Here is a 96296-nt window from a genome sequence, read left to right as displayed (position 1 = left end):
GAGCAGGAGCGCAAGGCCGAGGAGAAGCAGGCCGAGCAGGAGGCCAAGCAGGAGCAGAAGGAGAAGGAAGCCGAGGCCAAGCAGGCCGAGCAGGAACGGAAGCAGGAGGAGCGGTACAAGGAGCAAGAGGCACAACAGCAGGCTGCTACGACATTGGCACGCACGGAACGCGAGCAGCAGAAGAAGGAGCAGGAGAAGAAGCAGGCGGAACAGGAGGCCAAGCAGGCCGAGAAGGAGGCCGAGCAGGAGGCGAAGCAGGCCGAGCAGGAGCGCAAGGCCGAGGAGAAGCAGGCCGAGCAGGAGGCCAAGCAGGAGCAGAAGGAGAAGGAAGCCGAGGCCAAGCAGGCCGAGCAGGAGGCCAAGCAGGCCGAGAAGGAAAAGGAGGCGGAAGCCAGGCAGGCCGAGCAGGAACAGAAGCGCATTCAGACCGAGAGCGAATACGAGGCCAAGCAGGCCGAACAGGAGGCAAAGCAGGAGCAGAAGCAGAAGGAGCAGGAGGCCAAGCAGGCCGAGCAGGAGGCCAAGGCCGAGGCCAAGCAGGCGGAGCAGGAAGCGAAGCAGGAGCAGAAGGAGAAGGAGGCCGAGGCCAAGCAGGCCGAGCAGGAAGCCAAGCAGGAACAGCGCCAGGCCGAGGCGGAGAAGCGCTACGAGAGCCAGACCCGGGAGCTCGGCGGCGGGAACCTCGGGCGGTACGAAAGCCCGGACCTGCCCTCCGACTTGCCCGACGACTACGGCGGCCAGAGCCCCTCGCTCGACCGCAGCAGCGGCACCACGACCCTCAACCCCGACCGCACGGTCACCCTGGAGTACCCGGACGGCACCTCACGGACCATCGATGTGCCGGGCGGCGATGTCTCGACCGTCCTGCCGGACGGCTCGACGGACATCGACAATCTGCGTCCCGGCGACTCGATCACTAACAGCGACGGCAGCGTCACGACCCTGGAGCGGGACGGGACCCTCACCACCGACTTCCCCGACGGCAGCAGCACCAGTATCGACCCGGAGAAGGGTCTGATCACCAACCACCAGCCCGACGGCACCACGACCACTACCCCGATCGAGTCGGGCGAGACCCTGCCGAGCAACCTCGGCGGCTCCACCGACCTTCACTCGCCGTCGAGCTCCTCCTCGTACGACGGCCTGTACGGCGGCGGCTATGAGGACGACCTGTACGACACCACCCCGTACAACGGCGATCCGTCCGGCAACGGTTACGGCTCGGGCGGCGGCAGTGGCAGTGGCTCGCCCGGTGGCGGCATGCCGATGCTGCCCCCCGGCACCCGGATGAACGGGTCCACGAGCGGCGGCGCGGGCTCCGAAACCGAGCGGGTCCGCGGGGTGTTCGACGACCCCAGCCAGCCCATCGTGCGCCGCGTCGGCGGCCCCCGGCCGTCCGGTTCGAGCTACCAGGAAGAGGAGGTCGTCGCGGCCCGCAGCGGCGGGATGTCCACCGCCGGCGGCATGCCCTTCGCCCCGCCCATGGGTGGCGGCATGGGCGGCGGCCAGCCGCAGACCCAGAGCTCCGACCGCGAACGGGCGGCGTGGCTGGAGGAGGACGAGGACGTCTGGGGCACGGACGAGGGCGGCGCCCCGGCCGTCATCGGGCGTTGAGAACGGCGCGGGAGGCGTACTGATGGACAAGGAATCGATCAAGGACCAGCTGGCCCGGGCCATGGCCGACATGGAACGGACCCAGCAGGCCGTGGCCCAGGCCAAGGCGCAGCTCAGGACGGCCTCCGTCACTGTGCGGTCGCGGGACCGCGCGGTCGAGGCGACCGTCGGCGCGCAGGGACAGCTCGCCGATGTGAAGTTCCTGGACGGCAGGTACCGCACCATGGGCGCCGCGCAGCTCACGGCCTCGGTGCTGGAGGCGGTGACCCAGGCCCAGGCACAGATGGCCCAGACGGTCATGGACACCTTCCGGCCGCTGTCCGACAGCGTGACCGGCGCCCCGCGCCTCGACGGTGTCGGTATCGAATGGGACGAGATCTTCGCACCGCTCGCGGACACCGCGTCGAAGGGCCGGGCCGCGCACGCCCGTTCCAGCGACCGGCTGCGAGACGAGATCCACGAGGACGGGGACCGGAGGTAGGTCGGATGAGTTACGGATACGGCGGCGAGCGGTACGAGGCCGATCCGGCCCGGCTGATCGCCATGATGGACGAGATCCGGGCCATCGCCAAGCAGGCGAGGGAGCTCCCGGGCGGATTCACCTCGGCCCTGCAACCCACGCGGCGGTGGTACGGGATCGACGACGAAGTCGCCGAGGAGTACGGCCCCAAGTACGAGAAGACCGTCGAGGGCGTCAGCGACACCTTCTTCGCCATCTCCGACGCCGTCGTCGGCGTGGTCGAGGGGCGCCTCCAGGAACTCCAGGAGGTCCGGGGGGCGGAGTCCTTCGCCCTGGACAGCGTCGACGAACTGCGGCAGGCCGTGAACTCCGTGGGCGGGGACGGCACCCAAGGCGGCGGCGGAAAACATTGAGCGGTGCCGACCGGGGAGGCTCCGTCCCCGAGGACTCCATCGAATTTCCCGATGATGTCCGCAAGATGCTGTTCGCTCTGGGCCTCGAGCCGCCGCAGGCGTCCTCGGACATGGCCTATGGCAGCAGCATGCCGTTCGACGAGTACGCGCAGGCGCTGCTTGACCTGCGCGATCGCATCATGGACTCGGTCAACCGGGTCGACGGCGCGCTGCCGACGCAGGTGGCCGACGTGTACAAGCAGGCGATGGCGATGCTCACCGGCGCCGGCGGCCAGGACGCCATGGGGGAGTTCGCCGACAACCTGAGGGAGATCAGCAAGGGGCAGGTCGGCCACTCCAGAAACATCATGGAGAGCAAGTGGGAGGTCATCGCCGAGATCATCCAACTGATCATCGAGCTGGCCTTCATCGCCGCCATGGCGTTCTTCACCGGAGGGCTGTCCTTCGGCGACGCCGTCCTGGCGAGGACCAGAAGCCGTCTGGCGGTGCTGATCATCCTGGAACGGCTGCTCCGGATGACCCACTTGGCGCCCGCGTTCAGCGAGGCACTTCAGGAGGCCTTCACGACCTTCGCGGTACGGATGGCGATGCTGGGCCTGAACAAGGGAGACCGCCGCCCCGACGGGATCGACTGGGGCGCCATCGGCAAGTCCGCTGCCTTCGGCGCCCTGGCCGGGTTCTTCATCAGCGGCCTCTCGTCGGTACTCGGGCCCCTCTTCAAGAACATCTTCAACAACTTCGGCGACAACAAGTGGAACAAGTTCGGCGCGGAGCTCTTCAACAGCTTCGGGAGCGAGGGCGTCGGGGAGGCGTTCGCCGAGTTCCTGATCAACGGCCTCTTCGAAGGCAAGTGGAAGTTCGACCCGATGACCATCGTGAGCGGTGGTCTCAGCGGTGCCTCCGAACTCATCATCGGCAGCGGCTTCGACTACATCGGCAAGAGCCTGAACGCCAAGTTCATCGGCGGCAATCTCTTCATCATGATGCTCAACGACCGGCCGGGGCCCAGTTCCGTCCTGGGCGGGGGCGGTGGTGGCGCCCACTCCGGCGGGCCGGCCACCGTCAACACGGTCACCAACGACACCTCGACCTCCCACACCCCGACGCCACCTCCGACTCCGACGCCGCCCCCGATCACGACGCCACCCCCCACGCCCGTGCACACGACGCTCACCCCTCCGATCGTCCACAACAACGACGTCGACATCACGGCGGGCGAGGTGCCGGATCTCTACCCGGACTTCGGCCCGGAGAACGACCCGTACTCGGACAGCGACGTGTACTCGGACAACGACACGGACTCGATTCTGAGTTCGAACTCGGACGCGTACTCGGACATCACCGACTGGGACGCATACGAGGACACCGACCCCGGCACCACCCCGGGCGCCGTGCCGCTGACCACTCCCAAGGCCGGCGCTCCCGACCCGCTGCCGTCGAACACCCCGCGGCGGGACACCACTCCCGACAACACCCCGCTTTCGGACAACACCCCGCTCCAGGATCCCGCGTCGGTCGGCCCCACCGCGCCCGTCTCCCCGCCCACACCGTCGGCCACGCCCTCCCCGACTCCCTCGACGACGCCGTACGCCTCGCCACGCGGCCGCGACACGGACCTTTACGGAGACGGGGTCGACGCGACCCTCGACGACACGCCGGACACGACCCCCGGCTCGGACACCACCACCCAGGACAACGACAACAACCCCGCGGCCGCGGACCCGGTCCGGGATCCGGTACGCCCCGAGCAGTGGCGGGGGCGGCAGCAGGGGTCCCCGACCGAGATACACACCGAGATCCGGCCCGCCGCCGACGACCAGACGCAGGACCAGGACCAGGACCAGGACCAGAGCCAGGAACAGGGTCACGGCGGCCCGGTGACCCAGCCCGCCCCGGACACGTCGGTCGTCCGCACCACGGTCCAGCGCGTCCAGGCCGACGACGGCCGCTGGGTGCGCAACCTGACCCTGGACCTTCCGGTGCGGTTCGGCGACGGGTTCTCCGCCGACCGGCTCCAGGAGTTCCAGGAGCGGATGCGCGGACTGCTGGACACCCAGGTCAACCACGGCCTGCCGCTGCCGCGCTCCGGCGATCAGCTGCACATCGACCTGAACCTCGTCCACGACCCCGGCAACGCCGAGGCCATCGAGCTGACCGAGACGGACACCCCCGCCCCGTCCGATCAGCTCCACGTCCGGATGTCCCCCGACGATCCGTCACTCGGCGCACCCGAGCGTGCCCGGCGCCAGCTCCGCAACGACGGGACCGCGCTGCGTCAGGTGCTGCGCTACGCCGGCCTCGACGTGGATCCGGACGCGCTGCCAGGCCCCGCCGTACGGCCTGACCACCTCCAGACCGTCGAGGACCTGACCGACACCGGCCCGGCTGTGGCCGACCAGGCACCGCCCACCCCCGCCGTGGCCGATCACACCGCGCCCACCCCGCCCGCGGCCATCGCCACGACGTCCACGACACCCACCACCGACCTCACCGGTCCCGCCGACCTCACTGACCCCGCCGCCCTCACCGAGACCGTCGACACCGACCCCGCTCCCGTGCCCGAGCCGACGGTCCTGGCCACGGCCTCCTCGTCGCCGGTCGACCCCACTCCGCGCCGGCCTGTGATGGCGGAGCCCGTCGATTCCCCCGTGCGCCCCGAGCAGTGGCGCCCCCGGCGGGAGGGGGCGCCCTCGGCGCCGCTGTGGACCGAGCGCTACGACCCGGCCGCCGACCCGCTGGCGGAGGGTCCGGGCCGCGGGCCGCAGACGCTGGGCGGGCGCGACACCGTCATCCGTGCGTGGATCCGGCGCGTCCAGGCCGACGACGGCCGCTGGGTGCGCAACCTGACGCTGAATCTGCCGGTGCGGTTCGGCGAGGGGTTCCCCGCCGACCGGCTCCCCGGCTTCGAGGGCCGGATGCGCGAACTGCTGGACACCCACGTCAACCACGGGCTCACGCTGCCGCGCTCGGGCGACCAGCTGCACATCGACGTGAACTTCGTCCACGCGCCCGACCACCCGGAGGCCATCGAGCTCAGCTCGACCGCCGACCCCACCGAGTTCGACCAGTTCTCTTTCCGGCTGTACTCCGACGACCCGTCCCTGGGGCCGGAGGAGAACGCGGCGCGCCGCCGCAAGAACGACGCCCGGTCGCTGCACGAGCTGATGCACTTCGCCGGTCTGGGGGACCGGTCGCTGGACCCCTCCTCGCTCTTCCGCCGCATCGAGAACGGCTCGGTCGACAGCGTCGGCATCATGGCCGATCCGAACACGCTGCCCGACCGCGCCGTGCCGCTGCACTACCTGAGGACCATCGAGGACGCCGCCGACTCCGGTCCCGCCGTGCCCGACCACCCGAGGTCGGCTCAGCCCCTGCCGACCACCACCTCCGGCGACCCCGCCGATCTGCTGCCGCCCGCCCATCTGCGACCGGCACATCCGCCGTCCCAGGCGAACGTCGGGGTCACCGCGGCGCCCAAGGACGTCGAGGACCTCAAGGAGCTGTGGGACCGGGCGGTCGAGCGCCAGGGCCCCGGCGGCGGGCCCCTCACCATCACGGTGGACGGCGGCAGCGTGACCGCGCCGCAGCTGATGACCGCCGTCCTGGAGCGGATCGGCGCCACCGACCGGGCGGGCGATTTCACCGTGCCCAAGCCCAAGGTCAAGCTCACGGCGGGGGCCACCCACAAGGTGCTGCTCTCCTTCAACGCCGACGGCCACCGCGGTACCGTCAGCCGGGAGATCCGCATCGAGTCGGCGCAGCCGGCCACCGCCCTCGCGTCCGGGCCGGCCGGTCCGCCGCGTCCCCCGCACGACCCGGAGACCACGCCGGAGGCCAACGCGCGCGCGCTCATGATGGGCCGCGACGTGGCCGCGCTCATCAACGGGCTGATCCGGGACGACGGGCGGACGCGGGATGTCCAGGGGCCCCTCGTGCTCACCGGCGGCGCCCACGCCAATCTCCGCTTCGGCAGCCCGCGCCCCCTCGCGGGCCTGGACTTCCGGCTTGGCACCCCGGATGTGCGGCGGCACGAGGAGCTGATCAACCGGGCCCTGGCCGAGCACTTCCCGAGCCCGCCCGGTGCCCCGCCCAACGTACTGCGGCAGGACGGGCGCGACCCCCGCGCGCTCAGCGGACGGATCAACGGCGTCGACATCACCATCGGCCCGAGCACCGACCCGTACCGCTCCACGGACGAGGCCGACGGCATCGCCGTCCCGTCCGTCGTGGACTCCCTGGTCGACACGGCGTACGCGCTGGCCGCGCGGCCGGACCGGCACAAGCGCGGCTCGGACCTGTTCGACCTGCTGTGGGCGCTGGGCCGGCACCCGGGCCTGGACGCGGCGCTCGCCGACGAACTGGTGCGGCGGCGGGGCGCGGAGTACGCCGCCCAGCGGCCGGCCCAGGCGAAGGCGGATGTGACGAGCCAGTTCATCGACGTGCTGAACGGGCTGATGGGGACCAGGGCCGCGCGCGAGGCCCTGGAGGCCCAGTGGCGTGAGTTCGGCGCCACCCCGGACGATGTCGGGCGGCTGCGCACCACCCTCGCGGACCTCGCCGACAGCTTCCGGGCCGGGTCCGGCCCGCACCGCGCCCTGGTCCTGACGGCGGGAAACTTCACCGGCGACATGTTCGGCCTCGCCACCGCCCTCTCGCTCAACCCGAAGCTGCACGTCGGCGTGGTGACCGGACCGCGCACCCGCGACCAGGTCGGGCCGTTCCTCCGGAAGACCCTCACCGCCCCGGTGCACGCCCGCCACGCCCGGGCGATGGCCGAACTCGAAGCGAACACCGAGCTGTCGCCGAACGAGCGCGCACAGGAGCGGGACCGGCTCACCGCCCGGCGCGACGCCGAGCTGCGCGCACAGGAGAGCCGGCTCCACACCCTCCATACCGACGACCCGCACCAGCTCTACACACAGACCGCCAACGGCTACGAGGCCCTGCCCTACGACGCGATGAGCCCGCCCGTGCCGGCGGGGCTGCGCAGCACCCGGTTCCAGAAGCCGACGAAGTACGCCACGAGCGAGGTGGCGCAGGTATGGGACGGCCAGGGGCGCTCGCGGGCGAAGATCCGTGGCGCCTGGGGCCTGGACAACCCCCACACCGAGCGGGTACGGCGCTTCCTCGCGGCCCGCGGAGTGCCGGAGGGCGGCCCGCACGCGGTGCTGTGGTCGCGGCTGGGCAGCCGTCAGGAGGGCGACGCGCACCCCCAGCACGACAGTGGCACGACCGGGCTGCGGCAGATCATCGACCATCTGCCACCCGGTACGAACGTGATCATCGCGGGCGACAGCGCGCAGAGCGGTGCGCTGAAGCGGCTCGCCGACGGCTATGACAACGTCCACGACCTCACGGAGTTCTGGAAGGACGACGACTGGCGGCAGGCGTTCCCCGACGAGACGCGCGAGGTCCAGTTCCAGGTCTTCGACCACCTCTCCCAGGCCTCCGGCGGCAACCTGAAGCACCTGGGTTTCCGCAGCGGCAACCTGGAGGGCTACGCCCTGATCGGTCATCAGGTGCGCTACCTGGAGGAGACCGGGAACCGCCAGGCCAAGCGCATGAAGGCCTGGCACGACCCGAAGATCGGCTACCAGCGGATCACCGTCAACAAGGTGCCGACCCTCGCCGGACAGTGGGTGGTCAAGAACGCCGAGGTGACCGGCAACGAGGCACCCGTGCCGTGGTGGTCCGACCTCGACAGCGCGAACACGGGGTCCCGCGCGCGGCTGAAGTCCGAGTCGCTCGCCGCCTTCGGCATCAAGAACACCCCGGCCCAGCGCGGCTTCGATCCGCTGGACCTGGAGGCCATCGGCTCGTATCTCGGCTTCTCCGCCCAGGGCTCGCAGGGCGCGCTCGACGCGCGCCCCCTGCCGCCGCCTCCCGGCGCCCCGGCCCCGGGCCCGGCCGCCGGCCTGAGGGGGCAGCGGCCGCGGGCGCGGCGGCCCGCCCCGTCCCCGGCCTCCCCGGACCGCGTGGCGGACCTCGCCTCCCGGCTGCCGGGCATGTCGGCGGCGGAGCGCGCGAAGGAGCTGGCGCTGCTGTCATCGGCCGACCGCGAGCAACTGGCTTCGGACCCGGCGCTGATCGACGCGCTGGAGGCCAGGCTGCCCGCGCCGGAGTTCGCGGCGACGGCCGCGCGGCTGCTGATCCAGGTGCCGAAGGGGGTGAACCAGCCCGACTCGGCACGGCGCGAGGTGCTTGGCCGGCTCACGCCGATGCTGGGCAACCCCAAGGTGGCGGCCACCCTGCTGAGGGCCGGTGCGCGGGTCGTGGTGGTGCCCAAGGACGAGGCGATGACCTCGCTCGCCCCGTTCCGCCATCTGCGGGGCAAGCCGGTCGGCCCGGACGGGCGGGTCTGGGACACCGTGCGCGGCGTGGGCGGCCGGACGACAGCGGTGACGGAGGAGAACCTTCTCGGCAAAGAGAGCACCATCGGCGACGAGCACATCTACGCCAAGGGGTACTCCACCACCACGCACGAGTTCGCGCACGCCATCCATCAGCACGGGCTCTCCGACAAGGACCGCAAGCGCATCCGCGACGCCTTCTACGCCAAGCGCAACCGGGAGCGGCGGTCGCAGCTGCCGGGCTCCAAGGTCCTCCCGCCACAGTGGCCGGACGGCGTGGCCAGGGACCTGGCGGGGCAGCCGGTGCTGAACTACTCCGCCCGGGACGAGTACGAGTTCTTCGCCCAGCTGACCAACGCCTACCTCGGGACCAACGAGGGCACCGACCCGTACACCGGGCAGCGCCGCAACAACGGGGCCCAGTGGGTGCGGGAGTACGAGCGGGGACGGCCCAAGCGGGAGCGGCTGTTGCCCCTGCTGGAGCGGCTGTACGGCACGAGCCGTATCCAGGCCGAGAACCACCTGTACGAGGGTTTCCGGGGGCTGTGGGACCAGGCCGAGAACACCCACCGGCCCCAGCCGCACGTCCCGGCGCCCGCGCCCGACCCCGCGCCCACCGCTCCGGCCACCGTGGACACCCTCGGGGCCGACGGGCAGGCCCCCCCTCCGCCGCAGACCACCGCCCAGGACCAGCAGGAGCGGAACGGAGACCAGGACGGAGACGGGACCGAGACCCCCGGGACCGGTACGGACACGCCGGAGACGACACCTCCCAAGGATCCGCTGAGCATCGAGCACCACCTCGACCGCCGCCGCCCGCCCCGCCTCGACCGCGGGCTGCCGCCCGCCCCGCTGGAGCGCGAAGGCGCCCGGTTCACCGACGGCAGCCGAATGCCCGCCCCTCTCGACGGCATCCGACAGCTGATGGCCGATCTGCCCGAGGAGGTGCTGGCGCGGTCGGCCGCCTTCGGCACCAAGGACTTCACCCTGCGCGGCACCGACCAGGCGCTGAAGGAGCTCGAACGCGAGCTGCGGGCCAGGCCGGGCGCCCGGCCCCGCAAGCCCCGCCCCGGCGCCCCGCGCGACACCGGGCTGCTCGCCGAGGTGGCGACGGCGCTCAGCGAGGACCTGAGCGGACTCAGCGGCGACGGGCGCGAGTTCACCTACACCGACGAGAAGGGCCGGGTCCGGGTGCTGCACCTCGCGGTGCGCCACTACGGCGGCTGGGAACGCTTCACCGACACCTCCGACGGACCGCGGAAGATCGAGTCGACGGGGCGGACCCAGCGCACCACGGGACGTACCCCCACCCAGAGCACCAGTTACGCCCTCAACCCGTTCGCCCCGCTGTGGCCGCTGACCAAGCCGCTGGGTGTCTTCGGCCGGATCGGCCTGCGCTTCGCCCGTACCCACGCCGTCGGCTACACCCTCACCTCCCAGACCACCAGCCAGTCCAAGACGAGCAGCACCGACACCTCGCACCGCTACCTCGACGACGTCTACTACGAGTTCACCGTCACCGATGAGCGGGGCCGGCCCGTGACGGAAGACGGCGGCCGGACCCCGGCGACGTTCGGCTTCGGGATGCGCGGCGGGCTGACCCTGCGGCTCTCGGACAGCGCGGCGACCGAGTCCAAGCCGGGCCGCATCCCGCGCCTGATCGGCTACCAGGGCCGGCCGCACCACCGGCTCGTCACCACCGAGGACTTCGGCCCCCTCATCCATGTCCGGGACTGGGCCGCCGGGCAGATCGGGGCCCGCCCCGGCTCCTCGGCCCACCGCGAGCTGGACGCGTTCATCTCGTCCCGCAACTTCCAGCGGATGGCCCGGGTCCTCGGCACCGGCCGGATGACCACTGCCCCGCTGTTCGCCGACGACAAGCTCCGCACGCCACTGGGCGTCTTCACGGTGCAGGTCCTGCCACGCCGCGCCATCCTCGTCGACGAGACGACCGCCGCCGCCCTCAAGGACGTCACCGCGCTCACCCTCACCAACGAGCGCAACCTCTCCATCGCCACCGGCCAGGAGATCAACGGCTCGGTGGGACCGGCCTTCAACTGGCTCGGCCTCAACGGGGACCAGCTGAATCTGCGCTTCCTGCTCGGCTTCGCCGCCCGGTACGGCCACCGGACCACCCGCGCCATGAACACCGGCGGCTCCGGCGCGGTCAAGACCGAGGGCGAGGCCAAGAACACCCCCGTCGGCCTCTATCTCGTCGAGAAGGCCGTCGTGGTGCGGCGCGCCGGCCGCGACCGCACGGCGGGCACCACCCCGGGGCCCGAGCACACGGCCCGGTTGTTCGTCACCTGGAGCCTGGACCGGATGCCCCGCTCCGAGGCGCGCCGGCTGGCGGGCTGGGACGACGGGACACGGCTGCGCATGCGCAGCGGCGCGCCCGAGCCGTACGCGCCCGCCTATCTGACCCCCGACCGGCCGCCCACGCTGGGGGTGGCCAGGGTCGAGGAGTTCACGGCCGACGACGCCACCGCCGACGACGCCACCGACACCACCTGGCTCGACAGTTTCGCGGACACCATCCTGCGGGAGGCCGCCAGAGCCTACCCGGGCCTGGTCGCGCCGCTCGACGAGCTCGACCCGGACAACCCCCGCTGGCGCGACGCCGACCACTTCCAGACGGCGCTCACCAACACCCTGGAGATCCTCACCACGCTCTCGTACCACACCATGGCCGGATCCCTGGAGACGCTGATCACCAGCGGCGTCCGGATTCCGCTGCGCGAGTCCCTGCGCTTCAAGCGCGGCTATCGCTATCTGTGGCTGGACGGCGAGCTGACCGGCCGCCGCTACGAGGGCACCCAGACCGGGCTGAAGATCAAGCACTCCGCGCCCGGCGGCGAGAAGCTCGACAGCGACCACGGGGTCGTCCACGACCTGGAAGCAGGCATCGAGGGCAACGGGACCCTGCGCACCACGGCCGCCACCGCGCTCGGCCTCTCCAAGCACTCCGGCAGCCTGTTCCTCGGGCTGAGCGGGGGCCGCGGCCGCGGCCAGAACAGCGTGTTCGGGCCCAGCACCGCCGTCGAGCGGGCGGTGGCGAGCACCCGCCCGCCGCATCTGTACAGCTACCGACTCAGCGTCACCGTCAGCCGCGGCGGCTACTGGCGGCTGCCCGGCCTGCTGCGCGGATTCGCCTCCGCCGGGCTGCTGGGCACCCAGCCCTTCGTCTTCCGCGAGAAGCCGTCCGATGTGATCGGCACCGCCGCCGACGGCACCCCCGTGGGCGGCGGCCCGCTCACCGGGCGGGTGCTGCTCAGCGTCCTCGACGAGCACACCTCCGCCACCGACCCGCACGCGGCGGGCACGGCCAACCCGTACCGCGACTTCGAGGACGGCATCGACAGCACCCCGCTGGACGACGCACAGGCCCTGGCGCTCGCGAAGGCCGACCACACCGCGCTCGACGCCGCGGCCCGCCGCGCCCAGCAGCCGTTCACGGGCCACGCCCAGCTCACCATCGCGGTCCTCGGCCAGCCCGCCCTCATCCGGGCCGTGGAGGAGTCGCTGCGGGGCGCCTCGGGCGGGTCGTGGCATCTGACCCAGCAGGGCGCGCCCGCCCATGACGCGGCGGTGCGCCCGTTCCAGGCCCCGTATCTGACGGCCAACGCCGACCAGAGCCTCAGCCCGTCGGGCTGGCGGATCACCGGGCTGTGGGCCAGGGGCCCGTATCTCAACCGGGGCGGCGTCCTCGCCCACCGGATGACCGTGGCGGGGCTGACGCTGCTGTCCGAGCCGGCCCCGATGGCCGCCGCCCTGAAGATCACCGGCGGTACGCAGTCGGGTGGCAAGAACACCGTCACCTACAGCTTCCTCTTCGGCGGGCGGCTCTCCGCCTTCCAGCCGCACGGCGGCGAGCGCGGCCCGGCCGGGTTCTACTCGCTGAACATCAGCCCGTGGTCGTACGGCCGGACCAAGGGCGACACCGTCACCCGGTCCGTCACCAACGAGGTCTCCCGGCAGGACAACACCCACCAGGTGCTGGTGTCCGGCAACGTCGAGCACGAGATCGCGGTGGCCTCCAGCGCGCTCGGCACCACGACCGGCGCGGGCAGCCGACTGGTGCCGCGCGGCCTCGCCGCCGCCTCGGGGCAACTGCTGGCCGTCCCCGGCGGCTGGATCGGGCTGCTCCCCGAGTACAGCGCCGTGGAACTCAACCTGATCGACGACGGCTGGGGCGCGGTGCCCCACTACGACGCGCAGACCTGGTCGCCGCAGGCATGGCTGGCGGGCAACGCCCTGAGCGGCTATCCGCTGGGCGAGCTCAACGCGGCCGCGGTGCTGGACGCCTTCGACCGCGCGCTGCGCGGTCTGTCGCTCGACGAGACCGGCCGCAACGCCCTGCTGCGCCTCGCCTCCAGTCGGCTGCTGCGGGCGCTGCGCGGGGACATGGAGGGCACCGGCTCCACGGTGCCCGCCAGGACCGGGCGCTGGGGCTGGGACGGGATGCGCATCGGCGGCCGCCAGGTGCGGCTGCGGGTGCAACTGATCGCCGGTGCACCGCAGTTCCGCCGGCTCGGACACGGCATCGACTGGGAGGACAACCTCGCGGCCACCGAGTCCACCGGCTCCAGCCTGAGCCGCACCCGCGGGCCGGACTTCGGGCTGTCGGTCGGCGAGAACGCGTACACCCACAACCCCGACGCCCCCACGGCGGGCCCTGGCTACAGCGAGACCGGCTCCGCCCGCAAGACCCTCACCGCCAGTCACTCGTCCAGCCCGATGACGACCTGGACGGTGGCCACCAGCGAGCCCTACGCCGAGTACGACACCCCCTACCAGCTGCGGATCGTCCTGGAGGTCGAGGACGCCCCGGACCCCTCCCCGCCGACGGCCGCCGACAGCCGCGTCAGACATCTGACCCACCGGGCGCGGCAGGCGTCCCGCTACGTCCGGGGCAAGCGCCGCGTCGTCGAGGAGGGAGACGTCGGCACGCTGCGCAAGCAGACCCCGCTCAGCCTGATGAGCCCCGACCCGGCCGGCCCTCGGACGGCCCCGGCCGCCGACGACCCGCTCGGGCCGCCCACCCTTCCCGCCCCCTCCGACCCGCGGCCGGCGGCGCCCCCGTCGCTGCGCGGGGACGGCGACTGGCGGCGCGTCACCTTCCTCGACGGCACGCAGGGCGTGTTCGAGATGCCCGCCCAGGGGTTCCAGGTCCGCGGGGTCATCGGCTTCGAACAGGTCCGGGCCGGGAGCTATCTCGCCCTCGCCAAGGCGTACGACATCGGCTTCAGGACGGACGGCGACGATGTCCTCGTACGGGCCAAGGACACCGGCCTGACCGGGCTCGGCACCGGCTCGGCCCACACCCTGGACGAGGGCACCGGCAACATCGTGCTCGCCGCCCACTACCCGCTCACCCTCGAGCCGGTCGGCTACCAGGTGCCGGGGCTGACCGAGGACAGCCTGGTCGGCGGGGCGGACGGCCGGCTCGCGCTGTACTCCAAGCCGCACTTCGCCGGAGCCCAGCTGCTGACGGTGGCCCCCGGCACCAACCTCCAGATCGCCCGGCGCCAGGTCACCGCCGACGGGGTGGCCGCCTCGGGATCGGAGGGCCAGACCTCGGCCGTCGACGCCGCCGTCTCCGCCTCGATGGGAGGCGCCGGTTCGACCAGGCCGGGCGCCGCGGCCACCGGCCCGAACACATCGCAGGGCGAAGGCGCGGGATACAACCGCGACTTCATGGCGGAGATCTCCGTCAACGACGGCGAGGACCGCGCCTTCCTCTTCGCCGTCCCCACCATCTGGCTCAGCAGCGCCACCGTCCACCGGCACATCAGGGACAGCGCCGTCGGGCGGATGGTGGCCTCCCCGTTCCACAAGCTCATGCCGGGCCACTTCGGCTCCGCCGGACGGCAGGCGTTCGAGACCGACGCCGCCGTCATCGCCTGGGTGCGGGAGGACGTGGCCCGCCAACTCGGGCTGATCGACGACACCAACTTCCCCGCGGAGGCCGGGAAGGCGTGGGACGCCGTCCAGGAGGCGGCCAAGGCATGGACCGAGGCCGACGAGAAGTACTGGGAGGAGCGCCGCCGGCAGGGCTCAGGACCACGTGACACCCTGGCCAGGGCGGAGCGCGAACTGCGGGACCTCCAGCGGCAGCTGACCGAGGCGCGTGACGCGGAGGTGGCGGCGCGGCGGCCGCTGGTGGACGCCAGGGCCGCCGCCGTGGAGGCGGACCGCGCCGCCGGCGAGCTGGTGGCCGACGCGCGACGGCGCGTCGAGCAGGAGCGCGGCGCGGCCGCGGACGCCGCACCCGAACACGACGGCTGGGCCGAGCTCCAGCGCGAGGCGCTGGCGGACGCACTCCGCGCCCTCGCCACCGCCGAGACCCGCGCGGCCGAGCTGCGGTCCGCGGCCACCGAGCGGGTGGCCGAGGCCGAGCGGACCACGGCCGCCGAGCGCGGGCGGACCGCGCGGGAGCTCCAGGCCGCGATGGCCGCGGAGCGCAGGGCCACCGACACCCGGGACGCGGCCCGGGAGGCCCTGCAAACCTGGCAGGGCACCCTCGACAAACTCCAGGCGACCGCCGAGGCGCTGGCCACTGAATACCACCGGGTGCGCACCGCCGCCGATCGGTTGACCCGCTGGCACCGGCTCAACGCCACCGAGGAGGGCCGCACCCGGCTCGACGGGCTGCCCAAGCCGCCCGGGGTGACGTTCACGGACCCGACGAAGCCCACCGCCGAGGAAGCCACCGCGGACATCGGGGACACCGCGGACACCGACACAGAGGACGCGCCGCGCTACACCCAGGAGGACGGCGACGAGGACCCGGCGGCGCTCATCGCCCCGGACGGCGAGCGGTTCGCCCTCCTCGATGTGCCCAGGGACGGCGACGCCTTCTTCCACGCGCTCGCCGAGGGCCTCCACCGGCTGGACCCCGGCCTGCTCGCCGACGCGGGCCTGGACCTGTCCAGCCGGGCGGCGCTGGTCCGCGGCCTGCGGGAGCTGCTGGCCGCCCGGCTGACCGACCCCGCCAACGCGGATCTGCTCGACGTCCTCGCGCCGGACACCACGGACACCTTCACCGACGACGAGATCGGCGGCGCCTGGATCGAGCTGGGCGAGGACACCGCCGAGCGGCGGGAGTTCGAGGCGATCGGTGTGCTGCCCGACTCGCTGCCCGTACGCACTCGCTCCCGCCTCGCCCTTGCCGTCACCCAGCTGTTGCGGCCGGGCGGCACGGCAGAGCGGGGCGGCTGGGACCACGGCGCCGCCGACCTGCTGCCGCTGCTCGCGGCGCGCACCTTCGGCGTCCCCGTGCGCGTGGTGACGCCGGACGGCAGTTTCCTCCAGTTCTCCCCGGACGGCTTCTCCGCCGTCGGGTCCGGCGCCGACGCGGCCCCCGTGCAGCTGTGGCTGGGCGGCGAGGGTGACGACCGCCACTACCAGCTGATGCTGCCCGAGGAGTCCGTCGGCTCGAACCCGCCACCCGGTCTGCCCGCCCCCGCGCCGACCACTACCGCCCCCGCGCCCGCGGCCGCCACGGGGACCCAGCGCCCGGCGCACACCACACCGCCCTGGACGGCTCCTCAGGACAGTCAGGACGGGCCCCGGTTCGACGCGGCGAAGGACCACCGCACCCTCACCGGCCCCGACGGGCGGGTGTACGACCTGGTGGAGGCCGAGGGAGGCGGCAACCGCTTCTACGCCGCCGTGGCGGCGGCCCGGCCCCCGGCCACCGCCCGGACCACCCCGCGGGGCGGGAACACGGGACCGGGCGTACCGGGGGCGACCCCGATGGCCGACCTGTCCGCCACCCAGGTGGCGCGCCGCATCGCCACCCGCGTGGCCGCGCAGCCCCTGCCGGACGGCGCCCGACTCGACCCGTCGGCGACGTTCCGCTGGGAGGACGTGGCGGGCCTCACGCTGGGCCTCGACGCCACCCGGCGCGACGCCCTGCGCGGCGAGATGCGCCGCACCGGCGGCCGGATCCCTCAGGCGACCCGGGACGCCGACGGCAACGGGGAAGCGCTGCTGCGCGTCCAATTGCACGCGGCCCGCCGCTGGGACGCCACCACCGCCGCGCTGGCCGCCGAACTGACCGCGCGGGCGGAGAGGATCACCCTCACCCTGGTGTCCGAGGACGGCACCCACCGCACCTTCGGCGACCCCGCGGCCACTCCCGGGAACACCGTCACCCTCTATCAGCGGGGCGACGAATACCTCCTGGCCCGCCCCCGCCCGCGCCCCGCCGAGGACGAGACCGGCGACGTCGAGGACCACGCCAGTGACGCCGAGGACGAAGCGCCGGACACCGAGGACCGGACGCCGGACACCCAGGACATCCCCCTGCCGCCCCCGCCCGGGAGCGGCTCGGGCCGTCCCCTCATCCCCGCGAGCCACGCGGACCTCCAATGGCTGCGCTACCAGCACGAGTCCGAGGCGTACGAGCGCAGGCTCGGCGACTACCTCTCGGAGCATCCGCAGGTCGTCGAGCAGATCTCCCGGTTCGCCCGCCTCGTGTGGGAGAAGACGCCCCCGGCGCTGCGGGGCCTGCTCGGCACCTACGAGCAGGAGGTGCCCGGCGCGGTCGGCGTCGAGCCCAAGACCCTGGAAGAGGTCGTCCACGACGGCAACTTCCGCGAGCAGTCGACCCTCGTGTGGAACGCGCTGCGCCGCGGCGTCTTCCATATGCTGCTGGGCACACCGACCGACCAGCCGTCCATGATCAACGACGAGCGTCGCTGGCGCGGCACCCCGTCCGACGGCCCGTTCGACCGGCGCGCCCCGCAGGACATCCTGCCGCCGCTCAGCGCCCGCGAACGGGCGTTCACCTCGGACGGCGCCACCTGGAAGCCGGGCGAGGAGCTGTCGGGCATCAACCACGAACCCCCGGCGCGGCTGGCCGGGGACCCCCGCCCGCCGACCCTGGAGGACTCCCCGCACGCGCGCGCCCAGCGCACCGGCGGCCTGATCAAGACCGGCAGCTCCGGCACCGTCTACAGCCTGCTCGACGCCGCCGAGGACGCCAACGAGAAATGGGACGCGGGCCTGGACCTGCGCTGGTTGCGACTGGCGTACGTCGGCTCGATGCTCGCCGACCGCCACCACACGCTCCATGAACTCCTCAGGGCGACCGAGCTGTGGGCCCATGAGGAGGACCACCCGGACCGCCGCGAGCTGGGCTTCGACTACGAGGACACCCGGCGCCGCTACCACCGTCTCTCCCCGCTGTCGGAGGAGGAGCTGCGGGAACACGTCGCGATCGGCGGGCGGTTCCCCGACGAGCGGATCCGGGAGTACTACGCGGACACCACCTCGGGGGCCCCGCCGGGCGCGGCGGCCCCGCGGCTGTCCCGGCTGCTGCCGCGGGATTCGTGGTGGCGGCTGTTCATCGACCCCAATGTGCACGCCGAAGCGTTCCGGGCGACCCCCGAGGACGTGGGCGGCCACCTCGACACCCGGACGTACCCCGGCTACCGGGCGGGCATGACCGAGGCGTACCAGCAGGTCCTGGACGTCGGAGGCACCGGACGCGACTGGTCGCGCATCGACGCCGACGCGTACGAGGAGCTGCACCACATCGCCACCCGCCATCTCAGGCCGGGCGAGGGGCAGAACGTGGCGACCACGTGGTCGGGCCACGAGGGCGGCCGGATGAAGACCACGATGCGCGGCACCGGCGCCGACCGCGTCGCGGCGGACATCAAGGACGACCTGCTGCTCGGCCGCAGGCTGCTGTTCTCCCTGAACGAGCCGCGTGAGCCGGGCATGGCCAAGCCCTGGGTGGTCTTCCACCACGGGCAGCGCGGCGGACAGATCTCCATCGACTACGCCCCGGGCGAGGCCCGTCAGGTGGTGCAGGCCGCGCTGGACCGCTACTACGGCGAGGTGGCGGTCGCGGTCACACCCGACGAGAAGCTGCGGGCCGTCGCCCGGGTGACCCGGGCCCTCCAGATCCTCCAGCCGTTCACGGACGCCAACAGCCGGGTCAATGTCCATCTGCTGATGCAGAAGTTCCTGCTGGAGCAGGGCTTCCGCCCGGCGGTGCTGATGGATTCGCGCTCGCTGTTCCTCGGCGGGTTCACCGTGGACGAGATCGTGGCGAGCCTCAAGGAGGGCATGGCGCGGTTCGCCCGGCATGCCGCCCACGCGCGCTGGGACGGGTTCAACGGGCCCCAGGGGCCGCCCGCCGAGCTGGTGGTCCGGCTGGCCACGACCCTGGGGCTCGCCGACGCCGACCCGGAGGCGCTGCGCCGCGAGGTGACCACCACGGTGCGCACGGCCCGGGCGCTGTTCGGCGACGCTCTGCTCGGCCCCGACTCCCGCTCCGACGCGACGGACCTGGCGCGGCTGGCCGCGATCCGGTCGCTGAGCGGGCCGGCCATGGCGCGGTTCCCCTCCCGCACCGCCGACCAGGCGATCACCGAGTACACCCGGGACGTGTTCGGGCTCGGCTCGGCGGACGAGGTGAGCCAGGCCCACATCGCCGCGCTGACCGACGCCGCCACCGAGGCGGCCACCCAGGGCCGCCCCCTGGACATGGACGTCCTGCGCTCGCTCGCCGAGCTACCGGCCACCGACACGACGGCGCAGGACACGGCGTCCGACCGGTCGCGGTCGGCGTCGCCGGCCCCGGAGGGAGCCGTGGAGCCGGCCTGGGACACCCTCGTCCACCTGCCCCCGGACGACGACAGGAAGACGCTGGAGTTCCGGGTCTCGGAGCTGACCGAGGGCGCTCCGGTGCGCGAGGCCGACGATCTGGGCGAGGCGCTGCTGCCCTCGGTGGCGGGCGAGCCGCTGGGCGGGGTCCGGCTGGTGCTGCGGGCCGACGCCGGGTCGTTCGCGAGTGATCCGGTCGAGACGGTCGCCGAGTTGGCCGACAGCCTGGCCGCCCCGGTCGACCTGCTGCTGGCCGCCGCCGACGGAACCGTACGGCTGCTGCGGTTCGACGAAGGCGGCCGTCACACGGACCTCGGCCCGGTGCTGAGCGCCGAGGACCTGTCGCTGCTGCGGTCCGAGGCGGTCGCGGAAGTGCGGACCCTGCGGCGGCTGGCGCGCGACGCACCCGTCAGCCTGGACGACGACACCGTGATGCGGGCACATCAGGAACTGTCGCCCGATCAGTGGCGGCGGACACTGCGCCAGCGCGGCCAGGCCATCGCCCAGACCCTGGAGACCGGCGACATCTTCAGGGCCCGCGGTGGCGCGCCCCGCGGCGAGGGCTCACGGGGCGAGAGCTCCCGCGGCGAGTCCTCGCGCACCGCCCGCAACCGCCCGCCCATGCTGGACGTACTCGCCGAGGACGAGGAACTTGCGGACATCGTGGCCGAGGCACCCACCCCCGGCCCCAGCGCCCCCCGGGGCCCGGGCGGACCACGGCCCGGCGCCGGGCGGGCCGCCGACGAGGCGCGGCACGCCGCGTTCAGGGACTCGCTCAAGGCCCGGCCGCTGGTGACGACCGACTACGAGGTGATCGACCCCAGCGGGAACGGAGTCCTCTTCAGCCAGCCGTCCGGCGAGTCCCTGGGGGTCTGCTACCCCCTGGGCGGCGGGCCGGACCCGGACGTCGCCGCGCTGTATCTGCCGACCCAGGGGTACTACCCCTTCCGCGCCGACGCCCGCCCCCCGCTGCGTATCTCGGCGGACCGGACGCTGGCGCTGCGCAGCGACGACGACGGCGCCCAGGGCAACCCCCAGCAGGTCTACGCGACCCGCAAGGCCATCGAGCGCTCGAACGCGCAACTGGCCCTCTACGACCGCGGCGTCCGGCTGAAGGCGAGCGAGGACATGGCCGTCGTCCTCCCCAAGGACGACGGCACCCGGAGCGAGCCGCTGTACAAGGTGGAGCCGGAGTTCCTGACCCGCAGCGGCCGTTCGGAGGAGGAGATCTGCCGCGACTTCGCGCAGATGCTCGCCGGCGGGGCGGCCGTCTCCCACATGGTGTTCGAAGACCCCGACGGCGACGGGGTGACCACCGTGCCGGTCAACGCCCTGGACGGGTGGGAGATGACCGGCACGCACCATCTGGCCCAGGCGCTCTCCGAAGTGGCCGACGGCGCGGCCGACGTGGCGCAGGTGAATCCGCGGTGGGCCGTGGACCGGGCACGCGAGGACGACCGCCCCATGGGCGGTATGGGCGGCCCGCTGCCGGGCGAGTCGTACGGCAGCGCCCAGAGCTACGAGAGAGAGGACGACCCCCGGCGTGAGCGGCTGGACGAGGCGCTCCAGCGGATCGGCGCCAACGGATACGCCTGGGCGCCGGTCGGTTCCGGCTATGTGATCCAGTCGATCGGGGCCGCGGACGAGGAGGGCCGTCCGGCGTTGGACCGCAACTACGCCAAACCCCCGGGCGCGGAGGGTGTCACCTTCGGTTACCACTTCGCGCAGGTGGTGATGGCCAGCGAGGACGGCGCGTACCAGGTCACCCTGGAGAACCACGCGCGCAAGGGATATATGAGGTCCCTGCTGTCCGGGATGGTCGAGGAGAACCGGGCCCGTACCACCCCGGCGGGGCTGCGGCGGCTGGAGGCCGGACTCCGGCGCAGGGTCGACGAGGCTCAGACGGACGGCACCGGCGAGCGGGAACTCGCCAACCTGCGCGCCTATCTCCAACTGACGGAGGCGCTGCTCGCCATCGGCCAGGCGGAGGCCGATGCCCGTACGCACCCCGAGGGCAGCCCCGAACACGCCGCGGCGGTGGACCGGATGGGCCGGGCACACACCCGCGCCCAGACCGCCATCCGGCGCGCCGCACCGCTGATCCGCAACGAGGACCAGTGGTATTTCCGCGTCTTCAGCAAGCGCCAGGGCGAGACCATTCACGAGGTCAACGCCGATCTGCTGTCGGACGGCCCCTCGGCGGAGGCCAACCCGCTCACGGCGGTGGTGGTCCACGGCCACCGGATCACCCCCAAGTCGGTCGCCTTCGCCGAGGGCGAGCGCGAGGTGACCGCAGAGCAGCAGAAGACCGTGATCCATGGGCTGGCGGTGACCGTGGCGCGGGTGGGGTTGTGGAACCTCGCCCATGGCCTTCCGCTGCCCGACATCACCGTCACCGGGCGGGCCAACAACCGCCGTTTCTCGCTGGGGAGCGGGGCGAAGAACACCGGCCAGATCCGGGCCGAGAACATCGCCAAGGCGCTGCGCGAAAGCCTGGACGAACACCTGGAGCGGCTGCAGAGCGGGCTGGAGGCGCCCCTGCTCACCGCGGACCGGTTCCGTATCACCGAGGTGCCCGAGACGGCCCGCGGTGGCGGCGACCCCGACAAGGGCCGCGAGGCGACCATCACGGTCGACGACCACCGGGGCTCGGCGTACCCCGCGACACGGACGGGCCGGCCGCGCCGGCAGTCGACGACCGGGGACTACACCAACGGCCCGGACCGCGACGCCCCCCGTTCCGACCAGGCCCCCGCCCCGTCGTCGGCGGCGCCGACGACGGCCGCGCTCCGCGATGCGCTGCCGCCGGTCCTGCCACCCCGGTCCCATGTCTCCTTCGCCGACCGCTCCGCCGCGCTCGACACACAGCAGGGCGCCCTCGTCGATGAACTGGGCCGTCAACTGGCCGAGGTCGCCATGCGGGACGCCCGGGCCGGTCTCGCCCCGCCGAAGGTGAAGGTCACCGGACACCGCGACGGCACCGGATCCGCACGGCCGGACGCCGGCCAGGGCAGCGGCACCCTGGAACAGGAACGCGCGGACACCGTGGCCGACGCCCTCTTCGACAGCGCGCACACGTACCTGCGGCGGGCCCAGCGCAACGAGCCGTCGACCGCCGGGCGGATCGACGCCCGCGACATTCCCATCGAGGCCGTCGGCCAGGGACGGACGCACGGCACGGACCGGCGGCCGCGCGCCCGGACGACGGTGGAGATCGTCCGCTCACGCTACTCGGGGGCGGTCGAACGGCTGGACACCCTGCGGCGGACGGACCCCGACCCCGCCCTGCGCGAGGGCCCGTTCGATCCCGATCCGCTGGTCCGCCGAATCCTCCATCTGGCCCCGGACGCGCCGGTCAGCGGCGAGCAGCGGCGCGAGCTGTACCGGCTGGTGGACGAGGCGATCGCGGCCGACCGGGCGGGCAGCCTGGCCGAACTCGGCGTCCAACACCTGGTGAAGCGGGGCGTGTTCGCCAAGGTCAGCACGATCACCTCGACCGGCGGCAGGACCATGGGCCGCAACCTGACGGGACGCCCGATCGGCGCCTTCGACCGGCGGTCGTACTCCGTTCAGAACCCCGACGGCACCCTCGGCGAGCCCATCACGGGGGAGTGGTGGCGCAGGCCCGGGGCCAGATCCCCGTATGTCGTGGTGGCCGAGGGCGGCCACGACCACGTCATGGTCTCGTTGCCGGGCTCCGCTCCCGTGCGGGTGACGCTGGAGGAGTTCGCCGCACTGCTGGCCAGGGACCCGGAGCTGCTCGGGCTCGACCCCGACGTTCCGGTGCTGCTGGCCGTGGAGCGCGCGGGCGACCGGGGCCTCCTGCTGCCCCGTACGGGGGCCTTCCGGACCGACCGAACGGTCTGGGCGCACAGCGGCGAGGTGACCGTACGCTCCGGCCGGATCGTGGTGATCGACCGCGGGAAGGGCGGACCGCCCGTCGGCGGGTGGATCGGCAGCGAGCCCGACGACCTGGACGAGGAGGACCTCGCCGCGCAGGAGGGCTTCGTCCGTACGACCGACGGACACCTCATCCCGGACAGCGCCGTCAAACACACGACCATGGCGGCCGACGGGCGCCCCTACGGCCGCGCGAGCTTCAACGACGCGGACACACGGATGCGGGAGGGCACCTTCGAGATCCTCCCCGGCACTGACGAGTACGTCGTCCTCGACCCCGTCACCAGGCAGCCGGTGGGCCCGCCGGAGAAGGTGCCGTGGGCCGGCCGGAACGCGCACTTCGTGAGCACGCACGCGATGCCCAACCGGTTCAAACTCACGGACGACCGTGACCGGTCCTGGAGCGTGGACGGGGACGAGATGGGGGGCTTCCTGGAGCGGCGTCCGAGTATCCGACGGCTGCGCCCCGAGGACGTGGTCGTCACCATGAGCTGCTGGATCGACGCGCGCGCGGACGGCTACCCCGAGGTCGGGAACCTCAGCCGCGACACCGCCGCCGCCGACCCGCTGGAGACCGTCTCGGCCATGCAGCGGGTGGCCAACAGGACCCGGCGCACCCACTTCAGCGCCGATCGGACCTCCGGATTCCGCGCCTCCCGGGGGCAGCACTCGATCATCACCGACCCGCAGCTCCGGCCGCGCCGCTGGCTCGAGACCCGGCCCGAGCCGTACGGCGCCGAACTGGACGAGCTCGCCCGGATCGCGGGCCTGCACAGGGCGGAGGGGCGCGCCCCGTCCGAGGTCAGGAAGGTGACCCTGCGGCTGGTCCGGGCGCTGCGCATCACCTTCGGCGTCACGGTGGAGAACGACAAGGACGACCCGGCGGGCGAGTACCGGCGGCTGCTGCGCGGCATCGGCGCGGTGGAGCGGATGCGCCGTGTGGAGCCGGGGCTGCGCGGTGCCGACGGGCGGTTCCGGATGGAGCTGCTGAAGCGCGCCGCCCTGGGGCACGCCGGGGTGCCGCCCCGCGCCGGAGGCAGGCCCGCCGAGCCGACGCCGGAGCAGGTCAAGGCGCTGCTCGTCGCCGCGCCCTCCGCGCCGCGCGGCACGGAGCTGAGCGAGTTCGTGTCCATGCCGTCGGTGGAGCAGGGCCTGGACCTGCTGCGGAGGCTGGTCCGCGGAGACCGACTGAGCCTGAACGAGCGCGTGGCGGAGGTCCTTCACCTGAACTCCCCGGACCAGGTGACCGACGCGGACCGGGAACGGCTGCTGTGGGCGGTGATCGAAGCCCATGAAGTGCTCTCCGACACCCCCGATGTGGCGGCGCTTGCGGCCAAGGTCCTCCATCTCGGCGACGCGGCCGGACCGCTCGACCGGGCGCGCCACGCGGAACTGGTGTGGCTGATCGCGGGCGCGTCGGCCGCGGGCCGCGATGTCCACAACCCCACCGCCCTCGCCGCGTACCACCTCCAGCTGAACGACGCGCTCTCCGACGACACGCTGATCCGCACCCCTGGCAGCGAGGCCAGGGGCCGCGACTGGACCGGTCAGCGCTCCACCAAGCCGCTCGAAGTGGCGTACTACCTGGAGTCCCCGGACGGCACGCTCGAAGGGGCCCTTGAGGCCCGCACCCCGCAGTACACGCCGTGGAACGTCGACGGCACCGCCGATGTGTCCAGGGCGAGGCTCCCGTTCTTCGTCCTGGCCGACGGCGGCGACGGCCACATCGACATGCCCTGGCCGGACGGCTCACGCCGCCGGGTGCCCCACGACGAGATCGCCGAACTGCTCGTCCACGACCCGTGGCTGACCGTCAGGCCCCCGGACGCCGAGGTGGCGGTTATCAAGTCCCACGCCGGCAGCGGGAGCCGCAGTCTGCCGAAGTCCCTGAACAGCCGGGCGGCGACCGCGCGCACCACCATCTCGTCCCGGGGCCCGGTCACCGTGCACGACGATCCCCTGACCGGCACCCGCGTCATGGTGGTGACGGCGGCCCCCGGGCAGCGGCACCACTGGCAGCGCGGCCGTCCGCCGGCCCCGGCGCCCGGTGCCGCGCGCACCGCGACGACCTTGGAAACGGACACGTTCAACGCGGACGATCCGTCCAGGGACCGCCGCGAGGAGCCGGTGTCACGCGGCGACGCCAGGGCCCGCGGCGGCCTGCCCCGGGCGGAGGGCTCGCGCGCCGCGCGGAGCCGGCCGCCCGTGCTGGACGCGCGCATCATCGCCGCCGCCGAACCGGGGCCGCCGCGCGCCTTGCGGCGGGTCAGGGGCCGCATCGGTGGCGAGACCCGGCAGGCCACGTCCCAGGAGCCGCGCCGAGCCGGGCCGACGGACCCGCACCGGCCCGGGCCACTGGTGACGAACGGCTACGAGGTCATCGACACCAGCCGCGACGGTGTGCTGTTCCGCCGGCCGGACAACCCCGTCCTGAGCGTCGCCTACCCCCTCGGAAGGTCGGCCTCCCGGAGGGCCGCGCTCTATCTGCCCAGCCAGGAGTACACCGAGACCCCGACCGGCGAACGCCCCACCCTGCGCTTCTCGGGGGACCGGACACTCGCCGTCCAGTGCGGTGACAACGGGGAACAGAGCTTCAACCAGCAGGCATACGCGACCCGCAAGGCCATCGAGCGGGCGAACGCGCAGATGGCGGAGGCGGGAAACCACGTCCGGCTGAAGGCGCAGGAGGACGTGGCCATCGTCCTGCCCGCCGAGGACGGCACCCGCGGTGAGCCCCTGTTCAAGGTGGAGCCGGAGTTCCTGACCCGCAGCGGCCGTTCGGAAGAGGAGATCTGCCGCGACTTCGCGAGGATGCTGGCCGGTGAGGTGTCCGTGTCCCATATGGTCTTCACCGACCCCGACGGCGGCGAGTTGGTCACCGTGCCCATCAACGCCTCCGACGGATGGGAGGTCACCGGCACCCACCATCTGGCCCGGGCACTGGCCGAGGTGGCCGACGGCCTGGAGGATCTGGAGCGGGTGGATCCGCGCTGGGCGGCGGCGCGGGCGCGGGAGGACGACCGCCCCATGGGCGGCGTGGACGGCCCGCTGCCCGGCGAGTCGTACGGGAGCGCGCAGAGCCTGGAGGAACCGGACAACCCACGCCGTGAGCGGCTGGACGCGGCGGTCGAGCGAATCGGTGCCAACAGGGGCGCTTGGGCGCCGGTCGGCTCCGGCTATGTGATCCAGTCGATCGGCGCGGTCGACGAACAGGGCCGTCCCGTGCTGAACCGCAACTTCGCCAAGCCCCGGGCCGGGGAAGGCGTCCCGTTCGGCTATCACTTCGCACAGGTGGTGCTGGCCAGTGAGGACGGCGCCGACCAGATCACCCTGGAGAACCACTCACGCAAGCTCTATATGAAGTCCCTGCTGTCCTGGATGGTCGAGGAGAACCAGGACCACTCCACCGCCGAGGACTGGTGGCATCTTGAGACCGGACTGCGCAGGCGGATCGAGGAGGCCGAGCGGGACGGGGCGAGCGCCGGGGAACTGGAGCGACTGCGCGGCTATCTGAAGGTGGCGGAGGCGCTGCTCGCCGTCGACGGGGCGACGGCCGACCGGGACGAGCAGGTCCGGGGCACCCCGGAACACGCGGCGGCACAGGGCGAACTGGACCGGGCCCTGGGCCGGGCCCAGGCCGCGATCAAGCGCGCCGCCTCGCTCGTCCGGAGCGAGGACATGTGGTACTTCCGCATGTTCAGCGGGCGTCAGGGCGAGAGCATGCACGAGGTCAACGCCGATCTGCTGTCGGACGGCCCCTCCGCCGAGGTCAACCCCCTGACGGCGGTGGTGGTCCACGGCCACCGGATCACCCCGAAGACCCTCACCGTAGAAAACACGCGACAGCTGACGGCCGACCAGAGCCGCTTCATCATCAACGACCTGGCCGCCACCCTGGCCCGGGTGGGACTGTGGAACCACGCCCACGGACTCCCGCTCCCCGACATCACCATCACCGCGCGGGACAACGTCCGCGACTCCAGGGCGGGTGGCCGAGCGAAGGACAGCGGCCCATGGCGGGCCGAGGCGGTCGCCTCGGCGTTGCGGGAGAGGCTGGCCGAGCATCTGGCCCGGCTCCAGAGCGGGCAGGGGAGACCGCGTGTCACGGCGGATCGGTTTCCCATCACGCCGGTGTCCAGAACCGCGCGCCCTGGTCGCGACGTCGCCCGGACCCATCAGGTGGGCATCACGGTCGACGATCACCGGGGTTCGGCGCCCATGACGGCGGCGGTTCGGGTGCGCGGCGGGACGAGGGACACCGGGGTGGATCCGGTGGCGCAGGGCTGGCCGATCGGCCATGAGCTGACCGTCGGGGAACCGCGGTATGGCGGCGGTGTGCGCGAGGTGCCGCCGCCGGAGGTGCCGGAGGGGAAGGGCAAGTCGGCGGAGGGATGGCGGAAGTTCGAGCGCCCCGCTCCGAACCGGTCCACGCCATGGGGGTATGAGGTCAGTGACACGGGGAACATCCGGCTTCCCGACGGCGAGGTGGTGCCGTCGGAGGGGTGGCAGCGGTTCGGCGACGACTTCGTCCATCCGCCGGCCGGGGTGTTGCTGCGGGGAGACAGCGGCTGGATCGGCCGGGTGGCCAATATCGACGCCCTGGGGGACGTGCTGGAGCTCCTGGATCCCAAGACGGCGCCATATCGGGTGGTGGACGCGTCGGGGATCCATCTGGCACCGGTCGTTCCGGCCATGGAGGATGCCAAGGCGGTCCAGCTGCCGTGGGAGGCGCCCGCCGATGACGCCGACGGCGATGGCGAGCGTGATGTCACCGCCGACGAGATGTCCCAGAAGGCGATCCCCCCGCTGGACCGGAGCCGCACCGTCCCGGTGAAGGTGCTGGAGGAGCTGGGGGTGGAGCTCTCGACCGCCCAGCGCGCCCAGGCGGCCCTCCTCGTCGACCAGCTTCCGCTCGCGGACGTCGAGCTGACCGCGGCCCAGTGTCTGCTCCTGCTGACCATGGACCCGTCCTACGCTGCCGACGGCCCGAGTGGCGAGGACGCCTGATACGCGGATGGCCCCGGCGGAAACCGCCGGGGCCATGGGCAGACGAGCCGGGACAGGAACTCAGGAGCGGGTGAAGTACCACTCGTGGTTGTTGAGGTTCTCCGGTGCGCACGGCCAGATGATCAGGTCGCGCGTCTGGTCATCCGTTCCGTACGAGTCCAGGCAGGTGTTGTTGCTGGCGAAGTTGCGGATCCAGAACCGGCCGTCGGCCTGCTTGTCCAGCCACCACAGCTGGTTGTCGGCCGTCGTGCCGTTGCACGGGAACTCCGTCACCTTGGTGGCGTTCCCCGCGGCCCCGTAGCCGGGCAGGTCGAGGCACATGCCGTCCATGACGTTGCGGATCTGGAACAGGGGGACTCCGCCCGGACCCTTGCTGTCGTACCTCTTCTCCACGTTCCACAGCTGGTTGTCGTCCGGGTTGCTGTTGCAGGCCGACTGGTGGATCGGGCCGTCGGGGTTGCCGCTGGTGAAGCCGGGGACATCGACGCAGGTGCCGTTGGCGTTGTTCTTGATCAGCACCCGGGTCATGACGGACGGCAGATTGCTGGGGGTCTTCTTCCGTGTGGAGGTGCGCTTGTTCTCCTGCTCCTTGGCCGTGACCGAGGGGCTGGGCGGCGATGTGACCGCGGCCTTCTCCTTCGCCGGGGTGGGGGACTTCGACTCCTTGTCCTTCTCCTTCTTCTCGGCCTTGCTCTTCTTGGGCGAGGGCGATTCGGCCACGAACTCACCCGCGCGCCCTCCGTCGTCGTCCAGCACGGTGTCGGCGGAGTTGGAGGTGGCCACCTTCTTGCTGTCGTCGTCGTCCTTGCCGGTGGCCATGATGAGCAGCGGTACGGCGACGAGGATGGCACCCGCCATGGCGGCACCCGCGAGGAGAGGCTTCTTGGGACGGCCGGAGAGGTCGGCGTCCGCGTCGGGGGAGTCGCCGCCGGGGCCGGCGACGGTGGCGATGGCGGTGGCCGCCGCGGCCCCGCCGGACCGGCCGTCACCGGATCCGGCGGCGACCGCGCCGCTGCCGAAGAGCCCCCTCCGGCTGCGGTTGCCTGCCTCCGGCTGCGCGCGGGTCGCCGACTTCTCGGCGCTCGACGACCCGGACTTGCCGCTCTCTTCCGTGCTCGCCGGGGCGGCGGGCGCGGGGGAGGGAGTGGGGCGGGCGGCCGACTTCTTGCCGGTGAGCTGTTCTTCGATGCTCGCCGCGTCGGCATCGGCGCTCTCTTCGCCTGCGGCCTTCGTGTCCGCGGTCGCTTTGCCCGCGGCCTTCTTGCCGAGGGCCTGCTCGCCGGTGGTGGACGGTTCACTGGCTGCGGACGCTTCACCGGCTGCGGAGGTTTCACCGCTGGCGGACGCGGCCGACGTGGCGGCCTTGTCACCGGAAGCCGATGAGGTACCGCGTGGCGAGATCGGCTCCGGTTCGAGCGATGCGAAGAACGCCTCGGCCGGCTTGCCGCTCGACGTGTCGGCGTCGCCGGCCCGCTGCTGATCGGACATGGACTTCTCCTCGGGGCCACGGACACGGGTCCCGTGGCGGTGGAAGTGTTGACGGGGGATCAGAAAGTCGGCGCGGCCGGGCTCAACGGCCCTGCTCCGGCGTCGGATGGCGGACCGGGTCGGGGTCCGCCACCGGCGCCATCGGGCCCGCCGCGCGCAGCTGCCGGGCGAGCCGCGCCGGGTCGGCGTCGTCCCGGCCGGCCAGCTCGCGGGCGAGCGAGGCGTGCAGCCGCTGTCTGGAGGACGGGGTGAGCGCGCTCAGCACGACCTCCCGTGCCAGTTCGGGGAAGCGGTAGCGGCCCGTGTCGCAGTCGTCGGGATCCGTGTCCCAGGCCAGGACACGGGCGGTGACGGCTGCGTCGACCAGGGGCAGCAGCCGGTCCTGCGACATGCCCTGGACATTGGCGAGCAGCCCGATGTCCAGGTGCGCGCCGTCGGCGGCGGCGTAGCAGAGCATCGTCCTGGCCGGCGCGGCCAGCTCGGCGAGGCGCGCCTGGACGACGCTGCGTACCGCGGCCGGCACCCGCGCCGTAGGACCCGTACGCCGCTCCGGCGGCAGCCTCAGCAACTCCCCGAGCGTGAAGGGGTTGCCCTCGGCGCGCCGGTGCAGCGCCGCGGCCTCCTCAGCGGACGCACGCTCGCCGCGGGCGGCCAGCAGCTCGGTCACGTCCGCGACGGACAGCGGCTCCAAGTGCAGTCGGGTGGCGCCGTGGCGGGCCAGCTCGGCGAGCAGCCCGCTGGCCGCGGGGCCGTCGGTGTTCCGCAAGGCGCACACCACGGCGACGGGAGCGTCCCGCAGTACGGCGGTGAGCCGGCGCAGCAGGTCGTGGAAGTCCGGTGGCGCCCAGTCGAGGTCGTCGATGACGCACAGGGCGGGCCCTTGGACGAGTTCCCGTACGAGCGCGGCGAGCCGGTCCTCGCCGGGGCGGGCCCCGGTGGTGTTCTCGGGCCGGGTGTCGGGGCCGGCGCCGGGCCGCTCCCGGCGCAGCGCGTCCAGGAGCTGGGTGGCGGGGCACGCCAGAGAGATGCCGAGGCTGTCGCTGAGCGCCTGGCCGCCGCTGGCCCGCGCCACGGTGAACCCGGCGTGCTCGGCCCCCGCGGTCATCTCCTCCAGCAGCCGTGTCTTGCCGGACCCCGGCTCTCCCGAGACGACGGCCCACTGGGTGCGCCCCGCGGCCGCGGCCCGCAGCAGGGCGGCGAGTTGTGCGGTCTCCTCGGCCCGACCCACCAAGGGCGCCGCGGCGGGGGTGGCTTGGGCGGGGGACAGGGCGGCGGGGGACAGGGTGACCGCTGGGCCGTCCAGTCGGGGCTCGCCGAGGACCTGGGTGTCGTGCCGCAGGATGGCGGTGTGCAGATTGGACAGCCCGGGGCTGGGGTCGAGGCCGAGTTCCTGGGCCAGGAACGTGCGGAACCGCTCGTACTGTCGCAGCGCTTCGACGGACCGTCCCGCCCCGTACAGCGCGCACATCAGCAGCGCCCATGAGGCCTCGCGGAGCGGGGCGCCGGCGGTGAGGTTCTCGGCCACGCCGATCGCCTGCTCCAGGTCGCCCTGTTTGATGAGGATCGTGGCCTGCAGTTCGGTGGCGTCCTGCCGGGCGGCGTTCAGCCGGGCCGTCTCGCGCGCCGCGAAGGCGTGTTCGGCGGTCTCGCCCAGGGCCTCGCCGCGCCACAGGCCGAGCGCGTCGTCTATCTCCTTGCGGGCGACGTCCAGTTGGCCGCGGCGCATGGACTGCCGGGCCCGGGCCACGGATATCTCGAAGCGTGTGGTGTCACGGGCCTCGTCGGGTACCTTCAGGGCGTACCCGGCCGGGCCGTTGACCAGGAGGGTGGAGCGGTCGCGCGGCACAGGTTCCAGCGCCGAGCGCAGTCTGCTGATGTGCGCGCGTACGGAGGAGACGGCCCCGGTCGGCTGGGACCCCTGCCACAGGTCCTGGCAGAGCTGTGCCAGGGAGACGGGCCGGCCGTCCTCGATGAGCAGGCGGATCAGCAGCACTCGGCGCTGCCGTGGCCCCAGGGCCAGCGCTGTGCCGTCCCGTACCACCTCGACCGGGCCCAGCAGGCTGTACCGCGTGGAGTGATCGTGCACCGAGTTCCTTCCCTGTCAGCACGCGTGGGGGTTCTCCCACGGCACTGCGCGGCAGGGTCCGTGGGAAGGGGTTGCCGTGCGGGATGAGTTGTCCGGCAGGGACCGGAAAGCCCTCTTGGTGTTGCCACCACGGGGCGCAGGCGACAAGCCCAGATACTCCGAACGTGACGCTATAGAGCCCACTTTGGGCCGGTCCAGGTGCGTCGGGGCAGTCTGCCTGGGCCTTTGGGGCAAGGGAGCGCCCGTGGGGGTGCGCGGCCCGGCGGCGGCGAGTTCCATGAGCGGGAGCGGCCACCGGGGTCCTCGCCGACCGACCGACGCCCATCGCCCCGCCCGAGCCTGCCTGCGCGTTCCTGTGCGCGCCATGGTTTTTCGAGGATTTTCCTTAGCGTTTTCGCTGTATGGGTTGCCGGTGACATCGGAACGATAAAGGAGGATTTCGAACGCACGGTCGCCAACGTCGGCTACCGTATGATCACATCCGGAGCTCCATAATCCGTTTCGCGGTGGACAGAGGGAGAACATTGCGCGCCTCTTTAGAGCCGCCGAACCCACAGTCGGCGACGAGGGAATCCAGGCGCAGGATTTCCGTCGTTATCCACGCGCAGGACCCGATCTCCCAAGAGGGGGCGATCGGCCAGCTGCGTCGGCACCCCGAACTCGCCCTCGTCGACGAGTCGGACGCCCAGGTGGGAGACGTGGCAGTGCTGCTCACGGACTCCGTCGACGAGACCACGCTCACCGGTCTGCGCAGACTCGTGCACGACGCGGGGCTGCGCGTGGTCCTGGTCGTCGGCCTGATCCGCCGGGCCGAACTGCTCGATGTGATCGAATGCGGCGTCGGGGCCATCGTCTGGCGGCGCGAGGCCACGGGTGACCGGCTGTTCCAGGCGGTCCTCGCGGCCTCCCGCGGCGACGGCGACCTCCCCACCGATCTGATCGGCCAACTCGTCAGCCAGGTCGGCGCGCTACGGCCCGGAGCGGTCGGCCGCCCCGGGGTGCCGCTCGGCCTGACGCCGCGTGAGACCGACATCCTGCGGCTGGTCGCGGAAGGGATGGGCACCGGCGAGATCGCCGTCAAACTCGCCTACTCCGAACGGACCGTGAAGAACGTCATCCAGGGCCTGACGACCCGTCTGGGCCTGCGCAACCGCGCCCACGCCGTGGCCTACGCCCTGCGGGAGGGCTACATCTCCTGACGGCGCATGCGCAGTGATGGTCACCGGGCGGTGCAGCCGGTGAAGTGAGCGCCGACGCCGTCAGACCAGCGCCTCGTGCACGAAGCACCACCGCCAGTCCTCACCCGGCTCCATCGGCTCCATGATGGGGTGTCCCTCTTCGTGAGCGTGGGCGCGGGCGTGCCTGAGCGGTGAGGAGTCGCAGCAGCCGACGTGTCCGCAGGTCAGGCAGAGCCGCAGATGTACCCAGGCGGATCCCAGGCGCAGGCACTCCTCGCAGCCCTCGGGGGTCTGCGGGGTGACATCGCGGACCATGGACAGATGTGGGTCCGGCTCGAGGGCCATGGCGTTCACCCTTCCTGTGGTTCCTGCTCGTAGGTGACGACCAGTTCGCCGTGCTGGGCGTCGACGCGCACCGTGGCGCCCTCCTGGACGTCGCCGCGCAGCAGGGCCCGTCCGATCAAGGTTTCGACCTCGTGCGAGATGAAGCGGCGCAGCGGCCGTGCCCCGTAGACGGGATCGTAGCCCTCGTGGGCGATGACCTCCCGGGCGGCCTGGGTGAGCTCGACGGCGATCCGGCGCTCGGCCAGGCGCTGCCGCAACTCCCCGAACTGCAGGTCCACGATCCGCTCGATCTGGGGCTCGCCGAGCGGCTTGAACAGCACGATGTCGTCGACCCGGTTGAGGAACTCGGGGCGGAAGTGTGCGCGCAGCTCGCTCATCACCAGGCCCTGGGCGTCCGGTTTGAGCTCGCCCTCGGAGGTGACGCCGTCGAGGAGGTGCACCGACCCGATGTTGGACGTCATGATCAGGATGGTGTTGCGGAAGTCGACCACCCGGCCCTGGGCGTCGGTGATCCGCCCGTCGTCGAGGACCTGCAGCAGGGTGTTGAAGACATCGGGGTGCGCCTTCTCGATCTCGTCGAACAGCACCACCGAGTACGGCTTGCGGCGCACCGCCTCGGTGAGCTGGCCGCCCTCCTCGTAGCCGACGTATCCGGGCGGCGCGCCGAGCAGCCGGCTGACGGTGTGCCGTTCCTGGTACTCGCTCATATCGAGGCGGACCATGTTGTCCTCGGTGTCGAACAGGGCCGCGGCCAGCGTCTTGGCCAGCTCGGTCTTGCCGACGCCGGTGGGGCCGAGGAAGATGAACGACCCGATCGGGCGGCGCGGGTCCCGGATCCCCGAGCGGGCCCGGATGATGGCGTCGGCGACCACCTTGACCGCCTCGTCCTGGCCGATGACCCGCTCTCGCAGGATCTCGTCCAGGCGCAGCAGCTTCTCCCGCTCGCCCTCCTGGAGGCGGGAGATCGGGATTCCGGTCCAGGCGGAGACGATGTCGGCGATCTCGTCCTCGGTGACGACCTCGCGCAGCAGCCGGTGGGCGCCCTGCTTGGCGGCCAGCTGCTCCTCCTCGGCGGCCAGCCGGCGCTCCAGCTCCTGGAGTCTTCCGTAGCGCAGTTCGGCGGCCCGGTTGAGGTCGTAGACGCGTTCGGCCTCCTCCGCCTCGCGGCGCACCTCCTCCAGCTCCTTGCGCAGTTCCTGCACCCGGCGGATGGACTGCCGCTCGGCCTCCCACTGGGCGCGCTTGGCATTGGCCTCGGCACGCAGATCGGCCAGTTCCCGGCGCAGCTCCGCCAGCCGCTGCTCGCTGGCCGGGTCGGTCTCCTTGGCGAGCGCGGCGTCCTCGATCTCCAGGCGGGTGACCCGGCGGGTGATCTCGTCCAGTTCGGCGGGCATGGAGTCGATCTCCGTACGCAGCCGGGCGCATGCTTCGTCGACGAGGTCGATGGCCTTGTCCGGCAGGAACCGGTCGCTGATGTAGCGGTGGCTCAAGGTCGCGGCGGAGACCAGGGCGGTGTCCTGGATCTTGACGCCGTGGAAGACCTCCAGGCGCTCCCGCAGCCCGCGCAGGATCGAGATGGTGTCCTCGACGGACGGCTCGTCCACCAGCACCTGCTGGAAGCGGCGCTCCAGCGCGGCGTCCTTCTCGATGTGTTTGCGGTACTCCTGGAGCGTGGTGGCGCCGATCATATGGAGCTCGCCGCGGGCCAGCATGGGCTTGAGCATGTTTCCCGCGTCCATGGCACCTTCGGCCGCTCCGGCCCCCACCACGGTGTGCAGTTCGTCGACGAACAGCAGGATCCTGCCCGAGGCGGCCTTGACCTCGCTGAGCACGGCCTTCAGGCGCTCCTCGAACTCACCGCGGTACTTCGCCCCGGCGACCAGGGACCCCATGTCGAGGGCGAAGACGGTCTTGTCGCGCAGCCCCTCGGGGACATCGCCGCGCACGATGCGCTGGGCCAGGCCCTCGACGATGGCGGTCTTGCCGACGCCCGGGTCGCCGATGAGCACCGGGTTGTTCTTCGACTTGCGGCTGAGGATCTGGGTGACCCGGCGGATCTCGGCGTCCCGGCCGATGACCGGGTCCAGCTTGCCCGAGCGGGCCTCGAGGACCAGATCGCGGCCGTACTTCTCCAGCGCCTCGTACGCCACCTCGGGGTTGGCGGAGGTGACCCGCTGGCTGCCGCGGACCTGGGTGAGGGCGCTGAGGAACGCCTCCTTGGTGACGCCGTGTTCCTTGAGCACCCGCCCGGCCGCGGTGGCGGATCCCTCGTCGGTGAGGGCCAGCACGAGGTGTTCGACGGAGACGTACTCGTCCTTGAGCCGCTTGGCCTCCTGCTCGGCGGTGTCCAGCAGCTTGGCCAGGCGCTGGGTGACGAAGACCTGCCCCGGGCCGGCGCCGGGGCCGGTGACCTTCGGCTTGCGGGCCACCTCGGCCTCCAGCATCGTGCGCAGCGCCGTGGGGTCGGCGCCCACCTGGTCGATCAGCCGGGGCACCAGGCCCTCGGGCTGGTCGAGGAGGGCGAGCAGCAGATGTTCGCCGTCGACCTCGGTCTGACCGAGCCGCAGGGCCTTGGTCTGGGCGTCCTGGAGGGCTTCCTGGGACTTCTGGGTGAGGCGGTTCATGTCCATGGGGGTTGATCACTCCTCGCGCCGCTGCGGCGCAGTGCGGCCTCGAGCCGGCCGATACGGTCGAGCAGATCCAGCACCAGGCCGATGGACGCGTAGTTCAGACACAGTCCGGTGCGCAGCCGCTCCACACGGGCCAGCGTCGCCGGGGCGGTCAGGGGGAACACCAGCCGCCCCGCGGCGTCGCGCCGCGCGTCGACCAGGCCGAGGGCGACAAAGCGCCGGACCAGTTCGGGGTGGAGACCGGTGCGGTCGGCCACGGTCTCCAGCGTGAGCGTGCGCGCGGGCACCAGGGCGTACTGGACGGAGGCCGCGGGCGAGGGCCTGGTCATGGGGGACTTCGGTGAGTGGGTGCTCATCGCGCGCTCCTGGGGTCGAAGGAGGAGGTGGCGGCGAGCTCTTCGAACAGCTCGCGCTCCCGGTCGGTGAGGCGCGCCGGCACCATGACGCGGATCTCGGCGTACAGATGGCCCTCGGGGCCGCTGGGGTTCGGCATGCCCTCGCCGCGCAGCCGCAGCCGGCGGCCGCTGGAGGACCCGGCGGGGACCGTGACCTTTGCGGTGCCGCCCGGGGTGGGCACGGGGACGGTCGCGCCGAGCGCGGCCTCCCAGGGGGTCAGCGGGAGGGTGACATGGATGTTCCGGCCCTCCAGCCGGAACCGCGGATGGGGCTGGATCCGCGCCCGCAGATAGAGGTCCCCGGCCGGGGCGTCACCGCTGCCGCGGCCGCCCTGTCCGGCCAGCCGGATGCGCTGACCGTCGACGACGCCCGGCGGGACGTCGACCTGGAAGGTGCGCTGCCCCGAGGGCCCGGCCAGGGTCATGGAGCGGCGGCCGCCGCGGTAGGCGTCCTCGACGGTGAGCGGCAGTTCGGCCTCCTGGTCGGCCCCGGGCACATTGCCGCGTCCGGCCGCGGGCCCGGCGCCGCCGCCGAAGAACGAGCCGAACAGGTCCTCGAAGTCGACGCCCGCTCCCTGCGCGTCCTCGCCGAAGCCCCGGACGACCCGTACCCGGCCGCCGTCCCCCGAGGTCGTCCAGCCCCGGAAGCCGCCCCCGCCGAAGCCCCCGCCGAAGCCCTCTCCGGCGCCGGCACCCACGCGCTCCTCCCAGTCCTCGGGGATCTTGCGGAAGTCGTCGCCGAACCGGTCGTAGCGGGCCCGGGTCCCGGGGTCGGAGAGCACGCTGTAGGCGTCGTTGAGCTCCTTGAACCGCTCCTCGGCCGCGGGGTCCTTGTTGACGTCCGGGTGGTGCTTGCGGGCCAGTTTGCGGTACGCCTGCTGGATCTCGTCGGAGCTCGCGCCCCGGGAGACCCCCAGCACCTCGTAGTAGTCCCGTGCCACGGCCGGTCACTCCCGTTTGGCCACGGCGACGGCCACCGGCCTGAGTTGGTTGTCGGTGTCCCCGTAGCCGGGGCGCAGCACCTGGACCACCGTCCCCGGTTCCGCTTCGGGGTCGTCGACCACGCCGACCACCTCGTGGCGGGCCGGGTCGAACGGCACCCCCGTCTCGTCCTGGCGTGCGTAGCCGAGCCGGGCGAGGGCGTCCACGGCCTGGTCGCGTACGGCCTTGACGCCTTCCACGATGGTGGCGGGGTCGGCCTCGGCGTGGGAGAGGGCGAGTTCGAGGTTGTCGATGACGGGCAGCAGCGCCGTGGCCGTACGGGCCCGCTCGGCGGCCCGTTCCCGCTCCAGCTCCCTGGCGTGGCGCTTGCGCAGATTGTCCAGATCGGCCAGGGCGCGGCGCCAGCGGTCCTCCAACTCGGCCAGGGCCGCGGCGTACTCGTCCTCGGGCGGGGCGGGACCGCCTGCCGCGTCCGGGCCGGGCCCTTCCCCGACCTGGCCACGCGGCTCGGCCCTGCCCGGGGCGGGCAGATCCTGTTCGGGCTCCGGCACGGCGCCCTCGGGCACCGGTTCGGGCTCCTGCGGACGGTGGGACATGGCTGCCGCCTAGCCTTTGTCGAACTCGGCGTCGACGACGTCCTCGTCGCCTCCGCCACCCTCGTCGGGGCCGGTCTGCTGGGCGCCCCCGGCTCCGGCCGTCCCATGCGCGGCCAGGCCCGCGTGGACCTGCTGGAGCTCGGAGATCAGCTGCCTGGCCCGGTCCACGCCCGCCTCGCCCCGGACCGCCTCACGGGCGTCGCCGACCAGCATCTCGGCGCGCGCCTTCTCATGGGAGGGCGCCGCGTCGCCCAGTTCGGTGAGGCGCTTCTCGACCTGATAGGCGATGGCGTCCAGCTCGTTGCGGGCGTCCACGGCCTCCCGCAGCGCCTGGTCCTCACCGCGGTTGCGCTCGGCCTCCTGGACCATGCGCTCCACATCGCCGCGGTCGAGGTTGCCGGTCTCGCTGATCGTGACGGACTGCTCCTTGCCGGTGTCCCGGTCCCGGGCGGTGACGTTGAGGATGCCGTTGGCGTCGATGTCGAAGACGACCTCGATCTGCGGTTCGCCGCGTGGCGCCGGGCGGATGCCGGTCAGCTGGAACCGGCCAAGACTCCTGTTGTCCGCGGCCCGCTCCCGTTCGCCCTGGAGGATCACGATGTCCACGGCCTGCTGGTTGTCCTCGGCCGTGGAGAAGGTCTCCGTGCGGCGCACCGGGATGGTGGTGTTGCGCTCGATGATCTTCGTCATGACCCCGCCGCGGGTCTCGACACCGAGCGACAGCGGTGTGACATCCAGCAGCAGGACGTCCTTGACCTCGCCCTTGAGCACTCCGGCCTGGATCGCGGCGCCCAGCGCCACCACCTCGTCCGGGTTCACGCTCATATTGGGTTCCTTGCCGCCGGTCAGCCGCCGCACCAGGGCCTGCACCGCGGGGATCCGGGTCGAGCCGCCGACCAGGATCACCTCGTCGATGTCGTTCTCGCCGACCTTGGCGTCGGCCATGGCCTGCTGGACCGGACCGAGACAGCGCTCCACCAGATCGGCGGTGATCTGCTCGAAGGTGGACCGCATGACCGACTCGGTCAGATGCTTGGGGCCCGAGGCGTCCGCGGTGATGAACGGCAGGTTGACCTGGGTCCGGGTCACCGAGCTCAGCTCGGTCTTCGCCTTCTCCGCGGCCTCGAAGAGCCGCTGCAGCGCCTGCGGATCCCGGCGCAGATCGATGCCGTTGTCCTGCTGGAACTTATCGGCGAGGTGATCGACGAGCCGGCGGTCGAAGTCGTCGCCGCCCAGATGGCTGTCGCCCGCGGTGGAGCGCACCTCCACCACACCGTCCCCGACGTCGAGGACGGACACGTCGAAGGTGCCGCCGCCGAGGTCGAAGACGAGCACCGTCTCGTGTCCCTTCTTGTCAAGGCCGTACGCCAGGGCCGCCGCGGTCGGCTCGTTGATGATCCGCAGCACCTCGAGCCCCGCGATCTCGCCCGCGTCCTTGGTGGCGCTGCGCTGGGCGTCGTTGAAGTACGCGGGCACCGTGATGACCGCCTCGGTCACCCGCTCGCCCAGTTGCTTCGCGGCGTCGTCGGCGAGCTTGCGCAGCACCAGGGCGCTGATCTCCTCCGGCGAGTACAGCTTGTCGCGCACTTTGAAGCGCGCGAGGGACTGCTCGTCCGGGACGACGTCGTAGGCCACCGCCTTGGCCTCGTCGGGCACCTCGTCGTAGTGCCGGCCGACGAAGCGCTTGGCCGAGTAGATGGTGCCCTTGGGGTTGAGGATCGCCTGGCGCCGGGCCAGCTGGCCCACCAGGCGCTCACCGGTGTCGGTGAAGGCCACCACGGACGGGGTCGTGCGGCCACCCTCCGAACTGGGCACGACCGTCGCCTCGCCGCCCTCCCACGCCGCGATCACCGAGTTGGTGGTGCCCAGATCGATTCCGACTGCCTTGGCCATGAGGAACTCCTTGGAGGAAGCGGCGGCAGCGCGCAGCCGCGGAATGAACCCGTCGTCACCCGCCTTCCGGCCCCAACGCGCCCAGCCTGGCAAAACGGGGCCCCGGCACGCCTGCGCCTGCGGGGGCCAAAAACCGCGCCTAGGGTGGACCTGCGAGCACAGAACAGGCGCGTGGCCGGGCCGGTGGCCGCCCCGCCGGGCGGGTACCCGCAGACCCGGACGCGTGTCCCGAACCCGGATTCGTTCTCCGAACGCGGACGGAGCGACGGAATGACCTCAACAGCCTTCTCCCGTGAACGGCGTCGGGCCCAGGACCGTTCCCTGACCCCCGAGGCACGCGGCCTGCTGCTGCGCTCCACCGCCCTGTTCGACAGCCGGGACGAGACCGAGATCCTGCACCGGGCGATGGCCCTGGTCGGCGCGGTGGGGCCGGCGCGGGCCGAGGCCGGGTACCTCATGGTCGGCGGTGCGCTGACGCGCCACCACGCGGCCGATGGGGCCGACGCCCACGCGGCCGCCGCCCTCGACGAGCGGGTCCGGGAACTGGCCGGGCGGGACGGGCCCGTGCGGCTGTCCGGGCGGGCCTGGGGCTGGGCGTACCCGCTGCGGGAACCGGGCGGTCTGCGCGGTCAGCTCGTGGTCAGCGCCGGGACCCCGCCCAGCGAGGACGACCGGTTCTGGCTCACCGCGCTCGCCCGGCAGACCGCGGCGGCCCTGTCCGGCGCGGCCGCGCACCGGCGGGAGCGGGAGCGGGCGGCGGAGCTGCGCCGGGCCCGCGCGGAGCAGCAGGCCGTCCGGGAGCGGCTGGAGTCCGTACGCGCCGAGCTCGAGCACGAGCGGGGGATCCTCGACACCCTCCACCGGGCCGCCGTGCACGGGGACGGGGAGGCGGGCATCGCCGAGGCACTGCACAAGATCACCGGGTTTGCCGCGGGGATCGAGGACCGGTTCGGCCATCCGCGGGCCTGGGCCGGCCCCGGGCGCCCGGACCCGTACCCCACGCCCGACCCGGCCCGCCACGAGGAGATGCTGCGGGACACCGTCCGAGGCGGGCATCCGGTACGGGTCAGGGACCGCCTGCTCGCGGTCGCCGCCCCGCGGGGCGAGGTGCTGGGCGCGCTGTTCCTGGCCGACCCCGAGGCGCGGGTGGACGCCCGTGCTCTGCTCGCCCTCCGGCACGCGGCCGTGTCGCTCGCCCTGGAGCTGGCGCATCAGCGCACGCTGGCGGAGGTGGAGCTGAGGCTGCGGCGCGATCTGGTGGAGGACCTGCTCACCGGCTCGGACGACACCAGCGCCTACGCCAGGGCCCAGGCGCTCGGCCACGATCTGCACGGTCCGCACTATGTGGTCGTCGTGCGGTGGGCGGAGCGGGCGGCCGACGACTCCTTCGTCCAGGCCGTCGACAGGTCGGCGGCGGCGCTGGGCATGCGGTCGCTGCCCGCCCGCCGGTCCGGCACGGTGGTCCTGGTGACCGACGGCAGACCGCCCGTCCGGGAGCTGTACGCCGCGCTCAGCCGGGAGGCCGGGACGGGGTCCGGCGCGATCGGCGTGGGCGGTCGCTGCGATTCCCCGGGAGAGATCCCGCGCTCCTACCGGGAGGCGCTGCGGGCGCTGGAGGTGCGGCGGCGCTCTCCCACGGCGTACGGGACGGCCTTCTTCGAGGACTTGGGGCTCTACCGGATCCTGCGGGCCGGCAACGACTACCAGGAGATCGAGGGGTTCGTCCGGGAGTGGCTGGGGCCGCTGCTCGACTACGACTCCGCACACCGGACGGCCCTGGTGGCGACCCTGTCCCGGTACTTCGACTGCGGCGGCAACTACAGCCGGACCGCGGCGGCGCTCGTGGTCCACCGCTCCACACTGCGCTACCGGCTCCAGCGGATCCGCGAGATCAGCGGCTCCGACCTCACCAACGCGGAGACCCGGCTGAACCTTCAGGTGGCCACCCGCGTCTGGAAGATCATGAAGACCGGGCCGGACTGACCCGCGCCGATCCTCCGCGTCAGTCTTGTTCTCGCAGGAAGTCCGACAGCCCCTCCAGCAGCCGGTCCACGTCCCCGGTGTCGTTGTACGGGGCGAGGCCCACACGCAGCCCGCCGGTGTCGCCGAGCCCCAGCCGTCGGGACGCCTCCAGGGCGTAGAAGGAGCCGGACGGCGCGTCGACCCCGCGGGCCGCCAGATAGTGGTAGGCGTCCACGGTGTCGCGGCCCTCGATGGTGAGCAGCAGGGTGGGGGTGCGGTCGGCCGCACGGGAGTGGACGGTGACCCGGTCCAATCCGGCCAGCCCCGCCTCGATCCGCGTCCGCAGCGAGTCCTCGTACGCCTCGAGCGTGGTGAGCGCGGAGACCAGCCGTTCCCGGCGCGGTCCGTCCTGCCGCGGGCCGAGCCCGGCCAGGAAGTCGACGGCGGCCCGGGTGCCGGCCAGCAGCTCGTACGGCAGGGTGCCGAGCTCGAAACGCTCGGGGACGGCGTCCGTGGAGGGCAGCAGCTTGTCCGGGCGCAGGGTTTCCAGCAGCTCGGGGCGGGCGGCGAGCACGCCGTGGTGGGGGCCGAGGAACTTGTACGGGGAGCAGGCGAAGAAGTCCGCGCCCAGCGCTTCGATGTCGACGGGGGAGTGGGCGGTGTAGTGGACACCGTCGACGTACAGCAGGGCCCCGGCCTCATGCGTCAGCCGGGCGATCTCAGCGATGTCGGGGCGGGTGCCCAGCAGGTTGGAGGCGGCGGTCACCGCGACGAGACGGGTGCGGTCGCCGAGCACGGCGCCGACGGCCTCGGGGGCCAGTTCGGCGGTGCCGGGGTCGAAGTCGGCCCAGCGGACCGTGGCTCCGGCCGCCGCCGCGGCCTGCACCCAGGGGCGGATGTTGGAGTCGTGGTCCAGCCGGGTCACGACGATCTCGTCGCCTGGCCGCCAGGTCTTGGCGAGGGCGCGGGAGACGTCGTACGCGAGCTGGGTGGCGCTGCGGCCGAAGACCACGCCCGACGGGTCGGCGCCCAGCAGATCGGCGAGCGCCCGGCGGGCGCCGGACACGGTGGCTTCGGCGTTGCGCTCGCCGGGCGTGCGGGTGCCGCGGTTGGACAGCGGATTGGCCAGGGCGTCGGAGACGGCCTCGATGACGGGCAGCGGTGTCTGGGTGCCGCCGGGGCCGTCGAAGTGGGCGGAGCCGGCCTTCAGGGCGGGGAACTCCCGGCGGACGGCGGCGATGTCGTAGTCGCCGGCATGGTCGCTCATGGTTTCTTCCTCCGGTCGAACCAGATGGTGGCCAGTGTGGGCACCAGCCCCGCCCAGAAGAGGATCCGCGGCACGGTGCGCTCCGTCCAGGGCAGCTGCGAGATCAGCAGGGCGCAGAGCATCGCCCAGGCCGCCTGCGCGAGTACGACGCGGGCCCAGCTGCCGCGGCGCACCAGGGACCACACATTCAGCTGGACGCCGGTGCGCAGCCTGCGGTAGCGGCGCCAGGCGCCGAAGCCCCAGATCGCCGCCATCACCACCAGCACCCACAGCCGGTTGCCGAGCGGCACCGGCAGCTCCCGCGCCGCCTCGCCGTCCTGCGGGAACAGATCGACCATGACGCCCGCGGCCGCCACGCAGATCAGCGCCAGCCACCGGATACCGCGCAGCAGCCGATAGGTGGCCCGGTCGAGGTCGTGGCGCAGCCCGTTGTTGTCCGGGGCGGCGGCGAGGGCGTCGGCGTACACCTCCGCGGCCTGTGCGGCCGTGGTGCCCGGCTTGTGCGCCTCCTGCATGCTCACCAGATACAGGGCCTGGTTGTCGGTGGGCTCCAGGCGGAGCACCTGGCGCAGCGCCCACTTGTAGGTCTCGGTCTCGCCCGCGGCGCCGGCCGTCCGCCACAGCGCCTGGTACGCCTCCACGCTCTCCGGGTCCAGCCGCACCGCCTCCCTGGCCAGGCCCAGGGCCTCGGCGCGGCGGGTCGGGTAGTACATCAGGAACTCGGCGAGCAGCGCGTGCGCGAAGCTGTTCTGCGGATCGACGCGCAGCGCCTGGCGCAGCGCGTCCTCCGCCTTGCGCCAGCGCTCCGGCTGCTCCAGGTGGTCCGCGCGGCGCAGCGCCTGGGCGTACATGTACAGCGCGCCGATGTCCTCGGGGGCCCGCTGAAGGGCCTCGCCGAGCGAGGTGAGCGCCTGTTCCACCTGGCCCGCCGCCAGCCGGCAGCGGCCGAGCCTCACCCAGGCGCGGATGTCGTCCGGGTCCTCGGCCAGGCGGCGGCCGAGCAGGGCCTGGGCCTGGTCGTACCGCTTGAGGTCGATGAGCGCGTCGGCCTGCTCGACGGCCGGGTGCGGGGTCACAGCTTCCGCCTCTTTTTCAGATACGCGAGCAGGTCGTCGTACATCCCGCCCTCGTTGGCGAACATGGCCACGTTGCGGGCGGCCGCGAACCACGGTTCGGTGGAGGGGACGGCCGACTTCGCCGCGTTGAGCAGGTCCTTCATACCGATCATGCGCACGGTGCCGGTGCGTGCCGAGTCGAGCAGCGCCGTCTCGGCCGCGGCCTCGCACACATGGGCCAGATCGGCGCCCGAGAGGCCGTCGGTGGCCTTGGCGAGCCTGCCCAGGTCGACGCTTTCGATGGGGCGGTCGCGCAGGTGGTAGCGGAGGATCGCCTCGCGGGCGGGGGCGTCGGGAGGCAGGACGAGAAGGGTGCGGTCCAGGCGGCCCGGGCGGCGCAGCGCGATGTCCACGTCCCACGGGAGGTTGGTGGCCGCGAGTACGAACACACCGTCGTTCGCGGGGGCGTCGATACCGTCCAGCTCGGTCAGCAGCTGGTTCACCGTGTTGCGCATACCGCTGTTCTGGGTGCGGCTGCGCTTGCCGCCGAGGGCGTCCAGCTCGTCGAGGAAGACCACACAGGGGGCCTGGCGGCGGGCGGTGGCGAACACCTCGTGCATATTGCGCTCGGAGTTGCCGATCCACATGTCGAGCACATCGTTGATCGACACCGACAGAAACCCGGCGCCGAGCTCTCCCGCCACGGCGCGCGCGATGAAGGTCTTGCCGCAGCCGGGCGGCCCGTACAGCAGCAGTCCGCCGCGCAGGCTCTTGCCGTACAGCTTGCGCAGTTCGGGGTTGCGCATCGGGGCGAGGAAGGCCGCCTCCAGGCGCTCCTTGACCTCCCGCATACCGCCGACGTCCGCCAGCCGCACCGTGCCGGGCGCGGCCACCTCCCAGGCGGAGGCGTCCCCGGGGTCTCCGCTGCCGTCCACGGCGAGCGGCGTCTCGACGAACCGGGGCGGCACCGCGTCGCCGACCTGGTCCTCGGCGGCCCGCCAGTCGAAGCCGCCGCGGGGCGCGGCGGCCGGCGGCCGCGCGACGGGCGCCTCGGTGGCCGGTGCCTGCGCGGCGGGCGGCGCGCTCTGCCGGGGCTGCGGGGGCGCCCCCATGGCGCGGGCCATCAACTCCCGCGCCTGCGGGTCGCCGGGCGCGTGCTGCAGGGCGACGGCGACCTCCGCGACGGCCGAGTCGTGCCGGCCCGCGGTGAGCAGGAGTTCGGCGAGGTGCAGCCGCAGCGGTACGTCGCCGGGCGCCGCCGCGACGGCCGCGCGCAGGCTCTGGATCAGGGGCGAGTCGTCCGACATGGCGCACACTCTAGGAGGTGGGCCACACCGGTGATCACCCTCCCCCCGAAGTGCCTGGCCCCTGGTGTGCGCGGTCGGTTACCCGTCCGGTGTCGGGGCAGCGGGCGATCACGACGATGGCGGCGTCGTCGTCCACATGCCCGCCGGTGTGCCGGAGCATGTCGTCCTGGAGATAGCGCGTCAGCGACCGCGGGTCGCCGCCCGGCCAGGCCGCGACGCGGTCGACGAGCGGGTAGAAGTCACCGGCGGCGTTCCGCGCCTCGATCAGGCCGTCGGTGTGGAGCAGCAGCAGATCGCCGTCTTCGAAGTCGAAGGTTTCGGTCTCGTAGTCGTGCGCGGACGTCACGGCCAGCCCCAGCGGCAGCGCGGGCTCGCCGACCTCCAGCGTGCGGACCTTCCCGCCCCGCAGCAGCAGTGGAGGTGGGTGTCCGCAGCTCACCATCGTGGCGAGGGGGCGGTCGTCATAGACGTCCAGCGCCAGAGCGGTCACGAACGACTCGTGGGGGTCAGGGCCGGACCTGCCGCTGTGGTCCCAGTTCCAGCGCATCGCATTGCCCAGGTGCGCCGCGAGGGCGGTCAGCGGGAGGTTCCGGTAGGCGGACCCGCGGAAGGCACCGATCAGCGCCGCCGCGTCCCCGACGGCGGACAGGCCCTTGCCGCGTACGTCGCCGATGATCAGGCGGGCCGCGTCCTTGGTGACCACGGCCGCGTAGAGATCCCCGCCGATCTGTGCCTCCTTCTCGGCCGCGAGATATGCGGAGGCGATCCGCAGCGTTCCCATCCGGTCGGGCAGCGGCCGCAGCAGGACCTCCTGGGCTGCCACGGCCACCGAACGGACCTGGGTGAGTTTGCGCTGGTGCCGGTCGGCCGCGAACCGGAAGGCCGTCACCAGGGCCGAGATCAGCAGAAGGGTGCCGACCTGCGCCTGGTGGTTCGCGGTCGTCAGACCGCCGTGCAGATCGGCGAGGGCCACCTGGGCCGCGACGGCGAGTGCTCCGATCACGCCGGTGGCCATGGGGCCCGCGAACGAGGCGGTGATCGCGGGCGCGGCGATCAGGAACGGGCCCAGATGGATGGACTCGGGTGTCTGGAGGTCGATCGCGGTGATCGCCACGATGATCCCGAGTGGAATGGCGAGCAGCCACCGGCTCCACCGCCGTGAACCGGCCGGATGGGCAGGAGCGTGCCGATCGCGCATATCTCCTGCTTACACCCGTTGCCGCCGCGGCGCCCGGCTGTCGTGGCCGGTGATACGGGCTTGTACGGGCTTATGCGGCGGCGCAGGTCTCACGTGTGTAGTCGTCGCTGCCCGGCCCGGACACGTCCAGGTCGCGGCGGACGATGGCGACCCCAGGCTGCTGCCAGTCGGCACAGGTGGTCTTGAGCGCGGAGGCCTTGTACTCGATCATGATGACCTTCGAGAAGGCCTTGGTGTAGTCGCCGCACTCCGGGGGATCCTGCTGTCCGCACTCCTCGGCGATGGCGAAGTCCAGACCCAGCTCCTCGCGGTGCGAGGCGAGCTCCAGGGTGTTCTTCTGGCCGATCGCCAGGTGCGCGGCGTGTGCGCGGTCGGCCAGCAGCTTGATGAACGCCATCGCGTCGTCTTCGGTGAGCAGGTCCTGGGAGCGGGTGTAGCTGTCGTAGTTGTCCGGCTCCACGGCCTGGTAGCCGGCCTTGGCGCAGCCGTCGATCCAGCCCCCGACCGTATCCGCGATCCGCTCCCGCTTGTCCTTGGTGCGGATGTCGAACAGCGCCTCACCCCAGTCCTCGTCCGTCACCACATCGCCGTTCGCGTCCCTGAGCAGCAGATCGTGGTCCCAGTCGGCCTCGGCGTCCGGCTGCGCCTGGAAGGCGTTGACGTAACAGATGTTGTACAGGCCCGGCGCGGGCGCGGCCTCGCGGTCCCTGCTGACGATTTCCACACCGGAGGGCGGGGTGTACGGCTCGTTGATCTGGTAGTCGAAGTTGGCGCCGTCGGTCGGCGGGAGCGTGACACCGTCGGCCGGGGCGGCGCGCTTGGCATCGGGGGAGGCGGTGGCCCGCGGGGCCTTGGTCGTCTTCTTCGTCCGTGGAGTGTCCTCCGGTCCCGCGTGGGCGATTCCGATCACGGTGAAGAGGGCGGCGATGCCGATCAGGACCACCAGCACCGCACCTGTCAGCGGCTGGCGGGGCGAGAGGGAGCTGCGTAGAGACATGTGCTTTCCCATGTGTTGGACGCTGACCCCGCCTCGGACCACGGTCCTGGCGACCAATGCCGGACTGGTGATGGGGGACATCCGTTACCGGCTGGGTGCGTCGCTCTCGGCGCCTCGCTCCGGAGAGACTTCGGCACACCGAATGTAATGATCCAACTGAACGAGCGTCAAGTGGTGTTCCACGAGGGCACCGGCCACCCTCCCTCCGGAGGGGCAGAAGACCAGGTCCGATAGGGTGCGGGCCATGTTTTGGCACCAGAATTCCCTGTACACCCTCCAGCGTCGGCAGCCCCTCACGGTGGCGTCCCGCCGGAGCAAGAAGACCCTCATCGCGGCCGTCGGCATCGGAATGGCTCTGGTGCTGAGCGGATGCAACGACGACGGCGGGGCCACGGACGGGACCAAGGACGAGGGCGCCCGCGCCACCCAGCCGAAGTCGCCGTCGTCCGGGTCGTCCGAGTCTTCCGGGTCTTCCGGGTCGTCCGGGTCCTCCTCCGCCCCGTCGGGCCCGGCGGCCGACAAGCCGCTGGTCGCGGGGTGGCAGACGCAGACCAGGGAAGAACACCACTTCCGCTACGACGTGCCGGCCAAGGCCGACAAGTGGAGGGTCTTCAACCCCGACGTTTCCCTCTCCTACAACGATGAGACCGGCAAGCCGATCGTCGTGATGACCGGCGCCGCCAACTACCGCGAGGGCGGCTGTGCGTCGAGCCCCAACCCCAAGGCGTTCGGCGAGGCGGGCAAGGGTCAGCTCGCCACGGTCGGCACCACCGGCGGGGGCACGGACGGCTCCCTGCAGGAGAACGCCCGGAACTGGGCGGGCAACTGGGGCTTTGTTGCCTACGGTGGCAAGGACAACAAGCCCAAGATCGAGGTCAGTCAGGCCAAGCCGTGGAAGCGGAACGGCATCGAGGGCTACACCGCGACCGCCAAGGTCACGGTGGTCAACCGGCCGAGCACCTGTGTTCCGCCGAAGGCCATCGTGCACAGCATCGCGCAGAAGCTCCCCGACGGCACCATGCACGGCTGGGTCGTCTACGCGGACCAGGGCGTGCCGAACGCGCTGACGTCGGCCGAGATCGAGAAGATCATGAACACCGTCCGGCCGACGGACGGCTGACCCCGCGCGGCTGACCTCGCGCGGCGGACACCGGACGGTTCCGGGTTTCCCGTCACGTAGGTCACCTACAACTCGCCCTCGGGGGGCCGGATGAGGGCGGCCCGAGGGCGAAGTTGAGTCCGTGTCATTTTTGCCGTCCCCGGCCTTGTGGGTTGGGGGCGGCTTCATTACTTTCCAGTAGGCAGCACACCGCCATGTTCATGACCGTGCTTAAAAGGGGCGTTCCCCGCCGTCTGGAAGGATGCATCATGCCTGTCTGCGCAGCCGGGCGTGCCCGGCGAGTGTTCTCCGCGAGCGGCACTCGGCACCGCGGATCCACCCGCACCCTGCTCTCCCTCGCCGCCGCCGTGGTGCTGGCCGTGACCGGCTCCGCCGCGGCGACCGCCGCCCCGCCGGCCACCGCATCGGGCGATGCGCGCACCGGCGCCGCCGGGCTGCGGGAGGTGATGTTCGTGGGCAACAACTGGGACGGCACGGCCGATGTCATCAAGTCCACCGGAGACCTTGCCAAGATCGGCCGGATCAACGTCATACCGGACAAGGACCAGCGGCTCACCGAGATCTATCTCAACCCCATCAAGCTCGCGTTCTTCCTCGGCATCCGGCAGGGACCGGGGGAGGGGCACGATCAGTTCGTCGACGACATGTACTCGACCCCGGACGGATCGGCCATCGTCGTCTCCCGTCCGAGCTTCGCCGATGTGGTGTCCATCGACCTCGCCACGGGCAAGGTGAGGTGGCGTTTCCCGGTGTCGGGGTTCCGTGCGGACCACATGGCGGTGTCGCCCGACGGCAAACGCGTCGCGGTGTCCGCTTCGACCTCGAACACCGTGCATATTCTCGACATCGAGACGGGCAAACAGCTCGGCCAGTTCTCCGCCGGCGACAAGCCCCATGAGAACGTCTTCACCGACGGCGGGAAGTATCTGTGGAACATGTCGATCGGCGAGGTCAACACCGCGCTGGACGACCCGTCGATGGACTGGACGAAGGGCGACCGCCACATCACCGTGGTCGACACGGCCACCTACAAGCAGGTCAAGGTCATCGACATGCGGGACCGGCTGGACGCCTTCGGGCGCAAGGACCTGTCGGACGCGGTCCGGCCGGTGGCCTTCACCCCCGACGAGTCGAAGCTCTACTTCCAGGTGTCCTTCTTCAACGGATTCCTGGAGTACGACGTGGCCACCGACAAGATCACCCGCGCCAAGACCCTCCCGAAGAACCCCGCGACCAGCGAGGACCGCACCACCTGGGTCAACGACTCCCGCCACCACGGGCTGTCCATGAGCCCGGACGGCAACAAGCTGTGCGTCGCCGGGACGATGGACGACTACGCGACCGTCGTCGACCGCGCCACCTTCCAGGAGGGGCCGCTGGTGCCGACCTCCAAGCCGTACTGGGCGACGGTGAGCGGCGACGGCAAGTCCTGCATTGTCTCCGAGAGCGGCGCCGACCAGGTCACCGCGATCGACTTCGCGACGGGCAAGAAGGTCGCGTCCGTCGCGGTCGGCGACCACCCGCAGCGGGTCCGGATCGGCCATGTGGCGGCCGACTGGACCGGCCCGCAGACCCCCTGAGACCGGTGCTACCGCGGGGCCGGTCCGGGCGCGGAACCGGTCCCGCGGCGGGGTCCCGGCGCCGGGGCAGCCCCGGCGCCGGTCAGTCCGTCCGTACCGGCCCCGTCGACTTTCTGACGACCAGGTCCACCGACATGTCGAGCCGGATCGGGGCCAGGCCGGGGTCGTCGGTGACCGCGTCGAGCACCCGGATGCTCTCGGCCGCCATCGCCTCGAACGGCTGCCGCACGGTGGTCAGCGCCGGGGCCGCGGACGCGGCGGCGTCGATGTCGTCGTACCCGACGACCGACACGTCTTCCGGGATGCGCAGCCCGCGCTCCACACACGCCTCGATGACGCCCAGCCCTTGCAGATCGTTGCCGGTGACGAAGGCCGTCGGCCCGTTCCACAGGTCGAGGAGGGCGTGGGCGGCGCGTCTGGCCGGCTCGGTCTGGAACGGCACCACGCGGATCAGATCGCGGTCGGGACGGATCCCGGCGTCGCGGAGCGCGGCGAGATATCCGCCGAAGCGCGCCCGGCAGCAGGTCAGCTCGAGGGGGCCGGAGAGCAGCGCGATCCGCTGATGACCGAGGCCGGTGAGGTGGCGGGCCGCGAGCCACCCGCCCCGCCACTGGGTCGCCCCGACCGTGTTCATCCCCGGCGGCGCGTCGCCGATCGTATCGAGGACGACCGTGGGGACGCGGGAGCGCGCCAGCCGGTCCGCGACGGTCGGCGGGACCGGGGAGAGCACGAGGACGACGCCACCCGGACGGTGCGCGAGCAGAGGGTCCAGCCAGTCCCCGTCGTCATCGGCGTGGTTGACCGTGAGCGCACGTCCGGAGGAACGCAACACGCGGGAAAGACCCCGCAGCAGCGGCGCGTTGACGGCGCTGACCACGCAGCCGAACACCACCTCGACCGAGCCGCGCCGGGGCCCGCGGCGACGCCACTCGTAGCCGGTGGTCCGCACCGCGTCCAGGACCCGCTGCCGGACCTCGGCCGACACCCCGGGCCGCCCGTTGAGGACCTTCGACACGGCGCTCTGCGAGACGTTCGCGGCCTGCGCCACGGTCGCCATGCGCACCGCGGTCCGTACACTCATCGCCTGCTCCTCCCAATCAGCGGTCTCCCCATCGGGGCCTGTCAGGTTGTAAGGCTCAGGTCCCCTCGCGGACCGTGCGTGGCGCGGTGCTCTCCCGGACCACCAGCGAGGTCGCCAACTCGACCCTGCGCCCGGCCGACGAGCCGCGCTGCGACTGCTCCTGGGCGATCAGCCGCACCCCCTCGCCGCCCATCTCCGCCAGCGGCTGACGGACGGTCGTGAGCGGCGGTGCGAGCATGGCGCAGATCATCGTGTCGTCGAAGCCCACGACCGACAGGTCGTCGGGCACCCGCATCCCCCGCGCGCGGGCCACCTGGTACACCCCGGCCGCCTGGGCGTCGGAGCCGGCGAAGATCGCCGTCGGCGGCTGTGCGAGGTCCAGCAGGGCCGCGCCGTGGTCCGTACCGCCGGTGATGCTGAAGTCGCCGTAGCGCGTCAGGGCCGGATCGGGGGCGAGGGAGAACTCGCGGTGCGCGGCGAGATAGCCCTCGTGCCGCTCCCTGGTGCACTGGATCTCGGCGGGGCCGCCGATGAACCCGACGCGGCGGTGGCCGAGTTCCAGGAGGTGGCGCGTGGCCGCGGCGCCCCCGGACCAGTTGGTCGCCCCCACCGTCGGGATTTTGGGTTCGCTGGTGCCGACCGGGTCGAGGAGTACCAGGGGCGCGGGCAGCCCCGCCAGCGCGGCGATCTCGTCGTGGCGCGCCCGGGAGAGCACCAGGATGATGCCGTCCGACGGGCGGGTGCGCCGTGCGTCGATCCAGTCGCTGATGCGGAAGCGCGGATGGCCGGTCGCGGTGAGCGCCAGGGTGTACCCGAGGCTGAACGCGGCGTTCTGGGCCCCGGCGATGAGCTCTCCCGCCCAGGGCGACGTGGTCCCCTCGATGAGGACGTCCAGGATTCCGCCGAGTTGTTTACGGCGCCCCTTGCGCTGCAGATAACCCGTGGCGTGTGCGGCCTGGGTGACGCGGACGCGGGTCTCCTCGGAGATGTCCGGCTTGTCGGCGAGCACCCGGGACACCGTGGAGACCGAGACCCCCGCGGCCTCGGCGACGGCCGCCATCGTTGGGCGCGTGGTCATGCTGCCTTTCCCTCCCGTAGGCCATCGCGACAGTACAGCCCTGCCGCAAATTCCCGCAATATTTGATGGAATATTCCGCGAGGACCCCATGCAAACGGCTGGTGATCCGCGCTTTCGATCCACTGTATTGACAGTCGTTTTTACCCCGGCTTAGCTTCTCGGCGCAGAACTTCCGCAAAGTTTTGCGGGTAATTGCATAGCTCTGGTAGTGAGAACCGCGGGCCCGCCCGCCGAGTACGGAGATGTGACGCGTGTCTGCCATCGATGACGAAACGGTCGGGTCGGCCCACGGCCGAGCCCAGGTCCGCGAGCTGATCGCGGTTATGACGCTGGAGGAGAAACTCGCCCAACTCGTGGGTCTGTGGCAGGGAGTCGACCGCGAGGGCGGCGCCGTGGCCCCGTTGCAGGACGCCATGGACACCGTCGAGCAGAGCTTCGCCGACTTCGCCGCACACGGACTCGGCCAGATCACCCGGCACTACGGGACCCGGCCCCTGGACCCCGGGGAGGGCCGGGCGACCCTGGCCGCCAAGCAGCGGTGGCTGAAGGAGAACACCAGGCTCGGCATCCCCGCCATCGTGCACGAGGAGTGCCTGACCGGGCTCGCCGCGTGGAAGGCGGCGACCTACCCCGTACCACCGGCCTGGGGCGCCACCTTCGATCCGCCGCTCGTCGAGCGCATGGCGGCGCGGATCGGGCGCACGATGGCGGACCTGGGCATCCATCAGGGACTGGCGCCGGTCCTCGACGTGATCCGCGATATGCGCTGGGGGCGGGTCGAGGAGTGCATCTCGGAGGACCCCTACCATGTCGCGGTCACCGGCGCCGCGTATGTGCGCGGCCTGCAGAGCGCCGGGATCATCGCCACCCTGAAACACTTCGTCGGCTACTCCGACTCGCGCGCCGGCCGCAACCTGGCACCGGTGCACGCCGGGACGCGCGAGGTCCGCGACGTGTTGGAGCTCCCCTTCGAAGTGGCCGTACGGGACGCCGGGGCGCGCTCCGTGATGAACTCGTACGCCGAGATCGACGGAGTGCCCGTCGCCGCGAGCACGGAGCATCTGACCGGCACGCTGCGCGAGGAGTGGGGCTTCAACGGCACCGTAGTCGCCGACTACTTCGCCGTGGCCTTCCTCCAGACCCTGCACCGGGTGGCCGAGGACGGCGGTGACGCCGCGGCCCAGGCGATCACCGCCGGGATCGACGTCGAACTCCCCACCGGCGTCACCTATCTCCAGCCCCTCAAGGAGCGCATCGAGGACGGCCGGCTCGGCATGGACATCGTGGACCGCGCGCTCGAGCGGGTGCTGCGCCAGAAGGCCGAGCTCGGCCTGCTCGATCCCGCGTGGTCACCCGATCCTGTGCCCGCCCGTGCCAACGGTGTGTCCGCCGACGACGTGGACACCGCAGAGGACCGCGCGCTGGCCGCGGCCGTCGCCGAACGCTCCCTGGTCCTGCTGCGCAACGACGGTGTGCTGCCACTGGGCGCCACCAGGCCCGCGCCCGGACGCATCGCGGTCATCGGCCCGAACGCCCAGTCGCTGTCCGCAATGTTCGGCTGCTACTCGTTCATCAACCACGTGCTGCCGCACCACCCCGACTGTGACACCGGGCTCGGCGTCGAGACCGTCGAAGCCGCCCTGCGCCGCGAGTTCGCCACCGCCGACATCGTCACCGAGCGGGGCACCGGCATCGACGACGGGGCCACGGACGGCATTCCCGCCGCCGCCACCGCCGCGGCCGGCGCCGATGTGGCCGTCGTCGTGGTCGGCGACCGCTCCGGACTCTTCGGACGCGGCACCAGCGGGGAGGGCTGCGACGCCGACGACCTGGAACTGCCCGGCGCCCAGCGGGCCCTTGTCGAGGCGGTCATCGCCACCGGGACACCGACCGTGGTCGTCCTGCTGACCGGGCGCGGCTACGCGCTCGGGTGGCTGCTGGACGCGGCCGCCGCGGTCGTACAGGCATTCTTCCCCGGCGAGGAGGGCGCGGCCGCCATCGCCGGAGTGATCAGCGGCCGGGTCAACCCGAGCGGCCGGATGCCCATGAGCCTGCCCCGCGGCGCCGGGGCCCAGCCCTACAGCTATCTGCACCCGCCGCTCGGCGCCGCCAGCTCGGTGACCAACATCGACACCGAGCCGCCCGTCCGGTACGGATTCGGCCTCGGCTACACCCGGTTCGGCTACGAGGACTTCACGGTCGACGCCGAAACCGTCGACGTCGCCGACGCGGTCCGCTGCGCCGTCACCGTACGGAACACCGGCGACCGGGAGGGCGCCGAGGTCGTCCAGCTGTACGCGAGCGACCCCGTGGCCTCGGTCACCCGCCCGCTGGCCCAGCTCGTCGCCTTCGCGCGTGTCCCGCTCGGCCCGGGGGAGTCGGCGCGCGTCCACTTCACCGTGCCCACGCGGCTGCTGGCGTTCACCGACCGCGACGGGGTGCGGATCGTCGAGCCCGGCGACATCGGCGTCAGCGTCCGGCGCGACGCGGGCGACGTGATCCTCGAACACACCGTACGGCTCACCGGCGAGGTGCACATCGTGACCGGCGCCGAACCCCGGATCAGCACGGTCGACATCTCCTAGAACCCGCCGTCCCCCACCGGCGCCTGCCTTTCGGCGCAGTCCATCCGTCCGCGAACACTCAACGAAGAGTTGTCATCATGTCGCACACAGCAATACGCCTCCGCTCCCGCGGCCTGGCCGCGGCGGCGGCCGCCCTGGCCCTCGTCCTCACCGGCTGCTCCTCCGGCTCCTCGGACAGCGCCGGCTCCGGCAAGCAGACCGTCGTCTTCTGGGGATGGTCGGACATGTCGAAGCCGGTCGCTCTCTGGAACAAGACCCACCCCGATATCCACGTCAAGTTCCAGGCGATCACCTCGAACTTCTACCCGAAGCTCCAGGCCGCGATCACCGGAAAGGACGGGGCGCCGGACATCACGCAGGTCGACTACCCCAACCTCACCTCGACGATCATCGCCGGTGACCTCAAGGACATCACTGCCGAGTCCGCCGACCTCAAGCCGCACTTCAAGCCCGCCGTATGGGACCAGGTCGTGGTCAACGACAAGGTCTACGGAGTGCCGCAGGACATCGGCACACAGGTGCTCTACTACCGGTCCGATGTCTTCAAGGAGGCCGGTCTGACCGCCCCCAAGACATGGGACGAGTACATGGCGGCCGCCGCGAAGCTCAAGAAGGCCCACCCCAAGGCGTACACCACGGCGTTTCCCGCCAACGGCGGCGCATGGCTGGCCTCGCTGGCGTGGAACGCGAAGGCGCAGTGGTTCGGCACGGACAAGGACGCCTGGAAGGTGGACCTCGACGACCAGCCGACCCTCAAGGTGGCCGAGTACTGGCAGAAGATGCTGGACAAGGGCTACGCGAAGGGCGACCAGCACTGGCAGCCCACATGGTTCAAGGGGCTCGCCAAGGGCACGTATCTGACCTGGATCGGCCCGGCCTGGGGTGGCGCGGCCCTCAAGGAGAACGCTCCGGACCTCTCCGGCAAGTGGGCTGTCGCCCCGCTGCCGCAGTGGACGACGGGCGATACGGCCCCGGTGTACTGGGGCGGCTCACTGACCGCCCTGACCAGCGTCACCAACAAGACCGACGCCGCGATGAAGTTCATCACCTGGCTGAACACCAGCAAGGAGAGCGCCAAGCTGCTGGTGGCCGATGTCCTCCCCGCGTCCGACATCGGCCAGGGGATCCCGGAGCTGACCAAGCCCGACCCCTACTTCGGCGGTCAGGTGCCCGGCGAGGTTTTCACCGTACGCGGTACCGAGTCGACCCCCTGGACCTGGGGGCCGACGATGACCGACACCACCAACTACCTCAATGACGCCATGCAGTCCGTCATCAACAAGTCGACGACGCTGCCCGACGCGATGAAGAAGGTCGACGGCGAGACCAAGTCCCAGCTGAAGCGGAAGGGTCTCTCCGTCCGATGACCGCGCCAACCCTCCACCCGGCCGCCCGGGACGGGAGGAACGGGGCCGAGCAGGCGGGGGAACCGCCCCGCCTGCCGGCGTCGCGCCGCAACAAGCGCCGCTTCGGCGCCGACTGGAAAATGGCGTGGGCCTTCGTGGTCCCGTTCCTGGCCCTCTTCGTGGTGTTCCACCTGGTGCCCGTGTTCTATGCGCTGTGGCAGAGCTTCCACGGCGTCGAGAAGTCGGGCGGCCTGGGATTCACCAAGCCCAGCGTCATCTTCGTCGGCCTTGACAACTACGCGGAGGCGCTGACCGACGAGGGTTTCCTCCGCTCGGTCGGCCGCGTACTGCTCTACGGCGTCGTCCAGGTGCCCGTCATGCTGGGCCTCGCGCTGGTGATGGCGCTCATCTTCGACACGGCGATCGTCCGGATGCGCAGCCTGTTCCAGCTCGCCGCGTTTCTGCCCTACGCGGTGCCGGGGATCATCGCCTCCATCCTGTGGGCGTTCCTCTATCTGCCCGGGGTGAGCCCGGTCCTGGACCTGCTCGACGGGGCGGGGGCCCATATCGACTTCCTCGCCCCGGGAAGTGTCCTGTGGTCCATCGCCAACATCTCGACATGGCAGTGGACCGGCTACAACATGATCATTATCTTCGCCGCGCTCCAGGCCGTCCCGCGCGATCTGTTCGAAGCGGCGCGTATCGACGGCGCCACCAACTGGCAGATCGCCTGGCGGATCAAGGTGCCGCTGGTGGCCCCGGCCATCCTCATCACCGGGCTGTTCTCGGTGGTCGGCACGCTCCAGCTGTTCTCCGAGCCGACGGTGCTCCGCACGATCACCAACAACGTGACGTACAACTACACACCGAACATGATCGTCTACAACCTGGCGTTCGGGTCCAACCAGCCGTACTACTCAGCCGCCGTCGCGGTCGTCATCGCCATCGGCGCGTTCCTGCTGTCCTTCGGCTTCCTGCGCGTGCTCCAGAGGAGGAATCCCGATGAGTGACATCACCGCCCGCCGAACCCGTCGCCGCGCGGTGTGGTCGGCCGGGGCACGGCGGGATCGCGCGCCGCTGTCGACCCGGTTCATCCTCACCGTGACGATCATCGCGCTGACGGCCTACTTCCTCATCCCGATCGCGTGGATGCTGATCGCGTCGACCAAGTCGACGGCCGACCTGAACACCACGTTCGGGCTCTGGTTCTCGCACTTCGATCTGATGCAGAACCTCCACGACCTGTTCGCCTACCGCGACGGCATCTTCCGGCGCTGGGTGGTGAACTCGCTCATCTACTCGGGAGGCGGCGCCCTCGGCTCGACCTTCCTGGCCGCTCTGTGCGGGTTCGCGCTGGCCAAATACCGGTTCCGTGGGCGCAACGCCATCATGGGCCTCATCTTCGGCGGTGTGCTCATCCCCGGCACCGTGCTCGCCCTGCCGACCTATCTGCTCCTCAACTCCTTCGGCCTCATCAACACCTACTGGGCCGTGATCCTGCCGAGCCTGTCCAGCGCGTTCGGCGTGTTCCTGGTGCGCATCTACGCGGCGGCGGCCGTCCCCGACGAGCTGCTGGAGGCCGGCCGTATCGACGGCGCCCACGACGTCCGGATCTTCTTCACGGTGGTCCTGCGGATCCTGCTGCCGAGCCTGGTCACCGTGTTCCTCTTCTCGTTCATCTCGATCTGGAACAACTTCCTCCTGCCCCTGATCGTCCTCAATGACCAGTCGCTCTGGCCGGTCACCCTCGGGCTCTACTCCTGGCAGATGAACGCGATGAGCGAGCCCGATCTCGTCCGGATCGTCATCACCGGGTCCATGGTCGGCACCATCCCCCTCGTCGTCCTCTTCCTCACGCTGCAGAAGTACTGGCGCAGCGGCATCACGACAGGAGCACTCAAGTGACCGTGAACAGTCGTATGGACGCCTTCCGCGCCCGTCTCGGCGGTTTCGCCTTCGGCGGGGACTACAACCCAGAGCAGTGGGACCGGGCGGTGTGGGACGAGGACATCGAGCTCATGCGGCGCGCCGGGGTCAACCTGGTCACCCTGGGCGTGTTCGCATGGGCGTCGCTCGAGCCCGAGCCGGGACGTTTCACCTTCGACTGGATGGACGAGGTGATGGACCTCCTCCACGCGGGCGGGATCAGCGTCGACCTGGCCACCCCGACCATGGCGCCACCGGTCTGGCTCACCCATGAACACCCCGAGGTCCTGCCGGTCATGGAGGACGGGGAGCGCTTCGGCTTCGGCAACCGGCTCCAGTTCGACCCCGCCTCGCCCCGCTACCGGGAACACGCCGCCCGGATCACCAAGGCGCTGGCCGAGCGGTACTCCCACCACCCGGCCCTGGCGATGTGGCACATCAGCAACGAATACGGGCAGCCCTCGTACGGGGAGGCCAGCGCGGTCGCCTTCCGCGGCTGGCTCCAGCGGAAGTACGGCAGCCTGGACGCCCTCAACGACGCCTGGTACACCCGCTTCTGGTCCCAGGTCTACACCTCCTGGGACCAGATCAACCCGCCGGAAGTGCCGCGGTCGTGGTCCAACCCGACCCGCCGCCTGGACTTCAAGCGGTTCGTCTCGGACGCGCTGCTCGAGTGTTTCGTCATGGAACGCGATATCGTCCGCTCCTTCCGCGACGACATCCCGGTCCTCACCAACTACATGCGCTTCTACAAGAATGCGAATTACTGGATTTGGGCACCCGAGCAGGACGCCGTGGCGCTGGACATCTACCCAAACCCCGGCCAGGACGACGCCCATATCTCCGCGGCGCTCAACTTCGACCTCATGCGCTCACTGCGCGGCGAGCCCTGGGTCCTCATGGAGCAGGCGGCCAGCAGCGTGTCGCAGTGGAAGGTGAACAACGTCAAGCGGCCCGGCCGTATGCGCCTCGGCTCCTACCAGGCCATCGCCCACGGCGCCGACAGCGTCCTGTACTTCCAGTGGCGCGCGAGCCGCGGCGGCCATGAGCGCTTCCACTCCGCGATGCTGCCCCACTCCGGCACCGACTCCCGCACCTGGAAGGAGATCGAGGCGCTCGGCGGTGAACTCCCGAGGATCGCCGAGGCGGTGGGCGCCGGGTCGAGCGCCGAGATCGCCGTGCTGTTCGACTGGAACGCCTGGTGGGGGCTGACCGAGACGCACGGGCTGCCACGCAACGACTTCGACTACACGCAGCTCACCACGGACCACTACCAGCCGCTCCTGGAAGCACACCACGCGGTGGACATGGTGCACTTCGGCTCCGACCTGAGCCCGTACAAGGTCGTGGTCGTACCGAACGCCTACCTCGTCGACGACCGCTTCACCGACGCCCTCACCCGTTTCGTCGAAGGGGGCGGGACGCTCGTCTGCTCGTTCTTCTCCGGGGTCGTGGACGCGAACAACCAGGTCAGGCAGCCCGCCTACCCGGGGGCCTTCCGCGGCCTCATCGGCGCGTACATCGACGAGTACTGGCCCGCGCGCGGCGACGAGACTTATCGCGTGACCTTCCCCGACGGAACCACCCGGACCGCCGACTGGTGGCAGGACAGCATCCACCCCGAAACCGCGCGGGTGCTCGCCACCTACGCCTCCGGCGACCTGGAGGGACGGCCCGCGATCCTGGACAACGCGGTCGGCCAGGGCCGTGTCGTATACCTCGGCACCCGCCTCGAACCGGGCGCGCTGCGCGACACCCTGCTCGATGCGGTGACGGCGGCGGGGGTCACCCCGCTCGTCGCTGCCGCGCCCGGACACCTGGAGGTGGCCAGGCGCATCGGCGACGGAGCGGAGTTCCTGTTCCTGCTGAACCACTCCGAGACCAAACCCGCCGAGGTCAGGCTCGTGGCGGACGGGCTCGACCTGATCTCCGGGGCGAAGACCGGGGCGACCCTCGAGGTGGCGCCGCTCGGTGTCTCGGTGGTGCGCTTCGAGAGCACCGAGCGGGTCCAGTAGCGACGTACGAAGTCGCTCAGACGGTGGCGGGGCGCAGAACGACCGGCAGTTCCCGGTAGCTGTTCATACCCAGCGACGCGGCGCGCGGGGCGGGCCTTGGGGCGAGGGCGATATCGGGGAAGGTCTCGAACAGCCGCCGCAGGGCGATTTCGGCCTCCACCTTGGCCAGGGACGCCCCGGGGCAGCGGTGGGCGCCGTAACCGAAGGAGAGATGGCGGGAGGCGTCCGACCGGGCGGGGTCGAACCGGTCGGGCTCGGCGAAGGCGTGGGGGCAGCGGTTGATGGTCGCGAGGGGGAGGAGCACCGCCTCTCCCTCCCGGACGATGCCGCCACCCACCACGGGCACATCCTCGGTGGCGTAGCGGAACAGCAGGGCGCGCACCGGGGACTCCCAGCGCAGGGCCTCCTCCACCACATCCGGCCACGGGTCCTCGCCCGCCTCCTGCCGGGCCCTGGCGGCGGCCAGGGTCTCGGGGTGTGTCAACAGCCCCCGCACCGCGTGGCAGATCAGGGTCACCGTGGTCTCGTGGCCGCCGATGACGGTGACCACCAGGTTGCCGATCACCTCCGGCACCGTCAGCTCACCCTGGTCCATGGCCTCGACCAGGTCCATCGTGAAGTCGTCCTGGTCGCCGCTGGCGCGCTTGCGCTCGATTATCGACATCAGGGTGGCCGGGAAGCGCTCCGCCATCGTGCGCTGGAGCTCTTCGGCCTCGGCATCGTGGCTCAACGCGGCCGCCGACAGCACGTGCAGCTCCTCGCGCAGACCGCCCTCCTCGGGCACGCCGAGCAGATAGCAGATGACGTCCAGGGGAAGCGGCAGCGCGAAGCGGGACTGCAGATCGATCTCCTGGCCCGGCGCCACATCGTCCAGGGCGGCCAGCAGCCGGTCGGTCACCGCCTCGATACGCGGGCGCAACTCCCGTACCCGGCGCGGGGAGAAGGCGCGCTGGACGGGCTGCCGCAGCCGGCGGTGGTTGTCGCCGTCGGTGTTGAGCAGCCCGTCGCCCTCCAGGATGAAGAGCAGCGGCCACTCGGCGGGGATCTCCCCGCGCTGGTGGGCACCCCAGTGCTGGAGGCTCTTGGAGAACCGTGGGTCGTTCAGCACCTGGGCACCCGCTTCCCGGGTGGTGACCGCCTTGACCACCACTCCGCCGGGAAGCGCCACTGTGGCGACCGGGCCCGCGGCCCGCAGGGCCGCGCCTTCGACACCGTGGAGGTCGGTAGGCTCGGGGGCGAGATGAACGGGGGATATCGCGTCCATTGCTGTCCGTTCTGCAGTTGTCGGCGCCTGTAGGACCGGAGATCAAAAAGCCTATCCCACGGAACAGCCGCCGGGGAGTGCGCGCCGGAATGGCCGCCGTGAGAAGCGCCGGAAACGCCTCGGCGGCGGACTCATGCGTCCGCCGCCGAGGATGGTGGAGCGTGGGTGGCTCAGCCGCCGACCTTGCGGAAGCTCTCCACCAGGCCGCCGTAGCCCCCTTCGGGGCCCGCCCAGTCGATGGCGAGCTTGTCGTCGTCCTTCATCTTGACCGTGCCCACACCCCGGCCACCGTCATCGCCGCCCTTGCACGACAGCGTCAGCGCGGGCGCTTCCTTGCCCGCCTTCTGGCCGTCCTTCAAGGCCCCGGTGCAGTCGAGCTTCGGCCCCTTCGCGGTGACCTTGCCGTCCGCGATCGTCAGGGTTTCCAGGCCGCTGTCGCTCGCCTCGACGATGGACTTCCAGGACCCGGCCGCACGCTCGATCACCGTGCGCTCGGCCGACGGCTCGGAGCTCGGCGACTGCTGCTTCGCGGCGGTGTTCGCGCCGCTCGGCTTCGAGTCCGTCTTTTCGTCGTCGCCACCGCCGCAGCCGCTGAGCACGAGGCCCGCGACGACCGTAGTGACCACCATGGACGCCGCCTTGCGCACTTCTTTCTCCTCCGTATGCGTAACGAGCGGCGCCAACCTAACAGCCAGCGGAAACACGGCGTTGTCCGGCCGTGTTGACCCCGCCGCGAGAGGGTTCCCGCGTGTCCTTCGTCCTCTCCTTCGGCAACCGCCTACGGTGTGCGGGCGGGGGCGTTGTCGTGCGCCCCGTGGCCGAAGGGGTGAGGGATGGCGGAGGTGCGCAGCGAGTTGATCCGCGCGCTGCCGGGGATGCTCAAGGAACACGCGGAGCGGACCGGGGCCAAGATCGCGTTCCAGGACGCGCGCCGGGCGGTCGGCTACGCGGACCTGGAGCAGCGGACCGGGCGGCTGGCCGGCCATCTCGCGCGGCTGGGGGTGCGGCCCGGGGACCGGGTGGCGCTGCATCTGGGCAACCGGGTGGAGCAGGTGGAGAGCCGGCTGGCGGTCCTGCGGGCGGGGGCGGTGGGCGTGCCGCTCGACCCGGGGGCCACGGACGGGGAGTTGGAGTACTTCCTCGACGACAGCGGCGCGGTCGCCATCGTGACCGAGGAGACACTGCTGCCCCGGTTGGCCCGATTGGCGGCAGGGCGGCCCGAGTTGCGGGTCGTGCTGGTCGGCGCCGACGGACTCCCCGCGGTGGCGCCGGACGGCGCGGTGGTGTTCGAGGAGCTGGCCCGGGCGGATCCGGGCCTCGCGCCCAGGGACGACCTCGGCCTCGACGAACCGGCCTGGATCCTCTACACCTCCGGCACCACCGGGCAGAGCAAGGGCGTGGTGACCACCCAGCGCGCCGCGTTATGGTCGGTGGCGGCGGGCTATGTCCCGTCGTACGGGCTCGAATCGAGCGACCGGCTGCTGTGGCCACTGCCGATGTTCCACGCCTACGCACACTCGCTGTGTGTGCTCGGAGTGATCGCGGTCGGAGCGAGCGCGTACCTCCTTGACCGGGGCGTCCAGGGTGTCCGGGACACCCAGAGCGGGCGGGGCGCTCGGGGTGCTCGGGGTGCGAACCTCGCCGAGGCCCTGGCCGGGCAGCCCTGCACCGTCCTGGCCGGGGTGCCCGCCACCTACCATCTGCTGGTGGACACGCTGCGCCGGACACCCCGGCCGCTGCCCAGGCCACGCGTATGCGTCAGCGCGGGCGCGCCCTGCCCGCCGCAACTGCGGGCCGAAGTCGAGGAGTTGCTGGGGTCGCCCCTGCTCGACGGCTACGGCTCCACCGAGACCTGCGGGAAGATCGCGGTCGACCGGCTCGACGGGCCGCGGGCCGACGGCTCCAGCGGCGCGCCACTCCCCGGGGTCACGGTGCGGCTGACCGACCCGTCGAGTGGCCACGAGGTCGCCGAGGGGGAGGAAGGGGAGATCTGGGTCCGCGGCCCCAATCTGATGAAGGGCTACCACAACCGCCCCGAAGCCACCGCACGTGTCCTGCGCGACGGCTGGTACCGCACCGGAGACCTCGGCCGACGCGTGGCACACGGCCATCTCAAGGTCACCGGCCGCGTCAAGGAACTCATCATCCGCGGCGGTGAGAACGTCAACCCGGCCGAGGTGGAAGAGACCCTGCTGACCTGCCCCGGCGTCGCCGACGCGGCCGTCGTCGGCCGTCCGCACGACGTACTCGGCGAAGTGCCGGTCGCCATGGTCGTACCCGGCCCCGGCGGCGTCGACACCGCGCGGCTCCTGGAGGTCTGCCGCGAGCGGCTGTCGGCCTTCAAGGTGCCCGACGAGGTGTACGAGACCGAGTCCGTGCCCCGGACCCCCTCCGGTAAGATCCTCCGCCCGGAGCTCGCCCATGAACTGGCCGAACGGCTGGAACAGGCGCGCGAGACGGCCTCGGCCGCGCTGCGCGAGCGGCTGCTGTCCCGGTCCGCGGACCCGGGCCGGGACACCGTGCTGCGCCTGGTCCTCGACCTGACGGCACATACGGTCGGGGTCCCCGGGCCGGAGCTGATGCCCGACCAGCCGTTCACCACCTTCGGGATCACCTCCCTGGGCGGCGTACTGCTGCGCGACCGGCTCGCCGCGGCCACCGGTCTCACGCTCCCCGCGACCCTGCTGTTCGACCACCCGACGCCCGCCGACGTGGCGGAGTCGCTGCACACCGCGCTGCTCGGCGGCCAGGACGCGGCCCCCGCGGCCCGGACCCGTGCGGTCGAACCCGGGCCGCGCACCCCCGCGGAGGAGCCGGTGGCCATCGTCGCCATGGCCTGCCGCTACCCCGGCGACGTGGCCACCCCGGAGGACCTGTGGCGGCTGGTCACGGACGGCACCGACGCCACCTCGGACTTCCCCGAAGACCGCGGCTGGGACCTGGACGGGCTCTACGACCCCGACCCGGACCGGCTGGGCACCTCGATCACCCGCCGGGGCGCCTTCCTGCGCCAGGCGGCCGACTTCGACCCGGCCTTCTTCGGGATGTCCCCACGGGAGGCGCTGGCCACCGACCCTCAGCAGCGGCTGTTGCTGGAGACCGCGTGGGAGGTCTTCGAACGCGCGGGTCTCGACCCGACCCGGCTGCGGGGCAGCGCTACGGGCGTCTACGTCGGCCTGATGCACGACGCCTACGCGGCCCGTTTCCTGCACCGCACCCAGCACGAGCTGGAGGCGCATCTCGCGCTGGGCGGGGCGGGCAGCGTGGCGTCCGGCCGCATCGCCTACACCCTGGGCCTGCGCGGGGCCGCCGTGACGGTGGACACCGCCTGTTCGTCCTCGCTGGTGGCGATGCACTGGGCCGCGCGGGCGCTGCGGGCCGGCGAGTGTTCGCTGGCCGTGGCGGGCGGCGTGACCGTCATGGCCGGGCCCAAGCCGTTCGTGGCGTTCAGCAGGTTGCGCGGCCTGGCGCCGGACGGCCGGTGCAAACCGTTCTCCGCCGCCGCAGACGGCACCGGCTGGGGCGAGGGTGTCGGCCTCGTACTGCTGGAACGGCTCTCCGACGCGCGGCGCAACGGCCACCCGGTCCTCGCCGTGCTGCGCGGCTCCGCCGTCAACTCCGACGGCGCCTCCAACGGGCTGACCGCGCCCAACGGCCCCGCCCAGCAGCAGGTGATCCTCGAGGCGCTGGCCACCGCCGGGCTGTCCCCGGCCGACGTCGACACGGTCGAGGCCCACGGCACCGGCACCGCGCTCGGCGACCCCATCGAGGCCCAGGCGCTGCTGGCCACGTACGGCCGCGACCGGTCCGCTGACCGGCCGCTGTGGCTGGGCGCGCTGAAGGGCAACATCGGGCACGCCCAGGCCGCCGCGGGCGTCGCCGGGGTCATCAAGACCGTCATGGCGATGCGCCACGGACGGCTGCCCCGCACCCTGCACACCGATGAGCCGTCTCCGCGCGTGGACTGGTCGCCCGGCACCGTACGGCTGCTGGCGCACGAGCGGCCGTGGCAGCCGGCGCCCGGCAGCCCGCGTCGCGCCGGGGTCTCGGCGTTCGGTATCGGCGGGACCAACGCCCATGTGATCCTGGAAGAAGCTGAAGAGGCGGCGGAGCCTGCGGATGTTGCGCCGGAACACGCCGGAACCGGCGGGGCCGCGGCGCTGCCCGGCCGCGCGGGGCGCGCGGAAACCGTGCCGCCACTGCTGCTCTCCGGCACCGGTCCGCGGGCCCTGCGCGCACAGACCCGGCAGATCGCCGTCCTGCTGCGGGAGCGGCCCGAACTCGCCCCGCTGGACGTCGCCTTCTCCCTGGCCACCACCCGCGCCGCACTCGCGCACCGGGCGGCCGTGCGCGCCGTGGACCGCGCGGCGCTGCTGACCGCCCTCGACACGCTGGCGGGGGACGGCGGTGGACACCGAGCCCCCGTGCCCGGTGTCGTGGAAACCACCGGCACGGCGAGGTCCGCCGGTCGACTGGCCCTGCTCTTCACCGGCCAGGGCGCCCAGTGGCCGGGCATGGGACGGGAGCTGTACGCCGCCTTCCCGGCCTTCGCCACCGCCTTCGACAGCCTGTGCCGCCGCTTCGACACCGGCGACACCGGCGACACCGGAAACACCGGAAACACCGGCGACACAGGCTTCGAGCGGCCGCTGCGCACCGTGCTGTGGGCCGCCGAGGGCACCGAGGACGCCGCTCTGCTGGACCGTACGGACTTCTCGCAGGCGGGTCTGTTCGTCTTCGAGGTGGCCACCTTCCGGCTGTTGGAGTCCTGGGGGATACGGCCGGACTTCCTGGCCGGACACTCCGTCGGCGAGCTGGCGGCGGCCCATGTGTCCGGCATCCTCTCCGAGCAGGACGCGGTGGAGCTGGTCGCGGCCCGGGGCCGGCTGATGCGGCGACTTCCCGCAGGCGGGGCCATGGTGGCCGTGGAGGCGTCCGAAGAGGAAGTGGCCAAGGAGCTGGCGTCCGCTGAACCGGCGCTGACGGGCCCCGTCACGGTCGCGGCGGTGAACGGTCCGCGGTCGGTCGTCCTCTCCGGCGACGAGGCGGCCGCACTCGCCGTGGCGGCGCGCCTCGCCGCGCGCGGATGCCGCACCACCCGGTTGCGCGTCGGCCACGCCTTCCACTCCCCGCTGGTGGAGCCGATGCTCGAGGAGTTGGGCCGTATCGCGGCGCGGGCGGAGTACGGGGCGTCGCGCATTCCCGTCGTATCGGCGCTGACCGGCTCCCCGGCCACCGGGGACGACCTGCGCTCGGCCGCGTACTGGATGCGGCACGCCCGCGAGGCCGTGCGCTTCGGGGACGTCGTGCACCGGCTGGCCCACGAGGAAGGGGTGACCGCCTTCGCCGAGGTCGGTCCCGACGCACACCTCACCGCGTCCGCCCTGGCGGCCCTGGGAGACGAGGAGGGCGAACGTCGGGTGTTCGCGGCCGTGTCCAAGTCCGGCGCCGGCGCGCCGGGGGCCGGGCCCGGTGCGGTCCTGGACGCGCTCGCGCGGCTCCATGTGCACGGCGTACCGGTGGACTGGCGCCGCGTGTACGCGGACAGCGGCGCCCGGCGAGTGGACCTGCCCACCTATCCCTTCCAGCGGCGGCGCTACTGGCTGGCCGACACGCAACCGGACGGCCCCGACGACTCCGCCGCGCCCGCCGAGCACGGCGGCGGCCATCCGCTGCTGACCCTCGCCACCACCGTCCCCGGCACCGAACGCCTGTTGTGCACCGGCCATCTGTCGAGCGCAGCCCACCCGTGGCTGGGCGACCACGCCGTCGCCGGGCATCCGCTCGTCCCCGCCGCCGCGATCGTCGAGCTGGTGCTCCACGCGGGCGACGCCTGCGGTCTCGAGATGTTGGAAGACCTCGCCCTGCTGGCCCCACTGTTCCTGCCGGGACCGGGCTCCCGGGTCCAGATCCAGGTGGCCCTCGGCGAACCGGACACCTCCGGCCGACGCACCGCCGATGTCCACTCCCGGCCGGAGGAGTCCGGCGCGCTGGGCCCGTGGACACACCACGCGACCGGGCGGCTCGGCCCGGCGGCCACGCCGCAGGATCCGCACGCCGACCCGGCCGCCGACCTGGCCGTATGGCCGCCTGCGGGCGCCGAGCGCGTGGACCTCACCGGCGCCTACGCCCGCCTGGCAGACGCCGGTTACGCGTACGGCCCGGCCTTCCAGGGGGTCACGGCCGCCTGGCGGCGGGGCGGGGAGCTCTTCGCCGAGGTGCGGCTGCCCGCGGCGGCCGGCCAGGACGCCCAGCGGTACGGCATCCACCCGGCGCTGCTGGACGCCGCGCTGCACGCCGGACGGCTGGCCGCGCCGTCGCCCCTGCCGTCCGGGGGAACCGCCAGGCTGCCGTTCGCCTTCGGCGACCTGACCCTGTACGCCGTCGGCGCCACGGAACTGCGCGTACGCACCCACGCCGTCGGCGAGGACACGGTCGCTCTGGACCTCGCCGACGGGGTGGGCCGACCGGTGGCCCGGATGGCGTCGCTGACGACCCGGCCCCTCCCGGACGACACCGCTGCCGTCGGCGGGGCGGGGAGGCGGGAGTTGTACCGCCTGCGCTGGACCGGTGTTCCGGCAGGCGACCCGGATACCGGCGGACCGGCCCTCACCGTTGCGAGCCCCGACGACCTGGAGCTGGGCGCGGCACTCACCGCCACGTCCAGCGGCGCCGCCACCGGTCCGGAGACGGTCGTCATCTCCCTGGCCGCCCCGCGCCCGACCACCGATCCGGTCGCGGACACCCATGCCTTGACCGCTCGGGCCCTGGAGGCACTGCGGACCCGGCTGGCCGATCCGGCCTCGCCCGGAGCGCGTCTGGTGGTGGTGACCCGAGGGGCCACGGCCCCGACACCTGACCTCCCCGCCGCTGCGGTGTGGGGCCTGGTGCGCACCGCGCAGTCGGAGTACCCGGGGCGGCTGACGATCGTAGACCTCGACGACCGGCCCGACTCCGTGCGTCGGCTGCCCGCCGCCATCGCCACGGGCGAACCCCAACTCTCGGTCGTAGGCGACACGTTGCGCGTCCCCCGGCTGGAACACCTCCCCGACACCCCGGCCGACCCCGGTGGCCCCACCGGCGGCTTCGCAGGTGGCGTTGTCCTGCTCACCGGCGGCACCGGGTCCCTCGGCGCCGCGCTGGCGCGCCATCTGGTCGCCCGGCACGGGGTCCGGCACCTCGTGCTCGTCAGCCGCCGCGGCCCCGGAACCCCCGGCGCGCGGCGGCTGCGGACCGAGCTGGAGCGGCCGGGAGCCCAGGTGGACGTGATCGCCTGCGACACCGCCGACCGCCCCGCCCTGGCGGCCGTGATCGAGGATTACGCGCCCCGGCTGACCGCCGTCGTCCACGCCGCCGGGATCCTGGACGACGGTGTCCTGGAGGCGCTGACGCCCGAGCGGCTGGCGTCGGTGGCGCGGCCGAAGGTGGACGCGGCCTGGAACCTGCACGAGCTGACGCAGGGTCTGCCCCTGGCCCGCTTTGTGCTGTTCTCCTCGGCCGCCGGGCTGCTGGGCAACCCGGGCCAGGCCAACTACGCCGCCGCGAACTCCTTCCTGGACGCCCTCGCACACCACCGCATCGCCCTCGGCCTGCCCGCGCTCTCCCTGGTCTGGGGGCCGTGGGCGGACGAGGACGGGATGGCGGCGCGCACCGACCACTCCGGCCGGGCCCGCGACACCACCGTACGCCCGGTCTCCCCGGAGCAGGGCCTGGCGATGTTCGATGCCGCGCTCGGCACCGGGGAGCCGGTGCTGGCCCCACTGCCCCTGGACCGCGCCCGTCCGGCCACGCCCGCCGGGCCGCCGGTCCCGTCACCGCTGCGCGGACTGCTGCGCCCGGCCCGCCCGGTCGCCCGGTCCGGGGACGACGGCACCGCGGCGGACACGGGCCAGGACCCCGGCGGGGAGGAGGGCTCCTGGCGGGAACGGCTGGCGGCGCTGCCCGTCGCCGAACGCGCACCCGCGCTTTTGGAACTGGTCCGCGAGATGGCCGCCCTGGTGCTCGGTCACCAGGACGGGTCGGCCGTGGGCGCCGAGCAGCCCTTCACCGAGCTGGGCTTCGACTCCCTGACCGGGGTGCTGCTGCGCAACCAGCTGATCATCCACACGCGCGTACGGCTGCCCGCCACCATCGCGTTCGACCGGCCCAGCGCCCGGGAGCTGGCCGACCATCTGTACGCGAAGCTGAGCGATTCGCTGGGCGACGGGCCGCCCCCGGCCGAAGAGGCGGTCGCCGAGCCCGAACCGCCCCGGCCCGAACCGGTGTCCGCGCCCGCCCGGCCCCACGGCAGGCGGGCGGCGCAGACGCTGGGCTCCCTCTACCGGAGGGTGTGCGAGACCGGCGATGTGGTCTCGGCGATGCATCTGCTGGTGACCGCCTCCCTCGCCATGCCGGTGTTCGACCCCGCCGACGGCGCCCGGCACGCCCTCACCCCGCTGCGCCTGGCCAAGGGCGGGGAGGGCACCAAGGACGCCGAGGCCCCCGCGCTGGTGTGCTTCCCCGGCTTCTCCGCCACCCCCAGCGGGTCCTGGTACGCGCCGCTGGCTTCCTGCTTCGCGGGCGAGCGCGACGTCTTCGAGCTCCAGCACCCCGGCGTTCTGCACGGGGAGGCGGTTCCGCGCGACTGGGACACGTTCGTCGACCTGCACGTCGCCACCGTGCGCGCACACCTCGGCGACCGGCCGTACATCGTCCTTGGCTATTCGATGGGCGGCTACCCGGCACATGCGGTGGCCGCCCGGCTGGCGGCGACCGGTACCCCGCCCGCCGGTCTCGTTGTCGTGGACACCTACCACGTCACACCGGAGCGCGAGGACGCGCGCTGGCTGCTCGCCATGCCCGCCCGATATCCCCTGGAGATGGGCGAGCGGTTCGACGCCGCGGTGGATGATGTGTCCATGACCGCGCTGGGGGCCTACACCCGTATGGCCCGCGGCTGGCGCCCGGAGCCGACGGACGTCCCCACGCTGCTGGTCCGCGCCACCGATCCGCTGCCGGAGCTGCTGACCCATGGCGATGGCGAGGCGCGGGACGGGGACGGGCGGACCTCCTGGCGGGAGCCGTACGACGCCGTGGACGTCCCCGGCAGCCACTGGAGCCTGATGGAGGAACACGCGCACACCACAGCCGAGGCGATCCGGGCATGGATCGGCACGCTGGGCGGTGCCGTTGCCGAATGACCCGGGGCACGCCTGGATCAGGGGGAGCCGCGGCCCGCTGGCGGCCGACGCGGACGGTGAACTGCGGGGCCCAGCCGGTGAACAGCTCGGCCAGGGCCGCACGGGCGCGGTCGGCGGTGTCCCCCGACACCCGACCGGCCGCGCCCGCGCACTCGCTATCCGACCGGCCGCAGATCGAGCAGCCTGGCCACGGCGTCCGCGGTCTGCGGATACCGGGTCAGCAGCTCGCCCACCTCCCGCCGCTCGGCTCCTCCGTCGGGTAGCGCGGTGTCCTGCCACTCCGTGTCGTACCCGAGCGATCCGGCCACGGCGTCACAGGTCGCCGGATGGGCGGCCAGCAGCCGCGCGACCACCCTGCCCGGCGCGGCCTGCGGACCCGGCGCCGCCTTTGATGCCGTCGGCCGCGCCGACCACGGCGGCACCCACGCGTCGACCGCGGACAGTGCGGCGGGGAAGGTGCGGCCCGCCTCGCGCACCAGCACCGGCACCAACTCCCGCGCACCGTCGCGCAGCGTCGTGATCAGCTTGGGCAGCCAGGGGAGCAGAACCGAGTCGGGCAGCCGCGCGAACGCCTTGGACAGCTGCTCGACCACGAACGGCGTCAGCGTCGGCACCGGCTCCAGGGCCTGTACGAACCCGCTCATATAGCGCGGGAACGCCGGGAGGACCAGCGGGTTGGCCAGCAGTTCGGCGCAGCGTGAGCGCAGCTCGGCCGAGGACATCAGGCCGAGCCGCGACCGGGCCGCCCACACCAGCGCGACCTTGTCGGGCGCCTCGGGATGCGACTGCCGCACGGCGAGTTCGAGCTGGGTGTGGTCGCACCCGAGGGAGAGAGCGAAACTCTCCATCTCGAACAGGAACCCCAGCATGGCGGCCACCTGGCGCAGCCCCGTGGCCTCGTCCGCGAAGGCCGTCGGCAGCAGTGTGCAGTAGTGCGCATAGCCCGCCGTCACGAACCGTTCGCACCACTGCGGCAGCTCCGGCTCCGCGGCCCGGTAGTGGGCCAGTAACCGGCGGATCTGGCGCAGCACCCGGGGTGCGCCGTCCACGGTGCGCTCCGCAGTCAGCAGCTCCACGGCCCGCGCCCCGAGCTCGTCGGCGAGCCGCCGGCTGCCCGGATACCCCAGATAGACGATGGCCTCTTCCACGGCTTCGAGCGCGGTCGCGGCGGTGGCCTCGGGCGCCCAGGCGTCGCGGCGCAGCCGCTGCTCCAGCACCTGCTCGATGGTGACGCCCTCGTAGCCGAGCTCGACGAGAGAGCGCTGGTTGCGGCCGATGGCCAGGTCCCAGCTCTCCTGGATCGACCGCTCGCCCAGCCTGCGGGCGCCCATGATCGGACGGGCCATGTACCCCAGCAGCCGGCGCAGGATCCACAGCAGATCGGAGCAGGGCCTGAGCTCCGGGGCGGCCTGCAGATCGAGCAACGCGCGCTGGTTCGTCCGCGCCTGGAGATTGAGCCCGAGCGGTTCCAGACGGTCCAGCACATCGCGGGCCAGCGGCGGAAGCGCGTCATAACCCACCGCGCCGATGCGGTCGCCGCCCAGCAGGATCTCGCAGAGCCGGCGCACATCGCGGCGGCCCGGCACGGTGTCCTTCTCGATGCAGGTGACCGCGGCGTCCTCGAAATCGTACGGCGTGGGGCGGCCGCGGCCACGCATCCCGGCCAGCAGGATGGACGTCTCGAACACCGCGATGGCGTCGGCCGTGCTGGCGAGATAGCCATTGCGGCGCGCCAGCCCGACGATGTCGACACACCACCCCAGCAGCTCGGCCTCGTCGAGGTCGTCGAGCACCGGCGGGGTGGCCAGGAACCCGGACAGCCGGTCCGCGACCCCCTCCGGGGAACCCGGAGCGGAGGCCTGCGCGGAGGCCGGCCGGGCACGTCCGCGCACCGCGCGCTTCTTCCCTCCCTTCTCGCCCGCCGGACGGAACGGGGTGGCACCGCTGCGCTTCAGCGCCTTGGCCCAGGTCGCCGAGGCGATCGACACCGCCCCCGGGGCCAGCCCGAACTGTGCCTCGATGGCGGAGTGGCTGGACGGGATGAGCCCGTACATCCAGCGGGTCTCCGTACGGGGGCTGATCTCGTACGGCTCGCCCTCGGCCGCCAGCCCGAACTGCTCGACCGGGCTGGCCGCGTGGAAGGCGCCGCATACATACAGGCACCCCGCCGGGTCGGCGCCCGAGGCCGCCAGGTGTTCGCGTATCCGCGTCCACATATAGCGCTCGCGGTCCTCGTCCTGGGCGTTGCGCGCGTGCCGGTCCGGGCGCAGCCGCCGGAACAGGCTGCCGATCATCACCATGACCTGTCGATATGTGTCGTAGTCCGCGCCGACCAGGGGCTGCTCCACATACTGGTCCCACCACTCGGACCAGTGGCGGACCTTGCCGTGGTGGAGCAGATGCGCCTCCAACTCGGCGAAGCGGGGCCGCAGATCGCCGATCTCGATGCCGACCGCGTCGCCGTGCAGGGCGGCCTCGTCGTGGCGGTCGGCATCCTCGGGCGCGCTGTCGCCCGCCGCGGCCGGTGCCTCCGCGGACCCGGCGGTCTCCCGCGGCGTCCACTGGAAGACATGGTCCGTGGAGCGGTCGACCAGGATCAGCTCCACGTCCGGGCTGTCCAGGGCGTAGGCGATGGCCTGGTACTCGGCCGAGGCCTCGGTGATGGGCGCCACCACGCTGAGCGGCGCCCAGTCGGGCGGAAAGCCGTCGATGTCGGTCGCGAACGCCTGCAACGCCACGGGGAGGCGGCAGTTGCGCAGCTCGTCGAGGAGCGGCCGTAGATCCTCGCACAGCTCCAGATAGATGACCTTGGGCTGCTTCTCCCGCAGCCGCCGCACCATGGCCAGCGCCGAGGCCGGTGAGTGATGGCACACCGGGAAGATCTCGAGCTCTTCGCGCAGCGCCCGGTCGACGTCGTCGACCATGCCCGACAGGATTCCGGGGACGGCGCCGGCTTCGCCGGAAAAGGTGGCCGCGGCGTCGCGCAGCTGCTCACGGAGCGCACCGAAGGGATGCGATCCGCCCAACGAACCCGACCCGCCCGACGTGCTCGGCGGAACCGCCTGATTCGGCATGCCCGGTGTGCTCGCAGGACTCTGGGGGCTGACGCTCGTCATGACAGGGTCGCAATCGTCTCGCGGCCGCCCTCCAGGAAGTCCTGCCAGGGCCCGCCCTCGTCCTTGCTGCGCGGCTCCACGACCCCGTGCCAGAACTTGTTCAGAATGGCCAGGTCCTCTGGGCTGCGCCGGGCCAGCGAACTCACCAGCGAACCGGCCAGCGTCCGCGCGCCGAGGACGCGGTCGCCGAAGAACTGGCTGTGCAGAATGGCGTCCTCGAGCACGCCGATCTGCTCGGCGGTGGACAGCGCCGATTCGAGCTTGTCGTCGTCGCTGGTGGCCGAGGCCGACGCGGTACGCAGATCGGCGAAGCTCTGCAGCAGGATGTCCAGCAGCGTGGGCGGCACCTCCAGCTCGATCCGGTGCCGGCGCAATAGCTCACTGGTGCGGAACCGGACGATCTCCGCTTCGCTGCGCTTGTTCGTCACCACCGGGATGCGGACGAAGTTGAACCGCCGCTTGAGCGCCGACGACAGGTCGTTCACACCCCGGTCACGGCTGTTGGCCGTGGCGATGATGGAGAACCCGGGCTGGGCGAAGACGATGTTGTCGTCGTCGAGCTCCGGGATGGAGACGTACTTCTCGGACAGGATCGAGATCAGCGCGTCCTGCACATCGCTGGTCGACCTGGTCAGCTCCTCGAAGCGGCCGATCACGCCCCGCTCCATCGCCGTCATGATCGGCGAGGGGATCATCGATTCCCGGGACTGTCCCTTGGCGATCACCATCGAGACGTTCCACGAGTACTTGATGTGGTCCTCGGTGGTGCCGGCGGTGCCCTGGACGACCAGGGTCGAGTTACGGCAGATGGCGGCCGAGAGCAGCTCGGCGAGCCAGCTCTTGCCGGTGCCCGGGTCGCCGATCAGCAGCAGTCCCCGGTCCGAGGCGAGCGTCACGATGCTGCGCTCGACAAAGCTGCGGTCGCCGAACCACTTCTGCGGGATCTGCCGGTCGAGCCCGTCGGAGGGTTCGGACCCGAGGATGAACAGCCGGATCATCCGGGGGCTGAGCCGCCAGGAGAACGGCTTGGGGCCGTCGTCGATCGACTCCAGCCAGTCGAGCTCTTCGCCGTACTTCACCTCGGCCGGCGCGCGCAGCATGTTGTTGTCGTTCATTCGTCGGTCTCCTAGGCGAGGAAGTTCTTGAGCTCGAACACGAGCTTGCGGATATGTCCGGAGATCACGGGCGCGCCGAGATCCTTGAGGCGTTCGCGGAACCAGGGGTCCACGCTCTGCCGCCCCGAGCTGTTCACCGAGCCGACCGGGATCAGCTTCACCCCGGAGCGCCGCACGGCCCCGAAGTCGGTCATCAGCGCCCGGTTGTCGTAGAAGTCGGAGATCCACACCAGCACGGTGTTACGGGGGTCGGCGATCTTCGGTCGGGCCAGAGCCATCGCGGCGGTGCCGTCGGTACCGCCCCCGAGCCTGGTGCGCAGCAGCACCTCGAACGGGTCGTTCACCCATGGGGTCAGATCCAGCGCCCGGGTGTCGTAGGCGACGAGATGGACGTCCACCTTGGGCAACCCCGCGAATATGGAGGCGAGGATGGTGCAGTTCACCATCGAGTCGACCATCGACCCCGACTGATCGACGACCACGATCATCCGGGCGGGCGTGGTCCGCTTGGCGGTGTGGCGGTAGAACAGCTGGTCCACATAGAGCCGTTCGCTCTCCGGGTCCCAGTTGGTGAGGTTCTTCCAGATGGTGCGATCCAGGTCGAGGTTGCGGAAGGTGCGCTTCGGCGGCACCGACCGGTCGATGGTGCCCACGCTGGTCTGCTGCACCTGGGTGCGCAGCACCTCCGCGACCTCGTCGACGTAGCGGCGGATCAGGGCCTTCGCGTTGGCGAGCGCGACGCCCGAGAGATTGTCCTTGTCCCGGAGCAGCTGCTCGATGAGCGACATGCTGGGTGTGAGCGATCTGGCCAGCGTCGAATCGGCCAGCACCTCGCGCAGCCGCATACGCCGCACCAGCTCGCCCTCCAGGGCCGACAGGGTGCCGCTCAGCTCCTCCGCGCCCTCGGTGCCCAGTGCCTGCTTGCACCAGCCCGCGTCCCGCTGCCAGTCCGCCAGCTGCTTGGCCGTCACATCGCCCGCTCCCGTGTTGAACACATTGAGCAGGAGCTTGGACACCAGGGCGGCCCGGCGCACCTGTTCCCCTGAGCCCTCCGGAGCGGCGCCGTCCTCGCCCGAGGAAACCTGGTCGCCGTCCGAGGGCGCCATCAGGTCCTGGAACTCGGTCTCCAGGTCGGGGAAGCGCTGGACGAGGCTGTCCACCGACACGGCTGGGTCCAGCAGCGCGGGCGGCAGCCCGAGGTCGTCGACGATGGACACACTCGCGGCCTCCAGCGCGGGCTGCTCCTCGGGGTCGAACAGCCGGGCCAGCAGCCGCCAGTAGAGCACCTGCCGCCGGTTCTCGTCGGCGCCGCCGACCGATGTGTCGTGCGCGGTGTCGTACGGCGTCTCATGCGTGATGTCGGTCATTTCCGCAGCAGCCGTCCCGCTCGCTCCCGCAGCACGGCGACCGCGTCGCCCGCCCTGGCCTCGGCCTTGGCGACCTTGGGATCCGTGATCCCCAGCGCCCAGTCGCCGCCGTGCACCTCGACCGGCTTGCGCTTGACCGTCGCCTGGACCGCCAGGGGCTGCACCATCCAGCGCCCGCCGTCCTGGCGGAGCAGGCCGATACAGGCGGAGGACGCGGCCACCAGCGCGGGCGTCAGCGGCCCGCAGGCGGGCAGCCGGTCCAGGTCGAGCGGGAGGGTCCGCCCGTCCAGCTCCAGCGCGCTGCCGTCCGTGGTGTACCCCTCCAGCAGTACCGGTTCGGCGATGCGCACCGGATGCCGCTCCAGCGGCGGGACCGGCGGCGCGAGCGCGCCGGCGAGCTGGATCCGGGCGGTGGCGAAGGGGTCCGCGGGATCGCCCGCGGTGGCCCGGTCGTCGTGCCACACCAGGTCGCCACCGGCCAGCAGCGGCAGATCGGCGACCTCCAGGGCGCGTCGCTCGGCCAGCGCGGTCAACAGCACGGGGTGGCCGTGCAGCAACCGCCACAGAGCCGGGCCGACGATCGTGTCGACCTTCGCGGCGACCACGCTTGTACGCACCAGGCGCGCCGGTGCGCCGTCGGCGGGCTCCAGGACCGCGTGGACCTGCGCCTGCACGGCGGTGCCGTGCTCGTGTACGTCCACGCCGAGGAGCAGCAGCCGCCCCGACACCGACTCGACCGGCGGGGCCGCGCCGGGCAGATCCGTGACGTCGTCCTCCCGCGACAGCGTCATGGCGCGCGCCCACAGGTCGGCCCAGCGCCGCGCGGGCAGCCGCTCCGCCGTCGCGAGCGGGGAGGACGCGCGCAGCTCCGCCGCCAGCCCGTCCAGGAGCACCGCCAGACGCCGCAGTTCGGGCTCGGCCAGCAGGGCCTCGATGGTCTGGTCCGCGGCGGATACCAGGTCGTGGCCGACGCCACGCCAGCCGGCGATGGCCAGCTCACGGAGCCATGACCGGGATCCGGCGAGCATGCTCCGCCCCTCGGGCGCCGCCGCGGGCGGCTCCTGCCACGCCTCCCTGGTGCGTCCGAGCGCGGCGTCCAGGTCGGCCAGCCGGGCGTCGTGTACCGCGCCGAAGAGGGCGGTACGCGCGCCCGCCAGGGCCGCCAGGTGGTCGTCCGAGACGGAGCCGGCGGCGACCTTTCCGGCGGCCTCGGCCACCGCCGGTCCCAAGGGGGAGGCCGCGACGGCGCCGGCCAGGGCGGTCAGCGCCGCGGCCCGCTCTTCGCCGAGCCGGGCGAGCCCGTGAACGAGGGTGTCGTCGAACCCGGCCACCAGGTCGAGGGCTTCCGCGACCCCGGGCGGATCGGCGTCGAGCAGTTCGGCCAGTTGCACACCGAGCATCAGCGGACCGCCTCCGTGGCCGGGAACCAGTGCAGTTCGGGGACGGGCGCCGTGGTGTCCGGCAGCTCCAGATAGGCCAGGTGCCGCAGGAAGCGGCTGAACACCACGGCCGCCGGCGCGGACTCGCGCGAGCCCGACAGACGGCTCATCAGGTCCGCGCCCCCGCCGTCCCCGTGTTCTTCGCCTACCTCGACGTGCAGATAGCGGGCCACGCGGTCGATTCCGTACTGCAGCACCGCCTCGTCGACCAGCGCGCGCAGATGCTTGCACGGCCCCCCGTTGGCCCCGCCGCACGGCCGGTTGTTGTTCGTACTGCAGCTGTAGTCATGGGTGCGCGCGGCGATCGACGAGACATACACCCGGGCGATGTCCGAGCCGCTGGACACCACCCCCTGCAAGCGGCCCTCCGCCAGTTCGACGAAGGGAACCTTCGCCAGCTTGCGCGGCCGTACGGGGGGAATCACCCGGACCGTACTGCACTGCTCCCACGCGGTCGTTTCCGCGTTCACGACCATCGACCTCCAAGCCTGGCGCCTGCGCCGAGACGGTTGCTCACATCCGAAAACAGCATTGCGGATGCCACTGACAATCCCGTCTCGGCGCCCGGCGCCAGGCTCTGCTCACCGCGGGGTGAGGGCCGTCAGTGCGACTCCCGGGCGACGAAGGACCCGCGGGTTCCGGCGAGGAAGTCCAGACCGGCGCCCCGGTCGGCCTGCTCGACATGTGCGCGGTAGATGTGCTCCCATCCGCTCTCCGCGGGCGGGGCGGCGGCGGTCACCGGCTCGCGTGCGGCGAGTTCTTCGTCCGGCACGTCCAGCCTCAGCACGCGCCGTTCCACGTCCAGCTCGATCCAGTCGCCCGTGCGGACCAGGCCCAGCGGCCCGCCCGCCGCGGACTCGGGGGCGATGTGCAGAACGACGGTGCCGAAGGCGGTGCCGCTCATACGGGCGTCGCTGATCCGGACCATGTCCCGTACACCGGACTCCAACACCTTGCGGGGCAGTGGCATGTTCCCCACTTCGGGCATGCCCGGGTAGCCGCGCGGACCGCAGCCCCGGAGGACCAGCACATCGGACGCCGCCACCTCGAGCTCGGGGTCGTCGATCCGGGCGTGGAAGTCCTCGATGCCGTCGAACACCACCGCGCGGCCCCGGTGGCGCAGCAACTCCGGTGTCGCGGCGGCCGGTTTGATGACCGCGCCGTCGGGACACAGGTTGCCGCGGAGCACGGCGAGCCCGGCCTGGTGCGCGATGGGCTCGTCGGCGGTGCGGATGACGGTGAGGTCGGTACTGGCGCGGCCGGATATCTGATCGGTCAGGGAGCAGCCGGAGACGGTGACGCTCGGCTCCAGCCGGCCCTTGATCTGCCCGAGCACCGCGTCCAGGCCGCCGGCCCGGTGGAAGTCCTCCATGAGATGGGCTCCGGCGGGTTGCACATCGGCGAGCAGGGGAATGTCACGGCCCGCCCGGTCGATGTCCTCCAGGCCGATCTCCACGCCCACCCGGCGGGCGAGGGCCAGCAGATGGACGACGGCGTTGGTGGACCCGCCGATGGCGGCCACCGCGCGCACCGCGTTCAGCAGGGCCTCACGGGTCAGCACGGCGCTGGGGCGCAGGTCCTCGGCGACCATTTCGACGATGCGGTTGCCCGCCGTATGCGACAGCTCCAGCAGCCGGCTGTCCGGCGCCGGGAGCCCGGCGTTCCCCGGCAGCGTCATGCCCAGCGCCTCGGCGACACAGGCCATCGTGGACGCGGTGCCCATGGTGTTGCAGTGTCCGCGGCTGCGGATCATCGCCGACTCCGCGCGCCGCAGATCCGAGCGTGGCATCCGCCCGGCGCGCACCTCCTCGCTCATTTCCCAGACCCCCGTGCCGCACCCCAGCGGGCGCCCCTTCCAGGACCCGTTGAGCATGGGGCCGCCGGTGACCATCAGCGTGGGCAGATCGACCGACGCGGCCCCCATGAGCAGCGACGGAACCGTTTTGTCGCAGCCGCCGAGCAGGACGACACCGTCCACCGGATTGGCGCGGATGAGCTCCTCGACGACCATCGCGGCGAGGTCGCGGAAGAACATGGCGGTCGGGCGCAGCAGGGTCTCGCCCAGCGACGGCACCGGCAGCTCCAGCGGCACACCGCCGGACTCCCACACACCGCGCTTCACATGCTCGGCTATCTCACGGAAGTGGCTGTTGCAGGGCGTCATATCCGACCAGGTATTGCAGATGACGATCTGCGGTCGGCCGTCGAAGGCGTGGTCGGGGAGGCCGCGGCGCATCCAGGCGCGGTGGATGAAGGCGTCGCGGGAGTCTCCCGCGTACCACTGCTGCGACCGAGTCGTGCCACTCATACGAACCGTTCCGATCTGTCGACGAAGATCCCTGAAGATCCGGGCGAGTAAGACCTTGCCCGCGCAACGTGCCCGTCATGGCTCGGCGGAGCGCCGATCGGCACCGAAAGTTTCGAATAGCGCCGCTTACGCGATCGAAACATTGACCGCATGACAACCGGTTCCTACATTGAGCCCGCCTGGACACGGCGCAAAGGGCAGAAGAATCCACGCAATTATCGAGCGTCGAAACTTTCGAAATCCCGAACTTGCAACGGCGCAATGCCGAACATGGAAGCAGAGAGGTGAGGGCATGAAGTACCACGCCAGCCGGAGGGTTTGGGTGGTGGCGGCCACAGCCACGGTCATCGCCCTCACGGCATCGGGCTGCGGAAGCGGCGCGGGCGACTCGGACGGCAAGACCACGCTGACCGTGACCACCCAGGTCGACTACGGATACCGGGACCTCTACAAGGAGTACGAGAAGAGCCACCCCGGCATCAAGATTCGCGAGGTGCTTGTCGACGACCTGCCGAAGAAGCTGGTCACCCAGCTCGCGGCGAACCGCGGCGCCTCCGATGTGGTGGGCCTCGGCGACGACACCATCGGCAAGTTCAAGCCCAGCTACCAGCGCTTCGTCAACCTCGCCGACCACGGCGTCAACAACACCGACGACCCGTGGGTGCAGTGGGCGTACGACTACGGCACGGTCGAGAACGGCAAGTACGTGATGGGCGTGCGCACCGACATCGGTGGGCTCGGCATCTGCTACCGCACCGATCTGTTCAAGAAGGCCGGGCTGCCCACCGACCCCGAGCGCGTCGGTCAACTCTGGCCCACCTGGGACAAGTTCACCGAAGTCGGTGAGGAATTCCGGGCCAAGGTGAAGGACGCCTCCTTCACCGCCAATACCGGAGACATCTGGGTCGGGATGGAGAACCAGCACAAGGAGACGTTCTTCTCCGAATCCGACGACTCGTTCATGGCCGATGAGAACTCCGGCCTGAAGCAGGACTTCCTGACCGCCGCGAACATGTCCGTACGGAAGGTCAGCGGCGGATACCCGCCCTTCACCCCGGAAATGGCCAACGCCCTGAAGACCGGCAAGGCGGCAACCGCTGTCTGTCCCGCCTGGAAGCTTGACCGCACCAAGGAGGCATCCGGCCCCGGAAACTCGGGCAAGTGGTCGGTGGCCGCGGCCCCTCAGGGCGGCAACTGGGGCGGCTCCTATCTGCTGGTGCCCAAGCAGACCAAGCACACCAAGGAGGCGGTCGAGCTCGCCCGCTGGCTGACCTCGTCGAAGGTCCAGAAGAGGCTCTTCCTCTCCAAGGGCTATCTCTCCAGCCATCCGTCGGTCTACAACGACCCCACCGTGCAGGCGAAGAAGGACACGTACTTCTCCAACGCCCCCACCGGCAAGATCTTCGCCGAGGCCGTCGACAAGATGCAGCCCATCTACCGCGGCACCAAGGACAGCGATGTGGCCACGGCCTTCATGAACGCGCTGCTCCGGGTCGAACAGGGCAAGCAGAAGCCGGAGGACGCCTGGAGTCAGGCGGTCTCCGACGCGAAGAAGGTGGCGGGGGACTGACCCGATGACGGTCACCGAGACCCGCCCCGGGCCGGAGGCCACCACGGCCTCCGCCCCGGGGCACCACCCCCGACGCCGTGCCTGGCGATCCCGTCTGACCCGCTTCGATCTGCGCTACACCCCGTATGTCTTCATCGCCCCGTTCTTTGTGATCTTCGGTGTCTTCGCGGTCTGGCCGCTGCTGTACACCGGCTGGATCTCCTTCCACAAGTGGGCGATCATCGAAGGGGACCAGGGCTGGCTCGGACTCCACAACTATCAGGCCCTCTTCGCCGACGAGTACTTCTGGAACGCGCTGCTCAACACCACCCTGCTGCTGGTGCTCGGCACCGGTGTGCAACTGGCCGTGGCGTTGTGGCTCGCCGGTGTCCTCAACCGGAAACTGGGCGCCAGCGCGGTCTGGCGGGCCGGCGTCGTGCTGCCGCATATCGTGTCGGTGGTCGCCGTCAGCCTGGTGTTCGCGCAGCTCTACGGCTTCCACACGGGCGTCGTCAACGATGTGCTGAGCCTGGTCGGCATCGACCGGGTCGACTGGCAGGCCAGCCGCTGGACCGCGATCCCCGCGGTCGCCACCATCATCATCTGGCGCTGGGCCGGCTACTACGCGCTGATCTTCCTCGCCGCCATGCAGGGCATCCCGCGCGAGCTCAACGAGGCCGCGATGCTCGACGGCGCCTCCAGGCGGCGCATCTTCTGGTCGATCACCGTGCCCTCGATCCGACCCACCATCATCTTCTCCGTCGTCATGTCGACCATCGGCGCCATGCAGACCTTCACCGAGCCCCAGCTCTTCGACATCCAGGGCACCGAGGGCACCGGTGGCAGCGACCGGCAGTTCCAGACGCTGATGATGTACCTCTACGAAAAGGGGTTCCGCGAGTTCAACGCGGGCTACGCGGCCACCCTCGCCTGGGTGATGTTCCTGCTCATCGCCATCGTCTCCGGCATCAACTACGCGCTGTCACGGCGCATCGCCTCGAAGGACTGATGCCGTCATGGCCCTCGCCACCCACTCCACGACCGGCCGCCGCCGGCCCAAGTCCGACGGCGGCCGGCGCCCCGGATTCCTCGTCTACGCCACGCTCGTCGGCGTGCTCGCCGCCTCCGTGTTCCCGCTCTACTACTCCTTCATCCTGCCCACCCGCGACAACTCGGCGATCGGCGACTCGCTGCTCACCCTCACGCCGGGCGGCAATCTGCTCCACAACATCCAGCGCGTCTACGACACCGTCGACTTCTGGCTGGCCCTGCGCAACTCGCTGATCATCTCCACCACGGTGACGGTGTGCTGCGTCCTGCTGTCCTCGCTCGCCGGATTCGCCTTCGCCAAACTGCCGTTCCGGGGGCGCAACGCCCTGTTCGTCGCGGTGGTGATCACCGCGATGCTCCCCACCCAGCTCGGCATGATCCCGCTGTACATGCTGATGGGAAACCTCGGCTGGATCGCCACCCTGAAGGCCGTCATCGTCCCGGCGCTCGTCAACGCCTTCGCCGTCTTCTGGATGCGGCAGGCCTGCGACGAGTCCGTGCCGTACGAGCTCGTCGAGGCCGCCCGCGTCGACGGCTGCTCCACACTCGGCATCTTCTGGCATGTGGCGCTGCCCGCGATCCGCCCGCAGGCCGCCGTGCTCGCCATGTTCACCTTCATGGCCACCTGGAACGACTTCATGTGGCCGCTGATCGTCCTGGACCCGTCCGTCACCCCGACCGTGCAGACCGCGCTGTCCTCGCTGGCCAGCGGGTACGCCCTCGACTACACGCTCATCCTGTCCGGCGCCGCCATCGGTGTGCTGCCGCTGCTGCTCGTCTTCCTCCTGCTGTCCCGGCAGATCGTCGCCGGTGTGATGCAGGGCGCCGTCAAGGGCTGACCACCCGGCAAACCGCCGCCGCGTTTCCCAAGCCGTACGAAAGGACCTGCATGACCGCGGGCCATATCCGCAACCCCGTGCTGCCCGGATTCCACCCGGACCCGAGCATTGTGCGCGTCGGTGCGGACTACTTCCTCGCCACCTCCACCTTCGAGTGGTTCCCGGGCGTGCCCGTGCACCGCTCCACCGACCTGGTCCACTGGGAGCCGGCCGGCCATATCCTGGACCGCGCCGACCTGCTCGATCTGCGCGGCGTCCCGGACTCGGCCGGGGTGTGGGCGCCCTCGCTCTCGTACCACGACGGCCGGTTCTGGCTGGTGTACAGCATCGTGCGCACCATCGGCCATCCGTACAAGGACGTCGACAACTACCTCGTCACCGCTCCGGACATCTCCGGTCCGTGGTCGGAGCCGGTGTTCCTCAACTCCTCCGGCTTCGACCCCTCCCTCTTCCACGACGAGGACGGGCGCACCTGGCTGCTCAACATCCAGTGGGATCCTCGCGATGGACACCCCGCCTTCGCGGGCATCCTGCTCCAGGAGTACGACCCCGGAAAACAGGCCCTGATCGGGGCGCCGCGTACGGTCCTCACCCACGATGTGCTGATCGAGGGGCCCAATGTCTACCGCCACAACGGCTGGTACTACCTGATGCTCGCCGAGGGAGGCACCGGCTGGAACCACGGCATCCTGATGGCCCGCTCGCGCGAGCTGACCGGACCGTATGAGCTCGACCCGGCCGGCTCGCTGCTGACCACTCGCGACGCACCCGAGTGGCCACTGCAGAAGGCCGGCCACGGCGAGTTGGTGCGGACGGGCGAGGGGGAGTGGTTTCTCGCGCATCTGGCCTCGCGCCCGGTCCGCACACTCGCCGGGGCGCGCTGTGTGCTCGGCCGGGAGACCTGTCTCCAGCGAGTGGAGTGGACCGACGACGGCTGGCTGCGGCTGGCGGACGGCGGTCGTCTGCCGAGCCTGGAGGTGGCCGCCCCCCGCGGTGTCGCGCCGACCCCGGCGCCGGTCCGGCCCGCCCGCGACGACTTCGACGCGCCCGAGCTCGCCGGGTACTGGAACACCCTGCGCGCGCCCGCGACCCCCCAGTGGCTGAGCCTGACCGAACGCCCCGGCCATCTGCGGCTGCGCGGCCGCCAGAGCCCGCATTCGCGCTACGACCAGAGCCTGGTCGCCCGCCGGCTGACGTCGGTGCGCTGTGAGGCGACGACGGTGGTCGACTTCCGCCCCTCCCACTTCAGCCAGCTCGCGGGCCTGATCTGCTGGTACGACACCACCACCCACTACTACCTGCGGCTGACCCATGTGGAGGGCAGGGGCCGGGTGCTGGGCGTGGTGTTCACGGACGACGGCGCGTACGGCGAGCTGCCCTCCTGTGAACTCGACGTCGACGCGTGGCCGCTGGTGCATCTGCGGGCCCGCTTCGACGGTCCGGAGTTGCGCTTCGCCGCCTCGCCGGACGGGGTGTCCTGGCAGGACGTCGGCCCGGCGCTGGAGGCGACCAGGCTCTCCGACGACTACGGGGACCGGCTGCGGTTCACCGGGGCGTTCGTCGGGGTCTGCGTCCAGGACCTGGGCGGGACCCGGGTCGCGGCGGACTTCGACTGGTTCGAACTGCGCGATCTCGCGCCGTGACCGGCCGCCCGGCCGCCCGGTCACGGCGGGCCGGGCGGGGTCAGGACAGGCCGAGCGCGGGGAAGACCGACGCGTCGAGGAAGCGGAGGAGGTAGTCGGAGTCGGCGGGCTTCCCGTCCAGCAGCGATCTGACCCGCATCACACCGATCAGCTGGGCGGGGACGAACTCGGCCGCCACGCTGTCCGCCGGGATCTCGCCGCGCTCGATCGCGCGCCGGACCATGACGGCGATCACCGACACCTCACGGGAGAACAAGGCGTCGTGCAGGGCCTGGAGCAGGCTCGGGTCGCTGAGCGCGGCATGGCCCAGCGCGTACAGCAACGTGGTGTCCGAGTCACACATCCGCCCCACGACGCGCGCCGTCTCCCGCAGGTCGCCGACGAGGCTGCCGGTGTCGATGCCGTCCAGCGCCATGCGCCGGTCACAGCGGCGCAGCGCGGCGGCGACCAACTGGGGTTTGGTCTTCCACTGGCGGTAGAGCGTGGACCTGCTCGCCTTGGCCCGGGCGGCGACCCCCTCGAAGGTGCAGGCCTCATAGCCGCCCTCGGTCAGCAGGGCCAGGACGGCGTCGAAGATCTCCTGCTCGCGCTCGGGACTGATCTTGGAGCGGCGTTGGGTGTCCGCCGTGGTGGGCGCTGCCATCAGCTCGGCACTCTCCTCCCGCTATGAGCTTTTCCGCCAGTGCCTCGGCCCTGTCGACCGTGGTCGACTGAGGTGAGGGTGCGGTATGCGACTGTGCGGCACAACACACGGTACACGAGCGTATCGATACGCGCCTGTGCCGATACACTGTTGTATCGATACGCAGATGTATCGCAGCACGTCCATATTCAAAGGGGCCGGGTAATGCCGTGAACGCCACCCTCATAGCCGTCACCCTCGCACTCCTGTCGGCCGTCGCCTACGCGACCGCGGCCGTCGCACAGGAGCGCCTTGCCGCCCGCACCGGCCCGGGCGGACTGCGGCGACTGCTGGCGCAGGGCGCCTGGTGGTCGACCGTCGGACTCAACTCCTCCGGGGCCCTGCTCCATGTGGCAGCCCTCAAATTCGGGCCGCTCACCCTGGTCCAGCCCCTCGGTGCGCTCACGCTGGTCGCCGCCGTGCCGCTCGGCGCCCGGGTGGCAGGACGGAGTGCCACCCACGACGAGTGGCGGGGCACCGCGCTCACCCTCGTCGGCCTCGGCGCGTTGCTGCCGCTCACCGTCGGCGACGGCGCCCCCGACCGGACGCTCGGCACCGTCGCCGCGCTCGCCGTCGCCGCGATCGTGCTGGCCCTGGCGGGCCTGCTCATCCAGGCCCGCCGCGGCCGGGGGCTCGGCCACGCCGCCGCCTCCGGCATCACCTCCGGGGCCGCATCGGCGCTCACCCAGACATTGACGGTCGCGGGCCTGGCCCTGACCTGGCGGTTCGCCATCGTGGGCGTGCTCGTCGCGGGCCTGGCCGTGGGCGGGCTGCTGCTGTCCCAGACCGCCTACACCGGTGGCCTCGGCGCACCGCTGGCCGTTCTGACCCTCGCCAACCCGCTGGCCGCCGCGGCCATCGGAATCGCCCTGCTCGGCGAGCGTGTCCACGGCGGCCCCGCCGGTGTCGCGCTGGCCGGCCTGGGCGCCGTGGTGGCCGCGCGCGGTGTGGTGCTCCTCACCCGCGCCACGCATCCGGCACCCACCGCGCCACCGCTCCCGGAGCCGCGCACACCGGCGGAACCGCTCCTGGTCGGGGAACCGCTCGTGGTGGTGGGGCCGACCCTGGTCGCCGAGCCGATTCTGGCCCCCGACCCGTTCCTGGTCAGCGCTCCGGGACGGTGATGTCACGGAGGCGCGGGCGTCCTCGGCGCAGGCGCCCGCGCTTCCGCACCCGGACCTCCGATGGGCTCGAGCGCCAGATAATAGAGTGCTCCGGGTCGGTGTACGCCCACGCCAGCCACGCCATCTCCCACGGATTGGGCGAGGAAGGCCCTGCCCGATGAAAGCGCTGAGGCGGGCGACCGCGGCGGTCACCGCCGCCGTCGCCGTCCTGACCGGATGCTCGACCGGCGGGGACGACCCGCCCGATTCACGCCGAAGCGGCCACACCGGCTCCGCCGCCCCCGGCGCCGGACCGGCCCAGCGGATGCGGGGGATCACCCTGCCCGCCTGGAACACCGACGACTACGACCGGCGCGAGGCCCGGCGCTATCTGCGGCAGATCGCCGACACCGGCGCTCGATGGGTGGTGTTCACCCCCACCTGGTACCAGGACGGGAGACGCCGGTCCGCCATCCACGCCACCGAGGAGACGGCGAGCGACCACAGCCTGCGCCGGATCGTCGGCCTGGCCCACGCCGCCGGGCTGAAGGTGATGCTCAAACCCCATGTGGACCTGGCGGACGGCGGCGACCGCGCCGAAATCAAGCCCGCCGACCGGGAGGCGTGGTTCGCCGCGTACGAACGCTTCATCACCCACTACGCCGGCCTGGCCGAGGAACTGGACGTCGAGCAGTTCGCCGTCGGCACCGAACTGGCCGGCACCTCCGCCGACCGCCGCCGCTGGCGGAAGGTGATCGCCGCGGTGCGCGGCGCCTACCGGGGCCCGCTGACCTACGCCGCCAACTACGACGAGTACACCCACGTCCGCTTCTGGAGCTCCCTCGACCTGATCGGCATCGACGCCTACTGGCCGCTCGCGGACGCCGCCACCACCGACCCCGCGCGGCTGGCCAAGGGCTGGAAGCCGATCGCCGCCGAACTTGCCGCGTTCGCCGCCCGGGAGGACAAGAAGATCCTGTTCACCGAGGCCGGTTACGTCAGCCAGAGCGGCACCGCCGCGGCGCCGTACTCCTGGACCATCAGCCACCGCGCCGGGGCGGACGAGCAGTCCGCCGCCTACCAGGCCCTGCTCACCGCCTTCGACGACGAGCCGTGGTGGGCCGGGGTGTGCTGGTGGATGTGGGACGACTGGCCGGACAGCGGCGAGACCGAGCGGCGCCTGGCCTACACACCGCACGGCAAGCCCGCCGAACAGGTGCTGCGCCAGTGGTGGCGCGAGGGCGGAGCGGCCGGCCGATAGCCGGTCGCGGGGTCGGCCGGCGGTCGGTGGCGTCCCGACCCTTGTCTGAATCTGACGGGTCGTCATATCTTCTCTTGGAAAACAGCGGGAGGAGACACGGGGTGGAACCGCACACCACACCCACGGCCGCACCGAAGGTGCGCGCCCGCGCGGTGACCCGCAGCTTCGGGCACTCGGGCAGGCACGTACACGCGCTCGGGCCATTCGATCTGGATGTCCAACACGGGGAGTTCTGCTGCGTCGTCGGCCCGTCCGGCTGCGGCAAGTCGACGTTTCTGCGCATCGTCGCCGGGCTCGTCCGCCCCAGCGGCGGCGAGGTCGAACTGCGCGCCGGCCGGCGCCACCCGGCCGCGATGATCCCGCAGGACTACGGGATCTACGACTGGAAGACCGTGCTCGCCAACGTCCGCTTCGGCCTCGATGTGCAGCGCGTCCCGCGCAAGGCCGCGAACGCACGGGCCCGGGACTGGCTGGACCGGCTGGGCCTCGCCGACTTCGCCGACGCCTACCCGGCCGCGCTGTCCGGCGGTATGCGGCAGCGGGTCGCGATCGCCCGCGCGCTCGCCGTGGAGCCGGAGGTGCTGCTCATGGACGAACCGTTCGCCGCGCTCGACGCCCAGCTGCGCACCATCCTCCAGGACGAACTGCTCGCGGTCTGCCAGGCGACCCGCACCACCGCGCTGTTCGTCACCCACAGCCTGGAGGAGGCGATCGTGCTCGGGGACCGGGTGGTGGTGATGTCCGCCAGGCCGGGCCGGGTGATCGCCGAACGGCGGCCGCCGTTCGCACGTCCGCGCACCGGAGAGCTGCGCCGCTCCCCGGAGTTCGCCGCGTTGCAGTCCGAGCTGTGGGAGCTGCTGCGCGGTGAGGTGCGGACGGGAGCCGGTGGCGCCGCGATGGCGCAGCCCGCGGGGAAGCGCTCATGAACGGCGAGGCCGCGCTCGGCGCGGACCGCGCCGCCCAGGCCGATGCGGCACCGGACGGGCCCGCCGAGACCGTGCTGGTCCGGCGCCCCGGGCCCCGGGAGCGCGATCCGGTCCGCGCCCATCGGAGCCGTCTCGCCCTCGAGATCTCCCTGGCCGTCGCCGTGCCCACGGCGCTGATCCTGCTGTGGCAGCTCGCCGCGTACCGGCACTGGATCGACCCCCGCGTCTACCCCGCCCCCTCCACGATCGCGGCCGACGGCTGGCAGCGCGCCGCCGACGGCAAGCTGTGGCCGGACGTATGGGCCACGCTCCAGCGGGTGATGGCCGGCTATGCGGTCGGCACGGCAGCGGGCTATGCCGTCGGGCTGCTGATGGGCGCGGTGCGGATCGTCCGCGCCGCGCTTGAGCCCCTGCTCGACGCGCTGTACGTGGTGCCCAAGCTCGCGCTGCTGCCGGTGTTCCTCAATATGTTCGGCCTCGGCGAGGGCCCGCAGATCGCGCTCGTGGCCACCACCGTCTTCTTCTTCGTCTGGATCTCCACGATGGCGGCCGTGATGGGCGTCGCGGAAGGGTACCGGGAGGCCGGTCAGGTCTTCGGCGCGGGCCCGTGGCAGATGTTCCGCCATGTGCTGCTGCCAGCCTCGCTGCCGCAGGTCCTGGTGGGCATGCGGGTCGCGGCCGGGGTGGCGGTCCTGGTGATCGTCGCCTCCGAGCAGATCGCCGCGGACGACGGGCTCGGCCATCTCATTTTCGACTCGCGGGCGCTGTTCCAGAACGACGTGATGTTCGTCGGCATCGTCTGTGTGGCCGTGCTCGGCGTGGTCTTCTCCGAACTCGTACGCTTCGTCGGCCGCCGACTCACCCCCTGGGCCCCGCGGGACCGCGGCCGCCCCCAGTCCTGACCCTCACTCCCGACCCCTGTCTCATCTCGGCCTCACCGGAACCGGAAGGCAACACCCATGCCAGCACCCGGACCCTTCCTCACCCGCGCCCTGGCCACCGCCGTGACCCTGCTGGGCGTCCTCGGCTCCCTCACCGCCTGCGATGTGCAGACCTCCGACTCGGCGCACTCAGGCGCCGAGCGCAAGGCCCGTCCCATCGCGCCCGTCGCAGGCTGCACCAAGGGCTGGACCGACCCCTCCGACCTGTCCGAAGACCGCGCGCCGGCCCGCTGTGAGCCCGGCGCGCCCGCGCCCAAGCCGCTGAAGAAGAAGACGAAGGTCGTCGTCTCCGCCAGCACCCTGAACGCCGAGTACCTGGCGCCGCTGCAGATCGCCCTGGCCAAGGGCGAGTTCGCCAAGGAAAAGCTGGACGTCGAGGTGAAGCTGCTGCCCACCCCCGACGCGCTGCCGCTGCTGGCCAAGGGCGATATCGACGTCCAGTACGCGGCGCCGGAGGCGGGTGTGCTCAACGGCATCCGGCAGGGGTTCGACATCCGCTGGGTCGCCGGGAACTTCTCGCCCGCGCCCGGCTCCAAGAGCGGGTTCTGGGCCCGGCTGCGGCCCGGGCAGACGGCCGGTGAGGTCGGACTCAAGGACCGTACCGTCGGCACGCTCATCGGCAAGGGCTCGGTCATCATGTATCCGATGGAGAAGGTGCTGGCCAAGCACCAGGCCGACGTGGACAGCGTCCGCTTCCAGCAGCTGGGCCCGGCCGAAGTCCTCACCTCGCTGAAGAACGGCGGTGTGGACGCGGCATGGCTGCTCGACCCGGTATGGCGCGAGGTGGACGGCGACGCCGGCTACGCCTTCCTCGGCGGTCAGCCACGGGGCGAGCCGCTGGGCGGACTTCTCTTCGGCCCCGATCTGCTGACGGGCGATCCGGATGCGGGAGTGGCGTTTCTGCGCGCCTACATCCGCACCGTGAACACCTACTTCGCCGGGGACTACAAGAAGGACAAGGGCTTTGTGAAGGAGCTCGGCGAAGCGCTCAAGACCGAGCCGGACACGCTGTCCGCCGTCCCGTCGCTGCGCATGGACTGGGAGATCCGCGACGGCACGGTGGACCGTCTGCAGAAGGCGTACGCCGCCGCCGGTGTGACCGAGGGCGATCCGCTGCGCGAGGACCGGGTGGTGGACCGCTCGTTCTACGCGGAGGCGGTCGGCCACAAGCCGTAACTCATGAGGGTCGCTGAGGTCAGTCGAAGACGAACGGGCCCGGCGTCTGCTTGGCCAGCGCGTCGCAGGTGATCAGGACGGCCCCGATCGAGATGCGGAACGAGCCACTGCCCAGGTAGGAGTCCAGACTGTCGCCCGGCGCCACCGTGCCGACGAGCGTGAACCGTATCGGGGAACCCGCCGGGATGGCCGGGCTGGAGCTGTTGGTGAACGTGGTCGTGCCCGGTCCACCGTTCTTCTCGAACCGCAGAGTGGCGGAGATGGCGTTCGCCGGGATCGCGACCGGGGCGGTCAGATCCGGGGAGCCGGGCGTGATGGTGGCCCTGGTGCCGTTCTGGGCGGCGTGGAGGGTGAGCTCCACGATGCCGAGCATGGTGCAGTCGTACGGGGCCGTGGCGGTGTCCGGCGACACGGCGGCGGCCGTGGGCGCCAGGGCCACGGCCCCCGCGAGCAGCGCCGCGCAGGCGGCGGCGGTGGCCGTGGCGCGTAACCCGGGAGTGGTACGTCTCATCGCTCGTCCCGTCCGATCCATGTCCGCATCGCTGATGCCCGGTCAGAAGATGGGGCTCATTGACGCGCAGGGATCTTCAGAAGGCAAGCGCCGCGCCGCTCCCGGCGGCCGGGTGTGAGAGGCTCCTGTTCCGGCGGGTCAGGACGGCGGGTCAGGAGCCCGGCTTACGGGCGACCCCCACCCAGAAGGAGACCTCCTCGTCGGTCACATCGCCGGTGTTGGTCCCGGTGTCCGGGGCCGCCAGTTCGGGGTGCCAGCGGTGCGGCACCTCGATGCCCGGCTCGACCAGCTCAAGACCCGTGAAGAACCGTTCCACCTCGGCCTTGGTGCGGATTTTCCCCTGGATGCCACCGCTGTGGTAGATCTGCACGGTCCGCTGGGTCGCCTCGGGGTCGAAGTCCGGCGTGATGTGGCTCAGCACCAGGTACGAACCGGGGGCCAGCGGCTCCAGCAGGCGCTGGACGATCGCGTACGGGTCCCACTCGTCGGGGACGAAGTGCAGCAGCGCGCACAGGCTCAGGGCGACGGGCTGGGACAGATCCAGCACCTCGGTGAGTTCCGGGGCGTTCAGGATGGTGTTCGGATCGGCGACATTCGCATCGACGTAGGCGGTGCGCCCCCGCGGGTCGCTGCCCAGCAGGGCCTGGGCGTGGGCGAGGACGATCGGGTCGTTGTCGGCGTAGACGATCCGGGCTTCCGGGGCGATCGACTGGGCGACCTCGTGGAGATTGGGGCTGGTCGGAATGCCCGTGCCGATGTCGAGGAACTGGCGTATGCCGCGCTCGGCGGCGAGGTACCGGATCGCTCGGTGCATGAAGGCGCGGTTGGTGCGGGCGGCGATCATGACGCCCGGCCACATGGTGAGCACCTTGGCGGCGGCCTGGCGGTCGGCGACGTAGTTGTCCTTGCCGCCCAGGAAGTAGTCGTACATCCGGGCGCTGTGCGGCTTGCCCTGGTTGAGGGGGCTGCTGGGGGGCTCCGGTCCGCTTCCGGTCTGGGCTGCTACCCCTTGAGCGGTCACGTGTGATCTCCTCATTTCAGGGCTTTTCAGGGCTGTTCGGCGCACGATCCCAGGCCGCGCGTCCTGGCACAGGATCGTAAGCCGCCCGCCCACCCCGCGCCTTCACGGGGTGGGCATAACTGTCCTGGCGAAGCCCCAAGTTGTCCACGGCGGGTACGGCTCAGCCGGGCAGTCCCCACGGCTTGGCGTCGCCCACGGCCGGCACATCGCGCGGGTCCAGGTCGGGGTCGGTGCCGCGCGGCACGACGACCGCCGTCCCGTCCCGGCCCAGCGGGATCTCGATACGGCCGGGGGCCGTCTCCCGGTAGCTCAGCCGCCGTCCGCGCTCGTCCCGTACGTCGATGGCGCCCTCGATGCCATGCGCCAGCACCAGCGGCGCCCCCGCCTCGCTGTGTACGCGCACCCACCGCGTCCGGCCGCCCGAGCGGTCCGCGTCCACCAGGAACGCGCCCTGGGTGCGCAGGGACTGGACGGAGGCGTCCGGCCAGCGCCGCGACAGGGAGGGGAAGACCCGTATGACGCCGCCGTGGCTCTGCACGGCCATGTCGAGGATCGACTGGGTCGCCGTCAGCGGGCTCTCCGTGCCCAGGTTCCCGCCCTCCACATACATGGTGTTCGGGGTCATCCAGGCGTTGTTGATGACCTTGCCGTCGGTGAAGAAGGTGAGGAAGTCCAGGGCCTCCTCGGGCCGTTCCATCCGGGATGCCATCGAGGAGGCGACGCCGTAGCTGTAACCCGCCCACAGTGCGCGGTCCCTGACCCAGTGGTCGAAGGTCGTGCGCATGATGTCCCGGTCGCCCGCGCGGTCCCAGTCCAGCTCGCCCAGCGGGTAGAGCCACAGCATATGGGAGAAGTGGCGGTGGGACTCGGTCAGCGGCTTGTCCGCGCCGATCATGACCCCGGTCGCATCGCGCGGATAGTCCACCAGGCGCCGGAGGATCTCGCGCCAGCGCGGGGCGTGCGGATGGTCCGTACGGAGGATGCGCAGACAGTCGAGCAGGGTGGCGCAGCCCCAGCGCAGCAGCGACAGGTCGTACGTGCAGTCCTCGGCGTCCGCCCACTCGGGCGACCGGGTCAGCGGCAGATGCAGTTTGCCGTCGCTGCCTTCGTGGAGGAAGTGGTCGTAGAAGTTCACCGCCTTGACGAGGATCGGGTAGAGGACGTCCCGCACGATCCGCACGTCCATGGTGTGGCGGTAGCTGAGCCAGACGTTGTGCATGGCCCAGATGAGGTTGCCGTTGTTGTCGGTCTTGGTGGAGGTGCCGGGGATGCCGACGGTCTTCGCGCCGGGGCGCAGCATCCAGTCGGAGGGGTGGGCGAGGGCGTAGGTCTGGCCGTCCTGGTACTCCGGTGGCACCGAGAGCGGCAGGTATTTCTCGAAGGCTTTGAAGGTGGAGGTGACCGAGTCGAGTTCGAGGTGGTTGGACCCCTGGATCAGCCAGGTGGCGATCTGGACGTTGAGGTTCCACCAGACCGCGGTCCAGCTGCCGCCGGTCTCCGGATACCACGGCCCCCACTCGGACATCGAGGGTCCGCCCGCCCGGGTGGCGCACGCGGCCTTGTAGAGCTGGATCCAGTAGAAGTCCTGGAGCCGTTTGTCGGGTACGGACAGCAGGCTGCGCCGGTAGAAGCGGTTCCACCAGCCGCGGTGCTCGCGCACCAGCTCGTCCGGGTCGGCGGCCAGCGTACGGGCCACTTCGGCGACCGCCAACTCGGTCGTGCCGTCCAAGTCCTCCGGGAAGCGGTAGACGATATGGGCGGCGAGCAGACGGCCGGTGCCCACCCGCCGTTCGCGCCAGGCGGTGGCCCAGCCGCCGCCCGCGATCAGGGGCTGCTGGACGTAGTGGGTGGCGCCCGTGGAACCGGTGCGGGCGTCGGGGTTGCCCGTGTAGTCCGCGGGCTTGTCCTTCTGCCGGGGCGAGATGGCGGGCATCCAGGTGAACGACCAGGCCGCGGACTGCTCGCCCGCGCTCGGCCGGGTGGAGATCAGCAGCGCGGTACGGGAGTTGTGGACCAGCATGGAGAAGCGGACGCTGCCCCGCGTGGTGGTGACGGTCCCGCGCAGCTCGGCGTCCCAGAGGTCGAGGGTCCAGTCGATATCGGTCACCTCGCCGGCGAGCGTGAGGTCGAAGTGGCCGATGGGCAGCCGTGAGAAGCCGTACGGGGCGCGCCACTGCGGCCGCTGGTCCTGCACCTGGCTGTGGCTGACCATGACTTTCACGGAGTTGGCCGTGGCGCCCCGGTAGATCTGCACACCGAGCAGCCCGTTGCCGAGGAAGGGCCCGTCCTTCCAGTCGCCGGGCAGCCGCCGCCACCGCATGGCAGCGGCTCTCACCAGCCGCTCATGTGTGTTTTCCGCCCGGGCCGAGGCTCCTTGGGGCGCGGCCCATGCGGTGCCGGATCCGGTCAGCCAGCCTCCGGCGCCGACAGCGGCGGCGGTGCCGATCACACCTCGCCGAGAGATTCCGTTCCCCGTCCCTGAGGTCACGTACATGCCTCCCATACCTGGTTGTGAACTACCGGGCATAGTGCAGGCTCAGTCGGTGGTAAGGAAGACCTCCGACCTATTGCAATTCTGGAGGGTGATGAAGTCGCAGGTGAGGGGATACGGTGACGATGCGCTGGCCAAAGGTCCGATCAGACAGCCCTGTTGGAGGGGTGGGCCAGCGGCGCGGGGAGGCCGTCCAGGAAGAGCGCCCCGGCGAGCACCGCGGCGCTGCCCCGGGGCGCGACGCCGAGTTCACCCAGCTCGGCGTCCAGCCTGGCCAGGGCGGCCGTGCCCGCGGCCGTCGCCGTGCCGCCCGCCTCGAGGACGCCGCGCGCCCCGTCCTGCACCCGTCGGAGCACGGGCGGGCCCGCGTGGTACAGCGGCCCGGTGTCCTGGAGCGTGCTCATCACGGTGAGCAGTGTGTCGAGACGGGCCTGCGCCTCCGTGGCCCCCGTACTCCGCGCCCGGGACAGGGCGTCCAGGGCGCGGAGTACATGCGGAAAGCCGGCTCGCGCCTCGCCGCACGCGCCCGCCGCGCCGTAGGTGGCGGAGACCTGCGAGCCCGGCGAGGGCCTGCGCGGGGCGCGCCGGTCCGGGTGGGCCGCGATCCGCTTGGCGGCGGCGGGAAGTTCGCGGGGCGGGGCGGCGGCCGCGACCAGCAGCCCCGTCACCCACAGCGCCCCGCGGTGCGCGCCCGCGGCCGGGCCGCCGCAGGCCCGGGACATCATCCACTCGGCACCCCGGCCGATCGCGCCCAACTCCTCGCGGAGCACCGGCGTGGGCCCCCCGGGGGGGGGGGGCGCCCCCGCGCGGGGCCCGCACGCCGGCGGCGACGCCCAGGGGCGCCCCCCCCGCCACCCCACAAGCCCCCCCGGCGGGCC

General features: G+C 71.9%; 50 protein-coding genes and 1 pseudogene. 23 read left to right on the top strand and 28 right to left on the bottom strand.

Translation table 11 applies throughout. The annotated features are described in order from the left end of the window. From ACFV2X_RS23700 to ACFV2X_RS23685, 4 genes and pseudogenes are all read left to right on the top strand, one after another. Nucleotides 1-1614: pseudogene (locus ACFV2X_RS23700) on the top strand (cell surface protein); the annotation flags it as partial. 22 nt (nt 1615-1636) lie between these two features. Beyond that, on the top strand, nt 1637-2095 hold the full coding sequence (locus ACFV2X_RS23695; protein ID WP_385619632.1) for a YbaB/EbfC family nucleoid-associated protein: 459 nt from the start codon (nt 1637-1639) through the stop codon (nt 2093-2095). Nucleotides 2096-2100: 5 nt separating this feature from the next. Then, nucleotides 2101-2487: a hypothetical protein gene (locus ACFV2X_RS23690; protein ID WP_385619630.1), complete on the top strand. Its 387-nt coding sequence runs from the start codon at nt 2101-2103 to the stop codon at nt 2485-2487. Between the two features lie 65 nt (nt 2488-2552). Then, complete coding sequence (locus tag ACFV2X_RS23685) at nt 2553-28367, top strand: lonely Cys domain-containing protein (protein WP_385619627.1); 25815 nt, start codon at nt 2553-2555, stop codon at nt 28365-28367. Between the two features lie 60 nt (nt 28368-28427). Here ACFV2X_RS23685 and ACFV2X_RS23680 read toward each other — a convergent pair whose 3' ends face one another. Together ACFV2X_RS23680 and ACFV2X_RS23675 are read right to left on the bottom strand one after the other, a co-directional pair. Continuing rightward, nucleotides 28428-29855, bottom strand: a complete 1428-nt coding sequence (locus tag ACFV2X_RS23680; RefSeq protein ID WP_385619625.1) for an RICIN domain-containing protein — start codon at nt 29853-29855, stop codon at nt 28428-28430. An 82-nt stretch (nt 29856-29937) separates the two neighbouring features. After that, nucleotides 29938-31941 carry a BTAD domain-containing putative transcriptional regulator gene (locus ACFV2X_RS23675; protein WP_385619623.1) on the bottom strand — a complete coding sequence of 668 codons (2004 nt, stop codon included), beginning with the start codon at nt 31939-31941 and terminating at the stop codon, nt 29938-29940. Nucleotides 31942-32525: 584 nt separating this feature from the next. On the opposite strand from ACFV2X_RS23675, the gene ACFV2X_RS23670 reads away from it, so the two are divergent. Then, complete coding sequence (locus tag ACFV2X_RS23670; RefSeq protein ID WP_385619737.1) at nt 32526-33140, top strand: response regulator transcription factor; 615 nt, start codon at nt 32526-32528, stop codon at nt 33138-33140. Between the two features lie 60 nt (nt 33141-33200). Here the strand turns inward: ACFV2X_RS23670 and ACFV2X_RS23665 are convergent, their stop codons facing one another. The 6 genes from ACFV2X_RS23665 to dnaK are packed head-to-tail and all read right to left on the bottom strand — an operon-like array spanning nt 33201 to nt 39920. Then, nucleotides 33201-33464 carry a UBP-type zinc finger domain-containing protein gene (locus tag ACFV2X_RS23665; protein WP_385619621.1) on the bottom strand — a complete coding sequence of 88 codons (264 nt, stop codon included), beginning with the start codon at nt 33462-33464 and terminating at the stop codon, nt 33201-33203. 5 nt (nt 33465-33469) lie between these two features. Further along, on the bottom strand, nt 33470-36094 hold the full coding sequence (gene clpB, locus ACFV2X_RS23660; protein ID WP_385619619.1) for an ATP-dependent chaperone ClpB: 2625 nt from the start codon (nt 36092-36094) through the stop codon (nt 33470-33472). Beyond that, a complete protein-coding gene (locus tag ACFV2X_RS23655; protein ID WP_385619617.1) occupies nt 36085-36450 on the bottom strand; it encodes a chaperone modulator CbpM in 366 nt (121 codons plus the stop codon). The genes clpB and ACFV2X_RS23655 overlap by 10 nt, the downstream gene beginning before the upstream one ends. Further along, nucleotides 36447-37430, bottom strand: a complete 984-nt coding sequence (locus ACFV2X_RS23650; RefSeq protein WP_385619614.1) for a DnaJ C-terminal domain-containing protein — start codon at nt 37428-37430, stop codon at nt 36447-36449. The genes ACFV2X_RS23655 and ACFV2X_RS23650 overlap by 4 nt, the downstream gene beginning before the upstream one ends. Before the next feature lie 6 nt (nt 37431-37436). Next, the gene (locus ACFV2X_RS23645) at nt 37437-38027 is read right to left on the bottom strand and encodes a nucleotide exchange factor GrpE (protein ID WP_385619612.1); all 591 of its coding nucleotides are present in this window, start codon (nt 38025-38027) and stop codon (nt 37437-37439) included. A gap of 9 nt (nt 38028-38036) precedes the next feature. After that, on the bottom strand, nt 38037-39920 hold the full coding sequence (gene dnaK / locus ACFV2X_RS23640) for a molecular chaperone DnaK (protein WP_385619610.1): 1884 nt from the start codon (nt 39918-39920) through the stop codon (nt 38037-38039). A gap of 270 nt (nt 39921-40190) precedes the next feature. Here dnaK and ACFV2X_RS23635 point away from each other — a divergent pair, with 270 nt between their 5' ends. After that, the gene (locus ACFV2X_RS23635) at nt 40191-41903 is read left to right on the top strand and encodes a PucR family transcriptional regulator (RefSeq protein WP_385619607.1); all 1713 of its coding nucleotides are present in this window, start codon (nt 40191-40193) and stop codon (nt 41901-41903) included. A gap of 19 nt (nt 41904-41922) precedes the next feature. On the opposite strand, the gene ACFV2X_RS23630 is transcribed toward ACFV2X_RS23635, so the two are convergent. The 5 genes from ACFV2X_RS23630 to ACFV2X_RS23610 form a co-directional block, all read right to left on the bottom strand. Further along, on the bottom strand, nt 41923-43149 hold the full coding sequence (locus ACFV2X_RS23630) for a cysteine desulfurase-like protein (RefSeq protein WP_385619605.1): 1227 nt from the start codon (nt 43147-43149) through the stop codon (nt 41923-41925). After that, nucleotides 43146-44225, bottom strand: coding sequence for a tetratricopeptide repeat protein (locus ACFV2X_RS23625; protein ID WP_385619602.1), 1080 nt, complete (start codon nt 44223-44225; stop codon nt 43146-43148). The genes ACFV2X_RS23630 and ACFV2X_RS23625 overlap by 4 nt, the downstream gene beginning before the upstream one ends. Then, the gene (locus ACFV2X_RS23620; protein ID WP_385619600.1) at nt 44222-45511 is read right to left on the bottom strand and encodes an ATP-binding protein; all 1290 of its coding nucleotides are present in this window, start codon (nt 45509-45511) and stop codon (nt 44222-44224) included. The genes ACFV2X_RS23625 and ACFV2X_RS23620 overlap by 4 nt, the downstream gene beginning before the upstream one ends. Nucleotides 45512-45545: 34 nt before the next feature. Next, the gene (locus ACFV2X_RS23615; RefSeq protein ID WP_385619598.1) at nt 45546-46709 is read right to left on the bottom strand and encodes a PP2C family protein-serine/threonine phosphatase; all 1164 of its coding nucleotides are present in this window, start codon (nt 46707-46709) and stop codon (nt 45546-45548) included. A 70-nt stretch (nt 46710-46779) separates the two neighbouring features. Beyond that, nucleotides 46780-47706 (bottom strand): endo alpha-1,4 polygalactosaminidase, encoded by a 927-nt coding sequence (locus ACFV2X_RS23610; RefSeq protein WP_385619594.1) that lies wholly within the window; start codon nt 47704-47706, stop codon nt 46780-46782. 244 nt (nt 47707-47950) lie between these two features. Between ACFV2X_RS23610 and ACFV2X_RS23605 the strand changes: the two genes are divergently transcribed. Then, entirely contained in the window at nt 47951-48826 is an 876-nt protein-coding gene (locus tag ACFV2X_RS23605) for a hypothetical protein (RefSeq protein WP_385619591.1), read from the top strand. Nucleotides 48827-49074: 248 nt separating this feature from the next. Continuing rightward, the gene (locus ACFV2X_RS23600; protein WP_385619589.1) at nt 49075-50406 is read left to right on the top strand and encodes a YncE family protein; all 1332 of its coding nucleotides are present in this window, start codon (nt 49075-49077) and stop codon (nt 50404-50406) included. Nucleotides 50407-50488: 82 nt separating this feature from the next. Here the strand turns inward: ACFV2X_RS23600 and ACFV2X_RS23595 are convergent, their stop codons facing one another. Both ACFV2X_RS23595 and ACFV2X_RS23590 read right to left on the bottom strand, forming a co-directional pair. After that, complete coding sequence (locus ACFV2X_RS23595; RefSeq protein WP_385619587.1) at nt 50489-51487, bottom strand: LacI family DNA-binding transcriptional regulator; 999 nt, start codon at nt 51485-51487, stop codon at nt 50489-50491. 55 nt (nt 51488-51542) lie between these two features. Continuing rightward, a complete protein-coding gene (locus tag ACFV2X_RS23590) occupies nt 51543-52565 on the bottom strand; it encodes a LacI family DNA-binding transcriptional regulator (RefSeq protein ID WP_385619585.1) in 1023 nt (340 codons plus the stop codon). 251 nt (nt 52566-52816) lie between these two features. On the opposite strand from ACFV2X_RS23590, the gene ACFV2X_RS23585 reads away from it, so the two are divergent. The 5 genes from ACFV2X_RS23585 to ACFV2X_RS23565 all read left to right on the top strand — a co-directional run bounded on the left by ACFV2X_RS23585 (nt 52817) and on the right by ACFV2X_RS23565 (nt 60437). Further along, nucleotides 52817-55150, top strand: a complete 2334-nt coding sequence (locus ACFV2X_RS23585; RefSeq protein ID WP_385619583.1) for a beta-glucosidase — start codon at nt 52817-52819, stop codon at nt 55148-55150. 77 nt (nt 55151-55227) lie between these two features. Then, entirely contained in the window at nt 55228-56517 is a 1290-nt protein-coding gene (locus tag ACFV2X_RS23580; protein WP_385619581.1) for an extracellular solute-binding protein, read from the top strand. After that, nucleotides 56514-57506, top strand: a complete 993-nt coding sequence (locus ACFV2X_RS23575; protein WP_385619579.1) for a carbohydrate ABC transporter permease — start codon at nt 56514-56516, stop codon at nt 57504-57506. The genes ACFV2X_RS23580 and ACFV2X_RS23575 overlap by 4 nt, the downstream gene beginning before the upstream one ends. Further along, the gene (locus tag ACFV2X_RS23570; protein WP_385619576.1) at nt 57499-58401 is read left to right on the top strand and encodes a carbohydrate ABC transporter permease; all 903 of its coding nucleotides are present in this window, start codon (nt 57499-57501) and stop codon (nt 58399-58401) included. The genes ACFV2X_RS23575 and ACFV2X_RS23570 overlap by 8 nt, the downstream gene beginning before the upstream one ends. Beyond that, the gene (locus tag ACFV2X_RS23565; RefSeq protein WP_385619573.1) at nt 58398-60437 is read left to right on the top strand and encodes a beta-galactosidase; all 2040 of its coding nucleotides are present in this window, start codon (nt 58398-58400) and stop codon (nt 60435-60437) included. The genes ACFV2X_RS23570 and ACFV2X_RS23565 overlap by 4 nt, the downstream gene beginning before the upstream one ends. A gap of 16 nt (nt 60438-60453) precedes the next feature. On the opposite strand, the gene ACFV2X_RS23560 is transcribed toward ACFV2X_RS23565, so the two are convergent. Then, nucleotides 60454-61701: a cytochrome P450 gene (locus ACFV2X_RS23560; RefSeq protein ID WP_385619572.1), complete on the bottom strand. Its 1248-nt coding sequence runs from the start codon at nt 61699-61701 to the stop codon at nt 60454-60456. A gap of 170 nt (nt 61702-61871) precedes the next feature. Further along, nucleotides 61872-62405 carry a hypothetical protein gene (locus ACFV2X_RS23555; protein WP_385619570.1) on the bottom strand — a complete coding sequence of 178 codons (534 nt, stop codon included), beginning with the start codon at nt 62403-62405 and terminating at the stop codon, nt 61872-61874. A gap of 129 nt (nt 62406-62534) precedes the next feature. Between ACFV2X_RS23555 and ACFV2X_RS23550 the strand changes: the two genes are divergently transcribed. Further along, nucleotides 62535-70880 carry a type I polyketide synthase gene (locus ACFV2X_RS23550; protein WP_385619567.1) on the top strand — a complete coding sequence of 2782 codons (8346 nt, stop codon included), beginning with the start codon at nt 62535-62537 and terminating at the stop codon, nt 70878-70880. A 155-nt stretch (nt 70881-71035) separates the two neighbouring features. Here ACFV2X_RS23550 and ACFV2X_RS23545 read toward each other — a convergent pair whose 3' ends face one another. From ACFV2X_RS23545 to ACFV2X_RS23520, 6 genes are all read right to left on the bottom strand, one after another. Beyond that, a complete protein-coding gene (locus ACFV2X_RS23545; protein WP_385619565.1) occupies nt 71036-73954 on the bottom strand; it encodes a hypothetical protein in 2919 nt (972 codons plus the stop codon). A 38-nt stretch (nt 73955-73992) separates the two neighbouring features. Beyond that, nucleotides 73993-75111, bottom strand: coding sequence for an AAA family ATPase (locus ACFV2X_RS23540; protein WP_385619563.1), 1119 nt, complete (start codon nt 75109-75111; stop codon nt 73993-73995). A gap of 11 nt (nt 75112-75122) precedes the next feature. Next, a complete protein-coding gene (locus ACFV2X_RS23535) occupies nt 75123-76478 on the bottom strand; it encodes a VWA domain-containing protein (protein ID WP_385619561.1) in 1356 nt (451 codons plus the stop codon). Next, complete coding sequence (locus ACFV2X_RS23530) at nt 76475-77878, bottom strand: hypothetical protein (protein ID WP_385619558.1); 1404 nt, start codon at nt 77876-77878, stop codon at nt 76475-76477. Before ACFV2X_RS23530 ends, ACFV2X_RS23535 begins: the two co-directional genes overlap by 4 nt. After that, nucleotides 77878-78393, bottom strand: a complete 516-nt coding sequence (locus tag ACFV2X_RS23525; protein ID WP_385619556.1) for a hypothetical protein — start codon at nt 78391-78393, stop codon at nt 77878-77880. The genes ACFV2X_RS23530 and ACFV2X_RS23525 overlap by 1 nt, the downstream gene beginning before the upstream one ends. A gap of 125 nt (nt 78394-78518) precedes the next feature. After that, nucleotides 78519-80225, bottom strand: a complete 1707-nt coding sequence (locus ACFV2X_RS23520) for an IlvD/Edd family dehydratase (RefSeq protein ID WP_385619554.1) — start codon at nt 80223-80225, stop codon at nt 78519-78521. A 292-nt stretch (nt 80226-80517) separates the two neighbouring features. On the opposite strand from ACFV2X_RS23520, the gene ACFV2X_RS23515 reads away from it, so the two are divergent. Genes ACFV2X_RS23515 through ACFV2X_RS23500 form a run of 4 tightly spaced genes read left to right on the top strand, consistent with a single transcriptional unit; the run spans nt 80518 to nt 85306 of the window. After that, nucleotides 80518-81795, top strand: a complete 1278-nt coding sequence (locus tag ACFV2X_RS23515) for an extracellular solute-binding protein (protein ID WP_385619552.1) — start codon at nt 80518-80520, stop codon at nt 81793-81795. A 4-nt stretch (nt 81796-81799) separates the two neighbouring features. After that, a complete protein-coding gene (locus tag ACFV2X_RS23510) occupies nt 81800-82783 on the top strand; it encodes a carbohydrate ABC transporter permease (protein ID WP_385619549.1) in 984 nt (327 codons plus the stop codon). Nucleotides 82784-82790: 7 nt separating this feature from the next. Beyond that, nucleotides 82791-83663, top strand: coding sequence for a carbohydrate ABC transporter permease (locus ACFV2X_RS23505; RefSeq protein ID WP_385619547.1), 873 nt, complete (start codon nt 82791-82793; stop codon nt 83661-83663). Nucleotides 83664-83713: 50 nt separating this feature from the next. Then, nucleotides 83714-85306: a glycoside hydrolase family 43 protein gene (locus ACFV2X_RS23500; RefSeq protein WP_385619544.1), complete on the top strand. Its 1593-nt coding sequence runs from the start codon at nt 83714-83716 to the stop codon at nt 85304-85306. 40 nt (nt 85307-85346) lie between these two features. On the opposite strand, the gene ACFV2X_RS23495 is transcribed toward ACFV2X_RS23500, so the two are convergent. Continuing rightward, a complete protein-coding gene (locus tag ACFV2X_RS23495) occupies nt 85347-85949 on the bottom strand; it encodes a TetR/AcrR family transcriptional regulator (RefSeq protein ID WP_089513861.1) in 603 nt (200 codons plus the stop codon). A gap of 209 nt (nt 85950-86158) precedes the next feature. Between ACFV2X_RS23495 and ACFV2X_RS23490 the strand changes: the two genes are divergently transcribed. The 5 genes from ACFV2X_RS23490 to ACFV2X_RS23470 all read left to right on the top strand — a co-directional run bounded on the left by ACFV2X_RS23490 (nt 86159) and on the right by ACFV2X_RS23470 (nt 91395). After that, a complete protein-coding gene (locus tag ACFV2X_RS23490; RefSeq protein WP_385619541.1) occupies nt 86159-87112 on the top strand; it encodes a hypothetical protein in 954 nt (317 codons plus the stop codon). A 157-nt stretch (nt 87113-87269) separates the two neighbouring features. Next, on the top strand, nt 87270-88352 hold the full coding sequence (locus ACFV2X_RS23485; protein WP_385619539.1) for a glycoside hydrolase family 113: 1083 nt from the start codon (nt 87270-87272) through the stop codon (nt 88350-88352). Between the two features lie 101 nt (nt 88353-88453). Continuing rightward, complete coding sequence (locus ACFV2X_RS23480; RefSeq protein WP_385619537.1) at nt 88454-89278, top strand: ABC transporter ATP-binding protein; 825 nt, start codon at nt 88454-88456, stop codon at nt 89276-89278. Continuing rightward, nucleotides 89275-90180 (top strand): ABC transporter permease, encoded by a 906-nt coding sequence (locus ACFV2X_RS23475; RefSeq protein WP_385619535.1) that lies wholly within the window; start codon nt 89275-89277, stop codon nt 90178-90180. Before ACFV2X_RS23480 ends, ACFV2X_RS23475 begins: the two co-directional genes overlap by 4 nt. Before the next feature lie 57 nt (nt 90181-90237). Then, nucleotides 90238-91395: an ABC transporter substrate-binding protein gene (locus tag ACFV2X_RS23470; protein WP_385619533.1), complete on the top strand. Its 1158-nt coding sequence runs from the start codon at nt 90238-90240 to the stop codon at nt 91393-91395. A gap of 19 nt (nt 91396-91414) precedes the next feature. On the opposite strand, the gene ACFV2X_RS23465 is transcribed toward ACFV2X_RS23470, so the two are convergent. The 4 genes from ACFV2X_RS23465 to ACFV2X_RS23450 form a co-directional block, all read right to left on the bottom strand. Then, nucleotides 91415-91906 carry a hypothetical protein gene (locus ACFV2X_RS23465; protein WP_385619532.1) on the bottom strand — a complete coding sequence of 164 codons (492 nt, stop codon included), beginning with the start codon at nt 91904-91906 and terminating at the stop codon, nt 91415-91417. A gap of 151 nt (nt 91907-92057) precedes the next feature. Next, the gene (locus tag ACFV2X_RS23460) at nt 92058-92927 is read right to left on the bottom strand and encodes an SAM-dependent methyltransferase (RefSeq protein WP_385619530.1); all 870 of its coding nucleotides are present in this window, start codon (nt 92925-92927) and stop codon (nt 92058-92060) included. A gap of 160 nt (nt 92928-93087) precedes the next feature. Then, entirely contained in the window at nt 93088-95262 is a 2175-nt protein-coding gene (locus tag ACFV2X_RS23455) for a glycoside hydrolase family 95-like protein (RefSeq protein WP_385619529.1), read from the bottom strand. 302 nt (nt 95263-95564) lie between these two features. After that, a partial coding sequence (locus ACFV2X_RS23450; protein WP_385619526.1) for a triphosphoribosyl-dephospho-CoA synthase occupies nt 95565-96296 on the bottom strand: 732 nt, incomplete at its 5' end.

Source organism: Streptomyces sp. NPDC059679 (genome assembly GCF_042734105.1).
Lineage (GTDB): Bacteria > Actinomycetota > Actinomycetes > Streptomycetales > Streptomycetaceae > Streptomyces.
The sequence above is the reverse complement of the archived record's forward strand: the minus strand, read 5'-3'. Positions and strand labels throughout refer to the sequence as shown.

Excerpts from the sequence above, each read along its gene's own strand:
- ACFV2X_RS23695 (WP_385619632.1), top strand. The coding sequence starts at position 1,637 with ATGGACAAGGAATCGATCAAGGACCAGCTGGCCCGGGCCATGGCCGAC.
- ACFV2X_RS23690 (WP_385619630.1), top strand. The coding sequence starts at position 2,101 with ATGAGTTACGGATACGGCGGCGAGCGGTACGAGGCCGATCCGGCCCGG.
- ACFV2X_RS23685 (WP_385619627.1), top strand. The coding sequence starts at position 2,553 with ATGCTGTTCGCTCTGGGCCTCGAGCCGCCGCAGGCGTCCTCGGACATG.
- ACFV2X_RS23680 (WP_385619625.1), bottom strand. The coding sequence starts at position 29,855 with ATGTCCGATCAGCAGCGGGCCGGCGACGCCGACACGTCGAGCGGCAAG.
- ACFV2X_RS23665 (WP_385619621.1), bottom strand. The coding sequence starts at position 33,464 with ATGGCCCTCGAGCCGGACCCACATCTGTCCATGGTCCGCGATGTCACC.
- clpB (WP_385619619.1), bottom strand. The coding sequence starts at position 36,094 with ATGGACATGAACCGCCTCACCCAGAAGTCCCAGGAAGCCCTCCAGGAC.
- ACFV2X_RS23655 (WP_385619617.1), bottom strand. The coding sequence starts at position 36,450 with ATGAGCACCCACTCACCGAAGTCCCCCATGACCAGGCCCTCGCCCGCG.
- ACFV2X_RS23645 (WP_385619612.1), bottom strand. The coding sequence starts at position 38,027 with ATGTCCCACCGTCCGCAGGAGCCCGAACCGGTGCCCGAGGGCGCCGTG.
- dnaK (WP_385619610.1), bottom strand. The coding sequence starts at position 39,920 with ATGGCCAAGGCAGTCGGAATCGATCTGGGCACCACCAACTCGGTGATC.
- ACFV2X_RS23635 (WP_385619607.1), top strand. The coding sequence starts at position 40,191 with ATGACCTCAACAGCCTTCTCCCGTGAACGGCGTCGGGCCCAGGACCGT.
- ACFV2X_RS23630 (WP_385619605.1), bottom strand. The coding sequence starts at position 43,149 with ATGAGCGACCATGCCGGCGACTACGACATCGCCGCCGTCCGCCGGGAG.
- ACFV2X_RS23620 (WP_385619600.1), bottom strand. The coding sequence starts at position 45,511 with ATGTCGGACGACTCGCCCCTGATCCAGAGCCTGCGCGCGGCCGTCGCG.
- ACFV2X_RS23615 (WP_385619598.1), bottom strand. The coding sequence starts at position 46,709 with ATGCGCGATCGGCACGCTCCTGCCCATCCGGCCGGTTCACGGCGGTGG.
- ACFV2X_RS23610 (WP_385619594.1), bottom strand. The coding sequence starts at position 47,706 with ATGTCTCTACGCAGCTCCCTCTCGCCCCGCCAGCCGCTGACAGGTGCG.
- ACFV2X_RS23605 (WP_385619591.1), top strand. The coding sequence starts at position 47,951 with ATGTTTTGGCACCAGAATTCCCTGTACACCCTCCAGCGTCGGCAGCCC.
- ACFV2X_RS23600 (WP_385619589.1), top strand. The coding sequence starts at position 49,075 with ATGCCTGTCTGCGCAGCCGGGCGTGCCCGGCGAGTGTTCTCCGCGAGC.
- ACFV2X_RS23595 (WP_385619587.1), bottom strand. The coding sequence starts at position 51,487 with ATGAGTGTACGGACCGCGGTGCGCATGGCGACCGTGGCGCAGGCCGCG.
- ACFV2X_RS23590 (WP_385619585.1), bottom strand. The coding sequence starts at position 52,565 with ATGACCACGCGCCCAACGATGGCGGCCGTCGCCGAGGCCGCGGGGGTC.
- ACFV2X_RS23580 (WP_385619581.1), top strand. The coding sequence starts at position 55,228 with ATGTCGCACACAGCAATACGCCTCCGCTCCCGCGGCCTGGCCGCGGCG.
- ACFV2X_RS23575 (WP_385619579.1), top strand. The coding sequence starts at position 56,514 with ATGACCGCGCCAACCCTCCACCCGGCCGCCCGGGACGGGAGGAACGGG.
- ACFV2X_RS23570 (WP_385619576.1), top strand. The coding sequence starts at position 57,499 with ATGAGTGACATCACCGCCCGCCGAACCCGTCGCCGCGCGGTGTGGTCG.
- ACFV2X_RS23560 (WP_385619572.1), bottom strand. The coding sequence starts at position 61,701 with ATGGACGCGATATCCCCCGTTCATCTCGCCCCCGAGCCTACCGACCTC.
- ACFV2X_RS23550 (WP_385619567.1), top strand. The coding sequence starts at position 62,535 with ATGGCGGAGGTGCGCAGCGAGTTGATCCGCGCGCTGCCGGGGATGCTC.
- ACFV2X_RS23545 (WP_385619565.1), bottom strand. The coding sequence starts at position 73,954 with ATGCCGAATCAGGCGGTTCCGCCGAGCACGTCGGGCGGGTCGGGTTCG.
- ACFV2X_RS23540 (WP_385619563.1), bottom strand. The coding sequence starts at position 75,111 with ATGAACGACAACAACATGCTGCGCGCGCCGGCCGAGGTGAAGTACGGC.
- ACFV2X_RS23535 (WP_385619561.1), bottom strand. The coding sequence starts at position 76,478 with ATGACCGACATCACGCATGAGACGCCGTACGACACCGCGCACGACACA.
- ACFV2X_RS23530 (WP_385619558.1), bottom strand. The coding sequence starts at position 77,878 with ATGCTCGGTGTGCAACTGGCCGAACTGCTCGACGCCGATCCGCCCGGG.
- ACFV2X_RS23525 (WP_385619556.1), bottom strand. The coding sequence starts at position 78,393 with ATGGTCGTGAACGCGGAAACGACCGCGTGGGAGCAGTGCAGTACGGTC.
- ACFV2X_RS23520 (WP_385619554.1), bottom strand. The coding sequence starts at position 80,225 with ATGAGTGGCACGACTCGGTCGCAGCAGTGGTACGCGGGAGACTCCCGC.
- ACFV2X_RS23515 (WP_385619552.1), top strand. The coding sequence starts at position 80,518 with ATGAAGTACCACGCCAGCCGGAGGGTTTGGGTGGTGGCGGCCACAGCC.
- ACFV2X_RS23510 (WP_385619549.1), top strand. The coding sequence starts at position 81,800 with ATGACGGTCACCGAGACCCGCCCCGGGCCGGAGGCCACCACGGCCTCC.
- ACFV2X_RS23505 (WP_385619547.1), top strand. The coding sequence starts at position 82,791 with ATGGCCCTCGCCACCCACTCCACGACCGGCCGCCGCCGGCCCAAGTCC.
- ACFV2X_RS23500 (WP_385619544.1), top strand. The coding sequence starts at position 83,714 with ATGACCGCGGGCCATATCCGCAACCCCGTGCTGCCCGGATTCCACCCG.
- ACFV2X_RS23495 (WP_089513861.1), bottom strand. The coding sequence starts at position 85,949 with ATGGCAGCGCCCACCACGGCGGACACCCAACGCCGCTCCAAGATCAGT.
- ACFV2X_RS23485 (WP_385619539.1), top strand. The coding sequence starts at position 87,270 with ATGAAAGCGCTGAGGCGGGCGACCGCGGCGGTCACCGCCGCCGTCGCC.
- ACFV2X_RS23475 (WP_385619535.1), top strand. The coding sequence starts at position 89,275 with ATGAACGGCGAGGCCGCGCTCGGCGCGGACCGCGCCGCCCAGGCCGAT.
- ACFV2X_RS23470 (WP_385619533.1), top strand. The coding sequence starts at position 90,238 with ATGCCAGCACCCGGACCCTTCCTCACCCGCGCCCTGGCCACCGCCGTG.
- ACFV2X_RS23465 (WP_385619532.1), bottom strand. The coding sequence starts at position 91,906 with ATGAGACGTACCACTCCCGGGTTACGCGCCACGGCCACCGCCGCCGCC.